At 39.1% G+C, this 115343-nt stretch carries 101 protein-coding genes, 6 tRNA genes and 3 pseudogenes (2 of these 110 running past the window's edge); 65 read left to right on the top strand and 45 right to left on the bottom strand.

Annotated elements, in window-relative coordinates:
• Positions 1-276, top strand: partial view of an XRE family transcriptional regulator gene (locus AC2117_RS01340; RefSeq protein WP_197731015.1) — the final stretch only. 276 nt of this gene lie to the left of the window's left edge; 276 of the gene's 552 nt are visible here — the last part of the coding sequence; its start codon lies off the left edge, out of view; its stop codon occupies positions 274-276.
• A gap of 207 nt (positions 277-483) precedes the next feature.
• Positions 484-2175, top strand: coding sequence for an ATP-binding cassette domain-containing protein (locus tag AC2117_RS01345; RefSeq protein ID WP_133971432.1), 1692 nt, complete (start codon positions 484-486; stop codon positions 2173-2175).
• Positions 2176-2229: 54 nt separating this feature from the next.
• On the opposite strand, the gene hisA is transcribed toward AC2117_RS01345, so the two are convergent.
• The 5 genes from hisA to hisB all read right to left on the bottom strand — a co-directional run bounded on the left by hisA (position 2230) and on the right by hisB (position 5699).
• Positions 2230-2961 carry a 1-(5-phosphoribosyl)-5-[(5-phosphoribosylamino)methylideneamino]imidazole-4-carboxamide isomerase gene (hisA, locus tag AC2117_RS01350; RefSeq protein WP_133971434.1) on the bottom strand — a complete coding sequence of 244 codons (732 nt, stop codon included), beginning with the start codon at positions 2959-2961 and terminating at the stop codon, positions 2230-2232.
• A 94-nt stretch (positions 2962-3055) separates the two neighbouring features.
• Entirely contained in the window at positions 3056-3697 is a 642-nt protein-coding gene (locus AC2117_RS01355) for a 3'-5' exonuclease (RefSeq protein ID WP_133971435.1), read from the bottom strand.
• A gap of 87 nt (positions 3698-3784) precedes the next feature.
• On the bottom strand, positions 3785-4336 hold the full coding sequence (locus AC2117_RS01360) for a DUF805 domain-containing protein (RefSeq protein ID WP_133971437.1): 552 nt from the start codon (positions 4334-4336) through the stop codon (positions 3785-3787).
• Between the two features lie 152 nt (positions 4337-4488).
• Entirely contained in the window at positions 4489-5106 is a 618-nt protein-coding gene (gene hisH, locus AC2117_RS01365; protein WP_133971439.1) for an imidazole glycerol phosphate synthase subunit HisH, read from the bottom strand.
• Complete coding sequence (hisB, locus tag AC2117_RS01370) at positions 5106-5699, bottom strand: imidazoleglycerol-phosphate dehydratase HisB (protein WP_004639787.1); 594 nt, start codon at positions 5697-5699, stop codon at positions 5106-5108. Before hisB ends, hisH begins: the two co-directional genes overlap by 1 nt.
• Positions 5700-5802: 103 nt before the next feature.
• On the opposite strand from hisB, the gene AC2117_RS01375 reads away from it, so the two are divergent.
• From AC2117_RS01375 to AC2117_RS01385, 3 genes are all read left to right on the top strand, one after another.
• Complete coding sequence (locus tag AC2117_RS01375; protein WP_042895552.1) at positions 5803-6186, top strand: GNAT family N-acetyltransferase; 384 nt, start codon at positions 5803-5805, stop codon at positions 6184-6186.
• Between the two features lie 107 nt (positions 6187-6293).
• Positions 6294-6369 (top strand) — tRNA-Phe (locus AC2117_RS01380).
• A gap of 126 nt (positions 6370-6495) precedes the next feature.
• Positions 6496-6571, top strand: a tRNA-Phe gene (locus tag AC2117_RS01385).
• Between the two features lie 175 nt (positions 6572-6746).
• Here the strand turns inward: AC2117_RS01385 and AC2117_RS01390 are convergent.
• From AC2117_RS01390 to ompR, 5 genes and pseudogenes are all read right to left on the bottom strand, one after another.
• Positions 6747-7178 (bottom strand): GNAT family acetyltransferase, encoded by a 432-nt coding sequence (locus AC2117_RS01390; RefSeq protein ID WP_004639785.1) that lies wholly within the window; start codon positions 7176-7178, stop codon positions 6747-6749.
• Between the two features lie 129 nt (positions 7179-7307).
• Entirely contained in the window at positions 7308-8822 is a 1515-nt protein-coding gene (locus tag AC2117_RS01395; protein WP_133971441.1) for an acetyl-CoA hydrolase/transferase family protein, read from the bottom strand.
• Positions 8823-8857: 35 nt separating this feature from the next.
• Positions 8858-8986 (bottom strand): annotated as a pseudogene (locus AC2117_RS01400) (hypothetical protein).
• Between the two features lie 27 nt (positions 8987-9013).
• Entirely contained in the window at positions 9014-10471 is a 1458-nt protein-coding gene (locus AC2117_RS01405) for an ATP-binding protein (protein ID WP_133971443.1), read from the bottom strand.
• 17 nt (positions 10472-10488) lie between these two features.
• Positions 10489-11253 carry a two-component system response regulator OmpR gene (gene ompR / locus AC2117_RS01410; RefSeq protein ID WP_000060753.1) on the bottom strand — a complete coding sequence of 255 codons (765 nt, stop codon included), beginning with the start codon at positions 11251-11253 and terminating at the stop codon, positions 10489-10491.
• A 668-nt stretch (positions 11254-11921) separates the two neighbouring features.
• Here ompR and AC2117_RS01415 point away from each other — a divergent pair.
• Complete coding sequence (locus AC2117_RS01415) at positions 11922-14270, top strand: Tex family protein (protein WP_133971445.1); 2349 nt, start codon at positions 11922-11924, stop codon at positions 14268-14270.
• A gap of 298 nt (positions 14271-14568) precedes the next feature.
• Complete coding sequence (locus AC2117_RS01420) at positions 14569-16758, top strand: bifunctional SulP family inorganic anion transporter/carbonic anhydrase (RefSeq protein WP_133971448.1); 2190 nt, start codon at positions 14569-14571, stop codon at positions 16756-16758.
• A 70-nt stretch (positions 16759-16828) separates the two neighbouring features.
• Here AC2117_RS01420 and AC2117_RS01425 read toward each other — a convergent pair whose 3' ends face one another.
• Positions 16829-17719: an SDR family NAD(P)-dependent oxidoreductase gene (locus AC2117_RS01425; RefSeq protein ID WP_133971450.1), complete on the bottom strand. Its 891-nt coding sequence runs from the start codon at positions 17717-17719 to the stop codon at positions 16829-16831.
• 273 nt (positions 17720-17992) lie between these two features.
• A complete protein-coding gene (locus AC2117_RS01430) occupies positions 17993-19270 on the bottom strand; it encodes an O-acetylhomoserine aminocarboxypropyltransferase/cysteine synthase family protein (protein WP_133971452.1) in 1278 nt (425 codons plus the stop codon).
• A 296-nt stretch (positions 19271-19566) separates the two neighbouring features.
• Between AC2117_RS01430 and ettA the strand changes: the two genes are divergently transcribed.
• Positions 19567-21228 carry an energy-dependent translational throttle protein EttA gene (gene ettA / locus AC2117_RS01435; RefSeq protein WP_133971454.1) on the top strand — a complete coding sequence of 554 codons (1662 nt, stop codon included), beginning with the start codon at positions 19567-19569 and terminating at the stop codon, positions 21226-21228.
• Between the two features lie 61 nt (positions 21229-21289).
• On the opposite strand, the gene AC2117_RS01440 is transcribed toward ettA, so the two are convergent.
• A complete protein-coding gene (locus tag AC2117_RS01440) occupies positions 21290-21982 on the bottom strand; it encodes a hypothetical protein (RefSeq protein WP_133971456.1) in 693 nt (230 codons plus the stop codon).
• 160 nt (positions 21983-22142) lie between these two features.
• On the opposite strand from AC2117_RS01440, the gene AC2117_RS01445 reads away from it, so the two are divergent.
• From AC2117_RS01445 to AC2117_RS01465, 5 genes are all read left to right on the top strand, one after another.
• Positions 22143-22541 carry a cation efflux protein, CzcI-like gene (locus tag AC2117_RS01445; protein WP_171459046.1) on the top strand — a complete coding sequence of 133 codons (399 nt, stop codon included), beginning with the start codon at positions 22143-22145 and terminating at the stop codon, positions 22539-22541.
• Positions 22542-22594: 53 nt separating this feature from the next.
• Positions 22595-24010: a TolC family protein gene (locus AC2117_RS01450; RefSeq protein WP_133971458.1), complete on the top strand. Its 1416-nt coding sequence runs from the start codon at positions 22595-22597 to the stop codon at positions 24008-24010.
• Between the two features lie 2 nt (positions 24011-24012).
• The gene (locus AC2117_RS01455; RefSeq protein ID WP_133971460.1) at positions 24013-25230 is read left to right on the top strand and encodes an efflux RND transporter periplasmic adaptor subunit; all 1218 of its coding nucleotides are present in this window, start codon (positions 24013-24015) and stop codon (positions 25228-25230) included.
• Complete coding sequence (locus AC2117_RS01460; protein ID WP_133971462.1) at positions 25220-28378, top strand: efflux RND transporter permease subunit; 3159 nt, start codon at positions 25220-25222, stop codon at positions 28376-28378. Before AC2117_RS01455 ends, AC2117_RS01460 begins: the two co-directional genes overlap by 11 nt.
• Before the next feature lie 132 nt (positions 28379-28510).
• Complete coding sequence (locus AC2117_RS01465) at positions 28511-29455, top strand: cation diffusion facilitator family transporter (RefSeq protein WP_133971464.1); 945 nt, start codon at positions 28511-28513, stop codon at positions 29453-29455.
• 18 nt (positions 29456-29473) lie between these two features.
• Here the strand turns inward: AC2117_RS01465 and AC2117_RS01470 are convergent, their stop codons facing one another.
• A complete protein-coding gene (locus tag AC2117_RS01470) occupies positions 29474-29812 on the bottom strand; it encodes a hypothetical protein (protein ID WP_133971465.1) in 339 nt (112 codons plus the stop codon).
• 274 nt (positions 29813-30086) lie between these two features.
• On the opposite strand from AC2117_RS01470, the gene AC2117_RS01475 reads away from it, so the two are divergent.
• Complete coding sequence (locus tag AC2117_RS01475) at positions 30087-31034, top strand: hypothetical protein (protein ID WP_133971467.1); 948 nt, start codon at positions 30087-30089, stop codon at positions 31032-31034.
• 90 nt (positions 31035-31124) lie between these two features.
• On the opposite strand, the gene AC2117_RS01480 is transcribed toward AC2117_RS01475, so the two are convergent.
• From AC2117_RS01480 to AC2117_RS01515, 8 genes are all read right to left on the bottom strand, one after another.
• Positions 31125-31200 (bottom strand) — tRNA-Glu (locus tag AC2117_RS01480).
• 30 nt (positions 31201-31230) lie between these two features.
• Positions 31231-31306, bottom strand: a tRNA-Glu gene (locus AC2117_RS01485).
• A 121-nt stretch (positions 31307-31427) separates the two neighbouring features.
• Positions 31428-32327: a hypothetical protein gene (locus tag AC2117_RS01490; RefSeq protein WP_133971469.1), complete on the bottom strand. Its 900-nt coding sequence runs from the start codon at positions 32325-32327 to the stop codon at positions 31428-31430.
• Between the two features lie 119 nt (positions 32328-32446).
• Entirely contained in the window at positions 32447-33868 is a 1422-nt protein-coding gene (locus AC2117_RS01495; protein WP_133971471.1) for an amino acid permease, read from the bottom strand.
• Positions 33869-33996: 128 nt separating this feature from the next.
• A tRNA-Glu gene (locus AC2117_RS01500) sits at positions 33997-34072 on the bottom strand.
• A gap of 25 nt (positions 34073-34097) precedes the next feature.
• Positions 34098-34173, bottom strand: a tRNA-Ala gene (locus AC2117_RS01505).
• Between the two features lie 57 nt (positions 34174-34230).
• Positions 34231-35739 (bottom strand): glutamate--tRNA ligase, encoded by a 1509-nt coding sequence (gene gltX / locus AC2117_RS01510; protein WP_127493634.1) that lies wholly within the window; start codon positions 35737-35739, stop codon positions 34231-34233.
• Between the two features lie 115 nt (positions 35740-35854).
• Positions 35855-36154 (bottom strand): DUF4179 domain-containing protein, encoded by a 300-nt coding sequence (locus tag AC2117_RS01515; protein ID WP_133971473.1) that lies wholly within the window; start codon positions 36152-36154, stop codon positions 35855-35857.
• Positions 36155-36553: 399 nt separating this feature from the next.
• Here AC2117_RS01515 and AC2117_RS01520 point away from each other — a divergent pair, with 399 nt between their 5' ends.
• The 9 genes from AC2117_RS01520 to AC2117_RS01560 all read left to right on the top strand — a co-directional run bounded on the left by AC2117_RS01520 (position 36554) and on the right by AC2117_RS01560 (position 46136).
• A complete protein-coding gene (locus tag AC2117_RS01520) occupies positions 36554-37555 on the top strand; it encodes a sulfate ABC transporter substrate-binding protein (RefSeq protein WP_227549222.1) in 1002 nt (333 codons plus the stop codon).
• Between the two features lie 231 nt (positions 37556-37786).
• Positions 37787-38710, top strand: coding sequence for a 16S rRNA (cytosine(1402)-N(4))-methyltransferase RsmH (gene rsmH, locus AC2117_RS01525; RefSeq protein ID WP_133971475.1), 924 nt, complete (start codon positions 37787-37789; stop codon positions 38708-38710).
• Entirely contained in the window at positions 38710-39042 is a 333-nt protein-coding gene (gene ftsL, locus AC2117_RS01530) for a cell division protein FtsL (protein WP_004789835.1), read from the top strand. The genes rsmH and ftsL overlap by 1 nt, the downstream gene beginning before the upstream one ends.
• Positions 39043-39053: 11 nt before the next feature.
• Positions 39054-40886, top strand: a complete 1833-nt coding sequence (ftsI, locus tag AC2117_RS01535) for a penicillin-binding protein PBP3 (RefSeq protein WP_133971477.1) — start codon at positions 39054-39056, stop codon at positions 40884-40886.
• A gap of 3 nt (positions 40887-40889) precedes the next feature.
• On the top strand, positions 40890-42389 hold the full coding sequence (locus AC2117_RS01540; RefSeq protein WP_133971479.1) for a UDP-N-acetylmuramoyl-L-alanyl-D-glutamate--2,6-diaminopimelate ligase: 1500 nt from the start codon (positions 40890-40892) through the stop codon (positions 42387-42389).
• A gap of 8 nt (positions 42390-42397) precedes the next feature.
• Positions 42398-43798, top strand: a complete 1401-nt coding sequence (locus tag AC2117_RS01545; protein WP_133971481.1) for a UDP-N-acetylmuramoyl-tripeptide--D-alanyl-D-alanine ligase — start codon at positions 42398-42400, stop codon at positions 43796-43798.
• Positions 43799-44917 carry a phospho-N-acetylmuramoyl-pentapeptide-transferase gene (gene mraY / locus AC2117_RS01550; RefSeq protein WP_003653822.1) on the top strand — a complete coding sequence of 373 codons (1119 nt, stop codon included), beginning with the start codon at positions 43799-43801 and terminating at the stop codon, positions 44915-44917.
• A 59-nt stretch (positions 44918-44976) separates the two neighbouring features.
• Entirely contained in the window at positions 44977-45309 is a 333-nt protein-coding gene (locus tag AC2117_RS01555; protein WP_003653820.1) for a hypothetical protein, read from the top strand.
• Between the two features lie 2 nt (positions 45310-45311).
• Positions 45312-46136 carry a putative RNA methyltransferase gene (locus AC2117_RS01560; protein WP_133971483.1) on the top strand — a complete coding sequence of 275 codons (825 nt, stop codon included), beginning with the start codon at positions 45312-45314 and terminating at the stop codon, positions 46134-46136.
• Positions 46137-46190: 54 nt separating this feature from the next.
• Here AC2117_RS01560 and ponA read toward each other — a convergent pair whose 3' ends face one another.
• The gene (gene ponA, locus AC2117_RS01565; RefSeq protein WP_133971485.1) at positions 46191-48752 is read right to left on the bottom strand and encodes a penicillin-binding protein PBP1a; all 2562 of its coding nucleotides are present in this window, start codon (positions 48750-48752) and stop codon (positions 46191-46193) included.
• Between the two features lie 161 nt (positions 48753-48913).
• Here ponA and AC2117_RS01570 point away from each other — a divergent pair, with 161 nt between their 5' ends.
• The 16 genes from AC2117_RS01570 (at position 48914) to AC2117_RS01645 (ending at position 69179) form a co-directional block, all read left to right on the top strand.
• Positions 48914-49972 (top strand): pilus assembly protein PilM, encoded by a 1059-nt coding sequence (locus AC2117_RS01570; protein ID WP_133971487.1) that lies wholly within the window; start codon positions 48914-48916, stop codon positions 49970-49972.
• On the top strand, positions 49972-50613 hold the full coding sequence (locus AC2117_RS01575; protein ID WP_133971489.1) for a PilN domain-containing protein: 642 nt from the start codon (positions 49972-49974) through the stop codon (positions 50611-50613). The genes AC2117_RS01570 and AC2117_RS01575 overlap by 1 nt, the downstream gene beginning before the upstream one ends.
• The gene (locus tag AC2117_RS01580; RefSeq protein ID WP_133971491.1) at positions 50610-51359 is read left to right on the top strand and encodes a type 4a pilus biogenesis protein PilO; all 750 of its coding nucleotides are present in this window, start codon (positions 50610-50612) and stop codon (positions 51357-51359) included. Before AC2117_RS01575 ends, AC2117_RS01580 begins: the two co-directional genes overlap by 4 nt.
• 10 nt (positions 51360-51369) lie before the next feature.
• Positions 51370-51897 (top strand): pilus assembly protein PilP, encoded by a 528-nt coding sequence (locus AC2117_RS01585; protein ID WP_133971492.1) that lies wholly within the window; start codon positions 51370-51372, stop codon positions 51895-51897.
• A gap of 62 nt (positions 51898-51959) precedes the next feature.
• Positions 51960-54125 carry a type IV pilus secretin PilQ family protein gene (gene pilQ, locus AC2117_RS01590; RefSeq protein ID WP_133971494.1) on the top strand — a complete coding sequence of 722 codons (2166 nt, stop codon included), beginning with the start codon at positions 51960-51962 and terminating at the stop codon, positions 54123-54125.
• Positions 54126-54136: 11 nt separating this feature from the next.
• Complete coding sequence (gene aroK / locus AC2117_RS01595) at positions 54137-54706, top strand: shikimate kinase AroK (protein WP_042895460.1); 570 nt, start codon at positions 54137-54139, stop codon at positions 54704-54706.
• A 28-nt stretch (positions 54707-54734) separates the two neighbouring features.
• Positions 54735-55817, top strand: coding sequence for a 3-dehydroquinate synthase (gene aroB / locus AC2117_RS01600; RefSeq protein WP_133971496.1), 1083 nt, complete (start codon positions 54735-54737; stop codon positions 55815-55817).
• Between the two features lie 16 nt (positions 55818-55833).
• On the top strand, positions 55834-56715 hold the full coding sequence (locus tag AC2117_RS01605) for a hypothetical protein (RefSeq protein ID WP_133971498.1): 882 nt from the start codon (positions 55834-55836) through the stop codon (positions 56713-56715).
• Positions 56716-57176: 461 nt separating this feature from the next.
• The gene (gltB, locus tag AC2117_RS01610) at positions 57177-61652 is read left to right on the top strand and encodes a glutamate synthase large subunit (protein ID WP_171459084.1); all 4476 of its coding nucleotides are present in this window, start codon (positions 57177-57179) and stop codon (positions 61650-61652) included.
• Positions 61653-61721: 69 nt separating this feature from the next.
• On the top strand, positions 61722-63143 hold the full coding sequence (locus AC2117_RS01615) for an FAD-dependent oxidoreductase (RefSeq protein ID WP_133971502.1): 1422 nt from the start codon (positions 61722-61724) through the stop codon (positions 63141-63143).
• A 173-nt stretch (positions 63144-63316) separates the two neighbouring features.
• Positions 63317-64204, top strand: coding sequence for a metal-dependent hydrolase (locus tag AC2117_RS01620; RefSeq protein WP_133971504.1), 888 nt, complete (start codon positions 63317-63319; stop codon positions 64202-64204).
• A 128-nt stretch (positions 64205-64332) separates the two neighbouring features.
• Entirely contained in the window at positions 64333-64923 is a 591-nt protein-coding gene (locus tag AC2117_RS01625; protein WP_042895448.1) for a LemA family protein, read from the top strand.
• Positions 64924-64947: 24 nt separating this feature from the next.
• Positions 64948-66027, top strand: a complete 1080-nt coding sequence (locus AC2117_RS01630) for a TPM domain-containing protein (protein ID WP_133971506.1) — start codon at positions 64948-64950, stop codon at positions 66025-66027.
• Positions 66021-66581: a TPM domain-containing protein gene (locus tag AC2117_RS01635; protein ID WP_133971508.1), complete on the top strand. Its 561-nt coding sequence runs from the start codon at positions 66021-66023 to the stop codon at positions 66579-66581. Before AC2117_RS01630 ends, AC2117_RS01635 begins: the two co-directional genes overlap by 7 nt.
• 351 nt (positions 66582-66932) lie before the next feature.
• Positions 66933-67376: a pilin gene (locus tag AC2117_RS01640; RefSeq protein ID WP_133971510.1), complete on the top strand. Its 444-nt coding sequence runs from the start codon at positions 66933-66935 to the stop codon at positions 67374-67376.
• 174 nt (positions 67377-67550) lie between these two features.
• Complete coding sequence (locus AC2117_RS01645) at positions 67551-69179, top strand: PglL family O-oligosaccharyltransferase (RefSeq protein WP_133971512.1); 1629 nt, start codon at positions 67551-67553, stop codon at positions 69177-69179.
• 43 nt (positions 69180-69222) lie between these two features.
• Here the strand turns inward: AC2117_RS01645 and bfr are convergent, their stop codons facing one another.
• The 7 genes and pseudogenes from bfr to gmk form a co-directional block, all read right to left on the bottom strand.
• Positions 69223-69687 (bottom strand): heteropolymeric bacterioferritin subunit Bfr, encoded by a 465-nt coding sequence (bfr, locus tag AC2117_RS01650; RefSeq protein WP_042895434.1) that lies wholly within the window; start codon positions 69685-69687, stop codon positions 69223-69225.
• Between the two features lie 245 nt (positions 69688-69932).
• Positions 69933-70127, bottom strand: a complete 195-nt coding sequence (locus AC2117_RS01655) for a bacterioferritin-associated ferredoxin (protein WP_009392016.1) — start codon at positions 70125-70127, stop codon at positions 69933-69935.
• Between the two features lie 219 nt (positions 70128-70346).
• Positions 70347-70730 carry a RidA family protein gene (locus AC2117_RS01660; RefSeq protein WP_133971514.1) on the bottom strand — a complete coding sequence of 128 codons (384 nt, stop codon included), beginning with the start codon at positions 70728-70730 and terminating at the stop codon, positions 70347-70349.
• A gap of 144 nt (positions 70731-70874) precedes the next feature.
• Entirely contained in the window at positions 70875-72980 is a 2106-nt protein-coding gene (locus AC2117_RS01665) for a RelA/SpoT family protein (protein ID WP_133971516.1), read from the bottom strand.
• A gap of 39 nt (positions 72981-73019) precedes the next feature.
• Positions 73020-73109, bottom strand: a pseudogene (locus tag AC2117_RS01670) (hypothetical protein); the annotation flags it as partial.
• Between the two features lie 80 nt (positions 73110-73189).
• Positions 73190-73468 (bottom strand): DNA-directed RNA polymerase subunit omega, encoded by a 279-nt coding sequence (rpoZ, locus tag AC2117_RS01675; RefSeq protein ID WP_002116990.1) that lies wholly within the window; start codon positions 73466-73468, stop codon positions 73190-73192.
• Between the two features lie 72 nt (positions 73469-73540).
• Complete coding sequence (gmk, locus tag AC2117_RS01680) at positions 73541-74170, bottom strand: guanylate kinase (protein ID WP_042895429.1); 630 nt, start codon at positions 74168-74170, stop codon at positions 73541-73543.
• A 122-nt stretch (positions 74171-74292) separates the two neighbouring features.
• Between gmk and ispH the strand changes: the two genes are divergently transcribed.
• From ispH to rplS, 12 genes are all read left to right on the top strand, one after another.
• Positions 74293-75243 (top strand): 4-hydroxy-3-methylbut-2-enyl diphosphate reductase, encoded by a 951-nt coding sequence (gene ispH / locus AC2117_RS01685; protein ID WP_042895425.1) that lies wholly within the window; start codon positions 74293-74295, stop codon positions 75241-75243.
• 172 nt (positions 75244-75415) lie between these two features.
• Positions 75416-75889 carry a Tfp pilus assembly protein FimT/FimU gene (locus tag AC2117_RS01690; protein ID WP_133971519.1) on the top strand — a complete coding sequence of 158 codons (474 nt, stop codon included), beginning with the start codon at positions 75416-75418 and terminating at the stop codon, positions 75887-75889.
• Positions 75883-76443, top strand: coding sequence for a type IV pilus modification protein PilV (gene pilV / locus AC2117_RS01695; RefSeq protein WP_133971521.1), 561 nt, complete (start codon positions 75883-75885; stop codon positions 76441-76443). Before AC2117_RS01690 ends, pilV begins: the two co-directional genes overlap by 7 nt.
• The gene (locus AC2117_RS01700) at positions 76443-77444 is read left to right on the top strand and encodes a PilW family protein (protein ID WP_133971523.1); all 1002 of its coding nucleotides are present in this window, start codon (positions 76443-76445) and stop codon (positions 77442-77444) included. Before pilV ends, AC2117_RS01700 begins: the two co-directional genes overlap by 1 nt.
• Entirely contained in the window at positions 77441-78259 is an 819-nt protein-coding gene (locus AC2117_RS01705) for a PilX N-terminal domain-containing pilus assembly protein (RefSeq protein ID WP_197730966.1), read from the top strand. Before AC2117_RS01700 ends, AC2117_RS01705 begins: the two co-directional genes overlap by 4 nt.
• Positions 78260-78270: 11 nt before the next feature.
• Entirely contained in the window at positions 78271-82125 is a 3855-nt protein-coding gene (locus tag AC2117_RS01710; protein ID WP_197730967.1) for a PilC/PilY family type IV pilus protein, read from the top strand.
• Positions 82126-82135: 10 nt separating this feature from the next.
• Complete coding sequence (locus AC2117_RS01715) at positions 82136-82618, top strand: type IV pilin protein (protein WP_133971525.1); 483 nt, start codon at positions 82136-82138, stop codon at positions 82616-82618.
• A complete protein-coding gene (locus AC2117_RS01720) occupies positions 82615-83040 on the top strand; it encodes a type IV pilin protein (protein WP_133971527.1) in 426 nt (141 codons plus the stop codon). The genes AC2117_RS01715 and AC2117_RS01720 overlap by 4 nt, the downstream gene beginning before the upstream one ends.
• Before the next feature lie 147 nt (positions 83041-83187).
• Positions 83188-83439 carry a 30S ribosomal protein S16 gene (gene rpsP / locus AC2117_RS01725; protein WP_000260334.1) on the top strand — a complete coding sequence of 84 codons (252 nt, stop codon included), beginning with the start codon at positions 83188-83190 and terminating at the stop codon, positions 83437-83439.
• Between the two features lie 21 nt (positions 83440-83460).
• On the top strand, positions 83461-84009 hold the full coding sequence (rimM, locus tag AC2117_RS01730; protein WP_003653772.1) for a ribosome maturation factor RimM: 549 nt from the start codon (positions 83461-83463) through the stop codon (positions 84007-84009).
• A gap of 42 nt (positions 84010-84051) precedes the next feature.
• Positions 84052-84807, top strand: coding sequence for a tRNA (guanosine(37)-N1)-methyltransferase TrmD (gene trmD / locus AC2117_RS01735; protein WP_133971529.1), 756 nt, complete (start codon positions 84052-84054; stop codon positions 84805-84807).
• Positions 84808-85026: 219 nt separating this feature from the next.
• Entirely contained in the window at positions 85027-85395 is a 369-nt protein-coding gene (gene rplS / locus AC2117_RS01740; protein WP_003653770.1) for a 50S ribosomal protein L19, read from the top strand.
• A gap of 53 nt (positions 85396-85448) precedes the next feature.
• Here the strand turns inward: rplS and AC2117_RS01745 are convergent, their stop codons facing one another.
• Together AC2117_RS01745 and AC2117_RS01750 are read right to left on the bottom strand one after the other, a co-directional pair.
• On the bottom strand, positions 85449-86390 hold the full coding sequence (locus AC2117_RS01745) for a lipase family alpha/beta hydrolase (RefSeq protein ID WP_133976131.1): 942 nt from the start codon (positions 86388-86390) through the stop codon (positions 85449-85451).
• Positions 86391-86505: 115 nt separating this feature from the next.
• Complete coding sequence (locus tag AC2117_RS01750) at positions 86506-87537, bottom strand: lipase secretion chaperone (protein WP_133971531.1); 1032 nt, start codon at positions 87535-87537, stop codon at positions 86506-86508.
• Positions 87538-87690: 153 nt separating this feature from the next.
• Here AC2117_RS01750 and truB point away from each other — a divergent pair, with 153 nt between their 5' ends.
• The 3 genes from truB to AC2117_RS01765 all read left to right on the top strand — a co-directional run bounded on the left by truB (position 87691) and on the right by AC2117_RS01765 (position 90048).
• Entirely contained in the window at positions 87691-88596 is a 906-nt protein-coding gene (gene truB, locus AC2117_RS01755) for a tRNA pseudouridine(55) synthase TruB (protein WP_133971533.1), read from the top strand.
• Between the two features lie 19 nt (positions 88597-88615).
• On the top strand, positions 88616-89392 hold the full coding sequence (locus tag AC2117_RS01760; RefSeq protein WP_004639670.1) for a sulfite exporter TauE/SafE family protein: 777 nt from the start codon (positions 88616-88618) through the stop codon (positions 89390-89392).
• Between the two features lie 212 nt (positions 89393-89604).
• Positions 89605-90048: a hemerythrin domain-containing protein gene (locus AC2117_RS01765; protein WP_001019905.1), complete on the top strand. Its 444-nt coding sequence runs from the start codon at positions 89605-89607 to the stop codon at positions 90046-90048.
• A 7-nt stretch (positions 90049-90055) separates the two neighbouring features.
• On the opposite strand, the gene AC2117_RS01770 is transcribed toward AC2117_RS01765, so the two are convergent.
• The 3 genes from AC2117_RS01770 to serA all read right to left on the bottom strand — a co-directional run bounded on the left by AC2117_RS01770 (position 90056) and on the right by serA (position 93227).
• Positions 90056-90919 (bottom strand): EamA family transporter, encoded by an 864-nt coding sequence (locus AC2117_RS01770; protein ID WP_133971535.1) that lies wholly within the window; start codon positions 90917-90919, stop codon positions 90056-90058.
• Between the two features lie 92 nt (positions 90920-91011).
• The gene (locus AC2117_RS01775) at positions 91012-91896 is read right to left on the bottom strand and encodes an EamA family transporter (RefSeq protein WP_133971537.1); all 885 of its coding nucleotides are present in this window, start codon (positions 91894-91896) and stop codon (positions 91012-91014) included.
• Between the two features lie 98 nt (positions 91897-91994).
• On the bottom strand, positions 91995-93227 hold the full coding sequence (gene serA / locus AC2117_RS01780) for a phosphoglycerate dehydrogenase (RefSeq protein ID WP_042895382.1): 1233 nt from the start codon (positions 93225-93227) through the stop codon (positions 91995-91997).
• A 382-nt stretch (positions 93228-93609) separates the two neighbouring features.
• Between serA and AC2117_RS01785 the strand changes: the two genes are divergently transcribed.
• A complete protein-coding gene (locus tag AC2117_RS01785) occupies positions 93610-95019 on the top strand; it encodes an FAD-binding oxidoreductase (RefSeq protein WP_133971539.1) in 1410 nt (469 codons plus the stop codon).
• A gap of 63 nt (positions 95020-95082) precedes the next feature.
• Here the strand turns inward: AC2117_RS01785 and AC2117_RS01790 are convergent, their stop codons facing one another.
• Complete coding sequence (locus AC2117_RS01790; RefSeq protein WP_133971541.1) at positions 95083-95871, bottom strand: xanthine permease; 789 nt, start codon at positions 95869-95871, stop codon at positions 95083-95085.
• Positions 95872-96059: 188 nt separating this feature from the next.
• Between AC2117_RS01790 and AC2117_RS01795 the strand changes: the two genes are divergently transcribed.
• Positions 96060-96428, top strand: a complete 369-nt coding sequence (locus AC2117_RS01795) for a hypothetical protein (protein ID WP_042895372.1) — start codon at positions 96060-96062, stop codon at positions 96426-96428.
• A 45-nt stretch (positions 96429-96473) separates the two neighbouring features.
• Here the strand turns inward: AC2117_RS01795 and AC2117_RS01800 are convergent, their stop codons facing one another.
• Both AC2117_RS01800 and AC2117_RS01805 read right to left on the bottom strand, forming a co-directional pair.
• Positions 96474-96788: a putative quinol monooxygenase gene (locus AC2117_RS01800; RefSeq protein WP_133976133.1), complete on the bottom strand. Its 315-nt coding sequence runs from the start codon at positions 96786-96788 to the stop codon at positions 96474-96476.
• Positions 96789-96801: 13 nt separating this feature from the next.
• Positions 96802-97388: pseudogene (locus AC2117_RS01805) on the bottom strand (NAD(P)H-dependent oxidoreductase).
• A gap of 240 nt (positions 97389-97628) precedes the next feature.
• Between AC2117_RS01805 and AC2117_RS01810 the strand changes: the two are divergent.
• Positions 97629-97994 carry a hypothetical protein gene (locus AC2117_RS01810; protein ID WP_133971543.1) on the top strand — a complete coding sequence of 122 codons (366 nt, stop codon included), beginning with the start codon at positions 97629-97631 and terminating at the stop codon, positions 97992-97994.
• A gap of 363 nt (positions 97995-98357) precedes the next feature.
• Positions 98358-99587 (top strand): MFS transporter, encoded by a 1230-nt coding sequence (locus AC2117_RS01815; protein ID WP_133971545.1) that lies wholly within the window; start codon positions 98358-98360, stop codon positions 99585-99587.
• Between the two features lie 39 nt (positions 99588-99626).
• Here the strand turns inward: AC2117_RS01815 and AC2117_RS01820 are convergent, their stop codons facing one another.
• The 5 genes from AC2117_RS01820 to AC2117_RS01840 form a co-directional block, all read right to left on the bottom strand.
• A complete protein-coding gene (locus AC2117_RS01820; protein ID WP_005043988.1) occupies positions 99627-100163 on the bottom strand; it encodes a hypothetical protein in 537 nt (178 codons plus the stop codon).
• A 25-nt stretch (positions 100164-100188) separates the two neighbouring features.
• Positions 100189-102339: a YccS family putative transporter gene (yccS, locus tag AC2117_RS01825; RefSeq protein ID WP_133971547.1), complete on the bottom strand. Its 2151-nt coding sequence runs from the start codon at positions 102337-102339 to the stop codon at positions 100189-100191.
• Positions 102340-102543: 204 nt separating this feature from the next.
• Positions 102544-103119 carry a superoxide dismutase family protein gene (sodC, locus tag AC2117_RS01830; RefSeq protein WP_133971549.1) on the bottom strand — a complete coding sequence of 192 codons (576 nt, stop codon included), beginning with the start codon at positions 103117-103119 and terminating at the stop codon, positions 102544-102546.
• Between the two features lie 119 nt (positions 103120-103238).
• Positions 103239-104357 (bottom strand): AI-2E family transporter, encoded by a 1119-nt coding sequence (locus AC2117_RS01835; RefSeq protein WP_133971551.1) that lies wholly within the window; start codon positions 104355-104357, stop codon positions 103239-103241.
• Positions 104358-104481: 124 nt separating this feature from the next.
• Entirely contained in the window at positions 104482-105126 is a 645-nt protein-coding gene (locus AC2117_RS01840; RefSeq protein WP_133971553.1) for a ParA family protein, read from the bottom strand.
• Between the two features lie 158 nt (positions 105127-105284).
• On the opposite strand from AC2117_RS01840, the gene AC2117_RS01845 reads away from it, so the two are divergent.
• Both AC2117_RS01845 and AC2117_RS01850 read left to right on the top strand, forming a co-directional pair.
• Positions 105285-105752, top strand: coding sequence for a Holliday junction resolvase-like protein (locus AC2117_RS01845; RefSeq protein WP_042895331.1), 468 nt, complete (start codon positions 105285-105287; stop codon positions 105750-105752).
• Positions 105753-105889: 137 nt separating this feature from the next.
• Positions 105890-106453, top strand: coding sequence for a hypothetical protein (locus tag AC2117_RS01850; protein ID WP_133971555.1), 564 nt, complete (start codon positions 105890-105892; stop codon positions 106451-106453).
• A 50-nt stretch (positions 106454-106503) separates the two neighbouring features.
• Here AC2117_RS01850 and AC2117_RS01855 read toward each other — a convergent pair whose 3' ends face one another.
• Both AC2117_RS01855 and AC2117_RS01860 read right to left on the bottom strand, forming a co-directional pair.
• On the bottom strand, positions 106504-107034 hold the full coding sequence (locus AC2117_RS01855) for a hypothetical protein (RefSeq protein ID WP_133971557.1): 531 nt from the start codon (positions 107032-107034) through the stop codon (positions 106504-106506).
• Between the two features lie 26 nt (positions 107035-107060).
• Positions 107061-107849, bottom strand: coding sequence for a class I SAM-dependent methyltransferase (locus tag AC2117_RS01860; RefSeq protein ID WP_133971559.1), 789 nt, complete (start codon positions 107847-107849; stop codon positions 107061-107063).
• A gap of 127 nt (positions 107850-107976) precedes the next feature.
• Between AC2117_RS01860 and AC2117_RS01865 the strand changes: the two genes are divergently transcribed.
• The 5 genes from AC2117_RS01865 to astA all read left to right on the top strand — a co-directional run.
• Positions 107977-109254 (top strand): hypothetical protein, encoded by a 1278-nt coding sequence (locus AC2117_RS01865; RefSeq protein WP_133971561.1) that lies wholly within the window; start codon positions 107977-107979, stop codon positions 109252-109254.
• 413 nt (positions 109255-109667) lie between these two features.
• The gene (locus AC2117_RS01870) at positions 109668-111101 is read left to right on the top strand and encodes an amino acid permease (RefSeq protein WP_133971563.1); all 1434 of its coding nucleotides are present in this window, start codon (positions 109668-109670) and stop codon (positions 111099-111101) included.
• A 1030-nt stretch (positions 111102-112131) separates the two neighbouring features.
• Positions 112132-113406, top strand: coding sequence for a Glu/Leu/Phe/Val family dehydrogenase (locus AC2117_RS01875; protein WP_133971565.1), 1275 nt, complete (start codon positions 112132-112134; stop codon positions 113404-113406).
• 136 nt (positions 113407-113542) lie between these two features.
• A complete protein-coding gene (locus tag AC2117_RS01880) occupies positions 113543-114757 on the top strand; it encodes an aspartate aminotransferase family protein (RefSeq protein ID WP_133971567.1) in 1215 nt (404 codons plus the stop codon).
• A gap of 18 nt (positions 114758-114775) precedes the next feature.
• On the top strand, positions 114776-115343 hold the 5' portion of the coding sequence (astA, locus tag AC2117_RS01885) for an arginine N-succinyltransferase (RefSeq protein WP_003653733.1). The gene runs 464 nt beyond the window's last position; 568 of the gene's 1032 nt are visible here — the first part of the coding sequence; it begins with the start codon at positions 114776-114778; its stop codon lies beyond the right edge, outside the window.

The raw sequence follows: 115343 nt of genomic DNA on the forward strand, positions 1-115343 counted from the left end.
AGCAAAGCAACTTTACTGGCTTCAGTTCCATCTCGGTCTCAAGTTGAGCTTTGGACATGGTCGTTGGCAGTGGGGAAATCTTATATTGCCGAAGCTGATGCAGAAGGGTGGCAAGAACTTATTTATGTATTAGAAGGTGAGTTGACCATACAATTTACCGATAGTACAAAAATTATTGCTGCTGGCTCATCTTTTAGTTTTGCTAGTTCAGTGACTTACACCTATATCAATAGTGGTAACCAAGTGCTTAAATTTATTCGTAATGTGGTTTATTGATTGTTTAACTCTTAATTTGTTTAATAAAAAGAGTCTTTAACAGTTACGTCGACCATCAAGAATTATGCAATGTAAGATAGGCTATTTTAAATAGCTATCAGTGTTATTTAAACAAAAAACACGAATATGAATAAAGAAGGCAAGCTATGATATTTCTTATGTAATGAAATTATTTTTAACCCGTTTGAATAGAAAAAAGATATAGAAATGAAGTTTTTATTAAGTTCGCAAGATATTCAAAACTATAAATTTTTATGGCAAGTTTCTAAAGAAAATTATAAGAAACAGAAGGGTAGTATGTTTCTCATGTTTTTATTAGTGATGTTTACAGCATTCTTTACGACATTATTGCCATACTTGTTAAAAATTATTATTGATTATTCTGCACAGGAATATAATTTTTCACTAGATATTCAGCTCCCATTTAATTTTTTATATCTAATCGTACTCGCGTATGCTGCAGCATGGTTAGCGAATGAGTTATGTAATTGGACAAAAAATATTTTTAGTGCTTATTTGATGGTCGATTTCAAAGGTGCATTAATCTTTGCGGGTCTAAAAAATTATTTAAACCTCAAAAAAGATGAGCAAGATCAAATTGAGGCTGGAACAGTGATTAGTGATCTTGCAAGAGGAAGTTCTGCTTTTGGTGAGATTAATTTAACGTTGCTTCTTCATTTGGGACCAATTATTTTTCAATTGGTGATGATTTTTGCAGTTTTATTTACGACCATTAGCTTACTTTTTAGTATCAGTTTTTTATTGGTCGCTATCGTTATTTTTTTAGTTTCCTTTCATATAAATAAAACAAGCAGTTCATTATTCGATTCGATGTATCAAAAAGATAATCAGGTGAATAGTCATTTAATACATCAGATTTCAAATTCATATGAAATTAAAGTAAAAAATGCAGTACAGTTTCAATTGTCAAAATTTAATGCCACATTAGATTCATACATCACAACAGCTAAAGATAGGAACAAGAAAATAGGGCTATTGATGATTTCTCAATTGTTCCTGATCTTTCTGTTTTTACTCATTTTTATGTTATTTACAGTGTTTCTTTCAACTGAAAAGCAGCTTACACCGGGTGCTTTTGTATTGATAAGTACTTATATTATTCAACTTACCAATCCTTTTTTGGCAGTTTCCCAAAGCTTGATGCGTTTAAATGGCAACTTTGTCGCCTTAGCAAAATATCGAAAATACTTTGATCTCAATAAAGAAAATTATACGTATTCTATCGTTCAAGACTCTAACGTTCTCTTTCAATTTATAAATGCTAAATTTTCACTTGGGAAAAGAGCCGTAGATCATTTTAATTTAAAAATATTAGCCAATAAAACGTATGTAGTGATTGGGCAAACTGGCTTGGGAAAGACTTCTCTCATGAATTATTTAATGGGCGTCTATCAGATTCAATCAGGGCAGCTTTTGTATAAAAATATTGATATCAGTCAAAATTTTTCTAAGCATATTTTTGATGAGGTTGTCTACGTTGCACAGCAACCAGTTATTTTTCCTTATTCTCTTAGAGATAATTTAGTTTATAACTCTCAACATATATATGAGGATTCTTACTTACTTCAGATGCTTGATCAATTTAATCTGTTACATATTTTGAAAAAGCATCAGCTGACACTTGATGATGATTTAACTGAAATCTATAAGAATTTTTCAGGAGGAGAAAAGCAAAGAATTTGCATCCTTCGAGGCCTTTTAGCTTGCCCTCAGCTTATCATCCTAGACGAACCGACTGCAGCTTTAGATGTAGATACTGCAAAAAATATACTTGAATATATTCAGCAAGTCATACCATCCGTGATTATGATTACACATTCACCCTATGCAATGGAGCTTGCAGATGAGGTTATCGATTTAGAAAAGTTATTAAGCTAAAGATTATAAAAAATAAAAAAGAGCCTAAACAGGCTCTTTTTTCATCTTAAAAAATTAAAGACAATTTTCATCTAACAAAAGCTGAGCTTCACGAAGATTCAGTGAACCTTCATAAATTGCGCGGCCTGTAATCGCACCTAAAATGCCTGGTTGGCCTATTAGGTTGCGAACGTCATCAAGGTTAGTTACGCCACCAGATGCAATTACTGGTAAACCTGAGTATTGAGCTAAGTTTACAGTTTGCTCAACATTTACACCTTGCATCATGCCGTCACGAGCAATATCGGTATAAACAATGCTAGATACGCCAGCATCAGCAAAACGTTTTGCTAAATCAGTTGCTTTAACGTCTGTTACATTTGCCCAGCCGTCAGTAGCAACCATGCCATTCATGGCATCAATACCAACAATGATGTGGCCTGCAAAGCGTTTACAAGCTTCTTCTACAAATTCAGGCTCTTGAACAGCTTTAGTGCCGATAATGACAAAAGTCACGCCAGCTTCTAAATAGTGCTCAATTGTTTCTAAAGAGCGAATACCACCGCCAATTTGAATTGGTAATTCTGGCTGAGATTTAGCAATTGCTTCAACAATAGGTTTATGAATTGGAGTGCCTGCGAAAGCGCCATTCAAATCGACCAAATGCAAACGACGTGCGCCTTCATTTACCCAATGCTGGGCAGTTGCAACTGGATCGTCAGAGAAAACGGTATCGTCTTCCATACGCCCTTGTTTTAAACGCACACATTTACCATCTTTCAGGTCAATTGCAGGAATGATTAGCATGCTTCCGCTCCTTGCTTCATCATGATTATGAAATTTTGCACATCTTAGCAAAGTATTGATCAATCGCTAAGCCTTAGAAAAGACTTTTATAACTTTACGCTTGAAGTGCGGTTTGAATAGTTTGAGAAATGTGAGCGGGTAATAGTTTTTGTTTTCTGAGCTCTAGAAATACCAATAAAGCAGCATATGCATCGGCGGCGGCGTAGCTGATTTGCTGAGGACTAAGTGGCTTTCGTGCCCAATTTGAAGTTCCAACTTTTTTCGACTTTGCAAGATATTGCTCAAATAACAGCGCCACTGCTTTTTGTACCCCCAGTTGCTGTTTAAAACCAAAATGGCTAAAGCCTTTTGCGAGGTCAACACAACCTTCGAGTTCAATGCCTTTTTTATGAAAAATATGCTTATCATTTTTTAGGCCAAAACCGACTTTAATTTGTTTTGGGTTGGATAAAATGGGCTGTAAGAATTTTAAAGTGAATGAATTTACATGAAACAGATATGCTTTTTGTTCAGTAGCCAGTTGAATCAAATGCGGACCAGTTGAGACTTCGCCCACCCGAAACGTGGGTTTAGATTCGGAATCAAATCCTAGAAAATGGGCTGCTTTTAATTCATTTTCAATATTTTTACATTGCTCGATATTTTCAATCACCACAATATTTTGGTGGTTAAGATTTTCGAAAGGAGGAAGCTGCTGAATAGAGGCTTTATCAAGGAGGGGAGAGGCTTCGGACATATTTAACAGCATACAAAAGAATTGAGCTATTAGCTTTATATATGAATAAAGCCTAGAGAACTAGGCTTTATAAAAGACCACAAGAAATTATTGAGACTGAGAAGGTGTACCAATTTCAATACTTTCACTTTTTTCAATATAACTTTGATAACTCGGAACCATAATTCCAGCAATAACACCGAAAACAAATACGAGCGGAATAATGACAATATAGATCCAGCCTAAAACACGCTCCCAGCCAAGAGTTGGGCGCTGTGGACCATAATCATTAGTGCCCTCGGTACCTTTTGCTACAAATAGATAAATCATAAAAATAAAGTTTACGACAGGTATAAGCATCAGTAGTGATAGCCATCCTGTATTATTAAGATCATGTAAGCGACGGATAGTAAATACAAAATTAAAATATGCAAAGACTATATAAATAATGAGTAATAGGATCATTCCTAATGTCATAATATTTGATGAACCCATCTCTGATGGGTTTGAGCGGAGCCATAACATGCTTGATAAGGCAATCATGAAAGTTATTAAACTAATAATAAATGTCCATGCAGCATAAGATAAACGCCCAAAACGACCACTTGCTTTAAAGGGTGACTCTTGTTGAAGCGGTTGATTTTCAAAAGGTGGATTCATTTTATTTTCCTGATCATTTGGTTTTATATAAAAGTTTGAATCTTCAATATTTTGTTGAATAAAAAATCATTTTATAAATGACTAGATTGTTATTATAAATAAAAAAATAGATCAGGCCATCACGACATGATCTATTTTAGTTTTAAATGAAATTAAATATTCCATTCCACAAAGTTTTTAAGTAACTGCAAACCAGCAGTGTGGCTTTTCTCTGGATGGAATTGAGTCGCAAATAAATTATCTTTGTGAATTGCTGTGCAGAAGTTCACACCATAGTTACAGGTCGCAGCCACAACGCTTTCATCTTTAGGTTCGACATAGTAGCTATGTACAAAGTAAAAACGTGCATCTTGCTCAATGTTATTCCACATTGGGTGGCTTGGGTCCAGTTGCTGAACCTGATTCCAACCCATATGTGGCACTTTTAAGCCTTCCATTTGAGGGAAGTGTTTTACTACACCATCAAAAATACCTAAGGCGTCTACACCACCATTTTCTTCTGAGCTTTGTAGTAAGGCTTGCATGCCAACACAAATCGCAAGAACTGGTTTATTAAAAGCAGCTTGACGTACTACTTCATCAATACCCGCTTCACGCATACCTTGCATACAGTCGCGCATTGCGCCAACACCTGGAAAAACAATTTTGTCGGCTTTTGCAATTAATTTAGGATCATTAGTCACATCGACTGTTGCACCTACATGCTCAAGGGCTTTAGCCGCTGAGTGTAAATTGCCCATGCCATAATCAAGCAACGCGATACGTGTCATCAGAGGCTACCTTTTGTCGATGCAATCGTGTTTTCTGCACGTGGATCAACCTCACATGCCATACGTAAAGCACGAGCTAGCGCTTTGAACACACTTTCAATTTGATGGTGGCTATTTTTACCTTTCAAATTATCGATGTGTAAGGTCATAAGCGCATGGTTTACGAAACCTTGGAAAAACTCGGAAAATAAATCGACATCAAATGTACCGATACGCGCACGAGTAAATGGAATGTCCATGAATAAACCCGGACGACCAGATAAATCTACAACAACTCGAGATAGGGCTTCGTCTAATGGTGCATAAAAATGACCATAGCGTTTTAAACCTTTTTTATCGCCTAAAGCTTGTGCAAAAGCTTGTCCAAGCGTGATGCCACAGTCTTCTACGGTGTGGTGATCATCAATATCGAGGTCTCCGTCACAATGAATATCGATATCAAATAAGCCATGTCGCTTGATTTGATCAATCATATGGTCTAAAAATGGAACTCCGGTGTTTAGTGTGCCTTGACCAGTACCATCGAGATTTAAACGAACTCGAATTTTGGTTTCATTGGTATTTCTAACCACTTCACTGATACGTTGCGTCATGGACACGTTCCTCAAAAAAACGTCAAAAATGATTGGATGTTAACGACAATTTCGCTGTGACGAATTCGTGACAGCATCATAGTTTGCTCAGGAGGGTTAATCAATGCCTATTACCGTACACGCTTATAGTTCTCTAGATAATTCAGAGATCCGCGATCAGCTTGAGCGACTGTATGATACAAGTCCGGAGTTTGGCGACGGGCACGATGCGATTGAACAACTTGAACAAGATTTACAACAGTATACCACGCTATACACTGCTGAATTTAACACCAAAATTATAGGGGCAATCTGGTCTTCAGGACAAGGTGAAAGCAAAGTACTTGAATATATTGTGGTGCATCCTGCTAACCGGGGTCGTGGGGTAGCAGAGCGCTTGGTTGAAGAAGCTTGCCGTATAGAAGAGTCAAAAGGTGTAAAGATTTTTGAGCCGGGTTGTGGGGCTATTCATCGTTGTTTGGCCCATATTGGTAAATTACATAGCTAAATATCCATGCTAAATAGGTAGGAGTGATTTAAAAATAATCACTTGTTACAAAAAATACGGAAGTGGCTTGACGTGATCATATAAACATTGTTTAATACGCCCACTTCGGCGTGATAGCTCAGTAGGTAGAGCAACGGATTGAAAATCCGTGTGTCCCCAGTTCGATCCTGGGTCTCGCCACCACTATATGTGTTTTCAATCCCTGATCCCATCAGGGATTTTTTTTGAGTATAAAAAATACTCATTTAAATCATAAACTCAGGATAATAGTTGACTATTCTTCTGAGATACGGCTTAATACAGGCCATCGGCGTGATAGCTCAGTAGGTAGAGCAACGGATTGAAAATCCGTGTGTCCCCAGTTCGATCCTGGGTCTCGCCACCATATTCCAAAAAAACCTCATACATAGCGTATGAGGTTTTTTTTCGCGCTTATGATTTTATTTAAACAATTCATTTCCTGACTTGTGGGTAAAATGAGATTTATCCACAAGCACAGTCATTTATCCCCAAGCTCTGATTATTTTTCTTGTCATCCCAAAGTAATAATAAATAAGGTTCTAATCATGTGAACTATCGCTAATTAAACGTTTTCCTAAGCACACTGCTTCTACTTCGTCATAGCCAAGTTGTTCATAAAAATTCAGTACATTCAGATTATCTTTACGCACCAATAATTGAAGTTTTGGGCAACCCCGAGCAATTAGTCGCTTTTCAAGCTGCTGAACGAGCGCTGTAGCTATTCCTAAGCGTTGTTGGTGGGGGTGAACAGCCAAATAATTAATCCAGCCTCTATGGCCGTCGTAGCCGCCCATAAGTGTGCCAATAAGTTGCTCATCTTTAATAGCAACCAGAAATAAATCATCTTGTTGTGAGACTTTTCTGAAAATATCGGTTTCAGGATTATTCCAAGGACGAGTCAGGCCGCAGCTTTCCCATAAAATAACGACATCTTCCAGATCCGCATTTGTAAATTGACGAATAATAAACATATGGATTTCTACTTTTTGTTTTGATGTGCTGAAAAGATAAAATAAAAATTCGAGCTTGAGCAGTGTTTATTAATAATTTAAACAAATAAAAAAGCACCCCCGTAGGAGTGCTTGAATTCAATCAGTTATTTAAGCTGATTTTGCAATTGGTGTTGCTTGAAGCATTTGGCCTGTCTCTTCAAAGTTTGCATGCCAAGACAATGCCTCACGAAGTAAATGAGGCGTATGTCCACCTTTAGCACATGCACGATCAAAGTAGTCATTTAATGCATCCCGGTAAAGTGGGTGCACACAGTTGTCGATAACAACGCGAGCACGTTCACGAGGTGCTAAACCACGTAAATCAGCTAAACCTTGCTCTGTCACTAAAATATCAACATCATGTTCACTGTGGTCAACGTGACTCACCATTGGCACGATAGAAGAGATATCGCCGCCTTTAGCAATTGATTTAGTCACAAAGATCGCCAAGTGAGCGTTACGAGCGAAGTCACCTGAACCACCAATACCGTTCATCATTTTCGTACCACACACGTGAGTCGAGTTCACGTTACCGTAAATATCAAACTCAAGGGCAGTGTTAATGCCGATAATACCTAAACGGCGAACCAGTTCAGGGTGGTTAGAAATTTCTTGTGGACGAAGTACTAATTTGTCTTTGTAAGCTTCAATATTGCCAAAAACTTTCTCGCCGCATTTTGCAGAAAGCGTAATTGAGCTACCAGAAGCAAATTTCATTTTACCTGCATCAATGAGTTCAAAAGTACAGTCTTGTAATACTTCTGAGTACATGATGAGGTCTTCAAAGTCAGAATCTTTTAAGCCAGTTAATACGGCATTGGCAATAGAGCCGATACCTGCTTGTAATGGGCCAAGGCTTTTCGGTAAGCGACCTTCTGCAACTTCTTTATTAAAGAACGCGATCAGGTGGTTTGCAATGCCTTGAGTTTCATCATCTGGCGGAGTTACCGTTGATGGTGAGTCATGCGTATCGTTAAATACAATACCAACAATCTTTGCAGGATCGATTTGGATTGCTGATGTACCAATACGCTCATCCACTTTTGTTAATGGAATTGGAGTACGTGTTGGACGATAAGTTGGAATGTAGATGTCGTGCAAACCTTCAAAGCTTTCGCTTAAAGATGTGTTGATTTCAACAATAACTTTCTCGGCAAAAATAGCGAAGCTCGCAGAGTTACCTACAGAAGTCGTTGGAATAATGCCGCCATCTTCAGTAATTGCAATTGCTTCAATCACTGCAACATCAGGACGTTTAAGTTGTTGGTTACGCATTTGCTCAACAGTTTCAGACAAATGTTGGTCAATAAACATAACTTCGCCATTGTTAATGGCACGACGTAAGGTATTGTCCACTTGGAATGGCATACGACGAGATAAAACACCTGCTTCCGTGAGTTGTTTGTCTAAGTCGTTACCTAAGCTGGCACCCGTAATTAACGTGATTTTTAACGGATTTTTCTTTGCAAGTTCTACAAGTGCTTGTGGAACAGCTTTAGCTTCACCAGCACGAGTAAAACCACTCATACCTACGGTCATTCCATCTTCGATGAATTGTGCAGCTTGTTCAGCACTGATGACCTTGTCATGAAGAGAAGCTAGGCGAATACGACTTAAAGACATTGGACATCCTCAGAATTGTCAAAACATAGGGGATTTTAGCTATGAAAAATTGAAAAGTGCATAGGTGTTAGGCTAAGGTCTAATTTTGTAAATAAATGGTGGTATAAAATATATTTATAGTTTTTATTTTATTGATTTTTAATTATTTTATTTGTCTTTAAAATGAGGCTTCCAATAACTAACTGGTGAAATTAAAAGCGCTCACTCAAAGTTTGTTTTATTTTTTCTAATGGGTTGATCGAGCTGTTTTCTTCAGTGCTTGGTTTCGGGATGGGTAAAGTAATAATCACTTCTAAACCACCTTGTTCACGGTTATGAATATGAATTTCACCGTGGTGAATATCGACAATACGTTTGACAATGGCCAGTCCAAGTCCACTACCTTGGATTGTTCTTGCTGAATCTCCGCGGACAAACGGTTGCATTAACTCTTCAACCTGATCTGCTGGAATACCTTCACCATGATCGGCAACCGTAATTAAAATATGTTCATTTTCAAGTTTTGCACTGAGTTCTATTGGTTCAGCGCCATAGCGCTTTGCATTGTTAATTAGATTGGCAATCAGTCGTTTTAGAGAAAGGCTGCGTGCAGGAATAATCGGGACATCCTGCATTTCGAATTGAATGTCTAAAGGTTTGAACTGAACAACAAGTTCTTGCAAAAGCATATTGATATTGGTGTCTTTCAACTCTTCATCTGAGCCATCACGCATATAAGATATGAACTGATTAAGAATTGCGTCCATATCATCTACGTCATAGACCAGACCTTCACGTAAAAACTCATCAGGTAACATTTCCGCCGTTAAGCGAATACGTGTAAGAGGAGTTCTTAGATCATGTGAAATGCCGGCCAGCATAATACGTCGTTCACGCTCAGTTTGGTCAAGCGTATAAACCATGCGGTTAAAGGCTTGGTTCACCTGACGAATTTCTAAGGGACCGTGATTGGTATCTAAGTAAGGTGCTGTTCCAGCTTTACTATATTCATTGGCAGCATTTTGCAAACGACGTAAAGGGCGGTTCATCTGCCTAACTAAAATCAGAATAATAATAGCTGAAAGTAATGGAACACCAACGATCCAACCAATTAATAGCTCAGGGCTATAATTGGCATAGGTTTTTAAAGGCTCGCGGACCCAATTCCCGTGCATTTCAGGTGTTTGAATCCAGATACGTGGACTAGGTTTAAACTGGAAGTAAACCGTAACATCCTTAGCCCCAATCTCATTTGCCAGTTTTTGTTCGATCTGATTGGTAAAAAACTCGGCAATAACTTTCTCGCGGACACTTGGATATTCTTTAGGGTTGGTAACATATTCAATACCAACACGATTGCGTAACCACGCATCAACATCAACTTCATTTTCGCGATGAAAAATCCGTATATCTGGATTGTTGACGAGCTCAAGTTCAACTGCAAGATAACGAGCATGTTGTTGAATTTCAGGTAAATAAAGAGTGCGCCAAAAGAACCATAACGACATAAATAAGCTAAAAAATACCACCAGCAGTACCAAAATAGTGGTACGCATGGCAGCAGAACGTGGCTTAATTTTGTCGAGAAAACGTTCCCACCGAGTTCGTTTCCGTTCAGAGTAGGTGGTGTAGTCAGTAAAGTTTTGTGGCGCGATTGGTTCTAAACTCACTCTATCTTATCTCAAGCTTATTCCGCACCATCTGGAACAAATACATAACCCACGCCCCATACCGTTTGGATATAACGTGCACGTGCAGGATTATCTTCAATTAAACGACGTAGGCGAGATACTTGAACGTCAATTGAACGTTCCATTGCACCCCATTCACGGCCACGAGCCAAATTCATAAGTTTGTCGCGCGTTAATGGTTCACGTGGGTGTTGTACCAATGCTTTTAATACTGCAAATTCGCCAGTCGTTAAGGTAACGATTTGACCTTCACGTGTCAGTGTGCGTGTAGACAAGTCTAAAGACCATGGACCAAAGCTCACAACTTCAACTTGTTGGCTTGGAGCACCAGGAACTTCACGAACTTGGCGACGCAATACAGCACGAATACGAGCTAAAAGTTCATTTGGATTAAATGGTTTTGGCAAGTAATCATCTGCACCAGCTTCAAGACCTGCAATACGGTCTGAATCGCTACCACGTGCTGTTAACATGATAATAGGTGTATCAATATTTGATTGGCGTAAACGACGGCAAATACTTAAGCCATCTTCAACTGGCAACATAAAGTCGAGTACGATAAGTGAAAATAACTCACGCTGTAATAAACGGTCCATTTGCGAAGCATCGTGGGCGGTTTTTACAACAAAGCCTTTATCTTCCAAAAAACGTTGCAAGAGGGTACGTAAACGCACATCGTCATCGACCACTAAAATACGTTCGACACGATCCGTTTCGTTGTGTACGGTTTCAGGATGTTCAGCAGGTACAACTAAACTCATGATGTACTCCCTTTTAAAGTCATAATTTATATATTATTGGGTCGGTGAGGCTTATTGCCAGCAAGCCCTCAGTATAATGCTGATGTTCTCGTTAAGACTATGTATCAATTTGCTCAAAATTACAATTTTCAAGGTGGTTTGAAACCAAAAAACAACATCTTAAGCCCATAATTTAGCAAAGACTGATCTAAAAAAACAAATACTTAAATATTTGATAATTTTTTAAACATTAAATGTTAATAACTAATTGTTTCAAATAGTTTATTTTAGGTAGATGAACTCGGTTGTTATAGCGCTTTTAATTGTTGTAGTAGGCAAGTAGCTGGGTTTGATAAAAGATGAGACGAATAAAATATTGTTGCAACTCTATCTTTTTAACTTTTCAGGAGTGTATCAATATGATCATTTTCTCATAAATTATAATAAAATTTTTACACCTTCATGACATAAGTTGCGCGTTTGTAATTTTATAAAGAGTAACGGCAGAAGGCAGCTTTGAAATTTTTAGACTTAAATACCTGTTTTTATGTGCTCTAGTTGCTCTAAAAAGCATAAATATCCAGAGTCAATAAAAAAAAACGTTTTGAATACGCAAACAAGTGTGGATTTTATGGGCTTGGTCTTTATAATCAGTGCTTTTAAACTTTATCCTTGTGGGATCAAACACGATGACTGACTTAGTTCAGCAGTTGGCAAGTGAGCTTGCCGTACGTCCAAACCAAGTAGAAGCTGCCATCCGCTTAATTGATGAGGGTGCCAGTGTTCCATTTATTGCCCGTTACCGTAAAGAAGTAACACAAGGTTTAGATGATACGCAGTTACGCCAATTAGATACTCGTTTAGCGTATTTACGTGATTTATATGAGCGCCGTGAAAAAGTCATTCAGTCATTGCAAGAACAGAATAAATTGAATGATGACTTGTTGGCGCGGGTGAATGCAGCCGAAACAAAAAATGCTTTAGAAGAACTTTATGCACCGTATCGCCCTAAGCGTACAAGTAAATCTTTTAAAGCAAAAGAAGCAGGTTTAGGACCAATTGCTGAAAAAATTATTGCAGAACAAGTTGACCCGACAGAAGCATTGGCTGGATTCAGTCATGAAGACTATCCAGATGTTGAAAGTCAGTTAGATGCGATTCAGCATATTCTGATTGATGATTGGGCACAAAATATTTCACTTACTACAGAATTAAAAACAACTTTTGCAAAAACTGCGGTTTTAAAAAGTAATGTTGCATCTGAAGAAAAGAAAGAAGTTGGTAAAAAATTCCGTGATTACTTTGAATTCTCTGAAGGTCTAAACAAATTACCTTCTCATCGTTTATTGGCGATGTTACGTGGTCGTCAAGAAAACGTATTGGGTTTGAAAGTAGATGGTGAAGATGATGCACCATTGGCGCGTATTGAAACTGAATACAACCTTGAGCAAATTCAGCCTCAAGCACGTCAGGACTTCTTAAAGCAAACTGCAAAATTATTCTGGTTAGGCAAGATCCGTCCTCAAATTGAGCATTCATTGCTGACAGAGAAACGTCTTACTGCCGAAGCAGAAGCAATGCAGGTATTTGCTGAAAATCTTCGTCATTTATTATTGTCAGCGCCAGCAGGTAGTCGTACTACTTTAGGTGTTGACCCTGGTATTCGTACAGGTGTGAAACTTGCAGTGATCAGCGATGCAGGTGACGTACTTGCTCACAGCACGATTTATCCATTTGCTCCAAAAGAAGATAAAGAAGGTTCAATTGCTGAACTTGCACGTCTATGTCGTGAATATAATGTAGAGCTCATTGCAATTGGTAATGGTACAGCTAGCCGTGAAACAGAAGCTGTTGTAGCTGAAATGATGGCTGCGAATACTGATCTGAATTTAACACGAATCACTGTAAGTGAAGCGGGTGCATCTGTTTACTCTGCAAGTGAACTTGCATCGGCAGAACTTCCAGAGCTTGACGTTTCAATTCGTGGTGCAGTTTCTATTGCTCGCCGTTTACAAGATCCACTTGCTGAACTTGTGAAGATTGATCCGAAATCAATTGGTGTAGGTCAATATCAACACGATGTGAACCAGACTGGTTTGGCAAAAACACTTGATGCAGTAGTAGAAGACTGTGTGAATGCTGTAGGCGTTGATGTAAATACCGCTTCACCAGCAATCTTGGCTTATATTGCTGGTTTAAACAAAGCAATTGCTCAACAGATTGTTGAATACCGCAAAGAGCATGGCCGTTTTGACAACCGTCAAGCGTTGAAAAGCGTACCACGTTTAGGCGAGCGTACTTTTGAACAGGCGGCTGGTTTCTTACGTATTCAAAATGGTTCTGAACCTTTAGATGCTTCTTCAGTTCACCCTGAAAGTTATGGTCTTGTTGAGAAAATTGTTGTAGCAAAAGCAACAACTGTTAAAGACATCATCGGTAATACTGAAATCATTCGCCAAGTAAAAGCTGATGAATTTGTTGATGACAAATTTGGTTTGCCAACAATTCAAGACGTTTTAGCTGAACTTGAAAAACCAGGTCGTGACCCACGTCCAGAGTTCCGTACTGCTAAATTCCGTGAAGACATTACTGAAGTTGGTCAATTGACAGAAGGCATGCAACTTGAAGGTGTGATCACTAATGTCACAAACTTTGGTGCCTTTGTTGATATCGGTGTGCATCAGGATGGTTTAGTTCATATTTCTGAATTAGCAAATGAATTCGTATCTGATCCACATAAAGTTGTAAAACCGGGCCAGATCGTACAAGTGCGTGTTATGCAGGTTGATGTTGAACGTAACCGTGTGAACTTAAGTATGCGTGCTGAAGGTTCTGCACCTGTAAAAGCTCAGCGTCCACCACGCCGCGAGCAAAATACAGAACAACGTTTTGAGCGTAAACCTCAAGGTAAACGTCCTCAACCGCGTAAAGATCAAGCTGAACGTCCTCAGCGCAGCAAGCAAGATAAACCACAAGAACAAAAAATTGGTGGTTTAGGCGCATTGTTACTACAAGCAGGGATTAAAGGCTCTAAATAAGAGTTTTTAATTGATAAAAAGGCCTCCAATCGGAGGCTTTTTTATTGGTTAAAATTATTTTTTTAACAATTATATAAAAGCAGATAAGAAAAAAATCGCAGTCGTAAAGATGAGGTGAATCTTAAGATCAACAAAAACGTTGTTAAATCTACAATCAACTATACAACGTTATAGCATAACTCAACTTTAATGAGATTCAGTTGTCCGACATCATCAACCCAGCCTTGAAGCAATTAATCACTTTCAGGCTGTAATAGTACAACTTTGCTTATTTCTTTATATTATAAATGGTTGTTTTATGTCGGTTTTAAACCTGAAAAATAGATTTCATTTAAAAGACCTCCTGTCCGGAGTTGTCGTATTCCTTGTGGCATTACCGCTGTGTTTGGGTATCGCTTTAGCCTCAGGAGCTCCCATTATCTCTGGCATTATTGCTGGTATTGTCGGCGGTATTATTGTTGGCTTACTGAGTGGCTCCCACATCAGTGTAGCCGGACCAGCAGCGGGACTAACTGCTGTAATTCTTGTACAGTTAGAACAATTAGGCGGCAATTATGCCGCCTTTTTATTATGTATTATTTTTGCTGGTGTTCTACAAATTCTCTTTGGATTATTCAAGTTAGGTTTTTTTGCAAACTTTATTCCAAATAATGTCATTTTGGGATTACTGGCGGCCATTGGTGTCATCCTGATTGCGACACAATTACCTTATCTGTTTGGGCTTTCTGATTTTTCATGGAAGCAGATTTGGACTTCAACGCCAGACGCATTTCTTCAGCGTTTTGATGGGGGAGCTGCACTCATTGGTTTGCTCAGTTTATTCTTAATTTTAGCGTGGGATAGCAGTCCACTCAAAAAACTAGCTTTACCTTCTGCTCTGATTGCAGTTGTGTTGGCAGCGGTTTTAAATTTTATTTTGGTGAGTATTGGCTCTCCATGGGCAGTGCAAGTTGATAACCTCATTCAATTGCCGAATATATTGCAAGCACCCGAAAAAGTATTGATTTTCCCTGATTTTAGCTATTTAGCTGAGCCTATGATTTATACAGGAGCAATTACGCTTGCTGTCGTGGCCTCTTTAGAAACATTATTGAATCTGGAAGCGGCAGATAAAATCGATCCTCAAAAACGCTCTTCTCCCCCTAATCGTGAACTCTGGGCACAAGGCACAGGTAATATTATTTCAGGCTTAATTGGTGGAATGCCTGTAACCTCAGTGATTGTGCGTAGTTCAGTGAATGCAAATACAGGCGCGCGTAGTAAATGCTCTACCATTATTCATGGCGTATTATTGCTATTGGCGGTTTTGTTCTTCGTGCCATTAATGAACATGATTCCTTTGTCGGTATTGGCTGCGATCTTAATCGTGACAGGGTTTAAGCTTACTCATCCAAAACTATTTAAACAGCTTTATCAAAAGGGTTGGAAACAATTTTTACCTTTTATTATTACCTTAGTTGCAATTTTGCAGACCGATCTTTTAATGGGAATTTTAATTGGTCTGTTCACCAGTAGTGCTTTTATTCTTTATGGGAATTTTAATAAGGGTATTCGTGTTTATAGAGAGAAGCGCTTGCACGGCGTAGTTACTCGTATTGAACTTCCATCACAAGTCACCTTTCTTAATCGTTCTGCGCTTATTTCTGCATTAGAACATGTACATAAACATCAACAACTCATTATTGATGCAACTCAATGTGATTCGATTGATCCTGACATCTACCAAGTTATTCAAGATTATCAAAATGAAACTGCCATTAAACGTCAGGTAAACCTTAAACTTGTTGGGTTTAAGCAGCACTATCAAGATGTGGATGATGCAGTACTTGATATTGATATTAGTACAAGAGATTTACAACAAAAACTGAGTCCACAGCAAGTCGTGAATTTGCTTAAAGAGGGTAATGAACGTTTTGTAAGAAACGAACGCCTGCAACGCGATATTTATCGTCAAATTCGAGTTACCGCAGATGAAGGACAACACCCGATCGCAGCTGTTCTTGGTTGTATGGACTCACGCGCACCTACAGAAATGATCTTTGATGTGGGTATTGGTGATCTGTTTAGCTTACGAATTGCAGGTAATATTGCAGGTCAAAAAGTATTAGGTTCGCTTGAGTTTGCTTGTCAGGCTAAGGGCTCTAAAGTAATTGTCGTTTTAGGGCATACCGATTGCGGTGCAGTGACGAGCGCATGTCAATTACGCCTAGAACATAAGCAAGTGGCTGACGTGAAGGAAATGCCACATATTCAATATGTGCTTGGGCCTTTAATGCATTCGGTTGATAGTGTGTATGACATTATGCAGCCACGTGAACTCAGCAAAGCCTTTGTAAATCAGGTGACTGCCATGAATGTTCACTACAATATTCAATACATCATTAGCCATAGTAGCGTTTTAAAAGATATGGTTGAGCGAGGTGAGATTACAATTGTAGGCGCAATTTATGATGTAAAAACAGGACATGTTCAGTTCCTTGATGGATAGAATTTTTAGTTAAAAAAAGCGCCTTAAGTGAGGCGCTTTTTAAATTCTAAACTATATTTTTAGCCAGAAATTACCAGTGTTCACCTGGGAAAATTCGTGCATATGCTTTTTGTGCCCAGTTCAATTTCTCGGTTTCTTGACCTTTTGCTGCATCCGAACTTGGGAATAAGCGAAAGCCAATCGACATAAACATATTGTTGATGCTCGGTGCGACAGAATAAGTCATTGAAGCTAAACGGCCCAAGTTGGTCGCCATACGTTTTGGACGTTTCACAATTGCATAAGCAATTAAGTCAGCAGCCTGCTCAGGTGAAAGTGTTGGTACATATTTATAAATTTTAGTTGGTGCAATCATTGGGGTACGAACCAATGGCATATAGATTGAAGTAATTGCGATTTTATGTGCATGAACTTCGGCCGATAGACAGCGGCTAAATGCATCGAGAGCAGCTTTAGATGCTACATAGGCAGAGAAGCGAGTCGCATTTGCTAACACACCAATCGAGCTAATATTAATAATTTGCCCATCTTGACGTTGAATCATGTGAGGCAAAATATTGAGAACTAAGCGCACTGCGCCAAAATAATTTAACTGCATCGTGCGTTCAAAGTCATGGAAACGGTCATAAGACTCATGTACGGCACGGCGAATAGAACGACCTGCGTTATTAATTAAAATATCAATGTGATCAACCGTCGCTAAAATTTCTTTAGACACTTGATCAATCATATCCATATCGTTGAGATCACATGGGAAAATTGATGCTTTACCACCACGACTTTCGATATCTGCTTTCACTTCTTCCAAAGTTTCTTCAGTACGTGCAACTAGTAAGACATGAGCACCTGCATCAGCAAGTTTGTTTGAAATGGTTAAACCGATTCCGCTTGAGGCGCCTGTCACTAAAATGACTTTATCTTGTACCTTTTCCTGGAACAGAGCTTCTAATTTTTTATTCACAGCATTTTACCTAAGTAGGGGCAGGGACTATTTATTCCGGTATGTAATTTTTATTTTTTACAACCGTAGGTTCATCCAGATGAACTCATAAATATTGCTCTTATCTTAATAGATGTTTAAAAATTGTCTAGTCTGTAAATATATGAAATTTAACAATTTATTTAGAGTAAAAACTCTAAAATAGTATCTTAATCCATTAATTGATTGTAGTGGTATAGTGCGTAAAAAAGAAAAAAGCCTCTATTTCCAGAGGCTTGTTGAGTAGTTTAAAAATTACACAGCTGAAAGCGCTTGTTCTAAATCGGCGATTAAGTCATCTATATGCTCAATTCCAATCGAAAGACGAACCATATCTTTACTCACACCCGCAGCTTTAAGCTCTTGTTCATTGAGCTGGCGATGAGTTGTTGTTGCAGGGTGGCAAGCTAAACTTTTTGCATCGCCAATATTTACGAGACGAGTAAAAAGTTGTAGTGCATCGATGAAGCGAGTACCGCCTTCGAGACCATCTTGCACACCAAAAGATAAAATTGCAGAAGGTTTACCTTTTACATACTTCTGAGCCAATTGGTGCTGTGGATGATCTGTGAGGCCTGCATAATTCACCCATTTTACTTTAGGGTGATTTTTTAGATATTCCGCAATTTTTTGGGCATTTTCAGTATGGCGTTCCATCCGAAGGTTCAACGTTTCTAAACCTTGTAAAATTAAAAATACACTTAATGGGCTAATTGCTGCACCTGTATTGCGTAATGGAACGACGCGTGCACGGGCAATATAAGCAACCTCACCTAATGCTTCGACATAATTAACACCATGATAACTCGGGTCTGGTGTGTTCAAAACTTTAAAACGTTCCGGATATTTACCCCAAGGGAATTTACCGCTATCTACAATCGCGCCGCCAATACTATTGCCATGACCACCGATATATTTTGTAAGAGAGTGAATGACAATATCAGCACCATATTCAAAAGGTTTTAATAAGGCAGGGGTGGCAACGGTATTATCTACAACGACTGGAACACCATATTCATGGGCAATTTTCGCAATGGCCTCTAGATCGATAATATTCCCAAGCGGATTTCCAATTGACTCAACAAAAACAAGCTTAGTTTTATCATCAATTAAGTTACGCAAGCTTTCAGGCTTTTGGTAATCAAAAAATCGGACCTCAATTCCTTGTTTCGGTAAGGTGTGAGCAAATAAGTTATAGGTTCCACCATATAAGGTTGAGACAGAAGCAATATTGTCTCCCGCTTCAGTAATCGTCTGAATAGCATAGGTGATTGCTGCCATGCCAGATGCTAAAGCTAGAGCGCCAATTCCGCCTTCTAGTGCTGCAAGACGTTGCTCAAGCACAGAGGTGGTTGGGTTCATAATACGGGTATAAATATTACCCTGAACTTTTAAATCGAAGAGATCGGCACCGTGTTGGGTATTATCAAATGCATAAGAAGTGGTTTGGTAAATAGGGACTGCAACAGCTTTTGTGGTCGCTTCGGGTGAATAGCCAGCATGAATTGCTAAGGTTTCATCTTTATAAGTCATGATTACTTCATCTTCGTGAGTTAAATATTGAGCGAGTCTAGCCTAAAACGCATAGAGAAAATTGCTGAAATTCTGGTTTGTTTTGCTTTTTTAGGAATAAAGATAGAAAAATATACGCTGAAATGCTGTATAAATCTTATACATAAACATTTTGCAACTTATTGAAAAAGAAAATTGTTTGATAAATCCGTACGATGGAAATCATAACTTCAAGTCAAAGAGGTTTTCAGCGTATAATACGCGCGATTATTTATCGCTTATTGCGATGTACTGGTTTTTCAATTGAGGAGTCCTGCGTGGCCCAATATATTTATACGATGAACCGAGTGTCTAAAATGGTTCCGCCAAAGCGCGAAATCTTAAAAGACATCTCTTTATCATTTTTCCCGGGTGCCAAAATTGGTGTGCTCGGTTTGAACGGTGCAGGTAAATCTACCTTGCTTCGTATTATGGCGGGCGTAGATAAAGATTTCTCTGGTGAGGCTCGTGCACAACCTGGAATTAAAATCGGCTATTTAGAGCAAGAACCACCGCTTGATCCAACTAAAGACGTTCGTGGTAACGTTGAAGATGGCGTGCGTGAGGCTTTGGATGCTTTAGCTCGTCTTGATCAAGTTTTTGCTGAATATGCTGAGCCTGATGCAGATTTTGATGCACTTGCAAAAGAGCAGGAAAAATTAGAGTCAATTATTCATGCTTGGGATGCACATAACCTAAACAACCAGCTTGAAATTGCTGCGGATGCATTGAATCTTCCAGCTTGGGATGCAGACGTATCATTACTTTCTGGTGGTGAGCGCCGTCGTGTTGCACTTTGCCGTTTATTGCTCTCGAAACCAGATATGTTACTTCTGGACGAACCGACGAACCATTTGGATGCAGAATCTGTAACTTGGTTAGAACGTTTCTTGAAGGATTTCCCTGGCACTATCGTTGCGATTACGCATGACCGTTATTTCTTGGATAACGTGGCTGAGTGGATTCTTGAACTTGACCGTGGTATGGGGATTCCTTATCAAGGGAACTATTCTTCTTGGTTGGAACAAAAGAATGCTCGTTTAGAGCAGGAAAATAAACAAGAAGAATCTTTTGCTAAAGCATTGAAAAAAGAACTTGAATGGGTTCGTTCAAATGCTAAAGGTCAGCAAAAGAAAAATAAAGCGCGTATGGAACGTTTTGAAGAGCTTAACTCTAAAGAATTCCAGCAACGTAATGAAACGTCTGAAATCTATATTCCACCTGGTCCACGTTTGGGTAACAAAGTTGTGGAAGTGGAAGGCATCAGTAAATCATTTGACGGCCGCTTACTGTACCAAAACTTAAGCTTTACTGTACCGCCAACAGCGATTGTTGGTATCGTTGGTCCGAACGGTGCAGGTAAAACGACTTTATTCCGTATGATGACCGGCGAACAGCAACCTGATACAGGTACTGTGACCTTAGGTGAGTCAGTTAAAGTTGCTTATGTTGGTCAGATCCGTGACACTTTAGATAATAATAAAACTGTTTGGGAAGAAGTTTCTGGCGGTTTAGATATCTTAAAAATCGGTGATTACGAAATCGCGTCACGTGCTTATATCGGCCGTTTTAACTTTAAAGGTCAAGATCAGCAAAAACGTGTAGGCGAATTGTCTGGTGGTGAGCGTAACCGTTTACAACTGGCGAAGATCTTACAGTTAGGTGCAAACGTTATCTTACTGGATGAGCCATCAAACGACTTGGATATTGAAACTTTACGTGCGCTTGAGGATGCAATTCTTGTATTCCCAGGTACGGTAATGGTGGTATCGCATGACCGTTGGTTCCTTGACCGTATTGCGACACATATCTTGTCATTTGAAAATGAGCAGCCAGAATTCTATGCAGGTAACTATGCAGAATACGAAGCATATCGCCAGTCACGTTTAGGTGATGACGCTGCTCAAAAACGTACGAAATACAAAAAAATTAGCGGTTAATCTCTGTTAATTTAAAAAACCAGCCTCAGGGCTGGTTTTTTGTTTTATATCTTTATAGAGTTTATTTATTAAAATCACCATGTAAATCTGACCATATTAAAGATGGTGCAATAACAATGACATCAAAGGTCATTGCTAATGGATATAAAACTTTACGAGTAACACGTTTAAATGGGTGCTTTGTGGTGGTTTCAATTTTTTCTTGTAATTCAATTGAGTAAGGGGTTGGGATTTGTTGTTGAATCTTTTGATTATCTGCTTTTTGATAAATCTGTCCTTTAAAGCGGATTATGGTGAAAGGATAAAAAACTTGTTGTTGATTTTCCATAGCCATGAATTGATTTTTAAAACCTAACGTCTTTAAAAGTTCTTTTTGTTTTTCATCTATTTTAGACATAGGGATATTATAACGAATCGTTATTTCTCCATGGAAATGGGTGGAATCATCCATCTCAAGTATAAGAGGTGATGGTGTTTTTATTGTTCTCTGTTCTGCTGGAATGCTTTTGATAATATTTAGAAGGTTTGAACTACCATCTGTCATTAAATAATTATAGTCTTGACCTATAAATACGAGTCCTTGTTCTTGCTGATTTTTAACTGCCTGACCTAGCGCAATAATTTGATCTTTTTTTAAAGTATTTGTTTGAACTTGAGTTGTTTCATCAGGTAAAGCCGATGATAGTATTGAAGTAGCACAGCCCGTTAAGCCAAGGCAAATGGTTAATATAGAAGCAGAAAAAAGTTTATACATAATCGTTACTCAAGAAGAAATTATTTTTGTCCCAAATAAGGTGTGATGGGTTCTAAATTAAAAAAATGGAAGAATTGACGAATCAGCCTTTTGTAATTTTATTACATAGCTCGTGCCTGTTATAGTGGCTTGGTTCAACTTTTAGCTTAATGGTGTGCTGTTGCCACGTTCTGCGATTTTTATGTCAGTCTTGTTTTGTTTGCTCATATTTCAGAGTTTATGGAATGTGGCAGCGGCATTTTGCATGCATGAAAATCAGGAAAAAGCATTGCATCATTTCGGACATCATGCGGCTTTGAATGTATATCAATCTTCACATCAAGCTCATACTGAACAGACGAGTATAGTAGAAAATTCTCATAAGGCTCCTTTGAACTTGCAAGATCATCATGATCATTTACCTTCATGTTTTCATATAGTAATGACTGAAATTGCAAAACAAGCCGAGGTGCCTGTTGTACATATACAAGTATTAACGCCAATTTATTACTGGTCTAATTCTTACCAGTCACCACATCTTACTGCTTTAAAACCTCCTCCTGTTTTAACCCCGCTATAGGTGGGGTAGCCAAAAAAAGCCCACCGCATCTCTTATTTATTGCGGGGCAAAACATGTCTTCTATTTTTTCAAATCGAGTGAGTTTTACTTCTCACTTAGAGAGTAACGTTAAGATAACGTTAAAAAAAGTTTTAACCATCTCAAGCCTATCTATTGCCATGCTATTGGCTGGGCAAGTAACGATGGCTCAGTCTGATATTCAACAAGAACGTTATATTCAAAAAGCTGCCTTTACTTTTGAGCAAGCTTTAGAGCAGGTACAAAAATATCAAAGTCAGCAAGGTGTTTGGCAAGCACAGCAGCAAATGGCTGAGACTAATTTAAAGCAAAGTCGTTTATGGGCTAACCCAAGTCTTTCCATTGAGCAAACAGGTTTTCAGAGCGATCAAGAAAAAGAACTCGCAATTGGAATCTCTCAACCTTTGGATATCTTTGGGCAGCGTAAGGCTGCGCAAAATTTGGCAAAAGTGGAAATATCAAAAATTGATTTGGCGGAACAGCGTTATAAGGCTGAGCTTGATTTAATTGTTAAATATTTCTGGTCACAAGTTGCATTACTTGAGCTTGAAAAGTCTCTTATTGCAGAGCAGCTATCCGTCAGCCAAGAAAATTTACTTGCATCTGAAAAACGTTATCAGGCAGGCAGTATTGCTCAGGTTGATGTAGACCGAGTACGTATGAATCACTTGGAAAATCAGCGTTTATATCAACAAGTCAGTTTAAAACTAAATGTTGCGAAGCAACAACTGGTGAACTTGTGGGGTGGTGGTTCAAGTCAAGTTCAACTACTCCAACGCCCAAACCAGTTATGGGCACTGGCAGCGAATATAGAACCAAGTCAAGATTCACAAAATAATTTGTTAGAGCGTTCCTTCCAATTAGATTCCCTTGCTCAGCAAGCCAACATTCAACAACTTAAAGCAAAAGCTAAACCATTACCTACGGTAACTTTAGGTGTGAATAACACTCGATCACCTGAACAAAGTACCGATAACCAAATTCGTTTAGGCGTCGCAATTCCTTTAAATCTTTTTAACCGACAGCAGTATGGAATCAAGATTGCTCAAGCCAAGCAAGAGTTATCTCAACGCCAGCAAAGCTTTTATCAAAAGCAAAATCAGATTGATATTGAAGCCCTAATGTCTGAATTGAAAGGCTTGCAAATGCAGTTTAAACAATTGAGTGATCAACAAGTTCCTCTTGCCATTCAAGTTCAGCAAAAAACATTACAAGGTTTCCGTTTAGGTAAATTCGCCGTAACCGATGTTCAGCAAGCCACCATGCAATTGCAAGATGTTCGGTTACGTAAAGTCGAGCTATTAAAACAGGCTTGGCAAAATTCAATTGAAATTCAAAGTTTGCGTCTAGGGTTAGAGCCAGAGCAAATCATGGCCAAAGATGCCTTAATGCAATTGAATCAACGTGTTTGGCAACAAAGTCAAACATTCCCAACTCAGGCAGGAGAATAAAAATGTCGGTAAATTTAAAGAAAAATTCTCAGTGGCTTTGGGTGGGAGTGATTGCTGCAATCACTGCAATATTAATCGGTTTGCTCGTTTTAAATTCAAAAAATAAACCTGCCTCTTCTGAAGCCTCAGAAGAGCATGAGCATGCTGAAGAAGAGGGTGAAGGACATAATAACGAGGGTGAAAAACCATTGATGCTCTCTGCTCAACAAATGCAGGAACAAAATTTAAAAATTGAACAGGCTGAATTAGGTGAAGTTGCTCAGCTTCAAACTTATCCAGCCAAGCTAGTTGTCAATACAGACCGTCAAGCTCATGTTTCGCCAAGTTTTAGTGGACATGTAGAAGCAGTGTATGTAGAGCTTGGACAACAGGTTAAAAAAGGTCAGGCCCTTGCAAGCTTATTGGTACCAGATTTAGTCGATCAGCAAGCCAATTTACAAATTGCACAGTCTAATCTTGATTTAATGCGTCAGGACTATGAGCGTGAACGCAGTTTATGGTCACAAGGAATCTCTGCCAAGCAAGATTATCAACGAGCTTATAACGCTTATCAGCAAGCCCAAATTCAAGTTAAAGCAGCTCGTTCACGCTTGAGTGCATTTGGCGCAGGTTCGGTCTCAGGGGGACGCTACACCTTAACAGCTCCAATTGCTGGCATGGTCAGTAATAAAGATATTGTGGTGGGTGAAAACGTACAGCTAGCAGATCAGCTTTTTATTATTAATCAGCTTGATCAGTTGTGGCTGGAGTTCATTTTACCAAGCACTGGTAATGTGAATGTGCAGCCTAACCAGCAGGTTGAATTTAAATCTTTGCAAACTGGGAATGTATTTACTGCACAGGTTCAAAGCTTAACAACTGAAGCTGATGCTCAAACGGGGCGTTTGCAAGTTCGTGCGAAAGTTTTGGCTATTAACAGTGAATTACGTCCAAACCTTATGGTGAACGTTGAGCTAAATTCAGGCTTAACGCAAAAAGTAATACGTGTAAAAGCACAAGCGATCCAGCAAGTTGAAGGTAAAGACGTTATCTTTACGCCAAAAATGGTCAAAACAGGCTTTGAGTTTGAACCGGTCACATTACAGTTGGGACAACGTTCTACAGATGGTCAATGGGTCGAGGTTGTAAAAGGTATTAATCCAAGCCAGCGCTATGTTGCAGAAGGCAGCTTCTTGCTGAAATCCGAATTGGAAAAAGGAGAGGCGGAGCATGGACATTAATAAACCTGAGCTGCCCAAACCCGAAGGACTGTTTGACAGAATTATTCAGTTTGCTATTCAAAATGCCATTTGGGTCATGCTCTTTGTACTGACATGGATTGGCGTTGGAATATGGAGTTATCAAAAGCTTCCTATTGATGCCGTTCCAGACATTACCAATACGCAGGTCCAGATTAATACTCAAGCGAATGGATATACCGCTTTAGAGGTTGAACAGCGGATTACCTATCCGATTGAAAATGCGATGGCCGGAATTCCTAATTTGGAACAGACCCGTTCGATTTCCCGTTATGGGCTTTCTCAAGTCACCATTATTTTTAAAGACGGAACTGATATTTATTGGGCAAGACAACTGATTAATCAGAGGTTACAAGAGGCAGATGGACAGCTACCCGAAACGGTTGATCCAGTCATGTCTCCTGTTTCAACTGGACTGGGTGAAATTTACCAATGGGTTGTAAAAGCAAAAGCTGGTGCTAAAAAAGCAGATGGCACTGCTTATACAGCTATGGACTTGCGTGAAATTCAGGACTGGATTGTGCGTCCTCAATTGCAGCGGGTGAAAGGCGTAGCCGAAATTAACAGTATTGGTGGCTACAATAAAACCTATATTGTTTCTCCTGATTTAAAACGTTTGCAGCAGCTGCAAATTTCAATTAATGAATTTCAGACTGCTTTGCAAGAAAACAATGAAAACCGTGGTGCGGGATTTATTGAAGAAAACGGAGAGCAGCTCACTGTTCGTGTTCCGGGCATGTTAAGTAATGTTGAGGATATTCAAAACATTACTGTAAGCACCAAAAATAGTTTACCAATTCGTGTGGCAGATGTGGCGAATGTCTCTATTGGACATGATTTAAGAACAGGTGCCGCAACTTACAATGGTGAAGAAACTGTTCTTGGCATAGCCATGATGATGATGGGAGAAAACAGCCGTACAGTTGCTCAGGCCGTTGATAGCAAAGTTAAGGAAATTCAATCTACTTTACCCAAAGGGGTAGAATTAGAAACGGTTTATGATCGAACGATTCTAGTGAATAAAGCAATTGCCACAGTACAGAAGAACCTTGTAGAAGGGGCAATTCTGGTTATTGTGATTTTATTTATTTTTCTAGGAAATTTCCGAGCCGCTTTAATTACTGCCTGTGTTATTCCCCTTTCAATGTTATTTACTCTTGCTGGTATGGCTGAGCAAAATATTAGTGCCAACTTGATGAGCCTAGGAGCGCTTGATTTCGGGATTATTGTAGATGGGGCAGTTGTTATTGTAGAGAACTGTATTCGGCGTCTAGCAGAAGCACAGCATGCTTTACATCGACCTCTTAAGCGAACTGAGCGATTCAAAGAAGTTTTTCTTGCAGCGAAACAAGCCCGTCGACCGCTTATTTTCGGGCAAATGATTATTTTAGTGGTCTATTTACCTATTTTTGCCTTATCTGGCGTTGAAGCGAAAATGTTCCATCCAATGGCAATGACTGTGGTCATGGCGTTATTGGGTGCCATGATTCTTTCTGTGTCATTTGTACCTGCGGCAGTTGCTCTTTTTGTTACGGGTGAAGTGAAAGAAAAAGAAACACGTTGGATGCAAGCTTTAAAGCAGAAATATCGAGATATTCTTGATCTGGCTTATCAACTTAAGATCGTTGTTCTGAGCTTTGCATTGAGTATTTTAGTGCTCACAGGCGTGTTAGCGACCCAAATGGGTAGTGAATTTGCTCCGCAACTCAGTGAAGGTGATTTCGCGTTACAGCAAATGCGCTCACCTAGTACTGGACTCGAGCAATCACTGCGAATGCAAGAAAATACTGAAAAGCTCATTTTGAAGAATTTTCCAGAGGTAACGGCTGTTTTTGCACGAACAGGAACGGCTGAGGTCGCAACTGACGTGATGCCACCTAATATCTCTGATGCGGTCATTTTGCTTAAACCTCATGATCAATGGCCAAACTCTAAAGAGACGCTAGATGAGCTGCGTTCGCGTATGCAAGCTTTCTTGGCGACATTACCGGGCAATAACAGCGAATTTTCTCAACCAATTGAACTACGTTTTAATGAACTGATTTCGGGCATTCGTAGTGATATCGGCGTCAAGATTTTTGGTGATGATATGCAAGTGCTTAATGAACAGGCTCAGACATTGGTCCAAAAGATACAGACAATTTCTGGCGCTACGGCTGTTAAGGTAGAACAAACGAGCGGTTTACCAGTGTTGAGTGTCGAAATTAACCGTCCATTGGCTGCGCAATACGGATTATCTGCCAAAGCCATTCAAGACACTGTGGCGGCAAGTGTTGGCGGACAAAATGTAGGGCAGATTTTACAGGGTGATCGACGATTCGATTTTGAAATTCGCTTAGAGGATCAGCAACGGACCATTCAAAACTTAGCCCAACTTCCGATTCAGCTACCAAATGGCGGTCTAATCCAACTTCAAGATGTCGCTAAAGTTGAGCGTACTTCAGGCTTAAATCAGGTAGGACGTGAAAATGGTAAGCGGCGTGTCATTATTACCGCTAACGTAGAAGGGCGTGATTTAGGTTCATTTGTTCAAGAGTTAAGAACAACTCTGGCAAAAGAACAGTTGCCAGCGGGTTACTGGTTGGAATATGGCGGTCAGTTTGAAAATCTAGCCTCTGCTGCCGCACGAATGAAAATAGTTGTTCCATTAGCGCTTGCTATGATTTTCATATTACTCATGGCCGTATTCCATAATATTAAAGAAAGCTTATTGGTATTTAGCGGTGTTCCGTTTGCTTTGTCGGGTGGGCTTATTGCACTTTGGCTGAGAGATATTCCACTTTCAATGTCGGCGGGTGTCGGGTTTATTGCCTTGTCGGGTGTTGCTGTTCTAAATGGTCTGGTGATGCTGAGCTTTATTAAAGAGCTTAGAGAAAACTTTGATATTCAAACTGCAACTTGGAATGGGGCGATCTTACGCTTAAGACCTGTACTCATGACGGCTTGTGTTGCTTCACTCGGTTTTATTCCCATGGCTTTGGCAACTGGAACTGGTGCAGAAGTTCAGCGACCTTTGGCAACGGTTGTCATTGGTGGCATTATTTCATCTACGATATTAACTTTGGTTTTATTACCAGTCATTTATCGGTGGATGAATGAAAGCAAGGCGAAAAGCGCTGAGCATTCATAATGTCATCGATTTGAGATATCTTTTTTGATTACAGAATCTGAGTCAAAAAAGTGTTTGAAAAAGGTAAAAGTAATGATGCATTCATTGTTACTTTTACCTCATCATAAAGATAAATAATAAGGAGTCCGCAACATGGGTGGACAACACGATCATAGTCATGCCGTAGTGACTGAAGGTAACGCTAAGAAACTAACGATTGCTTTAGCTCTTACTACAACGTTTTTAATTGTTGAGGTCATTGCAGGCTTAATCACACAAAGTCTGGCATTGCTCTCTGACGCTGCGCATATGTTTACAGATGCAGCTGCTTTAGCAATTGCTTTAGTTGCCATTCAAATTTCAAAACGTCCAGCCGATAATAAACGTACTTTTGGCTATCAGCGCTTTGAAATTCTGGCTGCTTTATTTAATGCGCTCATGCTTTTTGTGGTGGCAGTTTATATTTTATATGAGGCCTATATCCGCTTCTCTAAACCACCTGAGATCCAGAGCGTGGGTATGCTCATTGTGGCGACCATTGGTTTGATGATTAATCTCATCTCAATGAAAATTCTAATGTCGAATGCCGACTCTAGCCTAAATGTTAAAGGTGCCTATTTAGAAGTTCTAAGCGATGCACTAGGTTCGGTTGGCGTTATTATTGGTGCAATTGTTATCTACTTCACCAACTGGTATTGGATTGACACGCTGATTGCTGTACTCATTGGTTTTTGGGTGTTACCGCGTACATGGATTTTGCTTAAACAGAGCATTAATATTTTGCTCGAAGGGGTACCAGAAGAAGTGGATATTGAGAAGTTGCGTACAGATCTGCTTTCTTTAAATGGTGTGGAAAGTATTCACCAACTTAAAGTATGGGCAATTACGTCTAAAAATATTCATTTAACGGTGCACTTATTTGCGCCTCAAGCGGACCGTACCAAGTTGTATCAAGATGCAGTTGAAATGCTTTCTCACGAACATGGGATTGCTGAGGTTACTTTGCAAATTGAAGATGATGCAGAAATTAATTGTCAACACACCGCCCAGCATGTTCCACATGAACATGCTGAGGAAAAACATTCACATCAGCATTAAAATGATGTGAATAATGCATTAGATTTCCCACTCATTATTGCAGTCACGGCATTTCCAATGTTTTTGTGACTGCATAAATGCTTGCATAGACAGTTTAAAGTCTGGCAAATCACGCCAGAACATAAAACCTGCCCCTACAGCCACAACAAAAACAACGACTGTTGCAATTTGAAGAGAGCTGCCTGCACCATTGCCAAAAATCCACATAAAAATGCTAATAACAACCAAGAGTAAAAGAATGAAAATTGCAGGAATTAAGATAACAAGGCTTTTAGGAACTGCTGGTTTTACGCTGTTAATTCCTTGGCTTACAGGCATAATTTTAACACTTTGACATTGAGGGCAACGGTATTGCATAGGAACTCCACATTCAGTTTGAATCTATTCTAACGGAAATGTCGAAAAAGAAAAAAATTTGTAAGATATCGATGAAGTACTTTGAATGAGCAAAAAAATAATTTTGAATAAACAAGGAAATACAAAAAACAGATGATTTATAAGTACACATAAAAATTAAAATAATAGTGTAGAGCGTGCTAATCTACAGAAAAATGAAGTGTAATTAGCACTATAAATGAGCTTAAATACTCGTAAATAGGACGTGGAATAAATATAAAAAGGAGATAGGGACTTGGGTCAACAAGATGACAATGAGTCGAAGCCTACAACGACAGCATCAGTTGTAGCCACCCCAGATACTACAAAACCGTCATTATCTCGTCGATTACTGCATAAGACATTGCAACATGCCCAAGATGCGGTCGGGTTCGCTAGTGATACGACACGTAATATTGCAGGGGTCGCGGATGCTGCATTAGATGCGCTCGACCAAGTGACCACTCACACCAGACGTGGAGTTGTCGGAATGACAAATCTGGCAGCAGGCACTGTACGAGATATGGTGTCTGAAACCAGTGAAACTGCACGTCAAGTCGCATTGATCATGGCACGTACATTTTTGGGGAAGAGCACCTTAACGCTGTATTTACCGGAAATGCTATTAAATAATCAAATTCGTAAGCGCATCGACCGTTCTGAAATTGATGATATTAAAATCAAGTGTGGCAATGATAGTTTTCAAGTCGAGATCGATGGGCATTACCATCGCTTCATGTATCGTTTAAGTTTAGATTTTAAGGTTTTGGAATGTCGTATTGGGCAAGAAAAGTTTTTGCGCCTACGACAAATGGATGAAAGTCTCGATGTTCAGATACGGCATGGGGGAACCCTGTCAAATTGGGCTGTGCGCCGTATTGGTCGAGTTGGTTTTGAAGTCGTGAATATGTTGCCGATTCCATCACTTATTAATCATTTGATTGGCGATATTCCGGGCATCCAACGCGATGGTCACCGTATGTGGTTTATTGACCTAGAGCAAGCAGGATTTATTGACTTTATTAATAACCGTTCATGGATGGTTGAAAAGCTTCTGAGTTTGACTGATTTTAGTATTTTACCGGGTTTAAATATTTTGAGAGAAAGCCGAGAGTTGGTCCAGCAATTGGTAGATCAATTTGAAATTAGAGGACTACGAGTACAGTCGGGTCGCCTTGAAGTACAAGTGGGAATTGCGAGCTAACAGAGTATAGAAAAAGCTAGTCATTGATTGGCTTTTCTTTTTTTAGGCAAGAAAAAAGCCACTGACATTATGCAGTGGCTTTTTAGAATTTGGCGTCCCTACGGGGATTCGAACCCCGGTTACCGCCGTGAAAGGGCGATGTCCTAGGCCTCTAGACGATAGGGACATATGTGAGGCATACATCTGAAAAAATTACTGGCGTCCCTACGGGGATTCGAACCCCGGTTACCGCCGTGAAAGGGCGATGTCCTAGGCCTCTAGACGATAGGGACGTTTCAGAGGTGGGCGTATATTAGGTCGATTTAATAAAACTGTCAAATAGTTTTCTGAAGAAATATTAAAAAAAGCGATCAAGCGATTAAAAATAACCCAAATTGTAGAAAATATATACATTTAGCCATCATTTTTCTGAAAAGGTTCAATAATTGCCTTTATAACAGAGGGGTGTTGTAAATATCCTAAAATCTCATGTGGCTGGTTGGCAAAGGTAAAAATTTTCTGATTAATAATAGGTGGATCAAAGTTAAAAGGAGCTTCACATAATGGAAATGCAGTCAAAAAATCATCTTGAGAGTAGAAATTAAACCATTCACCGTCAATATGGGGTGGTCTGACAATTGGACTCGGGAGCTTACTTTGAATGACGCGAAAAGATAAAGGGGATGCTAAAGTTATAAATCGTTTAACTGAAAATTGATAAGAAGGGTCTGAAAGTAGCCGATAAGCAATGACTGAACCGAGGGAGTGCGCAACGACAATATAATCTTCCTCTTCTCGTATTTTCTTTAAAATTCGTTGATTTACTTCTTGCATAAATTCAGGATTAGATAAGTACATATAAGTTTCAATCAGAAACTGCTGTATCAAACTCTCATGCAATTTTGGAAAGTTGTTTAAAAGAACAACCAATTCTTTAAGTACTCGATCCTTTACTAGCTGAGAGGTGAGATAGAGTCGTTCTGAAAAGCTTTTTTCAGCTTGATCCGCTGATGGCGACAATAAAGGAATAAATGGAGTGTGTTCTTTGGTTGGGGGATTATTCTCATGTAAATGAATAGGTAAATAATTATTTAAAAATGTTTTAGGTAACAAGGTTGTAAGATCTAATTGATTACTTAATTGATATTTATTCATCAAATCGCCATAAAATGGCATATGAATATGAAGATCGCGTACATTAACTTTGCAAGGCATCTGTTTTAGGCCGAGTTTAAACACTCTTAACCAATGCTCTTTTAAGCGATGTGATGTGTAATTCTGTTGATTCATCCCGTGGATAAATATAATTTTCATTCTATACAAGGAATTGTTTTTAATATAAATTTTAATCTACAACGGTAAGTTATATAAAACCAGTGTGTAGACAAAAAAAAGTGTAGCTTTTTGCTACACTTTCATTGAATAAGGGTGGTTTAGACTTTATTGCGGTAAAAAATAAAATAGCTGACATAACATAAAGCTGTAAAAATAAGGCAGCCTACAAAACCAGCACGCATTTCAGGGTCTGCTGCCATACTCAAACACGTAATAAAGCAGAAAATAAAACCTAAAATCGGGACGATAGGGAATAATGGAGCAGCATATTGTAAGTCTTTAACTGTATGGCCAGATTTGTACCATTGGCGACGGAAATTAAATTGACTTAAACAAATGCTCATCCAGACAATAACCATAGTAAATGCTGCAACGCCAAGCAGATTTTTAAAAATAGTCTCTGGGGCAAACTGCTCTGATAACAAGCCTGGAATTGCTCCAAACATTGTTACAACTAGGGCAACAATAGGTGTTCCACTTTTTGAGAGTGTAGCAAATACGCCAGGTAGTAATTTTTGTTCCGACAGTGACCACATCATACGTGAAGCGGCGTAAAGTCCTGAGTTTGCTGCCGAAAGCAGAGCTGTAATAATTACAAACCTAATAATGTCATCCGCATATGGAATGCCAATATAATTAAATACTGTAACGAATGGACTGCTACTAACGCCTTCACTGCCTAAGCCCGCAAGCTGGAAAGGAAGTAAAGCACTAATAACAATAATGGTCCCTACAAAGAAAATAAGAAGACGCCAAATTGCAGCATTAATTGCTTTGGGTACATTTTGAGCGGGATCTTTGGTTTCACCTGCTGCAACACCAATTAATTCAGTGCCTGAGAAAGCAAAGTTAACAATTAGCATGGTGGTAAAAATAGGAATTAAACCATGTGGGAACCAGCCTTGAGCTGTAAGATTGCTAAATAGCGGTGCAGTTTGGCTACCATTAAAAGGAATTAAACCAAAAATCGCTAATAGGCCCAGCACAATAAAAGCAATAACGGTAATCACTTTAATAAGAGCTAGCCAAAATTCAGACTCAGCAAAAATGCGAGTTGAACTAATATTTAAACCAAAAATAGTGATTGCAAAAACAATTGTCCAGATCCACATTGAAATATGTGGGAACCATTCCTGCATGAGTAATGCTGCAGCTGTAAATTCAGTTCCAAGCGTTGCAGTCCATGTCAACCAGTACATCCAAGAAATCATGTAGCCTGTACTAGGACTAATATATTTTTTGGCGTAGGCACCGAAAGAGCCTGAAACAGGCATGTGTACGGCAAGTTCTCCTAGGCAGAGCATGACCATGTAAGCGATCGCGCCACCAAGAATGTAGGCAATAATTGCGCCAATAGCTCCAGTTTGTGAAATGACTTCCCCTGAACCTAAAAATAAACCAGTTCCGATTGCCCCGCCTAGTGATAGCATAACAAGATGGCGAGTACTCATGGCTCTTTTTAAAGGTGCAGTACTGTTCTGATGCTGATGAGCATCTAGTTGATTGTCAGATGGCTGCATATTACACATTGAGAGAATTAAGAAAGACGCTATTTTAGATAAAATAGACAAATGTGCAATCTAGAAAGAGATAAAGAATAAACAGTAAGGTGACGATAGAGTCTTTTAATAATTTTTAAAGCAGAATTTGGCGTCCCTACGGGGATTCGAACCCCGGTTACCGCCGTGAAAGGGCGATGTCCTAGGCCTCTAGACGATAGGGACTTGATGAGGCAAACACAAAGGAGCGTGGTGGAGTCAAGCGGGATCGAACCGCTGACCTCTACAATGCCATTGTAGCGCTCTACCAACTGAGCTATGACCCCAGTTTGTGTGAGCGCAATACTAGGGTGAATGCGCTCACACGTCAACAAAAAAATGAATTAAGCTTCGCTAGTTGCTTCATTTTTCGGCAATTTTAAGCTCTCATTGAGTTTTTCCCAATTTTTAACTTCTTTTTTGCTTGGTCCACCCACAATTTCTAAAGCGCGTCGTAAACGAGCGAAAGTTAAATCAGGTCCAAGAGTGACCATCGACTGCATTACTGGTGTTGAGCTGGTTGAACCCGCAATTGCGATAAAGAATGCTGGCATAAAATCACGTAATTTAATGTCCATCTGGTTCGCAAGGTCCATTAGGGTTTGGCTAACAGTGTCATTATTCCAAGTGAACTGGCCTTCAAGACGCCAAATTGCAAATTGTAAACTTTGGCGAACTTGCTCTTGAGTCAATTTTTTACTTTCAAACATTTCCGCGGTAATTTGTGGCATATGATTAAAATAGAAACCAGCCCAATTTACAGCTTCTGAAAGTAAGTTAATACGTGGTTGAATGGCAGCTGCAATATCTTCTAAAGTGCTTCGATCACTCTTCCATGTGAGTAAACGATCTAACAATTGGCCTGGAGTTAATCCTTTGATCCATTGACCATTAAGCCAATTTAATTTTTCAACATCAAAAATCGGACCGCCGAGTGAAACACGTTGAATATCAAAGTTATCCATCATGTCTTGTAGCGTGAACACTTCTTTTTCGTCCGGCATTGACCAACCCATACGACCTAAATAATTTAACAAGGCTTCTGGTAAAACGCCGATATCACGGTAGTAGTTGATTGATGTCGGGTTCTTACGCTTAGATAATTTTGATTTATCTGGATTACGTAGCAATGGCATATGGCAGAGTGTTGGCATTTCCCAACCAAAATATTGGTAAAGCAACTGATGTTTTGGTGCAGATGGAAGCCATTCTTCACCGCGTAATACATGAGTGATTTCCATTAAATGGTCATCGACAACATTGGCCAAATGATAAGTTGGTAATCCATCATTTTTAAGAAGAACTTGCATGTCGACTTGAGCCCAAGGAATTTCAACTTCCCCGCGTAATAAGTCATTAAATTTACAAATACCTTCTTCAGGTACTTTCATACGGATGACATGAGGTTCACCCGATTCTAAGCGACGTGTCACTTCTTCTTGAGAAAGTTTTAACCCACGACCATCATATTTTGGTGTTTCACCACGTGCTTGTTGTTCAGCACGCATCTGGTCTAGTTCTTCTGCTGTAGCGAAACAATAAAAAGCATGACCTTTTTCAACAAGTTCTAATGCGTATTGCTTATAAATTCCCATACGTTCAGATTGGCGATACGGTGCATGAGGGCCACCCACATCTGGACCTTCCGACCAATTTAGACCTAACCAACGCAATGAATCCAAAATCATTTTTTCAGACTCAGGAGTAGAGCGAAGCTGATCTGTATCTTCAATCCTTAAAATAAATTCTCCGCCATGTTGTTTCGCAAAACACATATTAAATAAGGCGATGTAGGCTGTGCCGACATGAGGAAAACCTGTAGGGGAAGGTGCAATACGAGTACGAACTTTCATAGCTAATGGGTCAAAATAAAAATTGAAACTATTATAACGAAAAAGCCCAGTATTCTGACGTTTTATTTAACATCAGACTGGGCTAAAGCTGAAACGCTGAGGGGTGTTTCAGAATTTAAGATGCATGCGGCTGGAAGATTGCCTGAACAAAACGTGAAAAACGTTCGTGTTGAGCCGCAAGAAAGTTTTGAGTTGGGGTAACCCGAATTGAATTGAGTACTTTAAGCTCATCATTTGTAGAAGGTAACACGATAGGGTTACGTTTTTGCTGATCTAAAGCTTTTTCAATAAGTGAAGTCTGCTTATCTGCCCCAATTTTATTTGGAGTATCTTTAAGTGCCGCTGCTGCAGAAAACTGTGATGCCAAACCCAGCACCAAACTTAAGCTTAACGCTTTTCCATAATGAATTTTCATTATTAATCATCCCCTTTGTTCATTACATTTCATCTATTTTTTGAGTTTAACGAAATGTAAAATTACGGTAATGCTACGATTTAAACATAAATCTTAATAAAAAAGTGGAACTGTGTCACACTTTTTACAAAAATTATCTATATTTTAATCTAGTCGACCCAAATGTAGGCCATATGTATCCTTTGCGCTTCATTATTTAACAAATTAATGTGTAGATAAAGTGAAGGTCCTCATTAAGTTGTAAGAATAATTACAAAAAATTTCAAAAATGAAATAACTTAGACATCCTTATCTATATATTTTAAAGAGATTAATAAAAAATATATTAATATAAGTAATTGATTGTAAATTATAAAATTAAAAATATAGTAAAACTAAAACCAATGATGGATTTTGTAAATGAAAAAAATATTAATAATGGCTGTAGCTGTGTACTTGGGAATGGCGGTAACAGCAGCTCAGGCTGCTACTTCTTTTTTAAACGTTTCTTATGATCCGACCCGAGAATTTTATCAAGAATATAATCAGGCTTTCGGTAAGTTCTGGAAACAGCGCACAGGGCAGGATGTTGATTTTAAACAGTCGCATGGTGGATCTGGTAAACAAGCTCGGGCAGTGGCCACGGGTCTAGAAGCCGATATTGTAACGTTAGCGTTAGCTAATGATATTGATGAGATTGTGAAAGCTGGTTTTATTCAGCCAAATTGGCAAAAAGAATTTCCAAATAATTCTGCGCCTTATACGTCTACTGTTGTGTTCCTAGTGCGGAAAGGTAATCCCAAAAATATACGTGACTGGAATGATTTAACCAAACCGGGCGTCGAGATTATTACACCCAATCCTAAAACAGGGGGAGCTCCTCGTTGGATTTATTTATCGGCATGGGGTTATGCCTTAAAACAACCGGGCGGAAATGATGCCAAAGCTCGTGAGTTAGTTAAAAAACTTTATCACAATGTAAAAGTACTTGATTCAGGAGCACGCGGTTCGCTAACAACATTTGCCGAACGTGGCATTGGTGATGTTTTATTATCATGGGAAAACGAAGCTTTATTGGCGACTAAAGGACCTGATAAAGATAAATATGAAATCGTTTACCCTTCAGTTTCAATTTTGGCAGAGCCATCAGTCGCAATTGTAGATAAAACCGTAGATAAAGATGGCAACCGAACTTTAGCAAAAGGCTATTTGAACTTTTTATATTCACCGTTAGGGCAAGAGTTGGCGGCTAAACATTATTTCCGACCGCGCAATGCGCAAGTGGCAGCAAAATATGCAGCCCAATTTCCAAAAATTAAATTATTTACCATTAATGATGTGTTCGGTGGTTGGGCGAAAGCTCAGAAAACTCACTTTGCTAATGGAGCTGTCTTTGATCAAATTTATGATGGCAAGCAGTAAATAAAATGATCTAAAAACAATATTCCAAAAAGAAAACTTAGAAGTTAAATATTCATAAAGAAAGCCAGCAAACTTAAAAAAGTGAGCTTGCTTTCTTTTTTTGCTTAAAAAGTGCTAACAAAACGGTTTTATCTATGAAAAATTAATATTTTCCTACAAAAAGCCGTTTGGCGTTGCCCATAAACAAGGTGATAATGTGCAGTTACATTTTCACGCTATGATTTAACACCTATGTCGCATATTTCTGTCTTACTTTCCGAGACCATTGAGAGCTTATTGGCAGATCGCACAACTGGGGTGTATATCGATGCAACCTTTGGACGAGGTGGGCATACCCGTTTATTGCTTTCTAAACTTGATGAAAATGCACGAGTATACGCATTTGATAAAGACCCTCAAGCATTGGAAGTCGCTGCTGCTTTGGCACAAGAAGATTCAAGATTTACCATCATTCATGCCAGTTTTGCTGATATCAAAGAGAAGATGCAGGAAATTGGAGTGGTGAGTGTTGATGGAATTATGGCCGACTTAGGGGTGTCATCTCCTCAACTTGATCAGGCAGAGCGTGGTTTTAGTTTCATGCAAGATGGTCCATTGGACATGCGAATGGATAATTCTAAGGGTTTAACTGCGGCTGAGTGGTTGCTTAAAATTGAAGAAGAACAATTAGCAAATATTATTTATCAATATGGTGAAGAGCGTTATAGTCGACGTATTGCTAAAGCCATTAAACTCGCTGGAAAACTAGAAACGACCGCTCAATTGGCGGAAGTTGTTAAAACCGCTCATCCAAAATGGGAAAAACATAAGCATCCAGCGACACGTGCATTTCAGGCCATTCGCATTGCTATTAATAAAGAGCTAGAAGATATTGAAGTGTTTTTGCCGCAAGCTGTAGACTTACTAAAACCGGAAGGACGTTTGGCTGTTATTAGTTTCCATTCTCTTGAAGACCGACTGATCAAGCAGTTTATTCAAAAAGAATCTACGTTAGCAGAAGATTTCGGTTGGGGAATGCCTGAGCAGCGGGTAGATACAAGAAGATTAAAGAAAATTTCACGGGTTCGTGCGAGTGAAGAAGAAGTAAAAGCGAACCCTCGTTCACGTAGTGCATGGCTTCGGGTTGCTGAACGCTTGGAAGAAAAAGGCGCGTAATGAAAAGCAGTGATGAAATCGCAACCACAGAAAACAAAGTGGTTAAAAAAGTTGTGGTGTATACAGTATTGGTGGCGCTTGTTTTTATAAGTGCCATGATGGTGGTATTTCAAGTATTTGAATATCGTCATGATTATAGAGAGCTTAGCTCTTATATGCGTGAACGTGATGATCTCAATGCTGAATGGGGGCGTTTGCTCATTGAGCAACAAACCTTTGGTGCAACGGCACAGATTGGTACGCGTGCTGTAACTCAGCTACGGATGTTTTCTCCACCGGCTGCAGAAACGGTGGTAATTTCTTTACCAATGACCTCAGAGCAAAATAAGTAAGGCCTTGCTGTATGGTAGATAAGCGAACAAAACAAACACGGAAAAAACAGCAGTCTATTTCGGAAAAACCAACTCTTGCCTTTGATATGTGGCGGTTTTATCTGCTCTGGGCAGTAGTACTACTCTGTTTTGTTGTATTAATTGCGCGTGCATTTTATGTACAAATAATTAATAAGGATTTTTTACAAAACAAGGCCAATGCCAATATTTTGCGTACTGAGCGTGTGGAAGCGATGCGTGGCGTGATTAGTGATCGCCATGGCGTACCTTTGGCAATTAGTACACCGATCATGAAAATCGTAATGGATCCACGTGATTATTTCGATACTAAGCATTTATATGACCAAATTACAGCGGAATTAAAGAAAGATCCGAATAATCGTAAATTAAAAAGACAATTACCAGATAAAAACTTGAATCTTGATGAGTTGGCGGATGTGGTTGGTTTAGATCGTGCCGATCTTAAAAAACAGATGAATGCACGACCACGTTCTCGTTATCTTGTTTTGAAAAAAGAGATCCCACCGCAACAGGCAGACCTCATTACGAAGGGTAACTTCCAAGGGGTCTATGCCGAGAAAACCTATAAGCGTTATTACCCTCAGCCGCAGCCAAATGCCCAGATTATTGGTTTAACGAACAGTGAAGGTCAGGGTATCGAAGGCTTAGAAATGCAGCTGAATAAGCAGCTATCGGGTGTTGATGGTGAACAAAAAATTATTCGTGATAAGCGTGGGAACCGTTTAAAAGTTTCAGAGGTTATTCGCGAGGGTGAACCGGGCGAAAACATCACTTTAAGTATTGACTCACGTTTGCAGTACATTATGTATCGTGAATTGACAGCTGCTGGTGTTGCAAATAATGCCCGTTCGGCAACCGCAATTGCTGTAGATGTTAAGACTGGTGAAATTCTGGCAATGACCAGTTGGCCGTCATATAACCCGAATGACAAAAATGGTTTATCTAATAAAGATGCCATGCGTAACCGCGGTGCGATTGATATGTTCGAACCGGGTTCAACCATGAAGCCATTTACGGTTTCTGCTGCATTGGAAACTGGACAATATACGCCAAATACTATTGTAAATACTTCTCCAGGTTCAATGCGTTTAGGTTGGCATACAATTCGTGATACCCACAATTATGGTGCTTTAACTGTAAGTGGCGTAATTATCAAGTCTTCAAACGTGGGTTCTGCAAAAATTGCATTGTCACTTCCAAAAGAAACACTGCCAAGCTTTTTTAATCGTACCGGTTTTGGTAAACGTTCGGCTGTGAAATTTCCAGGGGAAAGCTCAGGTTTAGTGCTTCCGGTAAGCAAATTAAACTCTTCCCAAATTGGAACCATGGCTTATGGTTATGGCCTGAATGCGACTATTCTTCAGTTGGCACAGGGCTATGCAATGCTCGCAAATCATGGCGAGAAAATGCCTTTAAGCCTCCATAAGTTAGATCAGGCACCTAAAGGTGAACAAGTTCTTGCTCCAAAAATTGCTGATCAGGTTTTGCTCATGCTAGAGCAGGTGACTATGCCTGGTGGTACTGCAAAACAAGCTAATATTCCGGGTTATCGTGTTGGTGGTAAAACAGGTACGGCGCATAAACTTCGTGCAGACCGTAAAGGTTATTCAAATAATGAATACCGTGCTTTATTTGCTGGTGTAGCTCCAATTAGTGACCCGCGTTTAGCCGTTATTGTGGTTGTTGAAAACCCACAAGGCCGTTATTACGGTGGTTTGGTGGCTGCTCCTGTTTTTGCACGTATTATGCAAGAGTCATTGCGTTTAATGAATGTGCCGCTTGATAAACCCCTTGATACTTCAGTAAACCCTATTCGCAGGTAAGCCATGTCTGTTTCTTTTCAAGAAATTAATCCAGTCGAGATTGATGCACAGTGGTCTAAGCAGTCTTTCCATGGCTTTAGTTTGGACAGCCGTAAGGTTGAGTCAGGCCAAATCTTTATTGCTTTGACCAGTTATAGTCAACCTGAAAAAACGCGTATATTTGCTGAGTCGGCCCTTGCTAATGGTGCACTTGCTATCATTAGTGAGACTGAATTAGGTGTAGAAAATGAGTGGGTATGTCCTGATGTACGTCAGCGCATGGGTGAATGGCAAGAACGTTATTTGCAACATATAGATCCTGTTACACCAGCACGTATTGTTGCAGTAACAGGCACAAACGGTAAAACGACGATTTCACGTCTAGTTGCTGAATTAATTAGTTCACAACAACAGCACTGTGCTGTGATGGGCACAACAGGTAATGGTATTTTGCCTGACTTAACGCCATCAACGCATACCACACTTGATGCTTTACAGCTACAAAATGCGTTACATGACTATGCTAAACAAGGTGCAACTTTTGCATCTTTGGAAGCAAGCTCACATGGTTTAGAGCAGGGCCGTTTAAATGGTTGTGCTATTGAAATTGCTGTTTATAGCAATTTGAGCCGTGATCATCTGGATTATCATGGCACTTTAGAGGCTTATGCTGAAGCTAAGGCTCTTTTATTCCGTTTTAATTCTTTGAAAGTAGCTGTTATTAATCTGGATGATGAATATGCTGCTCTAATGATCAATGCAGCAAAACAAAATCCTGCTCAGCCAAAGATTCTGACCTATTCGCTTACTCAAAATACAGCAGATTATTATATTAGTGACCTAAGTTACAGTTTGGCAGGGGCGACTTTTAATTTAGTCAGCCAGCAAGGTTCTTTTGCTGTTCAAAGTCCATTATTGGGACATTTTAATGTCGAAAACTTGATTGCAGTACTTATTGCTGCTGAGCAAGCAGGTTTTGATTTAGAAGCATTGGTCGCTTTTGTCCCTCAATTGATTGGTGCGCCGGGACGGATGCAGGTCATTCGTGATGGTGAACGTTTATTTGTTGTGGATTATGCGCATACGCCAGATGCTTTGATTCAGGTACTTAAAACTCTAAAACGTCATGTATCTAATCAACTTTGGGCTGTATTCGGATGTGGTGGGGATCGTGACCGTGGTAAACGTCCATTGATGACTCAAGCCGCTTTAGACGGCGCAAATCCGATTATTTTGACTTCGGATAACCCAAGAACCGAAGATCCTGAACAAATTTTTGCTGATATGAAGCAAGGAATCGATTTTTCAGGACATCGCATGCAGGAAATTCATGATCGCCGTGAAGCAATTAAGTTTGTTGCACAGCAAGCTCAAGCTGGTGATATTGTTGTTATTGCTGGTAAAGGTCATGAAAACTATCAAGAAATTAATGGTGTGCGCCACTGGTTTGATGATGTTGTCGAAGTTCAATCAGCGATTGCTGCGCAACACCATACTGTAGACGCTGCTTACCCTGCACAATAGGACAAATTATGCATACTTCAACCACCAGTACCGTGCCTTTGGAACCGTGGACAGCTCAGCAATTACAACAGGTAACACAGGGCTACTGGCATAAAGACCAGATCCCTCAAACTGAAATTAAACGTATTTTGACGGATTCGCGTCATGCAGAAACTGGGGATGTCTTTTTAGCACTCAAAGGTGAGCGTTTTGATGCGCACGACTTTGTAACTCAGGTTGCAGCGAATGGTTGTCAAATCGCAATTGTTGAACGACCTCTAGAGGTAGATATTGCACAATTGGTTGTTGCCGACACTCGCTTGGCTCTGGGGCAACTTGGAGCTTATCGTCGTGAGCAAAATTCACAATTAAAAGTAATTGCTTTAACGGGTAGTAGCGGTAAAACCACAACTAAAGAAATGTTGGGAAGTATCTTATCGCGCTTAGCTCCGACATTAATCACTCGTGGTAATTTAAATAATGACCTCGGTGTACCCATGATGTTGCTTGAACTCAGAAAAGAACATCAGTTTGCTGTAATGGAACTCGGTGCAAGTCATCAAGGTGAAATTGACTATACTTCTAAGTTGGTTCAGCCGCATGTTGCCGGCATTTTAAATATTGGGACAGCCCATTTGGGTGAATTTGGTGGACGTGAAGGTATTTGCCGCGCTAAATCAGAAATTTATCGTCATATTTTACCAAATGGCGTTGCAATCGTTCCACAACAAGATGATTTTACGGCTGAAATTCATGAGGCTGCAAAAGCACATCGCATTTCTACATTTGGCGTAGGGGGCGATATTTATGCAACAGATATGGAATTATTGCCTCAATCAACAAATTTTACCCTACATACGCCGCAAGGGACGAGTACCGTTAAACTCCCTTTTGCAGGTGAGCATAATGTGCAAAATGCCACTGCGGCTGTAGCCTTTGCTTTGGCGCTTGGTATTGGACTTGAAGATATTGTCCAAGGCTTAGAGCAAGCTCAGGGTGCTAAAGGTCGTCTTAACTTTATTCGAAAATCTTCTTACTTATTTATTGATGATACTTACAATGCCAATCCGAATTCTATGCGTGCTGCTGCACAAGTATTGTTGCAGCAACAAGGCATAAAAGTGATGGTTATGGGTGATATTGGTGAGCTGGGAGATAGCAGCTGGCAAGAACACCACGATTTAGGTCGTGATCTTGCCGAGCTTCCTTTAGATCATATTATTGCAGTTGGGCAGTTTGCTTCAGCCGCTCTCGAGGGTGCAGACTCTCATTCCAATAAAGTGAAAGCATTTCAGACACAAGCTGAGGCGCTTCCATTTCTAATCAATCTAATCCAAACACATCAACCGCAGTCCATGAGTTTCCTGTTTAAAGGTTCTCGCTTTACTCATATGGAAACGTTGATGGCTGATTTGATGGAGAAACTTTAAATGCTGTTATGGTTGTTTGAACAACTTGCGGGCTATCACAGTTCGTTTCAGGTCGTTCGTTATTTAACATTACGTTCTTTACTCAGTGTATTAACTTCACTGACCATTGGTTTGGTTCTCGGGCCGATCATGATTCGTAAATTACAAGCGTTAAAATACGGTCAGGCAGTAAGTTCATTTGCTCCTGAGAATCATGCTAAAAAGATGGGTACACCAACGATGGGTGGGATTTTAATTCTGCTTTCAATTGGTATTAGTACTTTACTCTGGGCTGATTTATCTAACCCTTATGTCTGGATTGTGCTTGGTGTAATGGTCGTGTTCGGTGCTGTAGGTTGGGCAGACGACTGGATTAAAATTCGCTATAAAGACAATGCAGGTTTACCTGCACGTAAGAAGTTTTTCTGGACTTCTGTTGCATCCCTTGGTGCTGGTATTGCGTTATATTTAATTGCAACTCAACAGTCCAATGCAGAACATACTGCAAATATGCTGGATTTATTGATTCCTTTCTTTAAGAATCTTTCAATTCCACTCTCAATTGTTCCTTTAGGCTTGGCATTTATTGTATTTACCTATCTGGTGATTAATGGTGCTTCTAACGCAGTTAACTTAACTGATGGTTTAGATGGCTTGGCGATCATGCCTGTTGTAATGGTGGCTACGGGCTTAGGTGTATTTGCTTACTTGTCTGGTGACATTCGCTTTGCTAACTATTTACATATTCCATATGTGAAATATACCTCTGAGCTTGTTGTGATCTGCTCTGCCATGATTGGCGCAGGTTTAGCATTTCTTTGGTATAATGCACACCCTGCTCAAATCTTTATGGGTGATGTTGGCGCTTTAGCTTTAGGCGCGATGCTTGGAACAATTGCTGTCATGGTACGCCAAGAAATCGTATTTGCGATTATGGGTGGTGTGTTTGTAATGGAAGCAGTATCTGTTTTCTTGCAAATTGGTTCGCTGCGGATGCGTAATAAACGCGTATTCTTAATGGCACCGCTGCATCATCACTATGAAAAGCAGGGCTGGAAAGAAACCCAAGTTGTGATTCGTTTTTGGATTATTACAATTATATTAGTAGTTTTAGGTCTAATGACTTTAAAATTGCGATAGATCTTATTTTAGTGTCAATATAAAGCCAGTTCTACTGGCTTTTTTTATTGGAGAGATGAATGACAAAAGTTGCTGGTCTAGACCAATTATCTGTAATTAATCAAAAAGTGGTTGGTGAGGGTGAGGTGTTACCTCAGGTCGTACTTAAAGATGGAAGTCAGGTACAAACAGGAACTGTCGCTACAATGTTGCATAATATTGAATTATATAATGCAGGGCAAAGAGGACAGATTGAAGAGGAATTAAAGATCGCAATTCCAACTTTAGTCAAGGTTGGTCTGTTTGATTTATTTCAGGTGGACGAATGGATTAACGGAACAAATGCGGGGCGTACATTTGTGGGAATGCAGGCAAAGACTTATTTACAGCAAAAAGAACAAGAGAATAATTAAAAGTGACTAAGCAAATTTTAATGTGTCCTGTGTGTCGTCAGTCTCTGGATTTAAATGAAAAAACTTGGCGATGTGAGCTGGGGCATAGTTATGATGTGGCTAAACAAGGTTATGTCAATTTACATGTTGTGCAACATAAACATAGTAAAAACCCAGGAGACACGCCAGAGTCAGTCGATGCGAGACGAGCTTTTTTACAAGGTGGTTATTACCAACCCTTACAACATGCTGTAGTCGCTTTATTAAAAAAACTCGATGTAAAAACTGTACTTGATATTGGGTGTGGTGAAGGCTATTACACAAGTGCCATGCAGCAAGTGGTTGAGCAATGTGTTGGTGTTGATATTGCAAAAAATGCGGTGCAGCGTGCAGCAAAGCTCAATGCTGAAGTGACTTGGGTCGTTGGAACTGGTGCGACTTTACCTGTGCTTGATCAAAGCATGGATGCATGTACCAGTTTGTTTAGCCCAATTCCACAAGCAGAAATTGCGCGTGTTTTAAAAGATGATGGCTATTTAATTGTTGTCACGCCTGCCTCTGAACATTTATATGCAATGCGTGAAGCTTTATTTGAACAAGTTAATCCTCACACGCCAGAAAAGTTTGTGGAGCAGTTGCAAGATTTGTTTGAGCTCAAACAAGAGCACATTATTGATGCCCCTTTTGTGCTTGATCAGCAGGCCTTAAAAAATCTAATTGCTATGACGCCTTATGCTTATAAAGCTTCTCCCGAACGTCGTTTGCAGTTAGAGCAGCAGTCGCAATTAGAATTAATGGCTTCTTTTCAAATTTATGTCTTTCAGAAGCGTAATAAAGAAGCTAGCTAAAAGACTATTTTTGAAGCGCAAAAAAAAGCCATCTAACGATGGCTTTTTTATTATTTATTCAATCTGATTAATCAGATTTTCTAGTTCATCTTTTTCTCGCTTAGGCGCGGGTTCCTGCGAAGGTTTCATAGCAGGAGGCGCAGCTTTTGACGGAATAACAATTTCTTCACCAGGTAAATCGGCAAAGTCATTATTATTGTTGAGCTTCGGTTGCGGTGGTGCTGGACGATATAGCGGACGAGCCAATGGAGGAGCTGCGCGATAGGTTTTCTTATCGCTAACTTCTACTACCGCTTGATTTTTGTCACGTGAAATAGGTGCTTGAGCATCTTTGTCGAGGCGAACCCAAGCTGATGGTGTACCTTGCAAAGCTTGACCCATAAAGTTAATCCAGATCGGTAATGCAGCAATACCACCATACTCACGACGACCTAGTGTCGTCGGTTGGTCAAAGCCGACCCATGTTACAGTAACTAACTTCCCGTTGAAGCCAGCAAACCATGCATCTTTTGCATCGTTGGTTGTACCTGTTTTGCCGCCTAAGTCATTACGACCAATTTTAAGCGCGGCACGGCCTGTACCGTGTTCAATAACGTCTCGTAAAATGTTGGCCATATCGTAAGCAGAACTTGATTTTAAAATACGCTGTGCCTGACGATATTCACTGTTCACTTTATCAGTCTGTTTAAGATTAAGTTGCTTAGCAGCCTTTTCTTTCTGCTCTACATCTTTGTTTGTAACTTCAATCACTTCATCATCTGTTGTCGTAACTTTCTGCTCGTCATCAGTTGTTTCAGGTGCGTTAATACATGGAATACATGCATATTCTGGCTTAGCTTCATAAATCACTTTACCGTATGCATCTTCAATACGTTGAATAAAGTGCGGTTGAATGCGATAGCCGCCATTGGCAAAAGTCGAATATCCAGTTGCCATTTGAATTGGCAAGACTTGAGGAGTACCTAAGGCAATGGTGTAGTTACGTGGAATTTGATCTTCTTGTAAACCAAAATCCATAAATAACTGGCGAGTACGTTCAATCCCGACTGTCTGTAATAGACGTACAGATACGGTATTACGAGATAAATACAAAGCACGGCGTAATGGAATCATCCCTAAATAACGACCGTCTGAGTTTCTTGGTGTCCACTTCCCAATCGTGATAGGACTATCATTAACCATACTGTACGGCGTCATACCGCGTTCTAGTGCTAATGCATAGACAAAAGGTTTAATTGTTGAACCTGGTTGGCGCCAGCCTTGCAAAGCACGGTTAAATTTAGATTGATAGAAATTATAACCACCTACAATTGCTTCAATTGAGCCGTCGTTAGGATTGATTGCAATGAGTTGCCCTTGAACTTTTGGAACCTGAACTAAAGACCAAGCGGTTTTTGCTTCATTTGGACGTAAGCGAACAATATCTTTAACTTGAACAATTTGAGATGCACGGGAAGGAGCACCACCTACACTATTTGCATTGCGATAGGGACGGGCCCATGACATACCGGACCACTGTACAGTAACTGTTGTGCCATCTTGCATTAATGCTTCAAAAGAGCTGCTATTTACCTTGGTGACTTGTGCAGGGTAGGTGTTGGCATATGCTCTAAATTCACTTAATGGTTTATCGTGTGCTTCCGCGCCACGCCAGCCATGACGACGGTCATAAGCTTCAAGACCATCTTGCACAGATTTCTCTGCAATTGCTTGACGTTTAGCATTGATGGTTGTATAGACTTTATAGCCCGAATCAATGGCTTGTTCGCCAAAATGTTTTACGAGCTCTGAACGAACCATTTCACCTGCATATGGATGAATATTATTTAAATCCCGATTGGGCATGTTGAGGTTGATCGGTTCAGCTACAGCTTTTTGATATTCTGCTTGAGAGATATAACCCAGCTGTAACATACGACCTAAAATCCAGTTACGTCTTTCAAGTGCACGCTCAGGATTAACCACAGGGTTGTATTTAGAAGGCGCTTTTGGCAGACCTGCGATCATTGCCATTTGAGCAATGCTTAGCTCATTAATACTTTTGTTATAATAAATCTTGGCTGCTGCTGCGATACCATAGGAATTTTTTCCTAGGAAGATTTTATTCACATAGAGACTGAGAATTTCTTCTTTTGATAAATTTTGCTCAATTTTTCGAGCTAAAAAGATCTCGGTGATTTTACGTTTTAAAGTTCTTTCTGGGCTCAAATAATAGTTCTTTGCAACCTGCATGGTAATGGTTGAGCCACCAGTTTGCACATCAGAACCCGTCACACTTTCACTTAAAGCACGCCCTAAACCCTTAAAACTGATCCCGCTATGTTCAAAGAAAGATGAGTCTTCTGCTGCTAAAAATGCATGAATAAAAGCAGGAGGGATTTGTTTGTATTCAACTGGAATAGAAAGCTTACCACCATACTCAGCAATCAGTTGATTATCTGATGTGTAGACCTGTAGTGGTTTTAAAAGCGGAGCTTTTTTTAGTGAACTCATTTCTGGGAGCGATGGGGCAATATAGAGATACATGCCATAAAAGCCCATCGGAAGTGAGACTAAGATAATAATAATGATCAAAAAAATTGGACGCACGAAGCCCAAACTGGATAGCTTTTTCATGATAAGTAAGCTTTAATAAGATCGAATACAAACTAATTATGGTCAGTATAGCCTTTAGACATGCGGATTGTTAGATGAGATATTGTATCCGTGTAAAAATAAAGACCTAGATTATTGGTTTGTAATTTTTTTTGGGGATAAAAAAATAATAGGACAATAGTGTGCTCAGGTTATATCGTAAACCGAATAAGGGGTTAATAGGTGTCGATATTAGTTCGACTTCTGTTAAGTTGTTAGAGCTCTCTGTTAAGAACGGTAAATATTGGGTGGAAAGCTATGCTTTGATGCCTTTACCCGAGAACAGTGTAGTTGAAAAAAATATCTTGAATCCAGAAGCGGTTGCGGAAGCTTTGGAACGGGCGATGAATTTAGCAAATCCCCAAACCAGTAACGCTGCAATAGCTGTTCCAACATCGACGGTTATTCATAAAACCATCGAAATGGATGCAGATATGAATGATGATGAACGAGAAGTTCAGATTCGATTAGATGCGGAGCAATATATACCGTTCCCTTTGGATGAAGTGAGCCTTGATTTTGAGGTTTTACCAGACCGACTGCCTAATCCAAACCGCGTGAATGTACTTTTAGTTGCAACAAGAACAGAAAATGTTGAAACACGAGTAGAAGTACTGGAACTGGTGGACTTAACGCCTAAGCTTGCTGATGTAGAAAGTTATGCTGTTGAACGCGCTTTTAGTGTATTTGCTGATAGCTTACCAATGGGTGCAAATACCATTGGTATTTTAGATATCGGTCATACCATGACGACATTATCGGTTATGCAAAATGGCAAAATCATTTATACCCGTGAACAAGTCTTTGGTGGCAAACAGCTTACTTTGGAAATTCAAAGCCGTTATGGTTTGTCTTTAGAAGAAGCGGGACGAGCTAAAAAAGAGCGCTCTTTACCAGATGATTATGATATCGAAGTCTTAGAGCCATTTTTGGATGCTGTAGTGCAGCAAGCAGCCAGATCTCTACAATTTTTCTTCTCTTCATCACAATTCAATGAAATTGACCATATTTTACTCGCTGGTGGGAATGCCAATATTCCTGGGCTTGCTAAATTGTTGCAGCAAAAACTTGGTTACCGTGTAACCATTGCCAATCCGTTTTTACAAATGGGTTTTTCTCCTCAAGTCGACGTTCAAAAAATGGAAAATGATGCTTCATCATTAATGGTGGCATGTGGCTTGGCTTTAAGGAGTTTTGATTAATGGCAACAATTAATTTACTCCCTTGGCGTGATGGGCTTAGGGAGCAACGTAAAAAACAATTTATTATTTTATGTTTTGGGGTCGTTGTTTTGGGGATCGCCACTGTATTTTCTGGGTGGTTTTATTTGAATCAAAAATTAAATGATCAAGAACAAGCGAATCAGCTCATTACCAGTACAAACCAGACTTTAGATCAACAGCTTAAAACCTTAAATGGTCTGCAAGAACAGCGTGATGCCATTATCGAGCGTATGAAACTTATTCAAGGATTGCAAAGCCAGCGTCCTGTTGTCGTGCGTTTGGTAGATGAATTGGTGCGCGTAACTCCTCCAGCGATGTATTTGACTAAATTTAGCCGAACTGGAGATAAATTTACTATTGAAGGTAAAGCTGAAAGTCCAAATACGGTTGCGGAGTTATTACGTAATCTCGAAGCATCATCATGGTATCGCAACGCTTTTATGAACTCTTTCTTGGCGACTGAAGAGAAAAAAGATAAGACTGCGAGTTCGCTGCTTCCTAGAGTGGAAGATAGCTATGGTAGTTTTGTTGTGACTGTTGATTTGGGCGAAGCGGGGGTGACCACAACAGATGATACCGCCAATACGTCTGTAAGTACGGATAAGGGGGCGGTTAAATGAGTCCGGATGAACTTCATGAGTTGTCGTTAGAGCAGGCGCCATCTAAGAAAAAAAAGATCACTTTAGAAAAATTTCTTCAGCAATTTAATACACTAGATATGAACAGTTATGGTAGCTGGCCATTATCTGTGAAAATTACTTGCTGGGTTTTTATTTTCTTTGCTGTGTTGGCTTTGGGATACTTTGTTGTTATTCAGCCAAAGCTACAAGCAATTGATAATGCACAGGCACAAGAAAGTAATTTGTTGAATGAGTTTCGAGAAAAAGATTCAAAATTACGTAACTTGCAGCAATATCAGCTTCAACTTCAAGATATGCAAGCAAACTTTAATCAGCAGTTAGAGCAATTGCCAAAAGAAACTGAAATTCCAAGCTTAGTTGAAGATATTAACTTAACTGGGGTGAATTCTGGCCTGAAGTTTAAAAATATCCGTTTAGAAGATGAAGTGAAGCAAGAAATCTTTATTGAACAGCCTATTACGATGGAAGCAACCGGCGATTATCACGCTTTTGGTGCTTTTGTCAGTAGTATTGCGGCACTACCACGTATTGTGACCATGCATGATTTTGTTGTAGAAGCTGCACCTGACAAAGATAGTAAGTCAGATATTCCTGTACTTAATTATTCTATTAAAGCAAAAACTTATCGCTATATGGGCGCCGTAGAAAATGCTGAACATCTGGAAAACAACGCTTCAGCTTCAGTAGCACCTGTTTCCTCTACTGCTAATACACAGTCGAAATAGGAACATTACAATGAAACTTAAGCAAATTTCTTTTTCTATTTTGGCGTGTTTAGTTTTAGTCGGATGTGACTCAAGAATCGACGCTGTAAATCAGCAAATGGCAAATATACGTAATCAGCCACCACAGCCGATAGATCCAGCACCTGTTTTCACACCTGTACCACAGTTTAATTATGCGGCCCATCAGTTAAAGAGCCCATTTTTACCAAGCTCACTGGCTGCTGAACTCAAAATTATGGCAGGAAAACGAGTCTATCCGAATTTCTCACGTGCACCCCAGCCTCTAGAAAGTTATGCATTAGAGTCCTTAAACATGAAAGGAAGCATCCGTAACAACCGTGGGCAAGTGCTGGCTCTTATCCAATCACCTGATCAGCAAATTGAGCGAGTACAGGTGGGGAACTATATCGGGATGAATCAAGGGCGTATTACCCATATTGGTCCAACTCAGATTGATCTGGTGGAAATTGTCCCTGATGGGCGCGAAGGCTATGTGGAACGACCAAGAACCTTAGTGTTAATTGGGCCCACACCCTAAGATTTAGGGAATAACAAAGAAAAAGTATTTTTAAAGATTATTTAATTGGGGATGGTCAGACAATGAATCACGTATTCCGTCAGTTTTCTATGGGGGCTGTAGCCATTGCACTTATGCAGGTTGCCTCTGCACAGGTCAGCATGACCAATATTGTACCGACACAAATTGCAGGTCAGGGTACAGAAATTAGAGTTATGTTTAATGGTTTGCCACCGCAACCACAGGCATACCAACTTGAAAATCCTTCACGTTTGATTTTGGATTTTAATAAAGCTCAGCAGACTTTAACACAGTCAAAAGTGGCGATTGGTACAAATGAAGCGAGTTCGGTTGATGTAAGTTCTGACGATCAGCGCTCACGTTTAACTGTAAATTTAAAAGAGGCAGGTGCGTTTACAACACGTATTGAAGGCAATACTTTTATTTTAAAGATTAATTCAGCTCAAGCAGTTATTAAACCTTTACCAACAAGTACGGTTCAACCTCAGGGTGTTTCAAATATTGGTTTTCAGCGTGGTGGTCAAGGTGAAGGGCTAATTGTTATCGATTTATTGGGAAGTAATACTCCTGTTGATGTTCAACAACAAGGCAGCAAAGTTGTAGTCAGAACGTTAGGCTCTAAAATACCGACGCATTTAGCTCGTCGCTTAAACGTAAATGACTTTGCAACCCCTGTTTCTACAATTGAATCTTATAACGAAAAGGGCAATGGTGTTATTACAATTCAATCTACTGGTAGCTATGAATATATGGCTTATCAGGCGGAGAATAAACTCACCATTAGCTTAAAGCGACCTCAGGATAAAAATGTAACTTCTTTATATAAGACGCCTAATTATTCTGGGAATAAGCTTTCTCTTGATTTCCAAGATATTGAAGTTCGTCGAGTTCTACAGTTACTTGCCGATTTTACGGGCATTAATATGGTGGCTGCCGATAGTGTTCAGGGTAATATTACTTTGCGCTTGAAAGATGTTCCATGGGATCAGGCACTTGATATTATTTTAAAGACCAAAAATCTTGATAAACGCAGAAATGGTAATGTCATTTGGATTGCTCCTGTTACAGAGTTAATTAAGGCCGAAGAAGAAGAAGCAAAAGCTGTCGCGCAGAGTGTCAAACTGGCTCCATTGCAAACTGAGTATATTCAACTTAAATATGCACAAGCTCAGGATATTATGGGGTTAATTACTCAAGGCTCAAATAATAGTAATGGTTTACAACGGACTTCTGGTGGTGGAACATCAACTTCTACTAACTTAAATACGGGTGTTGATAGTTTAGGAAATAACGTAGGAAGTTTACTGAGTCCACGTGGAACGATTACTCAAGATGATCGTACCAATACCTTAATTATTAATGATACGGCCCAATCGATTGATCAAATTCGTAAAATGATTGATTTACTGGATGTACAAGTTAAGCAGGTCATGGTTGAGGCACGCATTGTAAGAGCATCTACATCGTTTACCAAAGAACTTGGTGTTAAATGGGGGATATTGTCGCAAGGGATTACAAATAATAATAATTTGCTGGTGGGCGGTAGTGAAACAACCCTGTGGAATTTGCGAGAGCCTAAAAAAGATGAGACTACAGGCGGCTATAAGTATACGATTGAACGCCCAGATAACTTAAATGTTGATTTAGGGGTAACTAATCCGGCTGGAAGTATCGCCTTTGGTTTGATTAGTATGTCTGATTTTATGCTTGATCTTGAACTTTCCGCATTACAAGCCGATGGCTATGGTGAGGTTATTTCTACACCTAAAGTGATGACAGCAGATAAACAACCCGCGAAAGTTGCGACAGGTCAACAGGTCCCTTATCAAACCACGACTAATTCTGCTGCGGGTGCTACAGCAAGTACATCATTTAAAGATGCGCTGTTAAGTTTAAACGTGACACCAAGTATTACACCTGACGGTAAGATCCAAATGAAATTAGATATTTCAAAAGATTCCGTTGCTGGTGCAGCTCCTAATGGTGAGTTAATTTTAAATAAAAATCAGATTAACACTAATGTATTGGTTAATAACGGTGAGACGGTCATTTTAGGAGGGGTATTTGAGCAGACCACATCTAACTCTCAAACTAAGGTTCCTTTCTTCGGTGATATTCCTGTACTTGGGCATTTATTCAGAAAAGATGTGAAATCTGATGATAAACAAGAGTTACTGATTTTCGTTACGCCACGAATTGTTAATGACACTTTGGTGAGAAATCATTAATATATTTTTTAATGAAAGCAATTGAAATAGGTGGCGCCTTGCCAAGCAAAGCGTTTGAAACCCTGCCAAATATTTATTTGGTAGGGCCCATGGGGGCAGGAAAAACAACCGTTGGACGTCATTTAGCCGAAATATTAGGGCGTGAATTTTTAGATAGTGATCATGAAATTGAACGCAAAACAGGCGCCACTATTCCTTGGATTTTTGAAAAAGAAGGGGAATTCGGATTTCGTGCTCGTGAAACTATCGTGTTGAATGAGTTGACTTCCCGTAAGGCTTTGGTTTTAGCAACAGGCGGTGGTGCGATTACTCAAGCTCCCAATCGTGAGTTTCTAAAGCAGCGTGGTATTGTTGTTTATCTTTACACTCCCGTGGAACTACAATTACAACGCACTTATCGCGATAAAAACAGACCTCTATTGCAAGTTGAAAATCCTGAACAAAAATTACGAGATTTGTTAAAAACACGTGATCCTTTATATCGTGAAGTTGCTCATTACACGATTGAAACCAATCAGGGTGCTGCACGTGATCTTGCTCAAAAGATTTTGCAACTTATTTTGTCTAACACGCTAAAATAGCCAAACTTACTCGTGGTTTAATAAACTCATGCAAACTTTACATGTTGAATTAGGCGAACGCCGTTACCCTATTTTTATTGGCAGTCAACTTGATCCTAAGCAGTTGCTTGAGCCTTATATTCATGGTCAACAGGTCATGATTGTGAGTAACGAAACTGTCGCCCCTTTATATTTGTCTCACTATCAAGAAGCGTTAAAAAGTTTGGGTAAAACTATAGCTACTTGTATTTTGCCCGATGGTGAAAAATATAAAGACATTCAACATTTAAATTTAATTTTTGATGCATTACTTGAAGCTGGTTTTAACCGAGACTGTACGGTTTTAGCTTTAGGTGGTGGTGTTATTGGTGATATGGCTGGCTTTGCCTCAGCATGTTTCCAGCGTGGTGTGTATTTTGTTCAGGTTCCGACCACACTTCTTTCACAGGTAGATTCAAGTGTAGGTGGTAAAACAGGAATTAATCATCCACTGGGTAAAAACATGCTTGGCGCATTTCAGCAACCTCAAGTTGTTTTGGCTGATATGGCTCAACTCAACACTTTACCAGATCGAGAGTTGTCTGCTGGATTATCAGAAGTTATTAAATATGCTTTGTTAGGCGAAGCTGATTTTCTAGTTTGGTTAGAGCAAAATATGGATGGATTGGTGGGACGAGATGCTAATCTTTTAGCAGAAGCTGTTTATCGTTCATGCGCCCATAAAGCCCGTATTGTTGCAAACGATGAAAAAGAGCAAGGTGAGAGAGCTTTACTCAACCTAGGCCATACGTTTGGCCATGCGATTGAATCTTACCTTGGTTATGGTACTTGGTTGCATGGGGAAGCAGTAGCTACTGGTATGGTCATGGCAGCTGATTTATCACAGCGTTTAGGCTGGATTTCGAGCGATGATGTAGAGCGTACAAAAAAAATTATTCAACGCGCTAATTTGCCGATATCATGTCCGAAAATTCCATTGGATGAATTCCTTGGATATATGGCGCATGATAAAAAAGTACTCAATGGTCAATTACGTTTAGTGTTGTTAAAGCAACTTGGACAAGCAGTAATTACTAAAGACTTTGATGTTGAACTCATGAAACAAGCTATTTTAGCAAATCAACACGGATAATAAATTAAGGTAACACATGACTGTATCACGTACACTTTGGCAGAATGTTCAACAATATATCTGGTTGGTGGGTGGTATCGTCTGCTTGTTTCTGGCTTTTCTTTTCTGGGTAATGACTGATAGTAAGAAGCTTGTAGAAGTTGAAAAAGCAGCCGATTCAGACACACCAGTGCAAATTCAGCCAGAAAAAGTGGCAACAACAGCTAACTTAGGTGCTTTAGCTGATGAAGTTAGGCCTCTGGATTTAACGACTCGGACTGTTGTATCTGGTCAGCATGAGGCGGAGTTTCGCGGTACAAAATTTATTAGCGAAAACAAGAAACAATGGACGCTTGAGCTGTTCCGTGCATCTGACGAAGATATTATTAAAAACTTTTTAAAGAATCGTTCAGACCGAAATAAATTCATCTACTTCCGATTAAGTGGTGATAAGCAATCTGAACAATATGTTTTGACATATGGTGTATTTAAACGTTCTGAAGATGCAATTCAGCAGTTAACACAACTGAATCTTGATTTACCTGAATCGATTAAGCCACAACCTCAACAATTTTCGACTTATGTGCCACTCGTCAATGACTTGGGTGCGGATGAAATGAAAGGTGGGATTAGTCAAACTTATGAAGTGCGTTTACGTCCAGCTGCATTACCAAAAATTGATGAGTCTTTACTCATGAGCACAGGTGTAAATAGTGCTATAAGTGCGCAACCTAAAGTGGCTGCTCCAGCAACGAACTCTACAACTCGGACAACTATTATTCGCCGAGATGCAGAGGGAAATGTTGTGGATGTACATCAGTCTAATTCTGCTGCTGATACTGCTAAAAAGGCTCAACAAAATCGTGCAACTGAGACTCCTCCAAAAAATGCAACAAATGAGGGCATAAGAGAGAACTAATAGTAAGAATAATTCGCACAAATATAGTGCAATAATAAAAGACATATATATTTTTTGATCAAGTGTGGTGCATATTTGGTCATTTATTAAAATGATAACCAGAATAAAATCGATCTATTTTTAAGAAATATAAACACTTAAGTTGTAAAAACTATCTTGGCATATTTTTTGCTTTATTCTTGTGCTTATTAATGTACTGCTAACTATTTTGGCGCTCTAAAGAGTGAAGTCTATGCAGAGTCGTGGGGTCGAGCTGCTTTAAAAGAGTGCGAAATAAGTCAAAACATTTTTCTAGCAAAAACCAGTGTACGTAAAAATGGAACAGCGTATATTGGCTTATCAGCCCAAAATTTTTTTTTGCGAAACATTGAGCTAACTATCGTCCATAGGCAATATCGCAGAAATAAGTTGTTTGTTTGACGCTCGAAAGAGCCTTATTGAAAGAAGGGTACGCTATGCACATGCCATCGCCTAATACTGTAGCTCCCGCTCAAGGTTTATATCAACCTGATGAGTTTAAGGATAACTGTGGTTTTGGACTGATTGCCCATATGAAGGGTGAATCAAGTCATCATCTTGTAGAAACCGCGATTCACAGTTTAAGTTGCATGACGCACCGTGGTGGTATTGCCGCAGATGGCAAGACGGGAGATGGTTGCGGCTTATTATTGGCGATGCCAAAGCAATTTTTTCGTGATGAAGCAAAAAAACTGAGTGATATTACACTTAGCGAAGTTTTTGCTGTCGGTACTGTATTTTTAAATGTTGATCCGGCATTAGCGCAGCACTCTAAAAATATTTTAACTAAAGAAATTGAGGCTGATGGCTTACGCGTACTGGCTTGGCGTGTTGTCCCTACAAATAATGATGCACTAGGTGAAATTGCACTTCAATCTTTACCGGCTTTTGAACAGGTCATAGTGAACTGTCCAATGGGTGTAACAGAAGTTGAGTTTAACCGTAAACTATTTTTGGCGCGTCGCCGTGCAGAACAACAATTACTAAATGATTCGTCATTTTATGTGAACACGCTTTGTTCAACAGTAATCAGCTATAAAGGCTTGATGATGCCGGCTGCGATTGCTGAGTTCTATACAGACTTGGCAGATGAACGTTTAAAGTCACACATTGTCGTGTTCCACCAACGTTTCTCGACCAACACTTTACCACGTTGGCCGTTGGCTCAGCCTTTCCGTTACCTTGCGCATAATGGTGAAATTAATACTATTACAGCAAACCGTAACTGGGCATTGGCACGTACTCCTAAATTTGAAAATCCATTATTGCCCGGCTTAACTGATCTTAATCCAATTGTGAACCGTACAGGTTCAGACTCTTCAAGCTTAGATAACATGCTTGAAATCTTGGTTGGTGGCGGTATGGATTTATTCCGTGCATTGCGTATGCTCGTGCCACCAGCTTGGCAGAACGTTGAAACTTTAGATGCAGACTTACGCGCATTCTATGAGTTTAACTCTAAGCATATGGAAGCTTGGGATGGTCCTGCGGGCTTGGTAATTCAAGATGGTCGTCATGCCATCTGTATGCTTGACCGTAATGGTTTACGTCCGGCACGTTGGGTAGTTACCAAAAATGATTACATTACCTTAGCATCTGAAATTGGTGTTTGGGGTTATCAACCTGAAGATGTGGTTTCTAAAGGTCGTGTTGGACCGGGCCAAATTTTGGTCGTTGATACGTTAACAGGCAAAGTGCTTGATACTAAAGATGTAAATACACATCTTAAAAATATGCGTCCGTATCGTGAATGGTTGCGTGATCATGCAATCCGCTTGAAAGCTAATCCTGAACTTGAAGAACAATTAGTTGATCAAGGTTTATCAGGTGATGCGCTAAAAGCAGCTCAAAAAATGTTTATGGTGACATTTGAAGAGCGCGACCAGTTATTGCGTCCTATTGCTGAAAGTGGTCAGGAAGCTGTGGGTTCTATGGGTGATGATACGCCAATGGCTGTATTGTCTCGTCAAGTACGCCATGTGACTGATTATTTCCGTCAACAATTTGCGCAAGTGACCAACCCTCCAATTGATCCGTTACGTGAATCGATTGTAATGTCGCTCGAAACCTGTTTAGGTCGTGAGCAGAATGTATTTGAGCAAGGTCCAGAGCACGCAGACCGAATCATTATTTCGAGTCCTGTTCTGTCTAACTCAAAAATACAGCAAATCCGTAGTATTGATCGTGCGGGCTATGAGTCTGTTGACATCAATTTAAACTATGCTGAAGAAGAAGGTTTGCAAGCTGCGATTACACGTATTTGTGAAGAAGCGGCACAAGCTGTTCGTGATGGTAAAACTTTAATTGTTTTGACAGATAAAAATATTCGCCAAGGTTTCTTACCAGCAAATGCTGCGCTTGCAACTGGTGCTGTACATCATTACTTGATTAAAACTGGTTTACGTACTGATGCTAACATCATGGTTGAAACTGGTTTTGCACGTGATCCACACCAATTTGCGGTATTACTTGGCTTTGGTGCAACCGCGGTTTATCCGTACCTTGCATATGACGTGATTAATGATTTGATTGCTAAAGGTGAGCTTTTAGGTGATCCAATCCATGCGCAAGCAAACTTCCGTAAAGGGATTGAGAAAGGCCTATTAAAAGTTCTTTCAAAAATGGGTATCTCTACAGTTGCGTCGTATCGTGGCGGTCAGCTTTTTGAAGCAGTTGGTTTGTCATCTGAAGTAGTAGATCAGTGTTTCTTAGGTGTTCCAAGTCGTATTCAGGGTGCAACATTTGCTGACCTTGAAAAAGACCAGAAAAAATTAGCTGCTACAGCATGGTCAAATCGTAAACCGATTGATCAGGGTGGTTTGCTTAAATTCGTATTTGATAAAGAGTACCATGCGTTCAACCCAGATGTGATTAACTCATTACATACGGCTGTTCGCTCTGGTAAGTATGAAGACTTTAAAGTATATGCTGAGTTGGTTAACAACCGTCCGGTTGCAACCATTCGTGACTTATTCAAGTTAAAAATAACGAATTCGATTCCAGTTGACCAAGTAGAGTCAGTTGCAGATATTTTGCCTCGTTTTGACTCGGCAGGTATGTCTTTAGGTGCTCTTTCTCCAGAAGCACATGAAGCAATTGCAATCGCCATGAACACAATTGGTGGTCGTTCAAACTCTGGTGAGGGTGGTGAAGATCCTGTTCGCTACGGCACCATTCGTAACTCGAAAATTAAACAGATCGCATCTGGTCGTTTTGGTGTGACACCTGCGTACCTAACTTCTGCTGAAGTATTGCAAATTAAAGTTGCTCAAGGTGCAAAACCAGGTGAAGGCGGACAGTTACCGGGTGGTAAAGTAAATGGCTTAATTGCACGTTTACGTTACTCTGTGCCGGGCGTAACACTGATTTCACCTCCACCACATCACGATATTTACTCAATTGAAGATTTGTCTCAGTTAATTTTTGACTTGAAACAAGTTAACCCGAAAGCAATGGTTTCGGTAAAACTGGTATCTGAACCAGGTGTGGGTACAATTGCCGCAGGTGTTGCTAAGGCATATGCAGACTTCATTACCATTTCTGGTTATGACGGTGGTACAGCAGCATCTCCACTTTCATCAATTCACCATGCGGGTTCTCCATGGGAATTAGGTCTCAGCGAGGCGCATCAAGCACTTCGCGTTAATGACTTACGTGGCAAAGTACGCGTACAAACTGATGGTGGTTTAAAAACTGGTCTTGATGTGATCAAGGCAGCAATTTTGGGTGCTGAGAGCTTTGGTTTCGGTTCAACTCCAATGATTGCTTTAGGTTGTAAATATCTACGTATTTGTCACTTAAACAACTGTGCGACTGGTGTTGCAACTCAACAAGACCATTTACGTCAAGAACACTATATTGGCGAGCCACAAATGCTCATCAATTTCTTCCACTTTATTGCGGAAGAGACGCGTGAATGGTTAGCAGCATTAGGTGTTTCTTCGTTGAAAGACTTAATTGGTCGTGTTGATTTACTTGAAGTGTTGCCAGGTGAAACTGAAAAGCATGCTCATCTTGATTTAAGTGCATTGTTAACATCTCATCCATCAGCTGACGGTAAAGCCCAGTACTGTGAAGTACAAGGTAATGCACCATTTGATAAAGGTGTATTGGCTGAAAGAATGGTTGCTGAAATGCTTCCTGCAATTGAATCAAGTGCAGGCGGTCAGTTCAACTTCAAAGTGGTGAACTGTGACCGTTCGATCGGTGCTCGTGTGTCAGGTGAAATCGCTCGTCGTTATGGCAACCTTGGTATGGAAATGCATCCTGTAATCATGAACTTGACTGGTACTGCTGGTCAGTCGCTTGGTGTATGGAACGCTGGGGGTTTACACATCCGTCTTGAAGGTGATGCAAACGACTATGTGGGTAAAGGTATGGCAGGTGGTCGTATCTCGATTTTCCCACCACAAGGTTCACCTTTCCAGACACAAAACACGGCAATTATTGGTAATACCTGTTTGTATGGTGCAACTGGCGGTAAGCTTTTTGCAGCGGGTACAGCGGGTGAGCGTTTTGCGGTTCGTAACTCGGGCGCATTTGCTGTAATCGAAGGCGCTGGTGATCACTGCTGTGAATATATGACAGGTGGTGTGGTGACTGTGCTTGGTAAAGTAGGCCATAACTTTGGTGCGGGCATGACGGGTGGTTTTGCTTATGTACTTGACCTTGACAATGACTTTGTAGATTACTACAACCACGAATTGATCGATTTAAATCGTATTTCAACAGAATCTATGGAAGACCATAAAGAGTTCTTGTTGCGTATTATCGATGAGCATATTAAAGAAACAGGTAGTGCTTGGGCTTATAAAATCCGCAATGAGTTCGATTTCTACAGCCGTAAATTCTGGCTTGTGAAACCAAAGGCTGCTAATTTGCAAACGCTTTTGAAAACCACACAAGCTGATCCACAATAATTCCACGACTGCAACGACATAGGCAGGTGCGGACAACAGTGAAAACCGCGCCTACCCACGGAGAGAGACATGGCAGAACGCCTAAATAATGACTTTCAATTTCTGGATGTAGCACGCCAAGATCCAGAGAAAAAAGATATTACTGTCCGCAAAGCAGAATTTGTGGAAATTTATAAGCCTTTTACATCGGAAACTGTTACTAATCAGACTCACCGTTGTTTAGGTTGTGGTAACCCATATTGTGAATGGAAATGTCCTGTACATAACTACATTCCAAACTGGTTAAAGCTCATCGCTGAAGGCCAAATTTTCCAAGCTGCTGAGCTTTGCCATCAAACCAACACATTACCTGAGGTATGTGGTCGCGTATGTCCACAAGACCGTTTATGTGAAGGTGCTTGTACCTTAAATGATGGTTTTGGTGCAGTAACCATTGGTAATGCTGAAAAATATATTAACGACACAGCCTTTGCTTTAGGTTGGCGTCCAGATATGTCGGGCGTAAAATGGACTGACAAAAAAGTTGCAATTATTGGTGCTGGTCCAGCAGGTTTAGGTTGTGCGGATATTTTAGCTCGCGGTGGCGTTAAACCAGTTGTATTTGACAAGCGTCCTGAAATTGGTGGCTTACTTACATTCGGTATTCCAGAATTTAAAATGGAAAAAGATGTCATGAAACGCCGTCGTGAAGTTTTTACAGGCATGGGCATCGAATTCCGTTTAAATACTGAAATTGGTACTGATGTCACCATTGATGAATTACTTGCAGAATATGATGCGGTGTTCATGGGTATGGGAACTTATACCTATATGAAGGGTGGTTTCCCAGGTGAAGATCTTGCGGGTGTTTATGATGCGCTTGATTTCTTGATCTCTAACGTAAATCGTTGCCAAGGTTGGGAAAAAGACCCAAGTGAATACATCAGCTTAGATGGTAAAAAGGTGATTGTTCTGGGCGGTGGTGATACAGCGATGGACTGTAACCGTACTTCATTGCGTCAAGGCGCTCATGATGTAACGTGTGCATACCGTCGTGATGAAAGCAACATGCCGGGTTCTGCACGTGAAGTAAAAAATGCCTATGAAGAAGGTGTGAAATTCTTGTTCAATCGTCAACCGATCGAAATTGTTGGTGAAAATGGCAAAGTGACAGGCGTAAAAGTGGTAACGACACAAATGGGTGCACCTGATAGTCGTGGCCGCCGTAGCCCTGAACCAGTTCCAGGTTCTGAAGAAGTATTGCCAGCAGATGCAGTTTTACTTGCATTCGGTTTCCGCCCGAGTCCAGCTGACTGGTTTGGTAATGTGAGTATTAATCTTGATGGTTCAGGGCGTGTTGTCGCAGCTGAAAAGCAAGAATTCAAATTCCAGACATCAAACCCGAAAATCTTTGCTGGTGGTGATATGGTCCGTGGTTCAGACCTTGTCGTAACTGCAATTTGGGAAGGCCGTCAAGCTGCCGAAGGCATTTTGGATTATCTCGGTGTTTAATAAAGTAGTTTGTTAAAGCACTCAAAAAAGCCTACTTCAAGTAGGCTTTTTTATTGTCTACCATTAGTCACTTTGATGCTTTTAGCAAAGACAATAAGCTTTTTTGCCCTTTTTAACCTTCCAAGCTCGCGACATACTCAAAGCTTCCTTCTTCAATACAATAGGTGTTGAATATGAACATCGCAGGTATGACGGCAGAAAAATCATATTTAAATCGTCGAAAAGCGTTGGGTATTACTGTACGTCGCCTTGAGTTTAATCCTAAGGCGATCAAGCGGCATTATTTTGCGAATTCACCTCTCATGTCTCACTTTTTAACTGCACTTTCCTCGACTTTTCCTGTTGGTGAGCAGTTTTTCGTAAATAGCGTACGTAATGTGCGTGATAAAGTCTCAGACCCCCAACTACAAGCACAAATTGCAGCTTTTATTGGACAAGAGGCTATGCACTCCAAAGCGCATAGTGAGTTTAATGACGCTTGGCGGCGTGATGATTATAATCTGGACAGTTTTCAAAATTGGCTAAATCAGCGTGATAAATATTTAAGAACGATTCCTCCTAAACTACAATTGGCTCTTACTTGTGCTTTTGAACATTTTACTGCTCTACTTGGCGCATATGTTTTACAGCATCCAGAGTTATTAAAAACGTTAGATCAAGATGCACTAAAACTTTGGGTATGGCATGCAATTGAAGAAATTGAGCATCGTTCAGTAGCATTCGATGTCTATCAGCATGTATATGGAGATGATCGTATTCGTCACTTACTCATGCGTAGTGTCACTACAGGATTTGCCAGTATTGCTTTTTATGGAACAACCCGCTTATTTTGGCAAGATAAATGGAATAGCTTACCTAAAATCGGAGGTAATTTATTTGGTTTATATTTGCTGGTTAAAATGCTTGTTCAGCTCATGCCCGAATATTTCGCATATTACAAAAAAGATTTCCATCCAAGTCAAAAGGATTATGGTCGTATGGTCGATTACTGGAAAAGTTCTTTAGCAGATGAATATCAAATGGCAAGTTTTCACCAAGAAAAAGACCAGTTATTAAATTAATAAATAACCGGATTGAAAAATCCGGTTTTTAAATCAATAAAATAAAAGCAACACAATAATGCCAAAATCATCATACAATCGAGGAAAGAGGTTAAAAATATAAAGAAAAACTTGAGGATAATGTGACGATGAAAACATTGAAACAACTCGCGATCGCGACGACACTTGCCAGTACCTTATTATTTTCAGGGTGTGGCTATAACACTTTACAAGTCAAAGATGAAGCAGTAACGGCAGCTTGGTCTGAAGTTCAAAACCAATATCAACGTCGATCAGATTTAGTACCGAACCTTGTAAATGTAGTTAAAGGGTATGCTAAGCATGAAGAACAAGTATTAACCGAAGTTACACAGGCACGTTCGAATGTTGCTGGTTTAAAAGTTGATAAAGAAGTTTTAGAAGATCCAGCATTACTTGAAAAATATCAACAGGCTCAAAGTCAATTAACAGGGGCTTTATCTCGTCTGATTGCTGTTTCTGAAAATTATCCAGATTTAAAAGCCAATACCCAATTCCAAGAACTGCAAGTTCAACTTGAAGGAACAGAAAACCGTATTGCTGTGGCTCGTAATCGTTATATTACAACAGTGCAAGACTACAACGGATATGTCCGCCAGTTCCCGCAAGCAGTGACTGCAAAAGTAATTGGTATGCATCCAAAAGCCAATTTCGCTGCAGAAGCATCTGCACAGCAGGCACCAAAAGTTTCTTTTGATTAATTTTAAGAATCAAAGGAGAGCTGCATGAGAAATAATATATTGCTTCAGCTTAAGCAAATTAAGGTATTTATTGTTACCTTAATTTTGCTCTGTTGCGGTGTTCTTTTTCAGAATGCGGCATGGAGTGAAACTAATATTGCAACTGCTACTGATGAAACTGACACCATTGTAGCGGGCAAAATTATTCAGAAGCAGCAGGCTCAAGCTTCCGCTTCTAAAAATGAGCAGTCTGCTTCTGGCGTAGCTCCCCAAACTCAAGTCGCCAACGATATGGCAGATGGTGAATCGATTCGTGGTTTGCCAACCTTAAATCAGCCTGTGATTGATCAAGCAAATATCTTAAGCGAGGCAGAGAAGCAGCAGCTCGACCAAAAAATTCTAAGTTTATATCAACAAGGCAAAGCACAAATCGGTATTGTCATTGTTCCAACTACGGGCCAAGAAGATATTTTTGATTATGCATTACGAGTGGGTGAGCAGTGGCAATTAGGCTCAGCTAAGCGTGACAATGGATTACTCATTGCGGTTGCGGTAAATGACCGCCGTATACAAATTCTAACTGGCTACGGCTTAGAAGGCATATTACCCGATATTGTGGCAAGTCGAATTATTCGAAACCAAATTACACCCTATTTTAAACAAGCCCAATATGCACAAGGTTTGAATGCAGGCCTTGATGAAATTGGAAGAGTTTTAAATCTTGATCCAGAAGTTGCTCAGCAAGCTGCTCAAGATTTAAAAGAACGACAGCACCAAGCTGCTGAAGAGCAACAAGCCAAACAAACAACGCTCACGATGGCTTTATTTATTCTTGTTGCTGGAATTGTGGGTTCATTTATTGTAGGGCGGCCTCTAAGCGCATCTACGGCGGGCGTTGCTGCTGCAGTGGCGGGTTTTGTAAATGGAGCCGGATTAGTAACTAGCTTACTACTTGGTTTTGGAATCTTCTTTTTACTCATTACTTCAATTGCGCAGCTTATTTTACAGGTTATTCTGAGTGGTGCAGGCGGAGGAGGGCGTGGTGGTGGCTTCGGCGGTGGGGGCGGAGGCTATGGCGGCGGTGGAGGTCGATTTGGCGGCGGAGGTGCATCAGGGTCATGGTAACAACATCAGAAACAACAGAAATCATTACTCAACCTAAAATTGAGGACTCTGTAGAACCGAGTCTTAAACGCTGGTTTAAGCATTTTTGTTACTTACCAGCCAGCAGTCGATATTTTTCAAAACAAGATAAACAAACGATTGCTGATGCTGTACAGCAGGCAGAACATGGACATGTGGGCGAAATACAAGTAGTAATTGAAGGTCACATTCCATGTTCACAGGCCTATCGGCAAAATACCCGATTAAGAGCACAGCAGTTATTTGCAGAGCTTGGGGTTTGGGATACCGCATTGAATAGTGGCGTACTACTTTATTTAAATTTATGTGAACGTACAGTAGAAATTATATTTGACCGTGGTATTAGAAATGCCACTAATGAGCAAGTATGGCAACAGATTTGTGAGTCTATCGTTCAACAACTTAAACAAAAACAATATCAGCAAGCTGTAGTGATTGGCGTTCATCAAATTGGAGAGGTAATGTCACGTTTTTATGATGAAAACATGCCAGATCAATCCAATGAATTAGGAAATGCCCCGATTATTATTAATTAAATTATTGTCTAAAATTCTTATATCTCATAGTTTTCTAAGTTTTTATTTTTAAAAGGTGACTGACAAAAAACGTCACCTATTTATTTATTTTTAAAGAGAATTTGTTCACAAAAACGAATATAAACTTTGATAAGTTTGTTTTACTTTTTTTGATGTGTGATGTGTTGTAGCGAAAAGGCATGTGACGATTTTTGTCAGTTATTTACAGTAATTTTATATTTAGTAAACTGGAAAATTAATATAAGTTTTTGTTTTATAAATAAAATAAAAGTTGGCATAGATGCTGCAATATAGTTGAGAGCTGAAAAAGCTTCTATAAAAACATACATACAATCTTTGGGGAAAAAGGCTATGAATGCACAAAAAGGTTTTACATTAATTGAACTTATGATCGTGGTTGCGATTATTGGTATTTTGGCGGCGATCGCGATTCCTGCATACCAAAGCTATATTGCTAAATCACAAGCTTCTGAAGCATTTACATTAGCAGATGGTTTAAAAACAACAATTGCTACTAATTTGCAATCAGGCACTTGTTTTGCTTCTGGCGCCGCCGCCGCCGCCACCGCTGATTCAATCGCTGGAAAGTATGGAACTGCAACTATTACAGCAGATACAACTGCGGGTGGTAGCGGTTGTGGTGTTAGTTATACATTTAAGGCTACTGATGTATCAGATAAATTAACAAGCAAAGTAATTGGTATGTCTGTAACTGAAAATGGTGTAATTAAGCCATCAACTGTTACAGTAACTGATACTACTCTAGCTGATTATTTACCTCAGTCTTTTAAATAATAATCTAAGTATTTGAAAATATTTATAGTTATTTTAAAAAAAACGCATCTTTAGGGATGCGTTTTTTATGTATAAAGCAATTGTAATCAACAATAATTAATTGGAACTTTAGATTCAGTTGACTAAGTTATCTGTATAATTCCCTGCAAGTTCTAAGTCTTTTCACTCGTCACTATGCAAGTATTCTTCCTATTCCTCGCTGCAATCCTGTTAGGTTTTGCATGGTTGTCTCCATTTCACTATAGTCCTTGGGTCATGTTCTCGAGTGAAGTGAGTACTTTTGGGGCTGGATTATGCGTATTAGCCGCTCTAATTCAGCAAAATATTAAAATTCCTAGAGCACAACTATTGTTGCTGCCATTTGCTTTCATTCCAATAGTGCAGTGGGGTTTTGGTTTAGTTTTTGATCTGAGCACAGCCTTATTGAGTTCATTTTACTTGTTAGGTTTTTGGTTTATGGTCTTGGCTGGCTACAACCTGTCCTTAGATCAACAAAAGCGAGATCAAATCTTTTCTGGTTTTAGCTTACTCGTAATTATTGTTTCCGTTGCCACAAGCTTAATTGCAATTTGCCAATGGTTGAATATTGAGTCTAATATTCCCTATGTACTTAAGTTACAGGGTAATCGTCCTTATGGCAATTTTGGTCAACCCAATAATATGGCAACCTTTTTAATTATTGGGTTATTAGGGTGTTTGTATTTATATGAAAAGAACAAAGTAACTATCTGGTTGTTATTACCTTCAGCACTGATTATTTTATTTACGGTTGCATTGAGTCAGTCAAGAACTTCATGGATAGTTTTTCCATTTTTACTTATTTATTGGATAATTAAGCAGTTTAGAAAGCAAAAAAGATTTGGATTTGCTCAAGGCTTTTTGTGGTGCTTAACATTTTTTTTAATTGCTGGCTTGATCTTACCTTATATTACTCAATTCATCGAATTATCTACAAATACACAGATTACTGAAACAAGTACGTTTGTTGCTCGGGCAGGTTCGGGGCATGAGCGTGTAGGTATGTGGATACAAATATTGCATGCTATCGCTCAGCAACCATGGGCAGGGTATGGATGGAGTCAAACGAGTGTTGCTGTAGTTGATAGTATTCAATATGGAACTGTACATGTATGGTTTAATAGTGCCCATAATGTACTGCTCGATTTAATTGTCTGGAATGGTATTCCATTAGCAGCAGTAATCATTGCTTACTTTGCGTGTTGGTTCCTTTGGTTAAATCAACAGGCTAAAGAAACCATCTCAATTATAGCGATTATGATGGTTTGTGCCGTGTTGATTCATGCCATGTTCGAGTTCCCACAGCGTTATGCTTACTTCTTACTTACCTGTGGTTTTTTGCTTGGTATTATTCAGGCACAGACTCCTGTACTTAAAGGAGTTGTACTTAATAAGCAAATTTTCCGCTTATTATGGGTAGTCAGTTTACTGCTTATTATTGCGATTTTACGTGATTACAATGTTTATGTTCTGAATAGTAATTTGCTTTATAAGAATAAACAGCCAAATGCAGAGTTCATGGGAAGCAGTAAAATTTTTGTTTTAACGCAGTTTGAAGAGCGTTTAAAATGGATTGAACTTAATCCAGAAACTAAATTACCTGAAGCTGATTTAGTCCAGTGGGGAAATTCAGTAAAGAATAAAGCGACTCCCTATAATTTACGTAAATATGCAAAATTGCTGGCTTATAATGGAAAACCAGAGCAAGCAGAGCAGCAAATATTAATTTTAAAGCATCTCTATAAGCAAAAAATAACGCTACCAGAGTTATTAAAAGAAAAGTAATAAAAAATCCCCTTGTACTCAAGGGGATTTTTTTTATGAGAAATTACATCTGACTCTGGATATAATTTTCAATGCCAACGCTGCCGATAAGGTCAATTTGAGTATCTAACCAGTCCCAATACTCTTCTTCTTTTTCTAAAATTTCTTGAACGAGATCACGCGTCACATAGTCTTGTTCTGTTTCAGCGAGTGCAACTGTTTTTTGAATCGCTTCTATATTTTCTTTCACTTTGCGAATGTCACATTGCAGAACTTCTTCTGTATGTTGACCAATGTAAAGTTTGCCTAAATGCTGAAGGTTAGGCAGGCCTTCCAAAAATAAAATACGTTCAATAATTTTGTCTGCATGCTTCATTTGACGAATTGATTCTTTATATTCGGCAGAGCCAAGCTGCTCAATTCCCCAATCATTAAACATGCGTGAATGTAAAAAGTATTGATTAATTGCAGTTAAATGATGATACAGCACTTGGTTGAGCTGATTAATCACATCACGATTGCCTTTCATTGTAGCTACTCCAAAACAATTTCTGCCTCAATTCAATTAAGGCAATCTATAAAACCATTTTAGTGAACAATCATGGATATGGCGAGTAATTTATAGAACAGCAAATGAAAATCGCAATCAAAAACAACACAATATTAGTAAAGGGGAATTTTTAGCCAAAAAAAACCGCTTGAATGAGGAACTATTAACGTTCAGCAAAAAGCGGTGGAGGAGCTAATAAATACGGTTAAATGTTTATAATTCTCTTACGCAGCCACGGAAATACGAGCGGCGATTTCTGCTAATTCTTCACTAATAATAGCACGTGCTTCTGGTGCACAGCGTCCACAGCAAGTACCGAGATCAAGCAAGTCGCGAATTTCGCGATAGCTTTCAGCGCCATTTTCAACAGCGTCTTTAATATCTTGATCGGTAATGCCACGACACAAGCAAACGTACATGGGAGTGATCCCCAAATATAAATGCGATAATAGATATTATTGATAATTATTATCGTTTGTCAATGAAATTCATTTAAAATCTCATTTATTATTATTGGGATTTTGGATAAAAAAATACCACCTGAGCGGAAATCCAAGTTGTGTTCAGATTTTATACAAAGGTGGTTCATGATTTGGAGCTAAGAATTTAAAGGAAAATATTCAATATATTTTTATATCTTATTGATTAATAATTACAATACCATCCATTTCTACTAATGCATCTTTAGGTAGACTAGCTACACCTAATGCTGCACGGGCAGGGTAGGGTTGAGCAAAATATTCACCCATAATTTGGTTTACAAGTTGGAAATTTGATAAATCGGTTAGGAAAATATTGAGTTTGGCAATATCTGCTAGAGAGCCCCCAGCAGCTTCACAAACCGCTTTTAAATTATCAAATACACGGCGAATTTGAGCTTCGATACCTTCTACAAGTTCCATACTGTATGGATCTAAACCAATTTGCCCTGAAAGATATAACGTATTGTCTACTAAAATAGCTTGAGAGTATGTGCCTATAGCAGCAGGGGCATTTTCAGTATGAATCACTTGGCGGGACATTTGGTTCTCCTTGATTAAATCTCATTCCATCATAATCGATGATAGGTTTGGACAAAAGTATCATCGATTTAACTGATTAAGTGGATTTGGAAAGTTTGATTTTGTTAAAGAAACATAAATCTGACCAATCGCCCTTGTAAAGACCTAGCTTACTTTTGAGACTTCCATTTGGGGATTAGGAGCATCCAAACGTTCAATACGCGGGAAACCATAATGCATACGTAAGTCACGGATGACTTTTGCAATATGTTTACGGTTGTTAACTACAATATTAACAAAAGTTCTTTGCTCATTTGAGTGAACCATTTCTACGCCTGCATTATTTTTACGGCATTGATAGATTAGGTCTGATACCTGCTCATCATTCATTGCCCTATCTATAGCGAGGTAAGCAGTAAAACGTACATCATCTACATCATCTGCTTTCCATTGAAGCGGCATAATATTTTCAGGGTGAAGATGTTGCTCATGTAGCAAGTTATGGCAGCGTATGCGATGCACAATTAACCCACGACGTGTTAAATGCCCTTGAATTGGGTCGCCTAGAACTGGATTGCAGCAATGTGCATATTTAACGTCGATACCTTCAGTACTTTGAATGAGTCGATCTGAATTTTCCACTTGTGGATGTTTGTCATGAGCAAATAGGTGATTAGCTACGAGTTGAGGCAGTAAGTCACCAACAGCAATTTGCTCAAACAATGTATTTTTATCGCCGATGTGGCGCCATTGAAGTAAATCTAACCAGTCGGCTTCAGAAAGATCGTTAATCGAACGATTGAATAGTTTCAGTGCTCGAGAAAGTGCTTGTGCACCGACTAAACGCTGTTCTTCAATGTCTTGGTCTTTAAGGACATGCTGTAATGCACGGCGAGCTTTTTGAGTATTAATAAAACTTAGCCAGTCTGGATTTGGTGTTGCTAAAACATCCGTAATAACTTCGATAACCTGACCGCTAATTAAGGGTGTCGACAGTGGTTTAATTTCACCATCTACTTTTGCACCAACTGCATGATTACCTAAAAATAAACTTGCTGAATAAGCAAAATCAACTACGGTAGCACCTTGTGGTAACTCATGGAGTTGACCATGTGGTGTATAAACCCAAATTTTTTCTTGATGTAAGTAATCTAATAAATCATTAAAAGTCGTTTTTGCACATTCTCCATCGATAAGCGTATTCAGATTTTGCATAGAGGCCTGAATGGCTGAACGACAAGTTTGCGGTGCATTTTCACCAAGCACTACGCCAAAGCGAGCAGCTTTGCGCATAAGCTCGGTTTGAATGGTAAGAGAGAGTGTGGTTTTTTCGCCTTTAAGTTTAATCAGCAAAGATTGATTGCCACCAGGTAATGGACGACGGATATGGTCTTGGTATTGGATGACCTGAAAGTTTTCTCTTAATGCATCAACTAGGCGGTCACAGTCAGCAATTGTTTGTAAAACGATTTCAAAAGCATGGCTATGGGTAAGCTCTTGTAAATCCATCTCATTTTTAACGAAATGGCGTAATAATTCGATATTGTTATTTTTCTTTTTAATGCGGCCTTGAATATGATAGTTATGGAGAAGTTCAGCGAGGTTTTGTTCCCAGATACTTTGATATTTACATCGCTCTGGTTTGGTTAGACGTAGTGCATTTTGCACGTTATCAAACATATCAAGATCAAGATTTTGATAACAAAGATTTTCTAGATTATCGCCCATTTCGTTCATGCCGACTAATCTTGCCATTGGCACAAAAATATCAAGAGTTTCTTGAGCAATGCGGGCACGTTTATCGGGACGCAAAGCACCTAGCGTTGTCATATTATGATAGCGATCAGCTAATTTAATAATAATGACACGTGGGTCCTGTAGGGTCGCTTGCAAGATTTTTCGGAATGAGGCAGCCTTGTTATATTCTTTATCACTTGACTGGCTAAGTTTGGTTACACCATCAACTAGTTCGGCAACTGTCAGACCAAACTTTTCAGTAATATCTTCTTTTGTATATTGCGTATCTTCAATAACATCATGCAAAAGTGCTGCCATTAAGGTTTCAGCATCTAAACGCATGTTCGCCAGAATGCAGCTGACAGCAATTGGATGCAGAATGTAGGGTTCACCACTTTTACGTGTAATGCCAGTATGCGCTAGATCGGCAAAATCACAGGCAGCAAGCACTTTCTCGACCTCACTTACCGATAAGTAAGGGTCGATAATCAATTTAAGCTGTTGCTTGGCTTGGCTGACCTCTTCGCCTGGCATAAATCACCCTTTTTCCTAATGCTGAGAAACTAAATCTATCTACTTCTTAATGAAAAGCATATTGCGGAACTTGTCAATTTTTTCATTTGAAAAAGTGTATTTTTTTTTCAATGAAAATAATTGCTTTTTTCAATATCTTTAAATTCAAGACAAAGCCAAATAAAAAACCACCGCAGAAAAACGATGGTTTTTTTATAAAACAGAATTAGTTAGAAAGAAAAACCTTCTAAATTCAAGCTGTTTGTAGAAAGAGCAAGATCAAGACTAGAAGTTTGATAATCTTGTTCACGTTGTTTAAGAATTTCTTTCGTAACGTGTCCTGCCGCGATTTCGCGCAAAGAAACTACAGTCGGTTTGTCGTTATCCCATTCTACAGTTGGCTCCATGCCTTGACGTGCCAATTGACGAGCACGTTTACTTGCAACGAGCACAAGCTCAAAACGGTTGTCTACATGATCTAAACAATCTTCAACGGTGACGCGTGCCATAAAAGTTCTCGTTTTGGAATGGTGAATTTGAACAGACTAAACAGTATAAAAGGCTTTCGATCTAGACTCAAGTTATTCCTGTTTTGGTTGAGGAGTAATCAAGTCTTGAATTAATGTTTGATGACGTTTGGCTTGCTGAGATAATACTAAACGGTTTGCTGTAATCACAGCTTCAAGCTCATGTAAGGCTTTATTAAAATCATCATTGATAATGATGTAATCAAAGTTCGTGTAATGCTGCATATCTTCAACTGCACAGCTTAAACGATGTTCAATGACTTCAACTGAGTCTGTACCACGATTAGATAAGCGCTGACGTAGGTCAAACTGAGTAGGGGGTAAAATAAATATTTGTTTAGATTCAGGAAAAAGTTTTCGTACTTGCTCTGCACCTTGCCAATCAATTTCAAGTAAAACATCGTGCCCTTGAGCTAACTGTTGCTTTACCGTTGTTTGAGAAGTGCCATAGTAATTACCAAATACTTCAGCGTATTCAATAAAACCGTCATGGTTGACTTGGTCTAGAAATTCATCTTTTGTAGTGAAGTGATAGTGAACACCATCTAATTCACCAGGACGTTGACCTCGGGTAGTATGCGAGACTGAAACATGTAAATTGCTTACACGGTCAAGCAGGGCTTTCACCAAAGATGTTTTGCCCGTTCCTGATGCAGCAGAAACGACAAACAATAGACCCGACATGATATTTTTCCTGATATGATAAAATATCTTCGCTATTGTAGTGTACCGTGCGTTTAAACTGAATAGTTTTAATTGCAAATATTCAAGAGAAATTCCCCTGTTTTATTAATTTTGAGGCTGTTATGGAAATTGTGTTAGCTAATCCGCGTGGTTTTTGTGCCGGTGTTGATCGAGCCATAGCAATCGTCAATCGGGCTTTAGAATGTTTTAATCCGCCTATTTATGTACGTCATGAAGTTGTACACAATAAATTTGTGGTAGATGACTTACGTCAAAGAGGGGCAGTTTTTGTTGATGAGCTTGATCAGGTTCCGGATGACTCAATTGTAATTTTTAGTGCGCATGGCGTTTCAAAAGCAGTTCAGCAAGAAGCAGAGCGCCGGGGCTTAAAAGTTTTTGATGCCACTTGTCCTTTAGTTACCAAGGTTCATATTGAAGTGACTAAATATGCACGTGAAGGTACTGAAGCAATTTTGATTGGTCATGAAGGACACCCTGAAGTTGAAGGAACAATGGGTCAATATGACAAATTAAAAGGTGGTGAGATTTATCTTGTTGAAGATGAAGCTGATGTGGCTGCACTTGCAGTAAGACATCCTGAGAAACTTGCATTTGTAACCCAAACAACTTTATCTATTGATGATACGGCTAAAGTCATTGATGCGTTGCGTGCAAAATTTCCTCATATTCAGGGGCCACGTAAAGACGATATTTGCTACGCAACTCAAAACAGACAAGATGCTGTGCGTGACTTGGCTGAACAGTGTGATGTGGTGTTGGTTGTAGGCTCACCTAACTCATCAAATTCAAATCGTTTACGTGAGCTTGCAGAGCGTATGGGTAAAGCTGCTTACCTTGTAGATAATGCTGATCAGCTAGAACAGTCATGGTTCAATGATACTTGCAAAATTGGTGTGACAGCGGGTGCTTCAGCGCCGGAAATTCTGATTAAGCAAGTGATTCAACGTTTACAAGACTGGGGCGCGCAAGCACCTAAAGAATTAGATGGACGTGAAGAGAACATAACCTTTAGCCTTCCTAAAGAATTACGCATTCACGTGACTCAAGCATAAAGTGTGACTTATTTAACATACTGATTTTAAAATAGTAAAACAGATAATTGTTGATGTGACGATTATCTGTTTTTTTATACCCTTTATCTGCTTTGTATTTGTTTTGTAAATCTAAACCGTAAAATTTAAATAATAAATAAAAAATTCTTAAGTTTATTTGGGGTTTAAGGGGATGAGGGGAATTACTCCACAAGAAGGGTTCACCTTGGTTGAGCTTATGGTGACGATTGCAGTAATGGCGATTATTGCAATGATGGCTGCGCCGTCTATGTCAAATTTATTGGAAAATAAACGACTAGAGGGAAATCAACGAGACCTAATCAATGCTTTGTCGGAAGCGAAGAGCCAAGCAATACTTGGTCGACAAGACGTTTCTATTAATTTGAATTCAACAGCTTTAAATACACCCACTTCTTTTAATTGGAAAGCTGCTTCAAATAATACTCTTGAGCTCAAGAATATAGCTGCTGATAGCACACAAAGTTCCTTAACAACGACAACCTTGACCTTTAATGCGAATGGAATGGTAACTAATATCACCCAAGATACGCTTTTATCTATTTGTAATTCAAAAATATATAAAAAGAAAATTCTTATTTTAACAAAGCTTGGCACATTAATTTTTAAAGCTGAGGAGACATGTTAATGGGGGGCTCTAAACAACAAGCTCAAGCTGGGGTTGGCTTATTAGAAGTGTTGGTTGCTTTAATTTTACTTGCAATAGGGATTTTAGGATATGTTGCCTTGCAAATTCGGGCTATGGATGCTTCTTCAGAGGCTTTAAGTAAATCTCAGGCTATTATGATTATGAGAGGATTAGCAGAAAATATTCGCGTAAATAGTACTCAAGCTAGCCAATATCCTATCTTTGTTCGTAGTTATAGCAATTATTCATCTACCACCACAGCCCCTACGTTGTGTTTCAACACAATTTGTACCCCTTCTCAACTTGCACAATTTGATGCTTATCAAGCAGCAAGAACTGCAGATCAACTAGGCATGAAAATCACAATGTCAAATTGTCCTGGGGTCACAACTACAATGGCCCAGCAGAGACAGTGTCTATTTGTTTTTTGGGGCAAAACCACTCCAACACTTACGACAAATGGGGGCGTCACGAGTGTGGATGTATCGAGCTGTATGAGTACGAATGGTGTTTATACCAATAATTCGAATTGTTTAATGATGGAGGCATATTAATGACTCACTCATTTGTATCGTGGAAGCAACGAGGCTTTACATTAATTGAGCTTATGGTTGCATTGGCTTTAGGCCTAATTTTGGTCGCTGCGGCAACTCAATTATTTATTGGTGGACTTCTATCAAGCCGCTTGCAAAAAGCAAATGCTGAAATACAAGATAGCGGTATTTTTGGCTTGGAATATATTGCACGTGATATACGTCTTCTAAATTATGGAAATGTAATAAATCCAATATTAACGGATACCACGCCTTGGGGAGGTGTTGTATTAACTGGTTCAACAGCAACTAATAATGACAGTGTCAATTTTGTTCCTAATGTTGGCACAAATACCTATATTGCTGAGACACTATTAAGTCGTGGTGTGGGAGATACGGTAAGTACCGTTAGTAATCACTGGAAAGGCCTTTCAAATATACAGAATAGTTCAAATGCTGCTATGCAAAGCGATCAGCTGACTATTCAGTTTATTGCTCCTACAAATATGACAAATTGTGAAGGCGTGAATGTACTTGCTGGAGATTTAATTGTAGAGCGGTATTTTTTACGTCTTGATACGAATGGTAGTTCTCAGCAAGATTATGCGCTTGCATGTGATGCAAATACTCCCTCTAGCGTAGCTACGGCACAACCTACCACTGTGTCTGGATTAGGAGATGCTGGTCAAATTATATTGCCGCGTATTGACCATTTCCATGTGTTATTCGGCGCAAAGAATGCTGCTGGCAATTTTGCTTATTACACAATTCCCCAATATCGGGCTGCCGCACAGGCTGCCCGAGATGCCACTCCACCAGTAATGGCACCTAGAATTCTTTCAATACAAATATCGGTGTTAGCCCGTTCTACTAACAATGCCCAAAATAAAGCAATAGATCCCACACAGTCGTTTCTTATGTTGGATCAAACTGTACATGCTTCTGATAACACAACTCGATTTTTGCGCCGTGTTTATAGCGTAACAATTGCTCTACGTAATGCGATGGGGGAAAGTCTATGACCCATTTAATTCATGAAAATATTAAAAGTAAATCTAAGGAAAAAGGAGCAACCCTTATTGTTGTGCTGATTATTTTATTGGTTGTTGTTTCTGTAGGTGTTTTAGCAATAAGAGTGGCAATTGTTTCTTTAAAAGTTGCTACTAACAGCCAAGTTAGCCAATTAAATTTTCAGTCATCTGATACGCCTTTAGAACTCATTGTACAGATGAATCCTACTACCCTAACTAATATTACAAATGTGATTGGTGCTGCGCTCAAAGAGCATGAAAGTAACCCAGGTGCAGAATACAACTTTTGTTATAAACCTGTTTCTACATCAACAAATTTTGCTCAGACCCGAGGTGCAAGTTTACTTCGAGCAGGAAGTGCTAATAATGCAGTCGTTGAAGATGGGGGAGTGGCAGGTTTTTGTGATCTAACAAATGACTATGGTAGTAATCGTCAAGCGGTGGTTACTCAAGTTGCTGTGAGTATTCCTACAGATGCTGCAAGTGATATTCCTGGCTCTAATTTACCACGAGGAACAAACACCTCCGAAGGCACACAACTACCTAAAAGCATGCTATCTACGCAACGTATTCGTGTTATTACCACTGCTTTTTTGCCAGCCTACGCATCTACCTCTATCGAAACTTTGCAAAGTGATTGCTTAAGTACGAGTTCAGCAAAAATTAGTGACAATTTTGATACCGCGTTAACGGCTAAACAAACACTAGCGGAGTGTTTGGCAAATCATAACGTGCCTTTTAGTACTCAAGTTCAAGAATTTAACTATACCAATAAGCTTACTCAAATTACGGCACCAGGTTCATAACGGGGAATATCGTGAAACTAAAATTGAAGAATTTTAAGCCAAATAATTTATGGTATGCCATCTGTTCGAGTTCAGTTGCTTTTACATGGATGATGGCAAGTTCCGTGGTGCAGGCGAGTGATTTACAAATTTATGCATCACCTACAGCAGGTAAAAAAACGATTGTAATGATGTTAGATACCTCAGGGAGTATGACATCTAATAGTTATAACGAAAATCGCTTGGCCATGCTTAAAAATGGTATGAATGCTTTTTTAGCCAGCAATAATCCTGTTTTAAATGATACTCGTGTGGGTTTGGGGAATTTCTCTGCAAATGGAGATAGCCGAAGTGGACAAATTTTGGTGGCTGCTGCTCCCTTAGGTGATGCCAGTACTTTAAACACGGTGGGTTCACAGCGTTATAAACTAAAACAGGCTGTTGCAAATTTAACTGCTGGTGGATCAACGCCTTCAGCACATGCTTATGCTGAAGCTGCTGCTTATTTGATGGGCACAACGACCTATTCAGAGGTGAATTACGCTATTAGAAAAGATAGTTATATAAAGCGTGTTCGGAAATTTGATAATAGAACAGAATACTCATATTGTACGAATTATCGCGATTCACAGATTGATACGGCAAATTTATGGCAGCCTTGTCGTTCTAGTAGTTATTGGAGTAACTGGTCAACATCTAATCCGGGTGTAAATACGGCAATTTCTTATGATACTTCGTCTGATTTAACCTATTCTTATACTTATTACTACACCACTTTTAACTATGCGATAGCAAACGCAGATAGCGGAACTCCAAAATCAAAAATAAATGATACATCAAACAACCCAAATATCGTTATAGATCGAAATGCTTCTAATTTAAATGCCATTTATCAATCTCCTTTGCCAGCGGTGGCTAATCGTCAAAGTTGTGATGGACAGGGTATTTACTTTCTATCAGATGGTGAGCCAAACAATACAACAAATACTCGTTCTGCAAGTGTGATGTCGACTGCTTTGGGAAGTACGTTGGGAGCAGATTTTAATTGCTCTGGAGGGCTTTCTAATACCTCATCAGATTCTGGCTGGGCTTGTATGGGGGAGTTTGCGAAACGACTATTTGATAAAACAAAAAACCCTGCTGGAGTTTCTATTCAAACAGCATTTGTTGGTTTTGGTAGTGATTTTTCTAGTTTAAGTTCGGATGATGTTAAAAATGCATGTCGTTTAAGCTCAAGAACCCAATCTGACCGAAAAGGGGATGACTCGTGTTCTCCAAATCAATCTACTAATGCAGTAGCTACTCCCGGTTATGGGAATGGGGGGTTTTTCCCTACACAAAGTGCGCAAGGGGTAACAAACAGCGTTATCTCTTTTATTAATAATTTAGATAAAGTCCCTTTAGAACCTTTAACAACAGGCGCTATCTCGGTTCCTTATGATGCTTTAAATCCAAAAAATTTACAGGAATATGGTTACTTACGTGCTTTCGAGCCTAATCCTGCAAATACGTACTTAACTTGGCGAGGAAATCTAAAGAAATATCATGTTGTTTTATCTGGTACTAATGCTGGTGCTTTTGAGGCCAACACGGGTGGGCTAGTCTATAATGCAAGTGGGGCATTTAGAAATGGTACGAAAGACTACTGGAATAACTCTAATTATAACGATGGAGGTAAAGTTTTTTTAGGGGGTTCATATTCGAACGTGCCTTTACCCATAGCTGGACAAGCTGAAACACATGATGTAGAAGGAAATATCACTAAATATTACTATGCAGTACAAAGTAAAATTCGAAACTTATTTACCGATGTTTCTGCAGTTGCAACAGATGGTAGCTTGACCAAGATATCAACCTCTGGAACTAATTTACTAAGAATTCCAGCAACTCCTGCGGAGGGAACCAACCCTTTTGATAGCGCAAATAACACAGCAAACTATGTATTAGGAAAATTTAATGCATCAACTGGACAAGATATTTTAAAAGCTTTCCCGATTAGCTTGAAATTAAAAATATTAAATTATCTAGGTTACTCAACTGATATAGGTGCTGCGTCTTTACCTTCGTCTTTGGTTGCATCGAATGAACCGTATTTATCGATGGGCGGAAGTATTCATTCTTTACCGGTACAGCTTACCTACAGTGGAACATTAGATGGAAATGGGAATTTAACATCTGCACGTGAACAATCCATTCTCTATGGAACGATGGAGGGTGGTTTACATATTGTGGATGCTTCAACTGGTGTGGAACAAATGGCTTTCGTTCCTGCCGATATATTAAATGATCCAGTCGCATCAAAGGCTTTAGTTGTTGGTCAAAGTGATGCTACAGCACCTGCTCACGGTATGGATGGAGCTTGGGTATCGGATCCAGCATATAGTATTACTACCACAGGAAGTGGTAGTGCTGCAGTTTCAAAAGTGACTGCAAAGCAAATGAATATTTATGGTGGTATGCGAATGGGTGGCAGCAGTTATTATGGCTTAAATGTCTTAAATCCTGCTTCACCTAAGCTCCTCTTTAGAGTAGGGGTAGATCAAACGGATTATAATCGTATGGGGCAGAGTTGGTCTAAGCCTGTACTTGCAAATATACGTTATAACGGGGTTATTAAACGGGTCATGATTGTTGGTGGTGGCTACGACCAATGTTATGAAAACCCAAATATTACCTTGAGTAACTCTTGCTTTACGAATGCAAAAGCAAAAGGAAATGCTGTCTATATTATTGATGCCAAAACTGGGGAACGTTTATGGTGGACTAGTGATACTGGCTCTAATATAGATAACTCTAATATGAAGCATAGTATTGTTAGCCGTATTAGTACCTTAGATCGAGACGCTGATGGTTTGGTAGACCATTTATATTTCGGCGATTTAGGGGGGCAAGTTTTCCGTATCGATCTTAATAATAACCAGACAAAAACAAATTCAACTTATAGCAGTTTCGGTATTCGAGTTGTTCGATTAGCCAATTTAGCAACGAATGACTCAACTTATGATAGCTCGAACGATTATATAGGTGGGAATGCGCCGCGTTTTTATGAACCGCCAACAGTGACAATTCATGATTATGGAATCCGCACTTTTATTACTGTAGGTATTGCTTCAGGTGACCGTAGTACTCCATTGGATGTTTATCCGCTTACAGGGCGTGAAGGTATGTCACCTAGCACAGCATTAAGCGGACGCCCTGTAAATAACGTCTATGGAATTATCGACAAAGACTTTATTAAAAAGAATTTAATGTCTTTAACTGATAGCCAACTTGAAACAAAAGATATTACTCGATCGGCTCTTAGAAAAAATCCACAAATTTTACGATCTGGAGAAACACGAGTAGCACAAATTTTCTTTCCAAATACAGGGACGGGCCAAGGTGGATGGTATCGCTCACTTTCTAGTACGAGCGGTGGTATAGAGAAAGCCAATAATAGTTTCCGTATTAAAGGCGGATTAAAAGCTTTTGAAGAGCCAATGGCAATTACGGGGACTTTAATTGTGCCTGTTTATGACCCGCAGGGAACAGGCATTGTGGCGGCAGACCCATGTTTGCCACGTGTGGTAGGTGAAACGGATCAGCAGACTTATTGTTTACCATTTGGAGCCTGTCTTAATTCTGATGGATCAATTGATCCGAATAAAGAAGATACTAGTGGGTTTGAAACACAAACAGGTGGTAATTGCCCAGTAGGAGTTTCTGAATGTAATAAAAAAGTAATTGGAGCAGGTATCCGTAGCATTACATTTGTACCAACTGAGGATAACCCACCAGCTACAAATAGTTGTGGGAAGTTAAAACTTTCTGGTAATGAGCAAGGAACTGGGCAGTGGCAATGTACAAGTCATTTGGTTCCTATGCGTTGGTATGAGCGCTATCGCTAAGGGATTATTTATGAATAAATACTATATCCAGCGGTTTAATCAGGGTGTTACCTTGATTGAACTCATGGTTGTCATAGTGATTGTTGCTATTTTCGCTTCGATTGCCATCCCTTCATATCAAGGCTATACCCGTAGAGCGACTGCTTCTGCTGCCAAAAGTGAAATTTTAAAATTAGCTGAACAATTGGAAAGACATAAATCCAAGAACTTTACCTATAGAGGTTTTACTACCACATCTGTAACGTTGCCTCGTGGCAGTTATACGATTCAGATTAGTGATGATACAACGACAGGAAATTTATTGACGAATAATGCTGCCAATGGACAGACATGGGTAATTAGAGCGACGTCTACAGATTCAAGAAATTTTAATTTTATTGCTAAGAATTCAGGTTTACGTTGCCAAAGTTTAACAGCTACGGCTGTTGATAATGACTGTGGTGGAACAGCTACTTGCAATGTATGTGAAGCAAACAGTGAGACTTGGCAATGAAGAATGGTTTTACCTTAATAGAGCTTATGATTGTAGTGGCGATAATTGCAATTTTAGCAGCCATAGCTACACCTTCATATTTACAATATTTACGTAAAGGACATCGCGCAGCTGTTCAATCTGAAATGATGAATATTGCCCAAACCTTAGAATCACAAAAAATGGTCAATAATCGTTACCCATCCAATGCAACTATAGCGTCGATTTATGGCTCTAATGTGAGCCCTCAGCAAGGTCAGGCCTTATATAATTTGACTTTTGCTAGCTTGGATGATTCAAGCTGGGTACTCACAGCTACACCTATTTCTACTACTTCTCAGGCCAGTGATGGGATCATTTGCCTGAATGATCAAGGGCAAAAATTTTGGGCAAAAGGTGCAACTGATTGTGCGTTATCTGCTGTATCAAATTGGTTGGAGTAGTTTTAAATTCAAAACTGCGGATAACTCAAAATTTAATCTTTCTTTCAGGGCAAAAATCACGTAGAATGTTGCCCTCTATGAAAGGGGTTTGAAGTGTTGCCGATGGTCGGCGCAGGGATAATCCGTAAGAATTATAAGGCTTTTATCATGGTTGTTATTCGTTTAGCACGTGGCGGCGCAAAAAAACGTCCATTCTATCAAATCGTTGTGACTGATAGCCGCAATGCACGTGATGGTCGTTTCATCGAGCGTATCGGTTTCTTTAACCCGACTGCACAAGGTCAAGCAGAAAAACTTCGTTTAGATGCAGACCGTTTTGCTCACTGGGTTTCTCAAGGTGCTCAACCTTCTGAACGTGTTGCTTCTTTAGCTGCTCAAGCTAAAAAAGCTACTGCATAATTTTTTTGTAGTAGGTAACCCATGACATCAACACAGAATGTTCCCGAAGATCGTATTCAGATTGGACAGTTACGTTCAGCTTATGGATTGAATGGGTGGCTCTGGGTGTATTCAAATACAGAACCCATGAGCAATATGTTTGACTACCTGCCTTGGTACATTGAGACCAAGGCCGGTTGGCAAACAATAGATGTAAAACGTTGGAAACCACATGGCAAAGGTCTAGTTGTTGCTTTGAAAGGTGTGAGTGATCGCACTGGAGCAGAAAACTTGGTTGGCGCTAATATCTGGGTTGCTAAGTCTCAACTGCCAAAAGCAGATGTAGATGAGTACTACTGGTCAGATTTAAAAGGCTTAACAGTGTTGGGTCTGGATGATGAAGAACAGGAAGTAAACTTAGGTAAAATTCATGAGTTGTTTGAAACTGGAGCCAATGATGTAATGGTGGTACATGCTACCCCAGACAGTATTGATTCAGAAGAACGCATGATTCCTTGGCATAAAGATGTAGTACAACGTGTTGATCTTGAAGCTGGTCGTATTTACGTCAATTGGGGCGTAGATTATTAATCCTTTTAGGATTAATACAGCAGGAAAATAGAGGAGTCTGTGATGTTTTTTGCAGTCATTACGCTTTTTCCTGAAATGTTTGAAGCGATTACAGCCTACGGCATCAGCGGACGTGCGGCAAAACGGGATATAGTACAAGTTACTTGTATTAATCCTCGTGATTTTGCTGAGGGAAACTACAGAAGAGTGGATGAACGTCCATTTGGTGGTGGCCCTGGGATGGTAATGATGGCTGAGCCTTTGGCGAAAGCAATTGCACATGCCAAACAGCTTGCCTCACAAGCAGGACATGTTCATGTTCCTGTAGTGTATATGTCTCCACAAGGCAAAACCTTAAATGAACAGGCGGTACAGCAGTTTGTTGATTACGACGGCTTAATTGTACTGTGTGGACGTTATGAGGGAGTGGATGAACGTTTGATCCAGCAATATGTTGATCAGGAATGGTCAATTGGTGATTATGTTTTATCCGGTGGTGAACTGCCCGCTATGGTGTTACTTGACAGTATTATTCGCCGTTTGCCGAATGTAATGTCAGATGAACAGTCAGCAGTACAAGATTCTTTTGTTGATGGTCTTTTAGATTGTCCACAATATACAAAGCCAGACCATTTTGAGGGGCTGGATGTACCAGAAGTTTTAAAATCTGGACATCATGGCAATATCGAAAAATGGCGCTTTTTGCAGCGCTATCAACGAACTTTAGAACGTCGACCAGAGTTGGCTGAAAAAGTAGAGTTGAATAAGCAGCAGAAAAAATGGCTAAAAGATACGCAAGGGAGTGGTGGTAATTCTTAACCGCTATTCTCAGGAACGAAAGTTCTGCAACAAGACGAGAAGCAATGCTTCGAGTTAAAGCATGATTCTATTTAATAGATAGTTTTATGTATATTTTAAGGCTCTTTATAGACATATTGTCATAAAGGGAAAGATAAACGGGTTGATATGCGTTTTAGCCTCTATCCCCAGCGGAACCTCAGACCTCTTCTGACTCCGCACATATTGGAGATTCCCACAATGAGTGGTAAACATCCTTTAGTTCAAATTATTGAAAATGCACAGTTAAAAACTGATATTCCTGCTTTTGCTCCTGGTGACACTGTTATTGTCCAAGTTAAAGTAAAAGAAGGTGAGCGTGAGCGTCTTCAGGCATTTGAAGGTGTTGTAATCGCGAAGAAAAACCGTGGTTTAAACTCTGCATTTACAGTTCGTAAAATTTCTAGCGGTGTTGGTGTTGAGCGTGTATTCCAAACTCACTCTCCAATCGTTGCTAAAATCGAAGTGAAACGTCGTGGTGACGTTCGTCGTGCTAAACTTTACTACCTCCGTGACTTGTCTGGTAAAGCTGCACGTATTCGTGAAAAATTACCAGCTCGTAAAGCGTAAGCTTATACCGAGTAAAAAAATGCGCCTTTTGGCGCATTTTTTTTGTTTAAAAATTATAGTCCTTGAAGTTTTAATCGGTTTGCATGTTGACGGTAAACCGAGACAGGATCTGAGGCAAAAATAGAGCGTATCCCAAGCACTTGGTTCACTTCATCTAAATGATTCCAGTTGTAGTCATCACGAATTGTTTTACCAAATTTGGCGCTGCATCGTGAAACAAGCCCATCATTATCACCAAACGGATCTACCACTAAGCTACTGCCTGTAAGGGCAATATCAAATGGGTCTAATGGATTAGTCAGAGCTTTATTTCCTGAGAAAGAATACATATAAATACCTTTCTCTTGATATGTTCCCTCACCACAAGAAGTAGTTGGCATACCCATAGGAAATTGAGCATTAAACTGAGCTGAACCTTGAGTTGATAAGCTATGAGCACCTGCTAAAGAGTCGTGCGGATAGCTTGTCGGATCTAGACCTCCTGCCCAAGTAATTGCTGCTGAAAACCAGTTTACTAAAGTTGCCACACCTGAAAGAGGAGTACCCTCAACATTCAGGATGACATCTGCCATTGGTGATCCCTTGTGGGGTGCGCCAATCGTAGTGAGTGATGCCACCTTTTCTGGCATGATACCAGCCACATAGCGAATTGTTGGCCCCCCGTGGCTATGACCGATTAAATTGACTTTGGGCTTACCGGTAATAGCAATAATTTCTTCTACTTGCTGTGCAAGTTGTTCTCCACGCACTTCTGTTGAGTTAAATGGTGAGACTCTTGTTGCCCAGACATTTCCTCCATTACGGGCAAGATCAGGAAGAATTTGGTACCAATAATCGAGACCAAGCGTATCTGTTCCAACTCGGCTAAAGCCTGCCATACCGTGGTTAAAAACCATTGGATATTTTGTTTGTGCGTAAGATGAATATACGAACGAGCTTTTAACTTGTTCAGCATTTGTTGCATGGGCCGCTGAAATACTCAGTCCTGAGAGCATTGCAGCGCAGAAAAACATTAACTTCCTTTTCATTTTTTACTCACTATTTTTATTTTGTATGAAAAGCAGCTTCTTACTGCTAGTGAATGTTAGCCAGTTCCCAAAAAGGAAAGGCTTAGTAATTAAATGGCAGTTCACCTCCCTGATCATGGACCGTTTCAAAAGTTCGAAGTCTTAGTTGTTCTTGTGATGAATTGAATTGTTGTTGGCGTAACTGCTGAATTGCTTGGTTTTTGGCGCTATCACTCATGTTACTTTTAATAATTTCATCTCGACCATCGAGGTAACTGGTGACCCTTTGTTGCCAAGCATTCCGTTGTGTATCTAAAGTTTCTAATCTTTGAGTTGCCTCGGCTCCAACAAGTGCTGTACGCATCTGCCGAAGCTCTTCTGCCGAACCCTTACGAGCTTTAATTTGTTTAGTCAGCGTATGTAAATCATCAAGTTTGGAGAGTTCTTGTAGGTTGTGTTGCCAGTCTTCTGGAAGTTCTTCAAAACGCTCTTTAAGCTTTCGTGCTTTTTCAATTTCGCTTAAAGAAGAGTCCTCAAGTATCTGCATTCGATCTAGCGTATAGTTCTGATAGATATCTTCGCTCGAAAAAAGCCCTTCAATTTCAGAAGCAGAAAAAAAGCGTTTTCTTATATCTTGGATCGAGTTAAAAATCTTTTGAAAATAATTTTTATCTTGTTGTTTTACTGAAGGTGCTTGGATTTGAGCAAGCTGTTCACGATATTTTAAATAACGCGTCCATAAATCCATAATCTGTGAGCGAGCTGGCTCTAGATATTGTCCTTGAATAAATTTCCCAAAGTGAATTTTGATTTGTTCTAAATCATTTTCCCCATATTGGGTAATAAAATATTCAAAGCAGTCGCGGGTTTGACTATTCACGATCAAATGTTGAGAACTATCAATTTTTAACTGGCAGTTAACTTCGGTGTCTTGCTGACTTTTACTATGGTACGTATCTTCGTTTAGCGATGAATGATCTGTCTGAGGAGATGATGCTAAGTTTTGAGCTTTACTTTCACTCATCTGACCTGATGTGTTTTTTGAGTCAGGACTTAACCAATATACACATGCAATGAGGCTCAAAATAAAAAATCCGAGCACACACCACAATACCTTCTTCTGCATCCCTTGCATAAAGATATCTTCCTTAAATTTTAATTTGTTGTTTTTTTACTCGATAATTAATGTGCCATAAAATAAGTGAAAAGGCACCTAAATATTGTGAAAATATCTTGCCGAATTTGCTAACATGTCGGCACTTTTTTCTAGCTTTGTGTTCCAGTAAAAATGACGACAAAAAATCAAAAAATTTCTCGTCGCCATATTAGTGGTGTATTTCTATTAAATAAACCATTAGGGCTCAGTTCAAATGCGGCTTTGCAAAAAGTGCGTTGGTTATATCGCGCCCAAAAAGCAGGTCATACAGGAGCTTTAGATCCTTTGGCGACAGGGTTGCTTCCTATTTGTTTAGGAGAGGCCACTAAGTTCTCACATTATTTGCTGGACTCAACAAAGCGCTATCAAACCACCGTTCGATTGGGGCAAACCACAACGACAGGGGATGTGGAAGGAGAGATTCTACAAGAACGCTCTGTCCCTGTTCTGAGCCAAGAGCTTATTGAACAAGCCTTAGAAAAATTTAGAGGTGATATTCAACAAATTCCGCCAATGTACTCAGCTTTGAAAAAAGAAGGCAGGCCGTTATATGAGCTTGCCCGAAAAGGTATCGAGATTGAGCGTGAAGCACGTCCAATCACAATTTATGCCTTAGAGTTAATTGAATTTACCGAAAATAGTATCACTCTAGATGTAACTTGTTCTAAGGGAACATATATTCGTGTATTAGGTGAAGACATTGGTGAGGCACTGGGCTGTGGTGGGCATTTAACGATGCTAAACCGGACTCAAACAGGACATTTTGAACTTATTCCGAGTTATACCATTGAATATCTAGAATGCTTAACCGAAGAGCAAAGAGAAGCATTGTTACTTCCTGTTTATGCTCCAGTTGAACATTTCTTAAAAATTCAGGTGCCTGAAGGGCGTGAAAAATATTTTTGCAACGGTTTAGAAAGCAATATTGAGCATTCTGCAGAAGCAGAAGTTTTGGTTTTTTCGGGTGACCGCTGTTTAGGTTTAGCTGAGATTACCGATAAAAAACGGTTGGTACCTAAACGTATCTTAAATTTGTAGTAGCTGTAGAGTATAGAGCATGGGCATGGAATGGGATGTTATCCTGAGTTTGATCTTTTTTGCGTTTACTGCGGGAGCGATTGATGCTGCTGTTGGGGGCGGCGGACTTATCCAGATTCCAGGCCTTATGAGTACTTTCCCGACCATGCAGACTGCAACGGTGATTGGTACTAATAAGCTTTCTTCAATTTTTGGTACAGCATCGGCTGCTTATACTTTTGCGAAAAGAGTGAAGTTGCAATGGAAACTTTTAGCAGTCATTGCTATTTGTGCTTTGATTAGCTCTTTTGCTGGTGCTGCTTGTTTATCCTTAATTCCTCAATCTGTATTGCGTCCTTTCATATTTGTGATGTTGATTGTGATAGCAGTTTATACCTTGGTTAAAAAGAACTTTGGACAGGTTCATACAGAACAAAAAATTACTAATAAAATGCTAATTTTGGCAGGGATTGGTAGTTTGGCGATTGGTTTTTACGACGGTATTTTTGGCCCGGGAACGGGAAGTTTCTTTATCTTCTTCTTTATCCGCTTTTTACAAGTCGACTTCTTGCATGCTTCTGCCTTATCCAAAATTGGTAATTTTATGACCAATTTGGCTGCATTAAGTTTCTTCATTCCGACAGGTCACGCTATTTTGCACATTGGCTTAATGATGGCAGTCGCGAATGTATTGGGTTCTATTGTTGGGGTGCGTACCGCGCTTAAATACGGTAGTGGTTTTGTCCGTATTATCTTTTTAATTTTAGTCAGTATCCTGATTTGCCGTTTGGGCTACCAAATGTTTGTAACAGGCTAAATATTTCGGAAAGTATGAACTGATCAGAAGGCGAAGTTCATACTTTTTGCGATGCCATTCAAAATCATAAATATAAAAATAATTACAGAAGCTTACTAGAAAGAAAACAGTGTAAAAAATAGTCTCATTTTAAGCTACTTAAATAATATAAATTTCAACGTATGATAAACCTTGAAATAAAAAAGATTTTTTAGCTAAAAATGAGGAAGAGAATGAATATTTTCGAAGCATTAAGAGAAAGCCATGAAAATCAACGTAACCTTTCTGAACAACTCATTCAGACACATGGTTTAACAGAAGAAAGAAAAGAATTATTTGATGCATTAAAAAATGAACTCTATGCCCATTCTGTTGCCGAAGACCGTTATTTATATATTCCTTTAATGTTTGATGATGTCGGTTTAGATATTACGAGACATGCTTTATCTGAGCATCATGAAATGGATGAATTGGTTGAACAACTTGAAAAAACGGATATGAGTAGCCCAAGCTGGTTAGCAACTGCCAAACAGTTGAGTGAAAAAGTTCATCATCATTTAAAAGAAGAAGAGCATAAATTTTTCCAACAGGCGGGAAAAATTCTTAAAGACAGTGAAAAAGAAACGCTTGGTAATAAATATTTAAAGGAATATAAAAAGTATAAAAAGCAGCAATAGTATTTAACTATGCTACTTTTTTAGTACTTCTTAAAGTAACTCCAATCGACGCTAGCATTACACAAGCTAAAGCCACCCATTGCAGCATGCTGATTTCTTCGTGAAGTAATAAGAAGCCCGTTAATGCTGCTAATGCTGGTGCTAAACTCGTTAGAGTACCGTAAGTTAATTTATTGAGTTGTTTGAGTGCCATTAAATCAAGAGCGTATGGAATAGCAGTCGCTAAAATAGCAATAAGTAACGCTTTACCCCAGTACTGCGTTTCAAGTAATGCAGGAGCATTATGCCAAATGCCAATGGGTAGTAAGGTCAGGGCAGATAATCCAATTCCGATGGTTAAAGCATGCATGCCTATATTTTGGGTCACAACTTTCTGACCAAAATAAATATAGAAGGCCCAGCAAAATCCAGCACCTAGCGCACATGCAGCGCCTACATAGGAAAAGTGGTGTTGTGTTGGGTCTTGCCAAGGTACCATCAGTGCAATACCTAACATCGCAAATGCGACCCAAATGTAGTCACTCTTTTGTTTAATAGAAAGTAGAGCAAGACCTAATGGGCCAATAAACTCTAAGCCCACTGCAATCCCTTGAGGTAACTTTCCAAGCGACGTATAAAATAAAATATTCATGAGACCTAAAGATGCGCAATACATCAATAAATCACGCCATTTTAAATAGGGTAAGCGCGACCAGATTTTCCACGAACGGAACATGATAGCGACAATAACCGTTGCAAAGCTCAGCCTTAAAACTGTAACGGTGAGAGGGTCTAATATTGCAATGAGCTGCTTAGCAAATGAAGCACTAATTTGATATGAGACCATCGACAGAATCATATAGAGCACAGCAATAATGGGAAGATTCTGCATGGAAAATACCCGAGGGCCTCATCTAATATTATTTAAAATAACAATGTTCAATTATAGCGAATGCCATGTTCCAACTTGCAGTTTTAGTCGATTTAACTGACTGTTTTTTCACGTTCCTGACGTGCTTTTTGGGTGGTTATAGTGCAACCGACGGAAGCTGCAATAATTGTTGCGAGTGCTAGCCATTGATTCCATAATAAATATTCACCTAAAAAGATAAAACCAGAAAGTGCAGCAACTGCGGGTTCCAAGCTCATCAATGTTCCGAAACTTAAAGGTGTTAAATTACGTAGGGCTAGCATTTCTAAAGAGAATGGTAATGCGCTGGCTAAAATTGCTAAGCCAATAAAATAAAAAAGATAGGGGAGCTCTATCACTTGGCTTATTGACCCTGAAAAAAAAGTAATCGGTAGCAATACACATGCGCCTACAGTCATTCCTAAACACACAGTGTGATTACCTGATATACCTGAAGGCTTTTGACCCGCAATAATATAAAGTGCCCAACACGCGCCCGCACTGACTGCAAATAATACCCCGATCCAATCCAGACTATGAGCCTGATTAAAAGGGAAAAGTAAAACGAGGCCAACAATCGCTAAACTGACCCAGACAAAATCATATTTTTGGCGTGCATGATATAAGGCTACACTTAAGGGACCAATAAATTCAAAAGCAACCGCAATACCAATCGGTAATCGTTCAATCGACAGGTAAAAAAGTGCGTTCATTCCTGCAAGCGCAAAGCCATAAGCTAAAATAGCTTTCCAGCGGACCTGACTATAATTAATTCGCCAAATTTTAAAAATAAAGGCAAGAATAATTGCACCTAAGCATAAGCGCATTGCAGAAACAGTAAGTACAGGAAAGTTCTGGAACAGAATTTTGGCTAAAGATGCGCTGCTTTGTACGCTCAGCATAGCGAGAATAAGAAAGCCCAGTGCATGTAGCTGAGATTTCTGGTTCGAACTGGACATTTTATTATTTGATCGATTGGTATACGTTTCACATGATAATGTAAATGTCCATAAAAAAGCCACAGACAATGCTGTGGCTTTTAAATTTACAATTAGTATTAGAACAATACACGCACGCGAATTGTACCTTCAACTTCATGCAACATATCTAAAGCTTCATGAGAAGCAGAAGCGTCAACGTCCATTACGAGGTAACCGATGTCACCTTTAGTCATGAGTGATTGACCAGAAATGTTGATGCCTTGCTCAGCAAACAAGTTGTTGATTTTAGACAATACGCCCGGTACGTTTTTGTGGATGTGCAATAAACGGTGTTGGCCAGCAGTCAATGGTAACGCGATTTCTGGGAAGTTCACCGCAGAAAGCGTCATACCCTTGTCAGAGTAAGCAACAAATTTCTCTGCAACTTCTAAACCGATGTTTGCTTGCGCTTCCATGGTTGAACCGCCAACGTGAGGAGTCAAAATCACATTGTCTAAGCCGCGAAGTGGAGAAACAAATTCTTCACCATTTGCTTTTGGTTCTTTAGGAAATACGTCAACCGCTGCACCAGCAATATGACCAGACTTGATTGCATCTGCTAAATCTTCAATTACTACACATGTACCACGTGCAGCATTTAGGAAGATTGCGCCTTCTTTCATTTTTGCAAATTGTGCTTTAGTGAAGAAGTTGCGTGTAGATGGAACATCAGGCACATGTAATGTAACAACATCAGCAGTCGCTAAGAGTTCGTCTAACGAACCAACTTGGCGAGCATTACCCATTGGTAATTTAGTCACTGCATCGTAATAAATCACATGCATACCTAAGCTTTCAGCAAGAACAGAAAGCTGAGAACCGATGGAACCGTAACCCACAATACCTAAAGTTTTGCCACGAGTTTCAAAAGAACCCACAGCAGATTTGTCCCAACCACCACGATGACAAGCCGCTGACTTTTCAGGAACACGGCGAAGAAGAAGAATCGTTTGAGCAAGTACAAGTTCTGCAACCGAACGCGTATTTGAATACGGTGCGTTAAATACAGGAATACCACGTGCCATTGCTGCTTTAAGATCAACTTGGTTTGTTCCGATACAGAAACAGCCCACTGCGATCAATTTATTTGCAGCTTCGAAAATTTCTTCAGTCAATTGGGTACGCGAACGAATACCAATAAAGTGAGCATCTTTAACCGCTTCTTTTAGCGCTTCGCCTTCAAGTGCAGTTTTGCGATAGTCAATATTGGTGTAACCCGCAGCGTTTAGAGTATCGACTGCGTTTTGGTGAACGCCTTCTAACAAAAGGAAACGGATTTTATCTTTAGGTAGTGAAAGATGTTGGCTCATTACGGCTCCGCTACAAAGGCCAAATTTGGTGGCGCTATCATAACATAATGGTCGGTACTATAGATATTTCGTTTGCGCCGTGATCTTATGGCAATTTTATCTATATCTAATCACTTCTATTTATGGCTTGTTGACAGTCTAAAAATGTACTTGTCATTTTAACTTAAAAAATATTGATACTTTGAAGGTTCATAAAAAGTCATTTATGAACGTTAAACATGTTTTGTAGTGACAGTATCTCTATTCTGAACTTTATCGCTTGTGCTGTTGCATGTAGAATATAGTTGTTCCCAGAACATTATGGCTCTTATTCGGGTTTAAACCGTAAGAAATAGGGCGCCATAGTCCCACCACAGTTTACTTCTTGCTAGGTCTGCAAACGATGAATGCTCCAGTCGCTTTAACACCTGAGTTACTTACCCAATTAACAGCAATCGTCGGTGAAAACCGCATTAAAACCGATGCTGATAGTCTCGAAAACTGGGGTAAAGATCATACTAAGCATTTTAATCCGAACCCATCGGTCATCGTTTTTCCATCGACTACTGAGCAAGTTCAAGCTGTTGTGAAGCTTGCAAACCAATTTAATATCGCAATTACGCCTTCAGGCGGTCGTACTGGTCTCTCTGCTGGTGCTGTTGCAGCCAATGGTGAAATTGTCATTAGCATGGACAAAATGAACCAGATTCTTGAGTTCTTCCCGGCCGACCGTATGGTTCGAGTACAAGCTGGTGTTGTGACTGAACAATTGCAAAATTATGCTGAAGAGCAGGGTATGTATTATCCAGTTGACTTCGCGTCAGCGGGTTCTAGCCAGATTGGCGGTAATATTGGAACCAATGCTGGTGGTATCAAAGTCATTAAATACGGCATGACACGTAACTGGGTGCTTGGTTTAACCGTTGTCACTGGTAAAGGTGACATCCTACGTTTAAACAAAGGTATGGTTAAAAATGCAACGGGTTATGCATTACAGCATTTGTTTATTGGTGGCGAAGGTACATTAGGTTTAGTGACTGAAGCTGAAATTAAACTTGAGCGTCAACCGCAAAACTTACAAGTTTTAGTTTTAGGTGTTCCTGATTTTGATGCAGTAATGCCTGTATTACATGCTTTCCAAAAAGATATCGACTTAACTGCATTTGAGTTCTTTGGTGAACTTGCGATGCAAAAAGTTTTAAATAATGGTCATGTACAACGCCCATTTGAAACTGAATGTCCGTTCTATGTATTGCTTGAGTTTGAAGCGCCATATGAGCCGATTATCGATAAAGCAATGGAAATTTTCGAGCATTGCATGGAGCAGGGTTGGGTACTTGATGGCGTAATGAGTCAGAGCCTAGACCAAGTAGAAAGCTTGTGGCGTTTACGCGAAGATATTTCAGAATCAATTGCGCCGTTCACTCCATATAAAAACGATATTTCAGTATTAATTACTCACGTACCTGCATTTATTCGTGAGATTGATGCAATTGTTCAAGAGAATTATCCAGACTTTGAAATTTGCTGGTTCGGTCATATTGGTGACGGTAACTTACACTTAAATATTTTAAAACCTGAAAATCTGACTAAAGATGAGTTCTTTGCGAAGTGTCAGATCGTCAATAAATATGTGTTTGATACCGTGAAAAAATATGATGGTTCAATCTCTGCTGAGCATGGCGTAGGCATGACGAAAAAACCATATTTGGAATATTCACGTTCGCCTGAAGAAATTGAATATATGAAAGCGTTGAAGTTGACGTTTGACCCGAACGGGATTATGAACCCGGGTAAATTATTTGATCTTTAATGCTTGATGAGATAAAAGAATTTCTATTAAAAGCGTATCGAAAGATGCGCTTTTTTTAATCTATCATTTTTTATAAGCTTTCCAACCCGTCAAAATATGATAAATCAGCGGTAAAAGACAAAGAGCAAAGAAGCTACAAAGTCCAATGGCCCATACAGGCAAATTACGCGGATTACCTAAAAAGAAATAGGCAAAAATAGAATAAGACAACATTGCAAACATCGCCGTTGTGCCTAACGGAAGCGTTACTCTAAAAATTAAAATGCTAGCAAATGTTTTGTAGGGTTCCATGTTCCGATTGAGGCTATAGGCAATAATCATGAGCAATGCATAACCTAAAATAAACAGCATAAATAACGCGGCTGTAAACAGTAGAATAGTGCGCCAACTCTTTTCTTGCGCGGTGTGATCACCATTTTCATAAACAACAGTAATATGTTCTCCAACTACCGGCATATCACCAGAGCGGACCGAATTATCTAAAGTTAGTGTTTTGTTTTGATTGTCTTTAAATTGAACCTGAGCAGTGTGCATGAGGGTTTTAGTTTTATATTTACGCCCATTGGAATCGGTACGTTCAGTATCGACCCATTCAGAGGTATAGTTCACTACAGTTGCATCGTAACTTGGCTTGGTTGCTAAACCATATACTGCTTGTGAAACCCAATACGTAAAAGGGAAAAATAAAGCGCTAATACTAAAAACAACTGCGAATAAATATGCGAATTCAAATTTACTACTTTTACGATTTTTAGCTAAACGCTTGACCCAAAACTTGGTAAGCACAAATGACCAAACCATTAAGATTGCAACGACTATCAAGAAAACTTGCCCTGCATAAGTCAGTTGCATGGATGATCCTATTTGTTAGAGGGAATAGAAATTAATTTTATCAAATCATGATCATTAAGGTCGGTTGAATAGGATAAATTATTTGATCTTTAAGTGATTAGTCATCTTTAGAACTACATAGTTTCTACAGAGTAACCGATCAAGGCATAGCATCATAAAGCTATGGCTTTTGTTTTTTGGTGATAAAAATGCAACGTTTATTTTTAATTTCAGCTCTCTGTGCTGGACTTTTCACTGGGTGTGCGACAACCAGTAAATTAATACCTTTTGTGGGTTCAGAAACCCCAATGCAACAAGTACTTAAAGCTCAACCTGAGATTGCAAAAGAGCACAATAATACTTCAGTTCAGCAAGTGTTTAACCGTGTGGAATCACCCACTGTTTCTCGTATTACTGTCATTCAAACAGGTTTAATGGACGATTCTGTTTCTGCAATCCGAACAGAGTATGCATTTAAATTGGTTGATGAAAAGTGGCAATTGCAAAATAAGCAAAAAAGCTATCAATGCGCTAGAGGCAAAGGCTCTAGAGGTTTCCAGACACAGCTTTGTTCTTAAAAATAAAAAAGACGATAAATATATCGTCTTTTTTTATGGGCTAAATTATACGCCACTTTCTAAAATTTTAATTTTCACATCATCTACATCATCTTTAACTGCTGCATGATGTGCTTGCATATGAGGTGTAGCCAAATGTGCTTCAAGATGGGCAACGCTTGCCCATTTTTCTAACATCACAATTGTATCAGGCTCTTTAGTTTGGAAACTTGCATTTGATATATGATCAATCAAAGGCTCGTAGCCATGGCAACCATCTTCTGCTAAAACAGTTGGAATGATTTTTTGAAATGCATCCAATACATTTTGGCGATGTTGTCCACCCGATTTTGTATGAATTTCCGCAATAATAGTAAGCATGGATTTTTCCTTATTAGGCTGCTGCAAATACAAATTTAAGTGGGTTTTATATTCTTCAATATAACTATTAACGTCAGGCATTTTAATCACGTCATTGACAATAAAAGTAGGAAGTGTGCTCATTCCTAAAAACTGATTCGCTTTATGAAAGGGTAAATAAACACCATCAACACCCACGCCATGAAAAAATTGGTCTGCATCATCAAATGCTTCCATCGGGGCATTCCAAGTCAATGAAAGCATATATTTTTTGTCATGAATTAAACCACCTGAACCATATTTTTTTGATGTATCAGAACGGCTACGACCATCGTTTGCATAGAGTGAGCCATGACCAACGGTAAATACATCATCAATATATTTTTTTACAGTCCAAGGAGCGCCCATCCACCAGCCCGGCATTTGATAGATCACGACATCAGCCCATAAGAACTTTTCGACTTCACTTTCTGCATCATAATTGCTATCTGCACGAGTGACTTGAACTTCATGTCCGAGTTCGATGAGGTGTGAGGTTGCTAGTGTGGTTAATGTGTCATTTAATTCGCCATTTGAATGTGCAAATTGCTTGGCACCATTAATCACTAAAATCTTACTCATGGGAGTTACTCTAATTAAATTCTTCAATACGCAGCGTACTTTACGGAATTTACTCTTATAGAAAAATGCATGAATTGGAAAAATATTGTTGATTAAAAATCAATAATTAAATATAAATTTTAGTTGTTAAATAAACTTAATTGAATAATATCAAGAGATTTAATCTTACTTACAAAGTGCTACGGAAAAAACTGTTTGTGAGCTTTAGCATTAAGTTTGAGTAGAGCGAAGAGATTACCTATGAGAAAAATCAGTTTATTGGTTATTTTTAGTCTAACCATGCTAACAGCTTGTGCTCCAGCCAAGAATTCTTCTGCTCAACTTGCTGATAGCCCGATACAAGCTGTATTACTCGACCAACCCGATCTTCTAAATGATGCAAGTAATTTGGATATTTCACAGCAAATGAATGCTGCCGATGATCCCTCGAATGCACAAGTTATCATCTTACAAACAGAACCTAGTCCAGATGCGGTGTCGAAAACACGGACTGAATATTTATTAAAAAGAGATCAGCAAGTCTGGAAAATTGTGAATAAAAAGCAAAGTTATCAATGTACGAAAGGACAGGAAACCCCAGATTTTCAAGTTAATCCTTGTCCTTAATGATTAATTTTTATTATAGATGTGGATAACTTTAAGGTTATTCACAATAAAAAAGTATGGCTGTCGGTAAAAGAATAACGTTTAAACTTCTTATAATTGTCTGATTGCTGAGCAATTCAAAAAATGCTATTGTTGCGCTCGGTAATTATGCCAACTGGTAAAAATTATCAAATCTCACGCCATATAATTTTTCTATTCTTAGACACCCTGTGAATACGGTGTTTCACATTCTAAACATGCACTCTCACGGCATATAAAAAACTTATTTAAAGATTGATTGACCGTACTGTCATCATCATGACTACATCCTATTTTATATGTAGTTGTAGAGACATATGGCCGCTATTTTGAAGTGTACAACTCATGAAAAATATTCAAACGACAACGTTGAACCGTACAACGTTGATGTTTCCTTTGGCCTTAGTGCTATTTGAATTTGCGGTTTATATTGGTAATGACCTGATTCAGCCAGCGATGTTGGCAATTACTGAAGATTTTGGTGTAAGTGCAACTTGGGCGCCGTCTTCCATGTCATTTTATTTATTAGGTGGCGCCACGGTTGCATGGTTACTTGGGCCTTTGTCAGATCGTCTCGGGCGTAAAAAAGTCTTGTTGGCAGGAGTTTTATTCTTTGCTTTATGCTGCTTTTTAATTTTACTAACGCGACAAATAGAACAATTTCTGGCATTAAGGTTTTTGCAAGGAATAGGCTTAACCGTAATCTCAGCCGTTGGTTATGCTGCCATTCAAGAAAACTTTGCTGAACGTGATGCAATTAAAGTCATGGCACTCATGGCAAATATTTCATTGCTTGCACCTTTGTTGGGCCCCGTACTCGGCGCTTTCTTAATTGATTATGTGTCTTGGCATTGGGGCTTTGTCGCTATCGCTGTATTGGCATTACTCAGTTGGATCGGTTTGAAAAAACAAATGCCAAATCAGCAGGTCAGTGTTACCAAGCAACCTTTTAGTTATCTTTTTGATGATTTTAAAAAAGTGTTTAGTAACAGCCGCTTTTTAGGTTTAAGCCTTGCTTTACCTTTGGTTGGTATGCCTTTAATGCTGTGGATTGCTTTATCTCCAATTATATTGGTAGATGAATTGAAGCTAACGAGTGTGCAATATGGTTTAGCTCAATTCCCGGTATTTCTAGGCTTAATTGTCGGGAATATTGTCTTAATTAAAATTATTGACCGTTTAGCTTTGGGCAAAACCATCCTGATTGGTTTGCCTATTATGCTGATTGGTACTCTGATTTTGATCTTAGGCGTGATATGGCAAACCTATTTAATTCCTTGTTTGCTTACGGGCATGACACTCATCTGTTTTGGTGAGGGAATTAGCTTTTCAGTTTTATATCGCTTTGCTCTGATGTCATCTGAAGTATCAAAAGGAACCGTTGCGGCAGCCGTTTCGATGCTACTTATGATGAGCTTCTTTGCCATGATTGAGCTAGTACGTTATCTCTATACGCAATTTCATTTATTAGCTTTTGCTTTATCTGCATTTACATTTATTGCGCTCTGGTTTACCCAGCCACGTAATGCTTTAAAACAGGAAATGCAAGAAAGAAAGCTGCAAGGGAATGATTAATTTAAAAATACCGGAATTTATATTCCGGTATTTTTTTAACTATTCTTTTAACATTTTTTCCATTTCTTCACGGTCTGTTTCATAGGTACAACCTAATAATGTCATCGGACTTTTTCCGGTCATTTCTGATAAGTTGAGATTATGATAAACAGTAAAAGAATCTGCTGTTGCAGGCTCTGTCTTGACGGTGCGAACACCTCTAAAAAAAGGTAATGTTTTAAAGTCCGGATGTTGAGGTATATCAAATTTTTTCGAAAGTTGATTAACATTTGCATTTCGGAAAACGGCTACTATGCCTTGACCAGCCAAAGCAATTTCATGAGTTTTAATACCAAATAATTGAATGGGCTGAGCTGCTTTATATAAATAGATGAAAGGCTGTTCTGGATCATCAACTTTTTTAAAACCAAGCGCTGATAAATTTTCATCATATTCAGAAGCAAAATTGGTATAAGTTTCTTGATCTGATTGACATTCTATAATCTTTTTTAAATCATTTATTTCAAATGCATATGATGTGCTACTCAGCAATAAAAAAGTGGCACAAAGAAATTTATATATCTTTGGAAAGTACATTTTTATCCTCAATAAAGTGTTATAGCTATTTAATTTCTTGCTCTAAAAGTTTGTCTTTAAGCATCAGCAATTCTGGTAATGTTTCTAATAATAAACTGATTTGTTTCAAGACTAATGTATATTTCTCGGAAAGTTGTTCATGAGTGGTTAGGCCTCGAATTTCTTGCAATGTTTGCTCAATATATGTGTTGTCGGGTAGTGACTGCTCAAGTACGCTTTGACTAAGAATTTGCTGGCAACGCAGTAATAATTGTAAAACTTGTTCTTCATCAATTTTTTGTCGTTGACTGCCTAACGCTGCCACATAGCTGAGTTGACTGTGGCTATAAACCAAATAACGGAAAGCATAATGAATGAGTTCTGGATTAGGATTGGGCTCGGCACTTAAGCTTGAGATCATGTTTGATAGCTCAATTTGAGCATTATGGGCCGCACGACGAATTCGACGGTACTCTATGTCTTGATTTTTGCCATATTGGTATTGCTCCACAATCACATTGAAATAGTCGAGCGTCGCTTTGCTACTTTTCTTAATATTGTTAGGAATATTGCGAAAATTCCAATCAGGCCATATAAAACTTACAGCGAGCCATGCAATAAAACAGCCTAATAGCGTATCTATAAGGCGAGGTAAAATAATGCTGTAGCCTGCACCCTTTAAATTAAAAATTAATAGCACCATGAGGGTAGCCATAAGCGTGGCCAAGGCATATTTCTTTTGCCGTAAGTAAAAAAAGCATACTCCACAAATAATCGTAATGATTAACTGGCCTTCAATACTCGGTACAAAATATAAGATTGGTATTCCTAGTAAAACACCGATTAATGTCCCAATTGTTCGGAGCTTAAGGCGGCTTTTAGTCGCAAAATAGGTAATCTGACAAACAAATAAACTGGTCAGTAAAATCCAGTAGCCATGCTGAGCAAAGGGTAATAATGAAATGGCATAGCCCGCAGCGAAAACGACTGCAATTCGTATCGCATGTCTGAACAATGCAGATTGAGGGGTAAGCTGTTGCCGAAGTTTCAAGATCAGATCTGAAAATCCTTGAATATCATCATCAAGTAAATTTAAGTGCTCTTGCCTTGTCTGGGTATTATTTTCAGGGAAGGGCTGAGCATATTGCAGTTGTTCAAACTGTTCATGCATTCCTTTTAAATTATCAAAAATGAGTCTTAAATTTCTAACTTCAAAATTTTGTGGATGCTGTTGTATCCAGTCCTTTAAAGAACTCTCAAGGTGATTTAATCCTGTCTGGCTTTCTTGCGAAGGCTGAGATGGCCGATTATATAAAATACACTGAGCTAGATCTTGGCACGCCTGTGCTTGTAGGCGCAGATTTTTTTGGAAACGGAAAATAAGATCACTACGGCTAAAGTTCTGTTGAATATGTTCGTAATGTAAATAATTAGAGGTTGCTTGCTCGTGAATATCCCGCGCAAAAAAGTACAGGTTTAACCAATAGATACTTTTATTACTAACCCTAGAAGCCTTTAGTCGAGTGAGCAGCGAACTACGTATCTGGTTGAGGCTTTGAGCCACTTGTGTATTCTGTAGAGATAATTCATATAAGAGCTGTTCTACATTCTCTTTATTGTCGGGATCAAACAAACGTGCTTTTGCCTGTAGTAATCCAGAAATTTCTTTAAAAATTTGTGAAAGTTTATCTTGTAAGGGAAGGGTAGGTTTAATAATAAAAAATAAAATAGAGGTGAAACCGTACCACAAAGCTCCATAAACAAAGTAGGTGGGTTGCTGATACCAATGAGCATATTCTCCTAAACCGAACATGCTGTAAATGGAAAGCAAAATAGTGCCAAATGAAATTGTGGCATAACGTTGCCCTAACGCTCCTAATAAAATGAAAAAAGCACTTGAAAGAGAAAGATATAAAATAAAGAAAATTTTGTAGGGAGCGAGAAATCCAAGAATGCTACTGACTGTAAAAAATAGCAGGCAGACATAGACTAAGTTGCGTAATCGAATACTTAAACGGTCATCAAAGTCGGTTAATGCTGCTGCGATGGCACCTAAAGTCACAGGAACAATCAGCTCGTTATGGCCTAGCGAAAGTAAACCTAAAGTTGTGCCTGTGAGTACAATCAGAATTTGTAGGCAATAAATTAAAATGGAATTCGTCTTAAAACTATTAAATATTTGGGTCAGATAATTCACGGCTTTTGTTCTAAATTAGAGAATACGTGAGAAAGCAGTATGTAACTTTAAATTTTTATTACTTCAAAAATATTATTCTTTTTATCTACAAAAGTCAGTCAATTTTTTAAGATTTTATTATGAGTAAGGGAAGTGATAGTGATCAATAAAGTAACAAAATTGTGGATATCTTTTTAGATACCCACAATGTAATAGATAAATAAATTATTTAATAACACCACATGCAATTCGTGCTCCGCCACCGCCGAGAGGTAGAGGTGAGTCAGAGTAATTGTCGCCTCCCGCATGAATCATGATTGCGCGGCCTTGAATATCTGCAAGTTTCAAGCGAGGTGCAATCACGGCAGTCGTTGCAACACCAGTATTATCGACCACTAAAGCGGGTAGATCACCTAAATGGCCAGTGGTTGGAGTACCGTGATGAGGAGCTTGGTTAGGATTATAGTGACTACCAGCAGCTAAAGCAGCGCCAGGTTTCCCGTCTTTTACAGCAGGTGCACAAGAGGCATTTTCATGAATATGGAAGCCACGAGTACCGCTTGGTAAGTCAGCTAGAGCAGGGGTAATAATTAAACCTTTGTCGCTATCTTGAAAGCTAATGGTACCTAATTTTTTACCAATACCATTTGCTGTAACTTCATTTACATCTACCACTTTTTTCATATGCATTGTAGTTAACGCGTGAGCCGTATCGGATACAGTTTTTGTGACTGAACTACAGCCGACTGCAAAAAATGCTGTAAGCGCAAAGACTGCGCCAATTTTATTAAAAGTCTGCATGATTGGATGTCCTTATAAATATATATGATTGTTTGATTCAAACAAAGGAAGGCCTAGCCTACAAGTTAATTTAAATAGTCACTTTGTATCTTGAAACATTTTTAAATTAAATAAGTATGTCACTCTTTATGATTAGAAGATTCACTCTCAGGATCATAAATCATGGTTGTTTTGGGCATTGGTTCAGGTTCAATAGTTTCATGTAACCATTCACGCCAAATTGCCAATAAAACAGCCAAAATTACAGGACCAATAAACAAACCTACCAATCCGAAACTAGCAATACCGCCCAACACACCAAACATAATTAGTAAGAATGGAATTTTAGTCGCGCCCGAAATAACAAGAGGCCGAATTACGTTATCTGAACTACTAACAATTACCACACCCCAAACGATCACGCCAATGGCTTCCATGGTTTGTCCCTGAGAGAACAACCATAGGCCGACGCCTAAATAGGAAATTGGTGTACCAAATGGGATTAAAGCTAATATGAAAGTAGCAATGGTGAGTACCATTGGGTTTGGTACGCCTGCTACGAAATAACTTAATCCAGCTAAAAAAGCTTGAGCAATTGCAGTTAAACCGACACCATAGACTACGGCACGAGTCGTTTCAGAAATCGTATCAAGATAATGGTGAATGCGAGGGCCTATCACCATTTCTAATGCTTTACTCACCTGAGTTAAGATGAGTTGACCATCACGGTAAAAGAAAAAGAGACTAAATACGGCAAAGCCAAGTTTAACAATATTTTTACTAATTTCACCGAGCAGCACACGGCCATAACTTAAATGGCTTTGTACCCAAGCCGCAATGTTCTGAATGGTACTATTAGGATCGTTATTTAACTCATTGAGTGTGCGAGAAATTTCTTTTCCAACAAAAGGAAGCTCGCGAATAAAATCAGGAACGCTTAAATGGCCTGAAAAAACCTGACGTTGTAAGTCAAAATATAAGTTGCGGCCTTCATGCTGCAAAATAAAAATAGCGCATGTAAAAGGTACGCCAACAACCAAAATGACTAGGCTAATCATTAGTGTTGCATTTAAAGTATTACGGGTTTCTCCAAAAAAACGCTGAATTCTTAAATAAATAGGCCAAGTCATATAAGCAATGATGGCAGCCCAAAGTACAGGAACAATAAAATATTTCAGGATATTAAATCCTAAAAAAATCAAAATAAAAAACAGCCCAAACAATAAAACGCGCTGTAAATTAGGAGCGTATGGATGCACGAACGATATTTCTCTAATTTTCTACGTAGAATAAAGTCATATTAACTGAAAAATAACCTGAGGCAAATTTTAAGACCGTAATGTAAAGAACCTTATACAACTCTTTTTAGAGGCTAAAAGTCACTTAAAACCACTCAGCTTTGTCTTCAACTAACTTGTTTAGAACAGGTTGCCATTGATCTTGAATACTAATAAAGTTTTTTTGCGATTTATCAAAAACACTTAAACCCTGCATAGCTAAGCTACCGTAAGCGGTGCGTTCGGCAATCCACGCAACAGGTTCCTGTTCAATTTTTTCAAAAAACTGTTGAATATCTTTTGAGCTGGCACTATTCGGTTTTACACGATTAGCAAGAAGTAAAATTTGTACTTTACCTTTACGAATCCGCTTAATATCTTGTAAATGCTTCAAAAAGCGACGAGTACTGTCTATATCAAAAAATGAAGGTTGAAGTGGAGTAATAATGGCATGAGCTTCGCTGATGAGCTGTTCAGCATGTTCACCTGAAAGTGCACCAGGCGCATCAATAATTAAATAATCCAGATTTTTAGGCGCATCACCAATTGATTTTTCATGACGCCAGTCGAGACTTTGAATCGTTGCGACGCTATCGGGACGCTGTTTTAACCACTGTAAAGCCGATTTTTGATTGTCCGAATCTGCTAATGCTACTTTATATCCTTTTTGTGCCAATGCTGTTGCCAACGTAATGGCCGTCATGGTTTTTCCGCATCCGCCCTTTTGATTTGCAATAAGTATCGTTTTCATAAATTCAGTTATTTTCAGCAGCATATTTGTTTATGTTTTATACCTTAGCATCTTTTTATGCGAAGGAGATGACCACATTTGACAAAAGTTTAAGCTGTTTCGTTATTTTAGATATGATTAGATCTGTAATTTTGATTCGCGCTTTTTAAGGAAAATTTATGTCTGTATGGCTTGCCATGCTTATTGGTGCTGGAATTGGTATCATTATCACTACTCTTATTTTATCAAATACTCGTAATGGCCGAATTAAGGCTGAATATGAGCAATATATTGCTGAACTTGAACTCGAGCATCAACAAGCCCTTACTCAAGCACAAAAGAGAAGCGTGAATACAAGCCGTGCGGTATTGAAAGGAAAAATGGCAGAACAATTTGCCCCCATTTTGCCAGAATTTCAGTATCTACCGAGCGATGCAAAATTCATGGGCGATCCAGTGGATTATATTATTTTTGATGGATACACCGATTTTCGGGATGGTGACGGTGCGGCAGAAGACATCAATATTATTTTACTTGATGTAAAAAGTGGTGGTGCAAGGCTCACTAAAGGCCAACAGGCAATTGCGCAAGCTGTCCAACAAGGCAATGTTCGTTTCGAAACTTTAAGAATTCAGTTAGACGATTAAACAGAAATTTGAATGCACAAAAATAGACGAAATTAAGCTGTATTGTTACTAAATTCCGATATTTTTTTCATGGCTTAAGGCTACTATAAATTGAAGATCTTTTTAATTTGATCTAGCAATATTCGAGGTGTAAAGCGATGAAAAAACAACGTTTAATGATGGGCTTGTTAGCTGCTATTGGCATGAGTTCAGCATTTGCATCGACCTCAAGTGAGTATAATATTGCCAAAGGTCTGAGCCCCGTTGAAAAAGACCAGTCAATTTCTGTATTGCAACCTTTTCAGGGGAATTTCAGAATACTCGGTTCAAAAATATATCACACTGATGAGCAAGCAAAGTTTTCACCTATTGACTATGCAGTAAGCTGGGGTTTGTTTGCTCAGCCTGAGATTGCACGTCATATTTCAGTAAAACAATATGACCGTTATCTAAACTGGAAAATTCCTAAATTACCTGTTCCGGCAGACCAAGCAATGCAAATGGTGTCTAATATGCACATCATTCCTGCGAACCCGCAAATCGCCCAACAGATTAAACAGGTAAAACGTGGAGATCTGGTCTATCTCAAAGGTGACCTTGTCGAAATTAAAGATAAAGATCTAGTGTGGAAATCTTCACTTACCCCAACTGATACAGGAGATGGTGCGTGTGAACTATTCCGTGTGCAATCTATTCATTGGGTTGAAAAGCAAAATATATAATTTAAAAAAGCCTTCATAAATATGAAGGCTTTTTAGTAAGCGTGATAGTTCTATTTCTGTTGTGATGCTTTCCAATATTTTAATTGATTTTGTGCTTGTAAGTAGTCAGCAAGATCATTGATCTGCTCATCTTTAGTCGCTTGCTTATCACTATAGTGTTTTTCTTGATTTTCCCAATATTGATAAAGTAAGCCTTGTATATAACGGCCTTGTTCAGTCTTTAAATCTAAATCTTTTAACATGGTAAGTGCAGAGCGCACATTATCAAGAGTACGCTTTTGCTCAAACTCTGTGGTTAGAGTTCCTGCTTCATGCATTTTGGCTAATTCAGTTTCCATCTCATCGCTCATTTCTGTAAAGCGGCGGTCATAGTCCTCTAAAAGCCCAATGTCATGCGCATCATCAGCCGTTGCTGGAAAAGTCTTAACAGGTCTTTCATTCAGTTTTTCTAAGACCTGATCGGTAGATGAGGTGGCAGAAGGTTGCTCAGTCTTAGCAGGTTCATCCGCCTTTTTACAAGCAGTAAGAAATAGGCTAGAGCAAAGCAAAGACATTAATATGATTTGAGGTGTTTTCTTCATAACTTTCAACCAAACCTATTCACTAATTATTTAACGGGTAACGTACTTTTCTGAAAGTGATATGCATATGTGACATATGGAAAATCAATCTGATCTTGAGGACCTAATCCGGTAAAATCATAAACAATTTTTTCAAACTGTGCTTTGAGTTGTAATTGATCTTTTTCAGTCATTGCAGCAATAAAACTTGTCGAGAGTAATCGTTTACTCACCACTTGTTCGACACTACCACGTTGTGACTGTGTAAACGTTTGAAGGCCATCAAATATAAATAAATTCTGTTGTTCAAACACCCGCTTCCACTTTTCACTATGATAACGAGGGGTGTCTCCTTCAAGGGGAATTAGAAAATCAGCTAAAGCTTTGACCCAATCTGTACGCTCATCGCGTTGATTCCAAACCAGCCCTAAATGTCCTTGTGGTTTTAATATCCTATGCATTTCTGTTAGGGTATCAAGGTTGTCAAACCAGTGAAAAGATTGAGCGCAAACAATAGCATCAATTTTATGATCCGCTATAGGAATTGAATGGCTAAAAGCCTGTAATGTTTTGATATCAGGATAAACTTGTTGAAGCTGCTGTAACATCTCGCCAATTGGCTCAACCGCAATAACATCTGCATGTGTTTGTTTTAAGTAGGGTAAGAATTTGCCAGTACCTGATCCAAGATCGATAACAGTAGAATTTTCCTGTATTTGTAGGTAATTTTGCAGCCAACTTACTATTTCTGCGGGATAATTAGGTCTAACTTGCTGATATAGTTCAGCAGCTGAGCTGAAGCCTTTTTGAGCGGCAGGATGTAAGGATTGTGTCATATTTTGCGCTTTTTAATCTGACTGGCATCTATAAAATAAGATACTCCGCAATCATAAATTGGCAAAACACCTATTTTGTTTCATTTTTGACATTGTATGTGGGAGTAAATTTTCTTTCGGTGTGAGCATGGATAAGCAAATTATTTTTGAAGACGAACACATTAGAGCCATTTTTTTACCAGGCGATTCTAATACATTGGTTCTCTCTTTTGGCGATTTGATTACCCGAGCGAGTGGCTTATCTGTCAATGCTGAAAAGTCCCTAGTTAAATACCAATACAATGTTATTGGAATAATGCCAAAACAAAAATCATGGTTTCCTCAAGCGAGCATGATTGAGCTGGCGAAAACAATTTCGCCTGTTCTTCAGGGTTTTAAAAATATTGTAGGTTATGGCGGTTCGATGGGCGGCTATGCAGCAATCAAATATTCTAATTTATTGAATATGAACCGTGTGATTGCATTTGTACCTCAATATTCAATTGATCCTGCTCAGGTTGAAGACCGACGCTATGCTGAGTTTTTCGATGCTGTAGCAAATAAAGACATGCAAATCCAGCTACCAGATGTGGATGCAGCGCGTGAATACGTCATTGTTTATGACCCTTATTTCTCAATTGACCGCGAACATTACCTAAAAATAAAAGCATTGTTGCCAAGCTTACATACGATTCATTTGCCATTTACTGGTCATGAAGCATTGTCAGTATTAGCAAGTTCAAGTTTATTGCATGATTTTATTGAGCATGAGTTTGACGAAATTTATTTCTATCAACAGGTTCGTAAGGTCAAAAAGCAAAGTAAATTTTATTTCCGTAATGTACTTGCACATGTTCTTACGCATCATGATGACATGTTGTTAAAAATATTACGCCAAAATGATTTTCAGCTTGATGAACGTTATTTTGATAATCCACTTAAACAGGCTATTACCCGTAGTCTTATAAAAGCAAAGCAGGCAACTGAGCTAGACTTCCAAAAACTCGGTATTAAGGTACAACAAACTCAGCAAGAGGTGAATTATAAAGAGGGGTTACAGAACAGCTTCGGCTCAATTTTGGTATTCAACCTCATTAATTCAAAGTTTGAAAGTTATGCTCTAGATATTCTGTTAGCAAATAAGTCTTATTTGATTCCAATTGTGGCTGAACACACAGGTGTAGTGCACATTGAATTAAATAATGAAACTTATTTGTTAGGAATGAATGATCGCAAAATCATTAAATTGTTCAAGCGCGAAGAGCCTTTAACATCTGATATGAGTCCATTTGTAATCAAAAAGTATTCCGACTTTTTTGCAATCAGCTATAAACAATTAAATTTATCTTGTGACGAACACGGGATGTGTGAATTTATAGAAGGTTCAATCCAGCCTACTGAACAATTGCTCTCAATCAGCTATTAAAAAGCTATAGTGGTTAAATAAAGCTCAAGTCTAAAGATTTGGGCTTTATTTTTTGCTTAAAAAATATTTTTTTATTAATTTATTTGTATATTAAATTCAAAGTCATTATTTAAATAAATGATGTGTTTGTTTTGTGAATATATAGCGTATTAAATACAAGCATTATAAATTAGTGGAAAAAATATCATGCTTTAAAGTAAATGATCTTTGTGAATGTATAAATTAAATAAATGATTAAAGGCTAATTAAAATACAACTATAACTTTAAATTTTAATAAGTATTTGTTTTTTATTAATATGTTATTTATGTGGTGAGAGGTTGTTTAAAATAAGTTCACTCTTCAAAGATAATTGCATATTTATTTTTTTATCCTAAAATGATTTTTTACTAAATTGTCGTTACAGTTTTTTATATGCAATCATTAAATTATCGGAATAATGATGCATCGCAACATGGAAGTTCTGCACCTTTGAAACGAGCAATGAGTACTCGACATTTGGTGATGATCTCCCTTGGCGGTGCCATAGGAACAGGTCTTTTTTTAGGGTCGGGTGATGTAATTTCCCAAGCTGGCCCGATTGGCGCAATTATTTCTTATTTTTTAGGCGGTTTAATTGCTTATACCGTGATGTTATGTCTCGGTGAACTTGCAGTTCATGTACCCGAATCGGGTTCTTTTGGCGAATATGCCCGCCGTTATATCGGTCCCGGTACGGGCTATATGATTACTTGGCTGTACTGGTTAACTTGGACTGCCACTTTGGGAACTGAGTTTACGGCCGCGGCTTTATTGGTTCGTGAATGGTTTCCAACTACTTCAGTTTGGGCGTGGACTTTGTGTTTTGGTGCGTTAGTTTTTTTCCTGAATGTTAGTTCAACGCGATTGTTTGCCGAGTCAGAATTTTGGTTGGCACTGGTCAAAGTTATTACAATTATCTGTTTTATTGGTTTGGGCTTGTTGGCAATTTTTGGTTTTATTCCTTTCCACGGACATGAGACAGCACCATTATTTAGTAATTTGACGGCAGAAGGTTGGTTCCCTCACGGTTTATTTCCAATTTTTGCAACTATGCTGATCGTTAATTTCGCATTTTCGGGTACTGAGTTAATCGGCGTGGCGGCTGGTGAAACTGAAAATCCTGAAAAGACTGTTCCAAAGGCGATTAATGCAGCCATTTGGCGTCTATTAATTTTCTTTGTTGGCACAATTGTTGTGATTACTTCGCTATTGCCATTCGAGCTTGCCGGGTTGAATGCAAATGAAGTGAGTAATAGCCCCTTTGTGACTGTTTTTAATTACATTGGTATCCCTTATGCAGAAGACATTATTCGCTTTGTAATCATTACGGCTTTACTCTCAGCTGCCAATTCTGGTTTATTTGCTGCTTCACGTATGATGTGGTCACTTTCAGTAAAAAACCAATTACCAAAAATATTTTCAAAGCTTACTCCTTCAGGAACGCCAATCGTTGCTCTTATTGTGACGATGTTTGGTGCAATACCTGGATTGCTTTCAGAGCAGTTTGCCCCTGAGACGATCTTTAAAAATTTATTAGGTGTTGCAGCATTTACTATGGTGGTTGTGTGGATTGCAATTTGTGTATCTCAATTCAATTTCCGTAGACAGTGGTATAAATCTGGTAAAACAGCAAAAGATTTACGTTTCGCTGCCCCTTTATTTCCTTTGACTCCAATTGTGGGTGGTCTGTTCTGTGCTATTACGTGTATCAGTATGGTGGCTGATCCTTCGATGCACGTCGGCTTTATCTGTTGTATTATTTTTATTCTTCTATGTTATGCCAGCTACTTCATTTTTTATCACAAGAAAGATGTGGTACAGAGCTAATCCGTATATGTCTTCTCAAGCGTAGTCTAAAGGTCCCATTTGGGACCTTTTTTATGGTTTGTAGGAAATTAAAAACGGGTGAATTATATATTTTTTAAAAAAATGTTTTTTTGTTTTTAATCATGGAAACAAATGTTGTTTTGTAAATTTACCATTTGTCAGTTTTTTATTAATATTTATTTATTATAAATATTTGATTAAGTCTATGTTTAGTCTTGTTATTTAATTAATAGGTATTTTTAGTTTTTTAAAGTGGATGGGTAGGGTCGTTATAATATGGGTTTATTGTGGAGAATAGTTAGTTTTTTGGTGATTTTTTAAAAAATTAAATTCATTAAGTCTTTGTTATTTAATATATAAATTTTTTACATTTTTTAAATTTATGAGTTTTTAATTTCTATAATTTTTTTTTATTAGAGTTAAGGGTTTTTTAATATTTGTTGTTTTTTTATTATAAAAAATAATGCGATTTGATTATTTTTTCTTTGCTTATTTATTTTAAAATGTTCTAAATGAGCGTGCTCTATGCTATATTTATTGGAAGATTTTATATCTATGCTACGGCTTAATTTTAAGCCGTATGTGTAGAAATAATTAATCTGTAGGATTATTGAACAAAGTTTATTTTTAAAAAGACTAATGGAGGGATCTATCGATTAGTCAAAAATAATTTTATGGACTCATGGTTTTTGTGAATCATGGTTCTTTTTAACTCCCAAACGGTTATGTCACTTCTTTTGTATTCATATTTCAGCCGGCTGGTTTTAGTGGGTTGTGATGAGTTTTTGCTTTTATAAAGCTTTCTTTATAAAAGCAATTTAGACAAAAGAAAACTTGTAAAAGATATCGATATATAAAAGTAGATCGTACTTTTAGTATCAACAAATGGAATTTAAAAAGTCTGATGCTTTAGAAGGGCAAAAGATTTGGTAAATAAACTAAGGCATTGTTATTGCAAAGTTTTAGTTGCTAAATAATAAAGATTTCAGATTTATCAAATCTGAATCTATGAAGGTATATAGGAAAAAAGATGGCAGATCTTTCATACGTAAATGAAAACAGCGATGCTTGGCAAACTTACTTGGCACAAATTGACCGTGTTGCTCCATATTTAGGTCACTTGGAAGAGTTTATCGACACTTTAAAACGTCCAAAACGTGCGCTTATTGTAGATGTGCCAATTGTAATGGACGACGGTTCTATCCAGCACTTTGAAGGTTACCGTGTACAACACAACTTGTCTCGTGGCCCTGGTAAAGGCGGTGTTCGTTACCATCCAAATGTTGATTTGAATGAAGTGATGGCGTTGTCTGCATGGATGACAATTAAAACTGCTGTTTTGAACTTGCCATTTGGTGGTGCAAAAGGTGGTATCCGTGTTGATCCGCGTAAATTATCAAATCGTGAATTAGAGCGTTTGACTCGTCGTTATACGACTGAAATCGGTCACATTATTGGGCCTCAAAAAGATATCCCTGCTCCAGACGTTGGTACAAATGCCAATATTATGGGCTGGATGATGGATACTTATTCTACGAGCCAAGGCTACACAGTAACAGGTGTTGTAACTGGTAAACCAGTTCACCTAGGTGGTTCTTTAGGTCGTGTAAAAGCGACTGGTCGTGGTGTATTTGTTACAGGCCGTGAAGTAGCTGCAAAAATCAATTTACCAATTGAAGGCGCGAAAATTGCTATTCAAGGTTTTGGTAACGTAGGTAGTGAAGCTGCTTTCTTGTTTGTTGAATCGAAAGCGAAAGTTACACACGTTCAAGACCATACAGGCACTATTTTCAATGCTGACGGTATTGATCTTGAAGCGTTACGTGATCACGTAAATGCAAATCAAGGTGGTGTTGGCGGCTTCGCTGGTGCGCAATCAATTGCTGATGAAGATTTCTGGACAGCAGAAGTTGACATTATTGTTCCTGCTGCATTGGAAGGTCAAATCACTGTTGAACGTGCTCAAAAACTTAAAGCTAAGTTGATTTTAGAAGGCGCAAACGGCCCGACTTATCCTAAAGCTGAAGATGTGTTAGTTGAGCGTGGCATTGTTGTAGTACCTGACGTTGTATGTAACGCCGGCGGTGTAACTGTAAGTTACTTCGAATGGGTTCAAGACATGGCGAGCTACTTCTGGACCGAAGAAGAAATCAATGAGCGTTTAGACAAATTGATGGTTCAAGCTATGGATGACGTTTGGAACGCAGCGAATAGCAATGCTTGTACTTTACGTACAGCAGCTTACATCTTGGCATGTGAGCGTATTTTAAAAGCTCGTAAAGAGCGCGGTATTTTCCCAGGCTAATCTGCGGAAATTACTTTTAGAAAAAGTGATCTGAGCAAATATAAAGGATGTTATAGGGTCTATTTGTTCAGCCGCTTTTTCTGAATTATTAAAATTCAAGTGATATCGAATATATTAAATAAATACTGAGGTAAGCATGGAACAGCCAATTTCTGTAACTCGAAGCAACTTTAACGACTGGATGGTTCCAGTTTTTGCACCGGCAAATTTCATTCCTGTACGTGGCGAAGGTTCTCGTATATGGGATCAAGAAAATAAAGAATATATTGATTTTGCAGGCGGGATTGCAGTAAACGCATTAGGTCATGCGCATCCAGTGGCAGTAAATGCTTTAACAGAACAAGCAACAAAACTTTGGCATGTGGGCAATGGTTATACCAATGAACCTGTTTTACGCCTTGCAAAACAACTCACCGAAAATACGTTTGCAGACAAAGTTTTTTTCTGTAACTCAGGTGCAGAAGCTAACGAAGCGGCACTAAAACTTGCACGTAAAGTGGGTCTAGACAGCGGTGTTGCTGGTAAAAGTGGCATCGTGGCATTTAAAAATGCTTTCCACGGTCGTACCTTATTTACTGTTTCAGCAGGTGGTCAGCCTAAATATTCACAAGACTTTGCGCCGCTTCCAAACGGAATTAACCATGTTGCCTTTAATGATTTAGAAGCAGCAAAAGCGGTAATTAATGAGCAAACATGTGCAGTTATTGTTGAGCCAATACAAGGTGAAGGCGGCGTTATTCCTGCTGACATCGAATTTTTAAAAGGCTTACGCGCACTATGTGATGAGTTTGGTGCCTTACTTATTTTTGATGAAGTACAAACTGGTGTCGGCCGTACAGGTGCACTTTATGCCTATATGAACACTGGGGTTATTCCAGATGTGTTAACAACTGCAAAAGCATTAGGCGGTGGTTTCCCAGTCGGTGCAATGTTAACAACTGATAAATTTGCCCCGCATTTTTCAGTTGGTACGCACGGTACGACTTATGGTGGTAACCCGTTAGCAAGCGCAGTTGCAGGTGCAGTATTTGAATTTATTAATACACCTGAAGTGCTTGAAGGCGTAAAGCATCGTTATCAATATTTCCTTAACGCACTTAATACTTTAAATGCTGAACATCAGATTTTTGAAGAAATTCGTGGTCAAGGTTTGCTCATTGGTTGCGTATTAAAAGCTGAGTATGCAGGAAAAGCGAAAGATATTACGACTTGGGCGGGTGAGGAAGGATTACTTGCTTTAATTGCAGGTCCAGATGTTGTTCGTTTTACTCCGTCTCTCATTATTCCTGAACAAGATATTGATGAAGGGATTGCTCGTTTAAAAAGAGCATTGGCAAAGTTGGCTAAATAAAAAAAAGGAAAGCTAGCCATGATGATTGTCCGTCATGCCGAGTTTCGAGACCTTGAAGATATTTATAAATTAGCAGGTAAGTCGGGTGTAGGCCTGACTTCCTTGCCACAAAATATGGATACACTTTCGGCTCGAATTTCACGTACTCGCAATACTTTAAATGGCAATGTCCATAAAAGTGAACAAGGCTATTTGTTTGTTCTTGAAGATACAGAAGCTCAACGTGTTATTGGGTTAAGTGCAATTGAGGTTGCTGTAGGACTCATGGAACCTTGGTACAACTTTCATGTTGGAACACAAGTGCACGCTTCAAAGGCATTAAATGTTTATAAGTCATTACCGACTTTATTTTTAAGTAATGACAGAACAGGTAGTAGTGAACTCTGTACATTATTTTTAGATCCAGAGCGTCGTGAAAACCAAAACGGTAAATTCTTATCGAAAATCCGTTTTATGTTTATCGCTGCCTTTAAGCAATATTTCGAGAAAAAATTAATTGCCGAAATGCGTGGTTTCTCAGACGAAAATGGATGTTCTCCATTTTGGGATGCGATTGGTCACCATTTCTTTAATATGGATTTCTCAA

Origin of the sequence: Acinetobacter calcoaceticus, from assembly GCF_900520355.1 — a bacterium.
Taxonomy (GTDB): Bacteria; Pseudomonadota; Gammaproteobacteria; order Pseudomonadales; family Moraxellaceae; genus Acinetobacter; species Acinetobacter calcoaceticus_C.

Excerpts from the sequence above, each read along its gene's own strand:
- AC2117_RS01575 (WP_133971489.1), top strand. The coding sequence starts at position 49,972 with ATGGCAACAATTAATTTACTCCCTTGGCGTGATGGGCTTAGGGAGCAA.
- AC2117_RS01455 (WP_133971460.1), top strand. The coding sequence starts at position 24,013 with ATGTCGGTAAATTTAAAGAAAAATTCTCAGTGGCTTTGGGTGGGAGTG.
- rplS (WP_003653770.1), top strand. The coding sequence starts at position 85,027 with ATGAGTGGTAAACATCCTTTAGTTCAAATTATTGAAAATGCACAGTTA.
- aroB (WP_133971496.1), top strand. The coding sequence starts at position 54,735 with ATGCAAACTTTACATGTTGAATTAGGCGAACGCCGTTACCCTATTTTT.
- AC2117_RS01360 (WP_133971437.1), bottom strand. The coding sequence starts at position 4,336 with ATGAATCCACCTTTTGAAAATCAACCGCTTCAACAAGAGTCACCCTTT.
- AC2117_RS01625 (WP_042895448.1), top strand. The coding sequence starts at position 64,333 with ATGAAAACATTGAAACAACTCGCGATCGCGACGACACTTGCCAGTACC.
- AC2117_RS01640 (WP_133971510.1), top strand. The coding sequence starts at position 66,933 with ATGAATGCACAAAAAGGTTTTACATTAATTGAACTTATGATCGTGGTT.
- gmk (WP_042895429.1), bottom strand. The coding sequence starts at position 74,170 with ATGTCGGGTCTATTGTTTGTCGTTTCTGCTGCATCAGGAACGGGCAAA.
- AC2117_RS01770 (WP_133971535.1), bottom strand. The coding sequence starts at position 90,919 with ATGCAGAATCTTCCCATTATTGCTGTGCTCTATATGATTCTGTCGATG.
- AC2117_RS01520 (WP_227549222.1), top strand. The coding sequence starts at position 36,554 with ATGAAAAAAATATTAATAATGGCTGTAGCTGTGTACTTGGGAATGGCG.
- AC2117_RS01850 (WP_133971555.1), top strand. The coding sequence starts at position 105,890 with ATGAAAAAACAACGTTTAATGATGGGCTTGTTAGCTGCTATTGGCATG.
- AC2117_RS01745 (WP_133976131.1), bottom strand. The coding sequence starts at position 86,390 with ATGCTCTCAGGACTGAGTATTTCAGCGGCCCATGCAACAAATGCTGAA.
- gltB (WP_171459084.1), top strand. The coding sequence starts at position 57,177 with ATGCCATCGCCTAATACTGTAGCTCCCGCTCAAGGTTTATATCAACCT.
- AC2117_RS01765 (WP_001019905.1), top strand. The coding sequence starts at position 89,605 with ATGAATATTTTCGAAGCATTAAGAGAAAGCCATGAAAATCAACGTAAC.
- pilV (WP_133971521.1), top strand. The coding sequence starts at position 75,883 with ATGTTAATGGGGGGCTCTAAACAACAAGCTCAAGCTGGGGTTGGCTTA.
- AC2117_RS01450 (WP_133971458.1), top strand. The coding sequence starts at position 22,595 with ATGTCTTCTATTTTTTCAAATCGAGTGAGTTTTACTTCTCACTTAGAG.
- AC2117_RS01655 (WP_009392016.1), bottom strand. The coding sequence starts at position 70,127 with ATGTACGTTTGCTTGTGTCGTGGCATTACCGATCAAGATATTAAAGAC.
- AC2117_RS01715 (WP_133971525.1), top strand. The coding sequence starts at position 82,136 with ATGAATAAATACTATATCCAGCGGTTTAATCAGGGTGTTACCTTGATT.
- AC2117_RS01470 (WP_133971465.1), bottom strand. The coding sequence starts at position 29,812 with ATGCAATACCGTTGCCCTCAATGTCAAAGTGTTAAAATTATGCCTGTA.
- AC2117_RS01880 (WP_133971567.1), top strand. The coding sequence starts at position 113,543 with ATGGAACAGCCAATTTCTGTAACTCGAAGCAACTTTAACGACTGGATG.
- AC2117_RS01870 (WP_133971563.1), top strand. The coding sequence starts at position 109,668 with ATGCAATCATTAAATTATCGGAATAATGATGCATCGCAACATGGAAGT.
- AC2117_RS01395 (WP_133971441.1), bottom strand. The coding sequence starts at position 8,822 with ATGTCTTTAAGTCGTATTCGCCTAGCTTCTCTTCATGACAAGGTCATC.
- AC2117_RS01420 (WP_133971448.1), top strand. The coding sequence starts at position 14,569 with ATGTCGGTTTTAAACCTGAAAAATAGATTTCATTTAAAAGACCTCCTG.
- ftsL (WP_004789835.1), top strand. The coding sequence starts at position 38,710 with ATGAAAAGCAGTGATGAAATCGCAACCACAGAAAACAAAGTGGTTAAA.
- hisB (WP_004639787.1), bottom strand. The coding sequence starts at position 5,699 with ATGACGCAACGTATCAGTGAAGTGGTTAGAAATACCAATGAAACCAAA.
- AC2117_RS01605 (WP_133971498.1), top strand. The coding sequence starts at position 55,834 with ATGACTGTATCACGTACACTTTGGCAGAATGTTCAACAATATATCTGG.
- rpoZ (WP_002116990.1), bottom strand. The coding sequence starts at position 73,468 with ATGGCACGCGTCACCGTTGAAGATTGTTTAGATCATGTAGACAACCGT.
- AC2117_RS01705 (WP_197730966.1), top strand. The coding sequence starts at position 77,441 with ATGACCCATTTAATTCATGAAAATATTAAAAGTAAATCTAAGGAAAAA.
- AC2117_RS01580 (WP_133971491.1), top strand. The coding sequence starts at position 50,610 with ATGAGTCCGGATGAACTTCATGAGTTGTCGTTAGAGCAGGCGCCATCT.
- bfr (WP_042895434.1), bottom strand. The coding sequence starts at position 69,687 with ATGAAAGGCAATCGTGATGTGATTAATCAGCTCAACCAAGTGCTGTAT.
- hisH (WP_133971439.1), bottom strand. The coding sequence starts at position 5,106 with ATGACACGTATCGCGTTGCTTGATTATGGCATGGGCAATTTACACTCA.
- AC2117_RS01875 (WP_133971565.1), top strand. The coding sequence starts at position 112,132 with ATGGCAGATCTTTCATACGTAAATGAAAACAGCGATGCTTGGCAAACT.
- ompR (WP_000060753.1), bottom strand. The coding sequence starts at position 11,253 with ATGAGTTTAGTTGTACCTGCTGAACATCCTGAAACCGTACACAACGAA.
- AC2117_RS01545 (WP_133971481.1), top strand. The coding sequence starts at position 42,398 with ATGCATACTTCAACCACCAGTACCGTGCCTTTGGAACCGTGGACAGCT.
- sodC (WP_133971549.1), bottom strand. The coding sequence starts at position 103,119 with ATGCAGACTTTTAATAAAATTGGCGCAGTCTTTGCGCTTACAGCATTT.
- AC2117_RS01440 (WP_133971456.1), bottom strand. The coding sequence starts at position 21,982 with ATGTATAAACTTTTTTCTGCTTCTATATTAACCATTTGCCTTGGCTTA.
- AC2117_RS01555 (WP_003653820.1), top strand. The coding sequence starts at position 44,977 with ATGACAAAAGTTGCTGGTCTAGACCAATTATCTGTAATTAATCAAAAA.
- aroK (WP_042895460.1), top strand. The coding sequence starts at position 54,137 with ATGAAAGCAATTGAAATAGGTGGCGCCTTGCCAAGCAAAGCGTTTGAA.
- AC2117_RS01860 (WP_133971559.1), bottom strand. The coding sequence starts at position 107,849 with ATGACACAATCCTTACATCCTGCCGCTCAAAAAGGCTTCAGCTCAGCT.
- AC2117_RS01720 (WP_133971527.1), top strand. The coding sequence starts at position 82,615 with ATGAAGAATGGTTTTACCTTAATAGAGCTTATGATTGTAGTGGCGATA.
- AC2117_RS01775 (WP_133971537.1), bottom strand. The coding sequence starts at position 91,896 with ATGTCCAGTTCGAACCAGAAATCTCAGCTACATGCACTGGGCTTTCTT.
- AC2117_RS01460 (WP_133971462.1), top strand. The coding sequence starts at position 25,220 with ATGGACATTAATAAACCTGAGCTGCCCAAACCCGAAGGACTGTTTGAC.
- AC2117_RS01585 (WP_133971492.1), top strand. The coding sequence starts at position 51,370 with ATGAAACTTAAGCAAATTTCTTTTTCTATTTTGGCGTGTTTAGTTTTA.
- rpsP (WP_000260334.1), top strand. The coding sequence starts at position 83,188 with ATGGTTGTTATTCGTTTAGCACGTGGCGGCGCAAAAAAACGTCCATTC.
- gltX (WP_127493634.1), bottom strand. The coding sequence starts at position 35,739 with ATGAAAGTTCGTACTCGTATTGCACCTTCCCCTACAGGTTTTCCTCAT.
- AC2117_RS01465 (WP_133971464.1), top strand. The coding sequence starts at position 28,511 with ATGGGTGGACAACACGATCATAGTCATGCCGTAGTGACTGAAGGTAAC.
- mraY (WP_003653822.1), top strand. The coding sequence starts at position 43,799 with ATGCTGTTATGGTTGTTTGAACAACTTGCGGGCTATCACAGTTCGTTT.
- AC2117_RS01645 (WP_133971512.1), top strand. The coding sequence starts at position 67,551 with ATGCAAGTATTCTTCCTATTCCTCGCTGCAATCCTGTTAGGTTTTGCA.
- AC2117_RS01540 (WP_133971479.1), top strand. The coding sequence starts at position 40,890 with ATGTCTGTTTCTTTTCAAGAAATTAATCCAGTCGAGATTGATGCACAG.
- AC2117_RS01810 (WP_133971543.1), top strand. The coding sequence starts at position 97,629 with ATGAGAAAAATCAGTTTATTGGTTATTTTTAGTCTAACCATGCTAACA.
- AC2117_RS01355 (WP_133971435.1), bottom strand. The coding sequence starts at position 3,697 with ATGTCCGAAGCCTCTCCCCTCCTTGATAAAGCCTCTATTCAGCAGCTT.
- truB (WP_133971533.1), top strand. The coding sequence starts at position 87,691 with ATGACGACAAAAAATCAAAAAATTTCTCGTCGCCATATTAGTGGTGTA.
- AC2117_RS01800 (WP_133976133.1), bottom strand. The coding sequence starts at position 96,788 with ATGCTTACTATTATTGCGGAAATTCATACAAAATCGGGTGGACAACAT.
- pilQ (WP_133971494.1), top strand. The coding sequence starts at position 51,960 with ATGAATCACGTATTCCGTCAGTTTTCTATGGGGGCTGTAGCCATTGCA.
- AC2117_RS01700 (WP_133971523.1), top strand. The coding sequence starts at position 76,443 with ATGACTCACTCATTTGTATCGTGGAAGCAACGAGGCTTTACATTAATT.
- hisA (WP_133971434.1), bottom strand. The coding sequence starts at position 2,961 with ATGCTAATCATTCCTGCAATTGACCTGAAAGATGGTAAATGTGTGCGT.
- AC2117_RS01615 (WP_133971502.1), top strand. The coding sequence starts at position 61,722 with ATGGCAGAACGCCTAAATAATGACTTTCAATTTCTGGATGTAGCACGC.
- rsmH (WP_133971475.1), top strand. The coding sequence starts at position 37,787 with ATGTCGCATATTTCTGTCTTACTTTCCGAGACCATTGAGAGCTTATTG.
- AC2117_RS01820 (WP_005043988.1), bottom strand. The coding sequence starts at position 100,163 with ATGTACTTTCCAAAGATATATAAATTTCTTTGTGCCACTTTTTTATTG.
- ispH (WP_042895425.1), top strand. The coding sequence starts at position 74,293 with ATGGAAATTGTGTTAGCTAATCCGCGTGGTTTTTGTGCCGGTGTTGAT.
- AC2117_RS01415 (WP_133971445.1), top strand. The coding sequence starts at position 11,922 with ATGACTGACTTAGTTCAGCAGTTGGCAAGTGAGCTTGCCGTACGTCCA.
- AC2117_RS01620 (WP_133971504.1), top strand. The coding sequence starts at position 63,317 with ATGAACATCGCAGGTATGACGGCAGAAAAATCATATTTAAATCGTCGA.
- AC2117_RS01840 (WP_133971553.1), bottom strand. The coding sequence starts at position 105,126 with ATGAAAACGATACTTATTGCAAATCAAAAGGGCGGATGCGGAAAAACC.
- trmD (WP_133971529.1), top strand. The coding sequence starts at position 84,052 with ATGTTTTTTGCAGTCATTACGCTTTTTCCTGAAATGTTTGAAGCGATT.
- AC2117_RS01635 (WP_133971508.1), top strand. The coding sequence starts at position 66,021 with ATGGTAACAACATCAGAAACAACAGAAATCATTACTCAACCTAAAATT.
- AC2117_RS01760 (WP_004639670.1), top strand. The coding sequence starts at position 88,616 with ATGGGCATGGAATGGGATGTTATCCTGAGTTTGATCTTTTTTGCGTTT.
- rimM (WP_003653772.1), top strand. The coding sequence starts at position 83,461 with ATGACATCAACACAGAATGTTCCCGAAGATCGTATTCAGATTGGACAG.
- serA (WP_042895382.1), bottom strand. The coding sequence starts at position 93,227 with ATGAGCCAACATCTTTCACTACCTAAAGATAAAATCCGTTTCCTTTTG.
- AC2117_RS01390 (WP_004639785.1), bottom strand. The coding sequence starts at position 7,178 with ATGTTTATTATTCGTCAATTTACAAATGCGGATCTGGAAGATGTCGTT.
- AC2117_RS01630 (WP_133971506.1), top strand. The coding sequence starts at position 64,948 with ATGAGAAATAATATATTGCTTCAGCTTAAGCAAATTAAGGTATTTATT.
- ftsI (WP_133971477.1), top strand. The coding sequence starts at position 39,054 with ATGGTAGATAAGCGAACAAAACAAACACGGAAAAAACAGCAGTCTATT.
- AC2117_RS01815 (WP_133971545.1), top strand. The coding sequence starts at position 98,358 with ATGAAAAATATTCAAACGACAACGTTGAACCGTACAACGTTGATGTTT.
- AC2117_RS01855 (WP_133971557.1), bottom strand. The coding sequence starts at position 107,034 with ATGAAGAAAACACCTCAAATCATATTAATGTCTTTGCTTTGCTCTAGC.
- AC2117_RS01375 (WP_042895552.1), top strand. The coding sequence starts at position 5,803 with ATGCCTATTACCGTACACGCTTATAGTTCTCTAGATAATTCAGAGATC.
- AC2117_RS01515 (WP_133971473.1), bottom strand. The coding sequence starts at position 36,154 with ATGAAAATTCATTATGGAAAAGCGTTAAGCTTAAGTTTGGTGCTGGGT.
- AC2117_RS01345 (WP_133971432.1), top strand. The coding sequence starts at position 484 with ATGAAGTTTTTATTAAGTTCGCAAGATATTCAAAACTATAAATTTTTA.
- AC2117_RS01430 (WP_133971452.1), bottom strand. The coding sequence starts at position 19,270 with ATGACTTATAAAGATGAAACCTTAGCAATTCATGCTGGCTATTCACCC.
- AC2117_RS01795 (WP_042895372.1), top strand. The coding sequence starts at position 96,060 with ATGCAACGTTTATTTTTAATTTCAGCTCTCTGTGCTGGACTTTTCACT.
- ponA (WP_133971485.1), bottom strand. The coding sequence starts at position 48,752 with ATGAAAAAGCTATCCAGTTTGGGCTTCGTGCGTCCAATTTTTTTGATC.
- AC2117_RS01750 (WP_133971531.1), bottom strand. The coding sequence starts at position 87,537 with ATGCAAGGGATGCAGAAGAAGGTATTGTGGTGTGTGCTCGGATTTTTT.
- AC2117_RS01665 (WP_133971516.1), bottom strand. The coding sequence starts at position 72,980 with ATGCCAGGCGAAGAGGTCAGCCAAGCCAAGCAACAGCTTAAATTGATT.
- AC2117_RS01845 (WP_042895331.1), top strand. The coding sequence starts at position 105,285 with ATGTCTGTATGGCTTGCCATGCTTATTGGTGCTGGAATTGGTATCATT.
- AC2117_RS01785 (WP_133971539.1), top strand. The coding sequence starts at position 93,610 with ATGAATGCTCCAGTCGCTTTAACACCTGAGTTACTTACCCAATTAACA.
- AC2117_RS01790 (WP_133971541.1), bottom strand. The coding sequence starts at position 95,871 with ATGCAACTGACTTATGCAGGGCAAGTTTTCTTGATAGTCGTTGCAATC.
- AC2117_RS01865 (WP_133971561.1), top strand. The coding sequence starts at position 107,977 with ATGGATAAGCAAATTATTTTTGAAGACGAACACATTAGAGCCATTTTT.
- AC2117_RS01660 (WP_133971514.1), bottom strand. The coding sequence starts at position 70,730 with ATGTCCCGCCAAGTGATTCATACTGAAAATGCCCCTGCTGCTATAGGC.
- AC2117_RS01490 (WP_133971469.1), bottom strand. The coding sequence starts at position 32,327 with ATGAAAATTATATTTATCCACGGGATGAATCAACAGAATTACACATCA.
- AC2117_RS01495 (WP_133971471.1), bottom strand. The coding sequence starts at position 33,868 with ATGCAGCCATCTGACAATCAACTAGATGCTCATCAGCATCAGAACAGT.
- AC2117_RS01690 (WP_133971519.1), top strand. The coding sequence starts at position 75,416 with ATGAGGGGAATTACTCCACAAGAAGGGTTCACCTTGGTTGAGCTTATG.